Below are 115,343 nucleotides of genomic sequence, written 5' to 3' on the forward strand. Positions count from 1 at the left end.
GGCCAAGAAGAGTGCGATCAAATCACTGCTGGAAACCGTGAGCGCGGTCTCCAGCCGAAGCACTTCGAAGAGGCCATCGCCGAGGAATTCAGCGAGCACGAGGATCTGCCCAATACGACGAATCCCGACGAGTGGGCGCGGATCTCCGGTCGCAAGGGCGAGCGGGTGACACATCTGCGGATGATGCACCTGGATACGACGCGTGGAGCTCCTGCGGTTCCGCTCGAGAAGGATATCGCCGAGGTGTATCCGAACTCAGACCTGGTCTGAGCCGGCTCTCCGGCCCTGTCCGGTACGGATCAGCACCGGCTGCGGATCAGCGTCGGCGTCGGCGTGGGCTGGTGCCGCCGCCGTCACGGCCGTGGCGATGAGCCGCCATCCGACCAGGGTGATGAGGTTGAGGCTGGTGGCGACGATCATGAAGCTCACAGGCACCTGTCCTGGGTCGCCTCCGGCACCGGTGACGCCACGGATGACGAGCCCGACCAGCACGGTGATCGCCCACACAGCGGTCCCCGTGGCCAACGGGGCGATCGGGCGATCCCAGATTGCCGAGAGCAGCCAGGCGATGCCGAGTCCGGCCAGGAACGGCCACGCTGTGGTCAGAAGCCCCTGGGGATCGAAATTATGAGAATGTGTGTAATGACCGATGATGGTGAATAGGACAACTAGGACGAGGTCGACGATCAACGCGATCGGGAGATGAGATTTCTTCGCAGCCACGTCCCCGAGTCTAAACGTTAGAGGGAGTTCAGATGCTCAGTGTCCACCGTGTGATGGGTTCCGAAACCGAGTTCGGACTGAGCCAACCGGGCAATCCGGGAGCGAATCCGATGCGTGACTCGGCGCGTGTCGTCGACGCCTACGCGGGACCGCGCGGACTCAGGTCCTCACAGAACTTCTGGGACTTCGCCACCGAATCGCCACTCGCGGACGCACGCGGCTTCTTCATGAACGTCGCCGACGCCGACATCTCCCAGCTCACCCACATGCCCCAGGAATCCGTCGAAGCACAGTACCTGGCCAATGTCGTGACCGAGAACGGCGCCCGCTACTACGTGGACCACGCCCACCCGGAATACTCCTCACCGGAGGTGCTGACTCCGCGTGATCTCGTCACCTTCGATCGTGCGGGAGACCTGGTGGCATTGGCCTCGGTGCGCAGGCTGGAGGCAACGGATGAACCCGTCAACCTCTACAAGAACAACACCGATTCGAAGGGTCCTCCTACGGCACCCACGAGAACTACCTCGTGATCGGGCAGTTTGATTTCGACGACCTCGTCGCCGGACTGATCCCGTTCTTCATCAGCCGGCAGATTCTCTGCGGGTCCGGTCGAGTGGGCATCGGACGCGAAGGTGAGACCGCGGGCTTCCAGATCTCCTCGCGCGCGGACTTCTTCGAAGCCCAGGTGGGCCTCGAGACCACCCTGCGCAGGCCGATCGTCAACACCCGCGACGAACCTCACGCCGATCCGGCCAAATATCGTCGGCTGCACGTCATCATCGGCGATGCCACAATGGCCGAGCCGGCCACGCTGGTCAGATTCGGGTCGACCTCCCTCGTGCTCGGCCTCATCGAGGCAGGACTCGTCCCCAGGCTCGAACTCGCCGACCCGATGCAGGCTCTGTGGGACGTCAGCCATGACCTGAGCCTGAGCACGAAGCTGCCCATGTCCGACGGCACCTCGATGACGGCTCTCGAGATCCAGGACACCTACTACTCGGCCTGCTTCGAACACGCCGGAGATGACGCAGACACCACCGAGGTTCTCAGCGAATGGAAGAGATTCCTCGACGGCTTGGCCACAGACCCACGCAGCCTGTCCGACTCCATCGACTGGATTGCCAAATGGGTGCTGCTCGAAGGCTACCGAAAGAAGGAGAACCTTGATTGGGACCATCCGAAGCTCGCGCTCATCGACGTCCAATACCACGACGTTCGGCCCGAGAAGGGTCTGTTCTACAAGCTTGAGAAAGCCGACCGGATCCGACGGCTGACGACCGATGGTGAAGTCGAAAAGGCCGTGGTCTCCGCGCCCGACGGAACCCGGGCCTACCTGAGATCCCTGGCCGTGACCCGATTCTCGGACTCACTGGTGGCAGCGAGCTGGGACTCGCTCGTCCTCGACGCCGGAGAGTACGGAATCGTGCGTCTGCCGATGAGCGAACCGCTCAAGGGCAACCGTGAACTCCTCGAGGACAGACTGGCTGAAGTGCACGACTCACAGGCACTGCTGCAGGCACTGGGAGTGGATAGACTGAAAACGACGAACGATGAAAGAGGTGCGAAATGAGTTCGCAGGAACAGGTTCAGAGAGACCATTCGGGCGGCGGGGGAGAACCACCCGCGGAACCGCCTGAGGCCGTGCAGGGCCAGATCAACACTCAGAACGTGGATTCGATCCTCGACGAGATCGACGGAGTCCTCGAATCGAACGCAGAGGAGTTCGTGCGCAACTTCGTCCAGAAGGGCGGCCAATGAGATGTCAGGATTCTCTCCTGCATTTCTGAGTTCGACGAGCAATTCGTTCGTCGAACTCGCCCGAGCCGTGGCACCCGAGGCGCTGCCGACCACGGCCGGGCATGATCTGGGGAATCTGGCTCCGGAGGGCACGACGATCATCTGCTTCCGCACCGCCACGGGCATCCTCATGGCAGGAGACCGGCGCGCGACGATCGGGACCATGATCGCCTCCCACTCCATGGAGAAGGTGCGACCAGCCGACGATTTCTCGGTCATCGGCATCGCCGGAACCGCGGGACTCGCGCTCGATCTCATCCGTCTCTACCAGCTCGAACTCGAACACTACGAGAAGATCGAAGGTGCCCGCCTGTCGCTGGGAGGCAAGGCCAACCGTCTGGCGTCGATGCTGCGCGGAAACCTGAACTTGGCCATGCAGGGGCTGTCCGTTGTTCCGCTCTTCGCCGGCGTCGACGAAGCGACTCCTGCCGGGCAGATCTTCAGCTTCGATGTCACCGGCGGCAAATACGAAGAGCATCGATTCCATTCGATCGGCTCCGGCTCCGGCTACGCGCGTGGGGCGCTGAAGAAGCTGTGGCAGCCCGACCTTCACACCGATGCTGCGATCTCGGTGGCCGTTGAAGCCCTCTTCGATGCCTCTGATGATGACTCGGCCACCGGTGGCCCTGACTTCGTCAGACAGATCGCTCCGACGATCTTCACCGTTGACCTTGAGCACGGGGTTATCGAGATCCCTTCGGCCGACGTGATGTCTATTGCCGCTGAGGTCATCGAACGTCGGACCAGAAAGGCACAGTAATGAATGAGGCACGCCCATGAGCCAGGCACCGTTCTACGTCTCACCCGAACAGCTGATGAAGGACCGGGCCGACTTCGCCCGCAAGGGCATCGCCCGGGGTCGGTCGGTCGTGGTGCTGCGCTACGACGAAGGCATCCTCCTTTTGGCAGAGAATCCTTCTCCGACGCTGCACAAGATCGCCGAGATCTACGACCGCATCGGCTTCGCCGCAGTCGGCAAGTACAACGAGTTCGAGACGATGCGCCAAGCCGGTGTGAGGTACGCGGACCTGCGAGGATATTCCTACCACCGCAGCGATGTCACCGCGCGGGGGCTGACGAACGCATACGCGCAGACGCTGGCCGGGGTCTTCACGACCGAGTCGAAGCCCTTCGAGGTCGAACTCGTCGTCGCTGAGCTCGGACTCACAGCCGAGACCGATCAGCTCTACCGGCTCAGCTACGACGGTTCCGTGATGGATGAGACCGAACATGTGGCGATCGGGGGACGGGCCGATGACATCACAGCAACGCTGAAGGACCTGTCCACCTCGGTGCTGCCGCTGCGCGAGGTCTTCGACCATGGTGTGCGCGCTCTTGCCTCCGCGGCATCCGGCACATTGCCGACCCAGGACCTCGAGGCAGCCGTGCTCGACCGGAATGCAAGCGGACACCGCACATTCAAGCGACTCAGTGACGCCATGATGGCGCAGCTGCGGGAGGACTGATGGCCAGAATCTACGGACTCGAAACCGAATACGGGCTTGCCCATTCGGCAGGAGAGGGTGACCGACGCATCGGTCCCGAGGAGATCGCACGCTATCTGTTTCGACCCATCGTCGAATGGGGACGTTCCTCGAACGTGTTCCTGCCCAACGGTTCCCGGCTCTACCTCGACGTCGGCTCGCACCCCGAATATGCCACCGCCGAATGCGATAATCTCAGCGATCTGCTCACACAGGACCGCGCGGGCGAGTCCTTGATGATCGACCTGCTGAACCAGGCACAGTCGAGCATCGAGGCCGATGGACTCGGCGGCCGTATCCACATGGTCAAGAACAACACAGATGCGGCGGGGAACTCCTACGGCTCCCATGAGAACTTCCTCATCCGCCGCAACCTCGATTTCAACCGTCTGACCACGGTGCTGCTTCCCTTCCTCGTCTCCAGGCAGCTGCTGGTGGGTGCCGGTGCGATCATCCCCGCACAGTCGTCCTTCCAGCCCGACGTCGAGGCGAACCGAGCAGACATGATGTTCGGGCTCTCGGCACGTTCTGATGTGATGTGGGAGGGACTGTCCTCGGCCACGACTCGTTCACGCCCGATCATCAACGCTCGAGACGAACCGCACGCAGATGCGGAGAAGTACCGTCGTCTCCATGTCATCGTCGGTGATTCCTCGATGTCGACAGCCACCTCGGCGCTCAAGATCGGCTCGGCCGTGCTCATGCTCGACCTCATCGAACAGGGCGCACGCATCCCCGAACACGGTCTGCGCCACGCCGTGCGCGATATCCGCCTCGTCGCCAGGGACCTCACCGGCTCGGTGCAGCTCGAGCGCACGGACGGGACGACGATCACGCCGCTGAACCTGCTCACCGACTACCGCGACCGTGCTCAGGTTCTCGTGCAGAAGGGAGACCACAGCCTCGGCGACGATGGGATGGCCGAATACGTCATCGACCTGTGGACCCGGATGCTCGAGGCGATTGCAGCTCAGGACTTCTCCGCCGTCGACCACGAGATCGATTGGGTGATGAAGAAGACGCTCATCGACCGGGCAATGGCCCGCGGCATCGACGATCTCACGGATCCGCGGATCTCTCGCCTCGACATCGCTTATCACGACATCACCCCCGACACCGGCCTGTTTCCCAAGCTGGAACGCTCAGGTTTGGCGAAGAACCTGGTCACGCCCGAGGCACGCGAAAAGGCGAAGGACGTCCCACCGGCGTCCACCCGGGCAGCCATCCGCGGAGAATTCGTCCGTGCCGCCCATGCCGCACGCCGTGACTACACCGTCGACTGGGTGCATCTGCGACTCAACGACGAATCCGGCCGTGCCGTGGCGCTGAAGAACCCCTTCGAGCCCACGCACCCACAGGCTGATGCTCTCATCGCGGGCCTGTAAGATCTTCGCTTGTAAGATCTCAGTGATCTGGTCTTGAACGAAAGGAAACACGTGCGCACCAAAGTGCTCGCCGTCATCGCGGCCGCCACACTTCTTCTGTCCGCCTGCGGACAGGGTGAGGAGGCGGAGGACACGACAAGCGCCCCGCCCTCTGTCTCGGCCGAGGACGCGAAGTCGACCAGCCTCGACGACATCACGGTCGACGGCAAGGTAGGTGAGAAGCCGAAGGTCAGTTTCGACGCACCCCTGGTCGTCGACAAGACCGGAGACACCGTCATCAGCGAGGGCAAGGGCGACAAGGTCGCAGACGGTGAGCAGGTCACCGCACAGATGACCCTGGTCTCGGGCACGACCGGCAAGCAGATCGAGTCGAGCTACGATTCGAAGTCACCGGCCGGGTTCCCGATGGACAAGAGCCAGATCTCGGAGCAGCTCTACAGCGCACTCCTGGACACGAAGGTCGGATCGCGCGTGCTCATGTCGCTCAACGGCAGTGCGCAGGAGGGCCAGCCGGCGCAGACCCTCGTCTACGTCATCGACATCGAGAAGACGACGAAGCCCCTGACCCGCGCCGAGGGCGAGAAGGTCGATCAGTCGAAGAATCCCGTGATGGTGAAATGGGCCGACAACGGTGAACCCTCGATCTCGAAGCCGAAGGGCAAGGCTCCGAAGGAGCTCGAATCGTATACGACGATCGAAGGTGACGGGCCGAAGGTCAAGGAAGGCCAGAGCGTCGCCGTGCACTACTCCGGCTGGCTCTGGGACGACAATTCGAAGTACTTCGACTCAAGCTGGCAGGATGGACGCGGACCCTTCGCCGTCGACCCAGTCGGCCAGGCTCAGGTCATCGATGGTTGGAACGAAGGCCTTGTCGGTGCAAAGGTCGGCAGCCAGATCGTCCTCGTCATCCCACCCGACAAGGGATACGGAGAACAGGGCAGCCCGCCGAACATTCCCGGCAATGCCTCCCTCGTCTTCGTCATCGACGTCCTCTCGGCCCACGGCTGAGATCACAGACACCACAGAACTACGACTTAAGGAGACACCATGAGCAAGCAGAAACCAGTCGTCGATTTCCCCGGGACCGAGGCTCCGACCGAGCTCGTCATCGTCGATGACATCATCGGTGACGGCGCCGAGGCTGGTCCCGGCAATACCGTGAGCGTGAACTACGTCGGCATCGCCCATTCGACCGGTGAAGAATTCGACGCCTCCTACAACCGCGGCACTCCGCTCGAGTTCCGCCTCGGCTCCGGCATGGTCATCTCCGGTTGGGACCAGGGCATCCAGGGCATGAAGGTCGGAGGCAGGCGCACCCTGCAGATTCCTCCGCACCTGGCATACGGCGACCAGGGCGCCGGCGGCGTCATCAAACCGGGCGAATCCCTGATCTTCGTCTGCGATCTGGAGAACGTGCGCTGAGTCGCAAGCAGTGAATCGGCTGCCGAGACTCAGATCTCGGCAGCCAATCTGCCCGCCGCGGCAGCAGCGAGAAATGCTGCTGCATCGGCGGGCAGTTTTCGTCCCATCGTGGACAGGCCCACCGGCGAAGACTTGAGTCCTGCCCACAGGCCCTCCAGGCTGACACTGACCTGATCATGCATGTGCAGCATCGGCAGCTGTGCGGCTGCGACCTCGGCCACGCCGGAAGGGTCGGTTTCCATCTCAGCCCGGTCAGCCTCGGCGAGGGTGGAGAAGTCCGGGACCGGAATCGTCATACCGGGGCGGGCGATCTCGGCCAGCGAGGTCAGAGAATGATGGGAGACTCCGTAATGCCGGCCACGGGCATCGGCATTGGACATGCGCAGGACACCCACAGGGGTCCCACCCAGCAGAGCGGCCGCATTGAGGTGCTCACCGGTGACGAGGCCGGAATATCCGTATTTGGTTCCGGTTCCCAGATTTCCCGGTCCCTGCGCGACGATGGCGATATCGGCCCCGAGGACATGCTTGGCGGCGAGCAGGCCCGTGTGAATCGTCACAGCCTCAAGATCGGCGCCCCAGGATTGGCCGGTGCTGATGGTTCCGTGCAGCCAGTCTGCGTCCTTCAGCCCGGCCGCAGCCTGGGAGAAGCTGGCGGGCAGAGCCGCACCGTCGCTGAGGACATAGGCGATGCGAAGGTCGGGATTGACCGTGCGGATGCCGGCGATGATGGCGGGAAGAGCCGAATGCAGATCCGCGACGAGCACAGGCATCCCACCCAGAGACTCCTCCCTGGCCAAGGTCTCATGATGCTCAGATTCCTGGTCGTCGACGCCGAGGACCATCGTCTGCAGAGGGGAGTAGCGGTCCTTGACCAAATGCCCTGGCCCCTCGGGCGGGTCGGTCGGCAGTGCATCGGGCAGGGCCACGACGAGACCGAAGCCGCCGGTGCCCAAGCGTTTGGCCAGAGCCGAGACATTGAGCAGAACCGTGTCCCCGACCTGCGGATGTCCGACGGCCTCGGTATAGGCGACCGCCTTGATGCTCGTGATCGTCGTGCCCGGCAGCGCCTGGTCAATATCGGCCTCGACCTCTGTGTATCCTGGCCGGGTGGAGCGAATCGTGGTCACGGTTCCTCTGCGCCAATGAATCATGGTCCTAAGACTATCGCCCGCATTAGGTTACGGTGGAATTGTGAATACACCCCGCCCCAGCAGACAGAGGCAGCAGACGGAACGTCTGATGAACCTGCTGATCGCTCTGAGAGCCGCCCGCGGCTGGGTCTCGCGGAAGACCCTGATGAGCGCCATCGACGGCTACGCGGGACTTGACGACATCGCCTTCGACCGCAAGTTCTCCCGCGACAAGGAGCTTCTGCGGCATATGGGGATCACGATCGCCACTCGCGCCGAACATGACGCCTACTCAGACGTGGGGGAGACGGGCTACCGGATCTCCGCCGATGACTACGCGATGGATGACGTTGAGCTCACCCCCTCAGAAGCGGCCGCGGTGGCAGTTGCCGCACAGTACTGGTCCGACACCGAACTCGGTGAGTCCAGTGCGCAGGCGCTGACGAAGCTGCGCGCCCTGGGCATCGACCTCACCGAGGCAGGGCCCGGGCATGTCGAAGCCAATCATGGGCCTGCGGCACGGAAGCTCGGCAGTGCGAACTTCGCCACAGCCCTCCACCACATCAACGCCCGTGAGGCGATCAGCTTCAAGTACCACAAGCCCGGGCAGAGTCCCCGCAAGGTCCAGCTCGAACCCTATGCGCTGCTCAGCCGCGGTGACCGGGTCTACCTGCTGGGCCACGACATCGACCGGCAGGCCCAGCGCACGTTCCGGCTCTCCCGGGTCGAGGGCAAGCTGACGAAGCTCGGCGGACGGGACCCCGGCGACTATGACATCCCCGCGGATTTCGCCCCACATGTGGCACTGAGCTCGAGCACGGAGATGGCGGTCGTCGCCGAGGCGAAGCTGCGCATCCGCGCCCACCGTGCGGACCCCCTGCGCCGACGACAGGTGCGCACGGAGGATGAAGCCGTGATCATCGAGTTCAGCGATGCCGCATCCCTGGCCGCGGAGATCGTGAGCTTCGGCACCGCCGTCGAGGTGCTTGCCCCGGTCGAACTGGCCCAGGCTGTCGAGGACCGACGGCGCACAGTCAGAGAGTCCCTCGAACGACTCGGAGGTCGCAATGCCCTCAGCGCGTGAACGACTCACCCGGCTGCTCAGCCTGGTCCCGTATCTCGATGCCCACCCGGGGGCCGACCTCGAGGAGACCGCGGCCTACTTCAACATCGATTCGGACACCCTCATCGATGACCTCCAGCTCCTGTTCGTGACAGGTCGACCCGGCCACATGCCCGATGACCTCATCGATGCCAGCTGGGAAGGCGGGAAGATCTACATCTCCAATGCTGAAGAGGTTTCCGTCCCTGTCCGACTCAGCGCCGAAGAGGCTGGAGTCCTCGTCCTGGCCCTCGAACTCATCGACACCCTGCCCGGGCTCGACACCGAGGCGGTGCGGACGGCAGCGTCGAAGCTGCGACTGGCTGCGGGGGAGAACCTCCACACACCTGTCGAGGTCAGCCCGATCCCCGCGGACGAAGAGCTCATGACATTCCTCAAACAGGCGATCGATACGGAAGCGGCGGTCGAGATCGACTACTACGTCGGTTCCCGAGATGAACTGACCCGGAGGATCATCGCCCCCAGCCGGCTGGTGCCCGGGGCGGACTGGTACCTGGATGCCTGGTGCTATGCCGCTCAGGCTCCACGCCGTTTTGCCCTGAGCAGCATTCGCTCCTGGATTCCGGCTGCACATCCGCCGTTGACCGTCAGCACTCCGCAGTCGAGTGCGCGGGAAGTCACCATGACGCTGTCCGCAGCGGGCGCATGGCTCGCGGATGAACTCGAATTGAGCGAGCGTGAATACTTCGCCAACGGTGAGCCAAGTGTGCGAATCAGATTCCTGGTGCACTCCGTGGACTGGTTGAGTCGATTCCTGCTGTGCCATGCCGACGTCATCACCGACATCGACGACAGTGAAGCGGTCGACGCCGCACTGACGCGGCTGGGCTAAGGCCGGTCCTGGCACATCGGCCCCAGCCGTGGCGCGAGGATGAAAGGCACAGCCACACAGCGTAGAATCGTTCACAGCAGACAATAGTCAAGGAGTCCCCATGAAACCGAGTTTCGTGCAGATCGCGATCGTGATCCTCATCATCGTGATCATTTTCGGCGCACCCAAGCTGCCGGCGCTGGCCAGAAGCCTGGGTCAGTCGATGAAGATCTTCAAATCAGAGGTCAAGGATCTCCGTGATGATGACGAGCCCAAGAAGACCGAACCGGGCGAGCTCAACCGCGAGGCAGGCGAGAACGACACTTCGTCGACCGCTGAGGCTGCCCGAAAGCCTGAGCAGCCTGTACAGGAAAAGCAGGATCCGCAGTCTCGCGAGAAGTGAAAGAGCAACACGACCGGCGATCGTCTTCGGCACGTAAGAAGAACCCTGAGCGGAAGATGCCCGTTGTCGGGCATCTCATCGAACTCCGGAATCGTCTCCTTGTCGCGGCGATCGCGATCGCCCTCGGTGCCGTCGCCGGATGGTTCCTCTACGATCCGGTCCTCGACATTCTGCAGGAGCCGATCCGCAGCATCCGTGCCTCGGGCGACCGGACGGCTGAGATCAACTTCGCCGGAGTCGCCTCCCCGTTCGATCTGAAGATCAAACTGTCGTTCTTCATCGGCATCTTCCTGTCTTGCCCGATCTGGCTCTACGAAGTCTGGGCATTCATCGTTCCGGGGCTGACGAAGAAGGAGAAGCTGTACTCGCTCGGCTTCCTCGGTGCTGCGATTCCACTGTTCCTCGCGGGGTCGACCATGGCCTTCTTCGCCCTTCCCAACGCAGTCAAGGCACTGACGTCGTTCACCCCGGCGGGTGGGACGAACATCATCCCCGCGCAGGACTACCTGAGCTTCGTGATGGTCATCATCGTGGTCTTCGGTCTGGCGTTCGTTCTTCCGGTGCTCATGGTCGGGCTCAACATGATGGGCATCCTCTCGGCCGCACGGATCCAGAAATCCTGGCGGATGATCGTGATGATCGTGTTCCTGTTCGCAGCCATTGCCACCCCCACTCCCGATGCCATGTCGATGTTCTTCCTCGTGATCCCGATGATGACGCTGTTCTGTGCGGCATGGGTGATCTGCGTGTTCAGCGACCGGAGACGTAAGAAGAGGCTCATCGCGCAGGGCCTGTGGGTCGACCCCGACGAACCGATTGACTGAGAGAAGAATGACTGAATCCGTGAGCCCGCTCGAACCCTCGGCAGGTACTGAGCCATTGAGTCCTGCGGCGGCCTATGCCGACTATCGAGACAGGACGAAGAAGGCGCAGACCCCCTTGGGGCGGTTCGCGGCCAGGACCGACTTCGAACTCGACGACTTCCAGCTCGAGGCGTGCACGCAGCTGCAGGAAGGCAAGGACGTCCTCGTCACTGCGCCCACCGGTGCCGGCAAGACTCTGATTGCGGAATTCGCTGTCGAGCTGGCCAGGGACGAAGGCAAACGGGTCTTCTACACCACCCCGATCAAGGCGCTGAGCAACCAGAAGTTCAACGACCTCATGGAAGTCCATGGTGTCGACAACGTCGGGCTGCTCACCGGTGACACCTCGATCCGGCGTGATGCGCCGATCATCGTCATGACCACAGAAGTCCTGCGCAATATGCTGTACAACGACCTGTCGGGACTCTCCGACCTCGGGTTCGTCGTCCTCGACGAGGTTCACTACCTCGCCGACCGTTTCCGCGGACCCGTGTGGGAAGAGGTGATCATCCACCTGCCGGACCGGGTGCAGATGGTATCGCTGTCGGCGACCGTGTCCAACGTCGAGGAGTTCGGCGCCTGGCTGCGTGAGGTGCGTGGGCCCACAACCGTCATCTCCACCTCTCATCGCCCGGTGCCGCTGGTCAACCATGTCCTGGTCGGTCACCGTATGTATGATCTGTTCACTCACCACGACTCCGACCGGATCGATCCCGCCCTCAACCATGCCACCCGGACCCATGGTGGGCCCCGCTCGAAGCGCGAACGAGCCACCCGTGCCCGATTCCGCAGGCCCAGCAGAACCCAGGTCGTGTCCTCTCTGGCAGAGACCGGGATGCTGCCGGCGATCATGTTCATCTTCTCCCGGAATGCCTGCGACGAGGCGGTGGAACAGTACCTGGCCTCGGGTTTCGACCTGAACTCCCGTGAAGAGAAGGTCATCGTCAATGCCGCACTGGAGAAGCTGCGCGATGAGCTGGCCAGCGAGGACCTTGGCATCCTCGGATTCCACTCTTTCAGGGAAGGTCTTCTGCTGGGAGTCGCCGCCCACCACGCGGGGATGATCCCGCAGTTCAAACAGCTCGTCGAGGAACTCTTCTCCCAGGGCATCATCAAGGTCGTCTTCGCCACCGAGACCCTGGCGCTGGGCATCAACATGCCTGCACGCACGGTCGTCCTCGAGAAGCTCGTGAAATTCAACGGTGAGGCCCACGTCTCGATCACGCCGGGGGAGTACACCCAGCTGACCGGACGTGCCGGTCGCCGCGGCATCGACAAGATCGGCCACTCCGTCGTCATCTGGCACCCCAGCTTCGAAGTCAATGAGATCGCAGGGCTTGCCTCCAACCGCTCCTACGCGCTCAACTCTGCATTCGGACCCACCTACAACATGACGGCGAACCTGCTGTCGCGGATGAGTTCGGCGGAGGCAGCGAAGGTCCTTGAGACCTCGTTCGCTCAGTTCCAGGCCGACAAGGCCGTCGTGGGGTTGGCGAAGAAGGTGCGGAAGAACGAAGCGACGATCGGATCCTATGAGAAGTCGATGCAGTGCGAGCTCGGGGACTTCGCCGAGTATGCGCGTCTGCGGCAGGCCATCAGCGATACCGAGAAGCAGGAGACTCGCACCAAGTCGAAGAACCGGCAACGTGAGATCGTCGAGTCGCTGAGTACACTCAAGGTCGGCGACGTCGTCACCCTGCCCGCGAAGCGAGTTGAGGGCACTGCCGTCATCATCGCTCCCATGAGTTCCCGCGACGGAGGTTCACGGCTTCCGACGGTCCTGACCGAACAGGGCAAAGTCTGGCACCTGCGCCCCCACGAGGTGACCGAACCGCTGGCGGCACAGGGCCGGGTCCGTGTGCCGAAGAAGTTCAATCACCGGCAGGCGGGGGACCGGAGGCAGCTGTTGGGCATCCTCAACGATGCCAAACACGACGGCAAGGTCGATTCAGAGGCCCGATGGGAATCCCCAGCCGGTGCTTCTGGTGTCAGCTCGAGCGTGTCGGAGATGACCGCGCAGCTGCGAGCCCATCCCTGCCACGAGTGCCCGGACCGCGAGATGCACGCCAGGTGGGCCAACCGAGCCGCCAAACTGGTCAAGGAGAACGATTCGCTCATCGCCCGGATCGAAGGCCGAACGACGTCGATCGCTCTCGTGTTCGAACGAGTTCAGGACGTGCTGCGCACGCTGGGCTTCGATCCCGAACAGTCCGATATGCTGCGTCGGATCTACGGGGAGCGCGACCTGCTGGTGGCGCTGACCATTCGCTCGGGACTGTGGGATAACCTCGTCGAACCTGAACTCGCAGCATTCGCCTCGTGCTTCGTCTTCCAATCCCGGCGCGGTGACACCCTCCATCCGGAGCGTGCCCCGAGTCGCGACCTCAAGGTCAACGGAGATGAAGCAGTGACGATCTGGCGCAAACTGTTCCAACTTGAGGAGCAGCACGCCCTGTCCACGACGCAGGAGCCCGACAGAGGACTGTTCAAGCCGATGTACCGCTGGACCGAAGGCAAGAACCTTGCCGACTCCCTGCGCGGCACGGACATCGCAGCCGGAGACTTCGTCCGGTGGGCCAAGCAGAGCCTTGACTTGCTCGGTCAGGTTGCGGAGGTGGCCGAACCGGAGACTGCGGTGCGTATTCGTCGGACAATCGAAGCCATTCGCCGTGGAGTCGTCGCCGACTCCTGATCGGCAGATCGTTCCGGACTCAGCAGCGGGATCTGGTTCAGCAAGAGGATCTGGTTCAGCAAAATGGGCCCGCCTTCAGCAATGAAGACGGGCCCAGATGCTTCTCAGCGCTTGACCTTCTTGACGATGTTCTCGATGTCGGAGCCGAACGCGCTCTCCGTGGTCAGGTAGGTCCACGTCGACGACGGACGCTTGAGCCCGTGCGATTCCAGATCGATCCCGGTATCCGTGAACTCTGCCTCTTCGATCGTCGTCGCTGAATCCTCGATGACGTCGGACCAGAACGAGGAGAAGACGCGGATGGACTCCGTGTTGAACGCCTCATGCGGCTTTTCACGTGCGAAGGTGCGCAGATGGATGCCCTCACGCAGATCGTTGAGGAAGGCGAGGTGGTCGACCCAGCGTGCGTCGAGATGGAACAGCATCACTTCGCGCAGCGTCGCGTCGACGAGCTCCTGCGAATGCTCGTCCGCCAGATTCTTCGCCACATCGCCGAGGCGCCCTTTGAGTTCGTTGATGGCCTCATCATCGACACGCAGCTCTTGGCGTCGAGCCAGGACGAGGTCACGCTGCTTGGCCATGAGCTCGTTGAACTTCCAGGTGTCGCGGTGGAGTGCCGTGTTCTGACCTTCAGCGACGCGCTGAGCGTGTTCGACGAGGCTCAGCGCCCGCTTCGACTCGATCCACCCGGTCTCATCTCCTTCGGAGACGAAACGTTGGATCTCCGGGACACGGGTCAGCAGCTCATCTTCAAGGCTGGTGAAGAACACGGACGTTCCCGGATCGCCTTGGCGTCCGGCGCGGCCGCGCAGCTGATCATCAAGACGTGAGGACAGGTAGCGTCCGGCACCGATGACCAAGAGTCCGCCGGCATCGGCGACGCTGTCATCGGCTAGGCGGATATCGGTGCCGCGTCCAGCCATCTGGGTCGACACCGTCACCGCCCCGGGGGCACCGGCTGCCGCGATGACCTCAGCCTCGAGCGAATCGTCCTTGGCATTGAGAACCGCAACATCGATGCCGCGTTCGGTCAGCCGAGCCGCCAGTGATTCGCTTTCCGCCACCGAGGAAGTGCCGATGAGCACGGGACGATCCTTGGCATGGTTGTCGGCGACCTCGTCGACGATCGCGCGTTCCTTCGACTCCTGATACGTGTAGAGCCTGTCAGGTTCGTCGTTGCGGATGACGGGCAGGTGCGTGTCGACGGGGACGATCTCAAGGTTGTAGAACTCGCGCAGGTCATCGCCGACAGCCAGTGCGGTTCCCGTCATACCGCAGACGGTCTCGTAGCCGTGGATGAGCTCTTCGACAGTCATCTGGTCGAGGATCTCACCGCTTTCAGTGGTGCCGACGCCTTCCTTGGCCTCGACTGCTGCCTGCAGTCCGTCTGGCCAACGCTGCAGTTCGGCCACACGCCCACGGGAAGCCGAGATGAGTTTGACCCGTCCGTCGACGACAAGATAGTCGACGTCAAGCTTGACCAGGGACTTCGCATACAGGGCCAGGTTGACCGCAGCGAGATCGGACGCGTCTTCACCGAAGAGCTCGACACCGAGTTCAGCTTCGACGCGGTTGATTCCCTCGTCTGTGAGCGAGACTGCCTGATGATCCGGGCTGATCTCGTAATCGACGCCTGGCTCAAGGCTCTCGACGAGTGCCGCGATCGCAGCGTTGGCGTCTTCGACGCTGGCCGATCCGGCGAGGACGAGGGGGACACGAGCTTCGTCGATGAGCACGGAGTCAGCTTCGTCGACGATGACGACATCACGATCCGGGACGCGAATCTGGTCGTCATCGGTGACGAAACGGTCACGCAGCACGTCGAAGCCGACCTCTGTCACGGAAGCATAGAGAACCTCAGCACCATAGCTTTCGCGTCGCTCGGATTCGCTCTGAGTACCGGAGATCGATGCTGACTTAACACCGAGGAGTTCGAAGAGCGGCTTCATCCAGGTCCGGTCGCGAACAGCGAGATAGTCGTTGACGCTGACTACGTGGACTCGACGACCCTGCAGAGCGTAACCGGCTGCAGCGAGAGCGCCGACGAGCGTCTTGCCCTCACCGGTGGCCATCTGCACGATATTCGCCTGCAGCAGTCCCACCAGGCCCTTGATCTGCGTGTCATAGGCGCGTTCGTCGAGAGACCGTTCGGCAGCCTCACGAGCCAGCGCACAATAGCGAATGAGGTTGTCCTGCGCGGAGCCTGAGGTGAAGATGTCGGCAGCGGCCTCTGTCAGTTCGCTGTCATCCATCTTCGCGTACTCACGACTCGCGGCCGCCATATCGTCAGCGGCCTTATCGAACCATCCCGTGGCTTTGTCGGCCTGTGCGCCGGGTCGGTTGAGCAGTCGTGAAAAGAAACCCATTATCGTCCTTCGTCGAGTGATGGTCGCAATTGATTCTATCGTTCAGGCCATGGGCCAGGAGCCATCGACGACGGCCTCGGCGTTGCCCTTTCTGCGCAGCCAAGACTGCAGGTCAGCCGCCTGTGCGCGTTTCCAGTCGCCCTGGGCGGCCATGATATCGGCCCGAGTGAGATTCGCGATTTCCTCCGAGCTCTCGGCCAATGCTCGGGAAATGTCCAGGGCGGCAAGGGCATCCGCTGCGGCATCGTGGGCATCGAGGAGGGTGACGTTCCATCGTTTGGCCGTCTCCGTGAGAGTCCGTTTGCCACGACGGAACTGCTCGACGCGCTTGTCCAGGACGAATGTATCGACGATCGTCGGCAGCAGTGCCGCGAAATCGATATGGGGCTGATGGCGTTTGACCTCGGCCGCCATGACGCTGAGGTCATAGACGATGTTGTGGCCGACGACGACGGCGCCTTCTGATCTGAGATCCGACAAGACCGCGCAGAGCTCGGCGACCACCTCTGCCACCGGAGCGCCGTTGGCTTGGGCGAATTCGGTGGTGATCCCATGAACGGCTCGTGCCGGTTCGGGAATTTCGACGCCGGGGTCGGCCAGCCAGGTGCGTGAGTTGTCGACGGATTCGACGAATGCAGCAGTCACGATCCTGGCAGTCGACGGGTCGACACCGGTGGTCTCGAGATCGAAACCGACCAGCCGCGACTGCGACCAGGAATCAGCGGTGGATAAGTTCGGAACCGACGCGGCCGCGGGCTGTGCAGCAGGCGCCTGAATCGGAGCGATCGTGCTTGTGCCGGAGTCTGTATCGGCGCTGCCGAGGGCGGCGATGAGGTTGTCGACCGAACGGCGGATATTCTGGTCACGGGCTGCCGTCTCCACCGCAGCGCGATCGAGCTCGCCGGGTACGGATTCGAGATCGAGCCCATGAGCGACATCGGTCAGGCACCGCATGACCTCGACGGTCTTGTAGAGCGTGTCTTCCTCTTCGATCAGCGTGGCCGCTCGTTTGGGGCTGAGACCACCGGTCTTCACACCGGCCTTCGCGGCCTTGATGACCGATGCGAGGGAACCGAAGTTCGAGAGCAGCGTCGCGGCGGTCTTCTCTCCGATCCCCGGTGCGCCAGGCAGACCGTCCGAGGGATCGCCGCGCATCGCGGCGAGTTCACGGTATCGGGTTCCATCGGGCACACCATAGGCCTCGGGCAGATCTGCCTGGCTGATGGCCTCCCACTCTCCGCCCTTACGCGGGCGAAGCACACTGACGTCTGCGGCCTCATCGATGAGTGCGAGCAGATCACGATCGGGGGAGACGATGACCACAGGGGTGCGCGACTGGGCGGCCATGGTCGCGATCACGTCATCGGCTTCGGTCCCGTCCACCTCGGCGATGGGGATTCCTGCGGACTGAAGAACGCGAGTCATGATCGGCAGCTGCACAGCAAGCTCGGGTGGGATCTCGGTGCCTGCTTCGGCATCTTTGACTCGGGCCGCCTTGTATTCGGGCATGATCGCGGTTCGGAAGGCGGGCCGCCAATCCGCGTCCATGGTCGCCACGACTCGGGGGGAGTCGAATCGGCGAATCATCTGGGCGACCGCATCGAGGACGCCGCGCACGGCGTTGACCGGCTGGCCTTCGTCGTTGACGATCGAATCGGGGACCGAGTAGAAGGCACGGTAGTACAGGGCGGGCGTATCGATCAGGACCAAGGGCTTCACACTCGCTGACGATACCCGACACCCCTGACTCGAGTGCAAAGACGCGGACACAGAGGTGTAGCCTATCGGCTGTGACTATGTACTTTGGTGGAGATGTATACAGCAGTGTCGACCCCTTTGCGACCGCCTTGGGCACGAAGGACGGGAAGGTCTCGTTCATCGGCTCCGATGAGGCAGCGCTTGCATCGGAGCCCGACGCGATCAACCTCGACGGGGACTTCCTCACCCCCGGTTTCGTTCACGCGGGGCTGACTCTGCGCGAGGGCGCTCCCGACGGTGACCAGCTCGTCGAGTCCGGTTTCACCCATGTGCACGTCCTCGGGTCGGCTGAGGCCGTGCGGGATTTCAGCGAACGCGCGCCCAGGACTCTGAGGGTCGTCGCGTATCCCGAGATCAGCGCCGAGATCGCTCCAGCGGCGGACCCGACCACGGACAGAGCGAGTATCGCCGCAGCCGACTTCCTCCGCCTCGATACGTTGCCGGAGACGGACCTGTACATCCAGGTCGAGTCGAACCAGCGCCTTGGCGAGGTCCTGGACCGTGTGCGCGACCATGCCGCACTGGCACAGCGCAACGGATACCGTCTGCTGCTGAACTTCAGCGTCAATGAGGACTTCATCACGCCGCTGGGCTACTCCGGCATCGCGATCACCCTCGACCCCGCGCAGCCGCAGCCTTTGGCGCAGCTGCTCTCGGCAGGTGCCCAGGTGTCGTGGACGGACTCACAGGGCTCACCGTGGGCCACTGTGCGTTCGGCCGTTGTCAGCGAGAACGGAATCGGAGCACGCGCAGCGTTCAACGCAGCCACCCGGTTCGCTCACCGTGCCGCTGGCAACCCGGACGGTGGAGTCCTCGCCCCCGGAGCCGACGCTGACTTCGTGCGCTGGCAGGTCGAACGACTCGTCGTTCAGGTCGCAGATGCACGCGTTGCCGCGTGGAGCACCGATCCGCGTTCGGGCACACCCGGACTGCCGGAACTCTCACCCGACGTCGTGCTGCCGACTCGCATCGCACTCCGCGACGATGCATAGAACCCGTCGACGCGATGACGGTCGACCCTGTTCACAAGATTCAAGACGACACGCCGATACGCGAAGTATTTTTATCATCCTGCCTTGCGTCTGACCTGGAGATTTGAACATAATCCCAGGTCAGAGGGATTTTGCAAAGATCACGACAGCCACTAGATTCGTTGTTGACATTCCACGGCAGCTGGGATGGAGCCGGCGCTCTCGTCATTAGATAACTCGTTTCCTGACGTGGTCCGAAGGCGAGAGTGTCGGCTCATATTTTCCGCCCAGCGCGGCGTATCGTTGTGGCCGTGGTTTCTAAGACTCTGGTCGTCATTCCGACCTACAACGAACGGCTCGCTCTTCCTGTGACACTGGCCGGTCTGTTCGAGAATCAGCCCGACGTCGACGTTCTCGTCGTCGATGACGGCTCACCCGACGGCACCGGTGACTGGGTCGATGAGCAGGCACGCGCCGATCCCCGTCTGCATGTTCTGCACCGCAGTGAGAAGTCCGGTCTGGGGATGGCCTACATTGCCGGATTCGAATGGGCGCTGGAGCGCGATTACGACATCATCTGCGAGTTCGACGCCGACGGATCTCATCGCCCTCTGGACCTCGGACAGCTGCTGGCAGTGGCCCAGGCGGGACATGCCGACCTCGTCATCGGCTCGAGGTGGGTTCGGGGAGGGGCGATCGTCGACTGGCCACGCTCCCGCTTCTTCCTCTCCCGCGGAGCCAACATCTACGTCAATGCGGTCATGGGTCTCGGGGTCAAGGACGCGACAGCAGGGTTCCGTGCATATTCGCGAGAGGTGCTGCAGAGTCTCGATCTCTCCGGAGTGCAGTCCCAGGGGTACTGCTTCCAGATCGACATGACCTACCGCACGGTCGAGGCCGGATTCCGCGTGGCTGAGGTTCCCATCGTCTTCGTCGAACGCGAACTGGGCGAATCGAAGATGAGCGGATCGATCATCTCCGAGGCATTCACCAAGGTGGCCGGTTGGGGGCTGACCCGCCGCAGACAACAGGCTCGAGGCTTCATCGAGCGACTCACTGCTCGCAGGTCGACTTCTTGAGGGCGCTGAGTCGGCTCCGGGCAGTCAGGAAGGGCGGGGTGCAGGTCCGATGACCTGCACCCCGCCCTTCCTGCTCAGGTGTGCTCGTGCGATTCAGTGCAGAGACCCTCAGGCCTGCGCAGGCACCTCACCGCGGCGCACAGCAAGTCGCTCATCGAGCAGAACCTGAAGTTCGTCAAAAGAACGGCGCTCGAGCAGCATGTCCCAGTGGGAGCGCACGTGCTTACCCGGCTCACCATCGGGCTCGTTCACGCCGACACGGGTGCCGACGCCGTGGATGCCCGAATCCCAGGTGGAGGGAACTTCGGCCTCGATCGAGAAGGGAACCTTGAACCTGGTTCCGTCTTCGCACTCGAATTCGACCATCTGGCGAGGCGCTGGTTCGACGCCCTCTTCCGTTTCCAGGCTGCGTGAGCCCAACTGTGTACCGCGGAGACTGCGTTCGCTCATATCTCTCTCACCTTCCGACTCGACTGCAGACGTCTCATACGAAAGAACAGTCTACCGTCTGCGCCTATTCCCAGCACTCAGGTCCGAACCGCGAGCTCGCGCAGCCCCGCCGGAACATCGTCGGTGACGATCCCATCGACGTCGAGGTCGAGGAGCACGCGCATCGAAGCAGGGTCGTTGATGGTCCATACATGGACCTGCAGACCCGACTGGTGGGCCCGAGACACGAAATTCTCCGTGATGACGGGTACGCCCTTGAACGACATCGGCACCTGCAGCGAGTCGAGGCCGACCGGCAGGGGGCAGGGCCCGGACTCGGCCACGCCGGGCAGTCCTCCCGCCGCAAACAGCGCGGACTCCAAGACTCCGGCCGAGGATCGGACCCCGGGCAGGGCCTCTCGCAGACTGCGTAGGGTCGACGACGAGAACGAAGCAAGCCGGATCCTCCCTTCGGCGTTGAGGCTGCGGACGAAGCGAACCATCGGCGCAATGCTGACGGCAGCCTTGACATCGATGTTCCACGCCGCCTCCGGAATCGACTCGAGGAGAGCAGACAGTCGGGGAAGATGACCTCCGGCCAGGAGTTCGACGGAGTCGAGTTCGGCGGCGGTGAGATCGCCGATGCGGTGCGGGCGATCGGCAATGCGGCCCAGGTCGGCATCATGGGCTGCGAACAGGATGCCGTCGGCCGAGGCATGGACGTCGGTCTCCATCCACCGCACACCTGCCCGATGGGCGGCGGTGAATGCCTCAAGAGTGTTCTCACTCATACCGGGCCACTGCCCGCCTCTGTGGGCGATGATCTCTGCCTGAGAATTCATGGTCCAATCCTATGTTGCTGTTGACCTTGGAGTCGGGGTCGACAACTATGGAGGCATGAGCCGAACACAAGATCCGATCGAACCCGATTACGTCATCGATTCCACCAAGAGGACACCGACCGAGAAGGCGCGTTCGGCCGCCACCAGAGCCTACGGTGCGGCCAGCAGCAGCGTGAGGAACGCTCGCGAGGCGACGTCGGGTTCCCGCCTCATTGGAACGACCGAGGCGAACGTGAAGAAGGCGCTGGGCAATGTCTCCCATGCGATCGATGACGCCGTGCGCAGCGGGAAGGTCGAACGTGCGTTCGACAAAGCACAGGAAACAGTGACCACCGGCGCCGATGGCATGCGCAGACTGGTGACGCGCAAGTCGAAGTGACCTGATATCCATCAATGCGGCACGCTCGTGGAGCGTGCCGCATTGCTTTTGTAACAGTTTCTTAATTACACTGTCTTCAGGTAACGATCCGATAACTTGGAGCCAGTGTTGAGGTGCACTCGATCATTGAGTCTCCCGGTTGCCGAAACACCGGCCAATGACTACGAGGACTCACTGTGGGAAAACACTCTTCGCCCCGTTCGACACCGACGGGCTCGCTCTTCTCTGCGCTCAAGGAACCTAAAAAGAAGCCCGGAAGGCATTCGCCGCAACAGGCCGATAGCACTGGCAACACCGCAGGGGGAGTACTGGCATCGGTGCGTTCACGCCCGGTCCTCTCCGCATTCATCGTTCCGACTGTGGCGACCGCCGCAGTCGTCGCCTCCAGTTTGGCGATGGTCCCCGACAGCACGGTCGGTGGCCAGCAGGTCGTTGCTGAAGCCCCGGTCGTCGCAGCGGCCGAAGCGACACAATCACCCGACGAGTCCCTGGCCAAAGCGAAGAAGCAGGCCAAAGAGAAGCCGGGCAAGATCTCTCTTGAGACCAAGATCGAGACACCGAGCCCGACAGAGTCCGCAACCAAGGACGCCGAAACCAAGGACTCGGCAAGCAAGGATTCGACGAGCGAGGATGCCTCCACCGGCGGCTCAGACTCGAAGGAGCCGACGCCCGATGCCAACGACGATCCGTCCAAGTCCGGCGACTCCGCAGGTCAGTCCGGTACCTGCCCAATGTCGTACTACGGCGGAGGCGACGGATTCGATGGTCGAAAGACAGCCAGCGGCGAGCCGTTCGATACCAACAAGCTGACCGCAGCGCATAAGACACTGCCGTTCGGCTCGCAGGTGAAGATCACCAACACAGCCAACGGAAAATCCGTGACGGTGCGCATCAATGACCGTGGCCCCTATCACGGCAGTCGCTGCATCGACCTGTCCAAAGCGGCCATGGAAGCGGTCGGCGGAGTCGGAGCCGGGCAGATCAACGGCAAGTACGAGGTTCAGTAAACGTCGTTCTGACTCCTCAGGGGCCGTTGCATACAGCTGTGCGACGTGCTTGCTCGCACAGCGCCGTACGGAATTCCAGAGGTGATATCACCTCGACCCCGCGAATGGTGATCAGCTGCGATACAGCGACATCCACTGGCTCCATCGGCAGGTCGACGACAATTGCTCCTTCGGCTGAGGAGACTCCATCTGCCATCGCGGCGGCCTCGATCGCCTCGTCCGTGATGCGACCGGGAACCGCACGCCGCAGCTCGCCGAGGCTGTCGCTGGGCACCCGCAGCCTCACCGTCGCAGATCGGATCGATCGGTCGAATTCGATCTGAGATCGCGTCCAGTAGTCGCCGAGGTGGAAGTCCGGCGGTCGCGAAACTGAGACGTAGCGCAATCCGACCTCGGCAATGCGCGAGACCCGGTAGGTCCGTGGCCTGCCACCAGGGGGCTGCGCGGCCAGATACCACCGCCCTGCCTTGACGACGAGCCCCAGAGGTATGACGGTGCGAGCCAGAGGAACTGCACCGTTTGCATAGTCGAATCGCAGGCCGCGGTGCGAACGCAGTGCCGCCACGATCACCGCAAGCTCCTCTGGGCGCTCGTGTGTCATGAACCAATCGGGCCCGTCAACGAGCACCTTCGAGGAGAGAACGGAATCCGTCTCGGACAGGATCTTCTCCCGTGCGGTCGCCAGCTCCCCGGAGTACCCGAGGTCAGCCGCAGCGAAACCTCCGATGAGCACGGAATCAAGCTCATCACGGGTCATCCCCGACAGGGGAGAGGTCCAGGGTCCGAGCAGACTGATGCCACCGCCCGGGCCCGACTCCGTGACCACGGGGACTCCCATACGAGATAGATCACCGAGATCGCGATAGACAGTGCGCTGCGTGACCTCGAGGCGAGTCGCCAGACTCGCAGCAGTGATGGGCACTTTCCGCGCGCTGAGGATGACGATCTCCGACACCAGCCGTGCTGCCTTCATGCTCACCAAGAATAGCCATGGTCACTGACATAGCGTGTCAGTGATTGCAGGAGAAGGTGGCACCATGACTTCTTACAACGGATCGGCAGCACCCGGGTTCGCTCCCTTCGCCCACCATTCACTGTCCGGCAAAGTCGCTCTTGTCGCTGGCGCAACGCGCGGTGCCGGACGCGCCATCGCACGGGATCTCGCCCGAGCCGATGCCTTCGTGTACTGCACAGGACGGTCAACCTCGACGCGGCCCTCCGACTACGGCCGGGACGAGACCATCGAGGGCACTGCCGAACTCATCCGCGCAGAGGGCGGTCACGCCGAGGCTGTCGTCTGCGATCACCTGCAACCGTCAATGATCGACGAGGTGATCCGGAGGATCGAGGAGCAGCACGAACGACTCGACATTCTGGTCAACGACATCGGGGGAGAGGCTTACGTCTCCTGGGGCGAGAAATTCTGGGGCACCGACTTCGAATCCGGAATGCGGCTGGTGAATGCAGGACTGATGACGCACCTGAACACGGCCCACGCCGCCTTGCCACTGCTCACTCGCAGACCCGGAGGTCTGCACATCGAGATCACCGATGGAACGTACGAGTTCAACGCTTCGCACTACCGGGAGAGCATCTATCTCGATCTGACGAAGACCGGCGTCAGCCGACTGGCATTCGGGCTCGGCCACGAACTGGCGGAATCTGTGTGCACAGCCGTAGCGATCACTCCCGGCTGGCTGAGGTCGGAGATGATGCTCGACCTCTTCGACACGAGCGAGCAGAGCTGGCTGGAGGATTCCCTTGACCCAACGCGTGAGCTCCCGCCTGCAGATTTCGCAATATCGGAGACTCCGCACTTCCTAGGACGGACGCTCGTGGCACTGGCATCCGACCCCGACCGACACCGCTTCAATACGAGAACCCTCAACAGCTGCGAATTGGGCGATCTCTATGACATCGACGATATCGATGGTTCCCGGCCGGATTCTTGGACGTTCATGACAGCGAAGGAGGCTGACTCGGGCGCGGACGCGCGTGACTTCCGCTGAAACCGATTTCGCATCGCCGCAGGCAATCCTGAACCCGCCTTGGCAGGGTGTTGTTCCCTGGTTACTGTGAGCACATAAGCGGAACTTTCGAAGGAGAGCGGAATGTCGGATCGAACATGCGATGTGGTCATCGTCGGAGCCGGTCCGACCGGCCTGAGCGCGGCCAGAACGTTGCAGGCGAGAGGCAAAGACGTTGTCGTCCTCGAAGCAAGAGACAGGGTCGGCGGGCGAACCTGGACCGATCACATCGACGGGCAGATGTACGAAATCGGTGGCCAGTGGATCTCACCGGACCAGACGGCGCTGCTTCAACTCGTCGCTGAGCTCGGCAAGGAAACCTACCAGCGCTACCGGGAGGGCGACAGCGTCTATATCGCACCCGATGGCACACGCACCGTCTACAGCGGCGATATGTTCCCGGTGGGGGAGTCGACCCAAGCAGAGATGGAACGTCTGATCGCGAAGTTGGACGAGCTCGCCGCCCGCATCGGACCCACCGCCCCGTGGGACGCCGAAGACGCGGCCGAACTCGATTCGGTGTCCTTCCACCATTGGCTCCGAAATCAATCCGACGATGAGACCGCGTGCGCGAACATCGGCATGTTCATCGCAGGGGGAATGCTGACCAAGCCCGCCACGGCATTCTCCGCACTGCAGGCGGTCCTCATGGCCGCCTCGGCGGGGTCGTTCACTCATCTCGTTGATGACCATTTCATTCTCGACCGACGTGTCGTGGGAGGAATGCAGTCGGTATCCGAGCAGATAGCAGCCGAACTCGGCGAGGGCGTCGTCCACCTGGACAGCCCCGTCCGGACGATCGAGTGGACCGAAGACTCCGTGAGAGTCGGCACCGATGCGATGAGCGTCTCGGCCGCTCGCGCCATTGTGGCCGTCCCACCGAACCTGTACTCGCGCATCAGTTACACCCCGCATCTGCCCCGACTCCAGCAGGTCTTCCACCAGCACCAGTCGATGGGTCTGGTGATCAAGGTCCACGCCACTTATCAGACACCGTTCTGGCGAGAAGATGGTCTGTGCGGAACCGGTTTCGGAGCCGGGCAGCTGGTGCAGGAGGTCTATGACAACACCAACCACGGTGAAGAGCAGGGACGCTCGTCGGATTCATCTCCGATGTCAATGCCGATGCCATGTTCGCCCTCGACGAGGACACGCGCAAGCAGCGCATCCTCGAATCACTGGCTGACTTCCTGGGCCCGCAGGCCCTGGAACCCGAGGTGTTCTACCTGTCTGACTTCGGGGCCGAGGAGTGGACTCGAGGAGCCTATGCCACGAGCTACGACCTCGGGGGACTGCACCGGTGGGGACGGTTCCAGAACGATCCAGTCGGTCCCATCCATTTCGCGAGTTCGGACATCGCAGCACACGGCTACCAGCACGTCGACGGCGCGGTCAGAATCGGGCAGGACACTGCCGATAAGACCCTGAGCACCTGACATCACCCCTGAAAGGTTGAGCTGATGACCTCGGCAACTCCAACTCCCAGCCCGCCCGGAAGCCCGTCCGTCGGCTCCGGCTCGGGCCTGAGCTCCAAGGGGCTGTCCGTGGGCAAGGTCGGCGCCATCGGCGGTGCCGTCATCGGCATCTCCTGCATTGCCCCTGCCTACACTCTGACCTCGGGTCTTGGGCCAACGATTTCGCAGGTCGGAGTCCACACCCCGGCGATTCTGCTGATCGGCTTCGTTCCGATGCTGCTCGTCGTCTTCGGCTACCGCGAGCTCAACACCGCCATGCCCGATTCCGGCACCACCTTCACCTGGGCGACACGTGCCTTCGGACCGTGGTTGGGCTGGATGGGAGGGTGGGGGCTGGTCTCGGCCACGGTCCTCGTACTCTCGAATTTGGCCGCAGTGGCCGTGGACTTCCTGTTCCTGCTGCTGGCTCAGATCTTCTCCGACCCCGGGATCGCCGATCTCACCCGAGTGCTGTGGATCAACATTCCCGTCACCATCCTCCTGACTGCGGGTGCCGCATGGATCTCCTACCGGGGCGTCGAAGCAACCCAGAAGATTCAGGTCTGGCTGGTGGCCTTCCAAGTCCTTGCCCTCGGCTGGTTCGTCATTGCGGCATTCGTCCACGTGTCCAACGGCACCGCCTTCGACGCGACACCGGTCGAACTCGGCTGGTTCAACCCCGCCGAGGCCGGCGACTTCTCGACCGTCGCGGCGGCAGTGTCCCTGTCGATCTTCCTCTTCTGGGGCTGGGACACCGTCATCACCATGAACGAAGAGGCGAAGGACCCACAGAAGACTCCCGGTCGCGCAGCAATGCTCACGATTGTGGCCATCGTCATCATCTACCTCGCCTGCACCGTCGCCGTCATCTCCTTCGCCGGGGTCGGCACAGACGGGTTGGGTGCAGGGAATCCGGAGAATCAGGAATCCATCTTCGCAGCCATCGCCGGACCAGTGATGGGTCCCTTCGCGGTCCTCATCTCGATCGCCGTCCTCTCGAGTTCCTTAGCCTCGCTGCAGTCGACGATGGTCTCACCCTCACGCACGATCCTGGCCATGGGCCACTACGGTGCTCTGCCGAAGAAGTACGGCAACATCTCACCCAGGTACAAGTCACCATCGGTGGCCACTGTCACCTCGGCGGCGGCCGCGATCATCTTCTACGTCGTCATGCGGCTGCTGTCGGAAAACGCCTTGTGGGACACGATCACGGCACTGGGCCTCATGGTCTGCTTCTACTACGGTGTGACCGGTCTGGCCTGCATCTGGTACTTCCGCCGGTCGCTGTTCGCGGGGGCAAAGAACTTCTTCTTCAGGTTCCTCTTCCCACTGGTCGGGGGAGTGACCCTGCTGGTGATCTTCGTGACCACCGCGATCGACTCCCTCGACCCCGACTACGGCTCAGGGTCCTCGGTCTTCGGCATCGGACTGGTCTTCGTGCTGGGCATCGGAGTCCTGCTCCTGGGCGTGGTCATCATGATCATCCAATCCCGCAGGCATCCCGGCTATTTCCGTGGTGAGACCCTGACCCAGGGAGTCCACGAGGGATGAGCACGTTCAGCAATGACCATGTGCCTGTGCACCAGCTGGTCCTGCTGCGACGCGTGCGTGACCGCATCGACAGAGAGTTCGACCGTCCCCTCAATGTTGAGGAGCTTGCATCCGGGGTGCATATGTCAGCCGGCCACCTCAGCCGCCAGTTCAGAGCCGCGTACGGTGAATCGCCCTATTCGTATCTCATGACGCGTCGGATCGAACGGTCCATGGCGCTGATCCGTCGCGGTGACCTGTCGATCACGGATATCTGCTTTGCGATCGGATTCTCGTCGTTGGGCACTTTCAGCACTCGGTTCAGCGAACTCGTAGGGCTCTCACCGTCTCGATATCGTGCCGGCGTCGCCCAAGGTGAACACAACTTGCCCACGTTCATCGTCAAGAATGTTCTTCGACCCGTCAGGAATCGAGAAGTGCCGCCCGGCGACCCGAACTAGGATGGCGATCATGAATATCTCGATCAACGCCAGTTTCCTGCCCCACACCGATGCCGAGGCATCGTTGACCTTCTACCGCGACGTTCTGGGTTTCGAAGTCCGCCTCGATGTCGGATCCGGACAGATGCGGTGGCTGACAGTGGGCCCCGAAGGCCAGCCTGACACCTCGATCGTGCTCACTCCCGCGATCACCGACCCGACCATCAGCGACGCCGAACGCGAGGTCATTGAGTCCCTCATGGCCAAGGGCAGCTATGCGGCCATCGTGTTGGCCAGCACGAACGTCGATGAAGCCTTCGCCGAGGTGGAAGCCAGGGGAGCAGACATCGTGCAGGAGCCGATGGACCAGCCCTACGGTCTGCGGGATTTCGCACTGCGTGACCCGGCCGGCAACATGATCCGCGTCCAGCAGCGCGGCTGACCGGTATGCCGCATCAAGCCGACAACCATGAGCTGATTCGCGCCCAGGGTGCCCGTGAGAACAATCTCAAGGACATCTCCGTCGACATTCCCAAACGACGACTCACCGTATTCACCGGTGTCTCCGGGTCCGGCAAATCGTCTCTGGTCTTCTCGACGATCGCCGCCGAATCCCAGCGCCTGATCAACGAGACCTACAGTGCCTTCGTCCAGGGGTTCATGCCCGCGATGGCACGACCCGAAGTGGATGTGCTGGACGGCCTGACCACCGCCATCATCGTCGATCAGGAACGCATCGGAGCCAATCCGCGCTCGACCGTGGGCACGGTCAGCGACATCAATGCGAAGCTGAGAACGCTGTTCTCCAGGTTGGCTCAACCGAATCTCGGGTCGACCAATGCCTACTCGTTCAACGTGGCCTCGATCAGCGGCAAGGGCGCCGTGACGATCGACAAAGGCACCGACAAGCAGGTCGAGCGACGGACCTTCACCGTCAACGGCGGCATGTGCCCGCACTGCGAAGGAATGGGCACAGCCACAGACATCGACATCGCCGAGGTGGTCGACGAGTCCAAATCTCTCAACGAGGGCGCGATCACGATACCGGGATACAAACCCGGTGGGTGGACTGTGCGGTTCTACTCCGAGTCGGGCTATTTCGACCCAGACAAGGCGATCGCTGACTATTCAGAGGACGAACGGCACTATCTTCTCTATGCCGAGGGCGAGAAGATCGTCATCAACGGCACGAACATGACCTTCGACGGTCTCATCCCGCGGATCAGGCGTTCGTTTCTGTCCAAGGACCGCGACGCGATGCAGAAGCATGTGCGGGAGTTCGTCGACCGGGCAGTCGTATACACGCAGTGTCCCGAGTGCGCCGGCACGAGGCTGAACGCTGCGGCTCGGGGATCTTCGCTGGCTGGACTCTCCATCGCCGAAGTGTGCGCTCTGCAGATCTCTGACCTCATCGACTGGCTGGCACAGATCGATGACGGGGGAGTGGGGCCTCTTGTGAGGTCGCTGACGGCAGATGTGCAGGCCTTCGTCGACATCGGACTCGGTTACCTCTCCCTTGACCGTTCGGCTGGTTCGCTGTCCGGGGGAGAGGCTCAGCGGATCAAGCTTGTGCGTCACCTCGGATCCTCGCTGACGGATGTCACCTATATCTTCGACGAACCAACGATCGGACTGCACCCTCATGACATCGCCGCGATGAACGGGCTGCTCATCGCATTGCGCGACAAGGGCAACACCGTCCTCGTCGTCGAACACAAGCCCGAGACCATCAGAATCGCCGATCACATCGTCGATCTCGGACCAGGGGCAGGAACGGCCGGCGGAGAGATCTGCTTCATCGGCAGCCTCGATCAGCTCACAGCCAGCGGCACGCTCACCGGCAGGCACCTGAACGATCGCTCCCGGGTGAAGAAGACAACTCGCGAACCCACCGGGTATCTCGAGATCAGGGGAGCGAAGACCCATAACCTGCGCGACGTCGATGTCGATGTGCCGCTGGGTGTGATCACGGCCATCACGGGGGTGGCTGGTTCCGGCAAGAGCACTCTCATTGCAGGATCACTGCGTCGCCGGGACGGCGTGATCATGATCGACCAGGCGGCGATCAAGGGCTCGCGTCGCAGCAACCCGGCCACCTACACTGGCATGCTCGAGCCGATCCGCAAGGCCTTCGCCAAGGTCAACGGCGTCAAGCCCGCTCTGTTCAGTGCCAACTCGGAAGGGGCCTGTCCGGTCTGCAACGGTGCCGGAATCATCTATTCCGACCTCGGAATGATGGCGGGTATGTCGGCTCCCTGTGATGTGTGTGAGGGCAAGGGATTCCAGGCAGAAGTCCTCGACTACACCCTGGCCGGCAAGAACATTCGTGAGGTGCTCGATCTGCCGGTGACTGCGGCGATCGACTACTTTGCAGCAGGGGAGTCACGAATCCCTGCTGTCAGCAAGATCATCGGGCACCTCGCCGAGGTGGGTCTCGGGTATGTCAGCCTGGGACAGCCGTTGACGACCCTCTCCGGTGGCGAGCGGCAGCGCCTCAAATTGGCTGCGCATCTATCGGCCAAAGCTGCGGACGCTGCACCTGTCATCATCCTCGACGAACCGACGACAGGCCTGCATCTTGCCGATGTGGAGAACCTGCTGGACATGCTGGATCGTCTCGCGGATGCCGGCAAGACGGTCATCGTCATCGAACACCATCAGGCTGTCATGGCCCACTCCGATTGGATCATCGATCTGGGTCCCGGTGCTGGTCACGACGGTGGTCGAGTTGTATTCGAAGGCACTCCGGAACAGCTCGTCGCCTCTGTTGCAAAGCCGAACGCGACATTGACCGCACAGCACCTGGCGGCCTATGTCTCAGGTGTATGAGCCTGACAACGGGGGAGTCGAACGCAGTCAGTGGAGTCGACCATAGGCGCAGCGCGTTCAGTTCGCGTTGTGGCTTCTGTGCGTCGATTCTGAGGGCTGAGGAGTGGATTTCAGTTCACTCCTTACGTCAGATCCGTTACGGTGTATAACGGCTCGGTAACGACCGGGTTACAAAACCGAAATGCAATCGTATTACGGAGATGACACAGTGAACCTCTACAGCACAAGCCTCCGCAAGGTCGCCCTCGTTGCAGGAGCCGGCGCGGTTGCCGCCGCCGGACTGACGGGAATGAGCGGCCCAGCCCAGGCCTCCACAGGGGCTCAGTCCTCGGGCGGCGTCTGGGACAAGGTCGCCGAGTGCGAGTCCGGCGGTGACTGGCACATCAACAGCGGTAATGGCTACTACGGTGGCCTGCAGTTCTCGGAGCAGACCTGGAACGCGTTCGGCGGTGAGGGCATGCCTCACAAGGCCAGCAAGGCTGAGCAGATCGACGTTGCTCAGAAGACTCTCAAGGAGCAGGGCCCCGGTGCATGGCCGGTCTGCGGTGCAGAGGCCGGGCTGACGAAGGCCAGCGGAGCCGCAGATGACGGCGGCGGATCCAAGGACGATGGCGGGTCCAAGGATGACGGAAAGGTCGGACTCGGCGGCAGCTGATTCGACAGCTGAGTCGACACATGCTCAGCCCTGACGTGCGTTCAGCACAATCAGCACAATGGCGGCCGCGGATGGCATACGTGCTATCCGCGGCCGTTGCCATTGGTGCCTGGTTGATGTCCGACGCATTGATCTGTTGGATGCGAGTTCGGTGACTCGGATGGGCGTGCTGTGGGGCTCCTCGGCGCAGATATGTGGGTAAAGCCGATAATATACATTATGTTAAGTAATCCTATTCTCAGCCCCTCTTCCCGCCTGACCGGCCTGCCCGCTCCGACGCGCCGAGCCAGGATGATGATCGACATGAACCCAACGTGGTTGTCGATTGTGCGGCTGACGTGCAGCGCCCTTGTCATTGCAGTCCATATCCTTAGATGAAGGCGACTTGGTGAGGCCCGGCCAGCGGTCGATCTTCATCGCAGTGAGGAATGGGAGCCCACATATGTGCTCGATGTCACTAGACTGAGGTCCACGCTTCCATGTCACTGAAAGGACGTTCGATGAACACGCAGACCGCACTTGATGCAGAGGCCACCAGCAGCACCGAGTCCATGGGGTCCGTCGCGCCCGCAGCGAACCTGAGGATCTGGCAGAAACTGCAGAAAGTGCCATTCGGCAACTGGCTCTTCACTCAGGCTGTGTGTTTCAAGGTTCCCTACTTCCGTACGGTTCACCCTCTGATCCACGAGCTGCGTCCTGGCTTGTGTCGCGTGAGTGCCCCGAATCGTCGCGGCGTGCACAACCACCTCGGCACCTATCATGCAATCGCTTCATGCAATATGGCTGAGATCGCGGCCGGCATGATGATCGATGCGATGGTTCCGCCCACACATCGCTGGATTCCGACGGGCATGACCGTTGAGTACAAGTCCAGGTCCACCACTGGTGTCACCTCGATCGCACGACTTGACGCGATTCCTGAGTTCGGCGAAGAGCCGATGGACGTGGTCGTCCCGGTTGACGTCCTCGATGCCGACGGCCAGGTGTATGTCTTCGCGGAGATTACGATGTACGTCTCAAGGAAGAAGTCTGCTTAGAGCGATGTTTGCGCAGTCGAGTCGGCTGAGCCAGTCCTATCAGTGAGCTGTCGGAGGCGCGTCATTGAGTCGCCGTGACCTGCATGGTATGCGACGCGGCTGCTGGGTGGCACGTTGCTGAGAGGCGATTTGGCCTGACTGCTTGCCGGCCGAGGCGTCGTTCACTCCCCTGCGGAATCTTCGTTCACCGATTGACGTTTCTAACGAACGTTCACTATGGTGAATGTGATCGACCCCGTTGAAGCAGGGGCGATTGTGACGATCGCCACCACGACGCAAGGAAGCATCATGGTCTCATCAAAGCTCTCCGCTCCCCCAGCCTCAGCTGCTGCTCCTGGCACAGAGTCCCGCCGCAAGGCATGGTCGCTGACTGCGCTGCTGGTCGTCCTGTATGTCGTCAACTACGGTGACAAGGCAGCGTTCGGCATCATCGCCCAGTCCCTCAAGGATGAACTGGACATCAGTGCTTCGCAGATCGGGCTCGTGGGCAGCCTGTTCTTCTTTGCCTTCACGGTCGGTGGATTCTTCGCAGGGGCGCTGAACAAATGGTTGTCTCTGCGCACCGTTCTCATCGTCCTGGCCATTGTCTGGGCCTTCGCGATGCTGCCGATGGTCTTCGCCGCCACGTTCGGAGTCCTGGTCGTCTCACGAATGCTGCTCGGCTTCGCTGAAGGCCCGAGTTCTGCTCTTATCCACACTGCCACCTATTCCTGGCACACTCCGGCGAAGCGCGGATTCCCCGGGGCGCTGCTTGCCAGCGCTGCCTCGATTTCCAAGATCGCTCTGGCCCCGCTGCTCGCCTACTTCTCGGTCACCTTCGGCTGGCGCAGCGCGCTGATCACGATGGCCGTTCTCGGCGTCGTCTGGTGCTTCTTCTGGACCCGGCATTGGGAGGTCGGGCCCTATATCCCAGCGAAGGCGACGAAGAATTCGGTGGATCCCGACGAAGAGCCGCGGGTTCCCTGGCGCAGGATTCTGCTGACCAGGACGTTCATCAGCGGAGCCTTCCTGGTCGCCAGCATCTACGCCCTCGTGACCGTCGTCCTCACCTGGCTGCCGTCCTATTTCGAGGTCGGCCTCGGATACAGCCGACTCCAGTCCGGATCCATGCTGGCCATTCCCTCGGTCGCCGGACTGGTCAGCCTCATCGGCGGGACTCTGCTCTCCGATCGGCTCTTGGCCAAGGGTTGGTCATCACGGCTCGTGCGCATCGTGGCTCCCTCGATCTGCGTGGTCCTCGGCGGCGGAATACTCTTCTTCCTGCCCTCGATCTCAAGTTCGCCCGGCGCCGTTGCCATTGTGTCCATCGGGTACGGTGTCGGCGTGGTGGTCCTGCCTCTGTGCAACGCAGCCATCTCGGAGATCTGCCCGCCCAGGCAGACGGCAGGTACCCTGGGGATCTTCCTGGCGCTCATGGCCATCGGCGGACTGATCGGCCCGTATGTCACCGGGCTCATCGTCGATGCCGCCGCGACGCCCGGTCTCGGCTATGCGACGGCCTTTCAAACACTTGGGCTTGCCTCCGCGCTCGGCGCAGTCCTGACCCTCATCTTCGCCGACCCGGACAGAGACAAGGATCTGGTGCGCGGACGCGCACCGCAGCGCTATTGAGGGCCGGTTCCTGGCAGAGAGGTCACCGGCCGGAACTGCGTGGTGGCAGCACGGCGCTGACTGAGCCTGTCCGACCGGAGATATTCAGCACACGCTCGGCGTAGGAAACCTGAGTGTTCTCGTGTATACGAGCGCTCTGTTGAGCAGGTGCGTAGCCACCGACTGACCCCAGATGCCCAATGAGCTCACCGAGTTCGACACACATGTACTCAGCGAGCCCGTCATCGATCGGCCACTCGGCACCTGTGCCGACAGAGAGATCGGCCGCATGGAGAGCGAGTTCGAGAATGCGCATCCGCAGCAACTGGTGACCGGGCAGCGGCCCGATCCTATGTGGCACCTGTGCGTCGAGGTCGCACTCCCCCGCGATTCTTCGGAACTCCCGTTCATGTGTCCAGAAGGATTCGAGAAGATCCTCGCCGAGGTGGTTCTGTCCTCGCGTGGCCTCAACCTCTTCCGGCGGCTTCTGCGCGAGCAGTTTGGCATAGCGCAGGCCCCCGCCGATCAGATGATTGATCAGCTCACCGCTCGTCCAGTCGGGGCATCCGCTAATCGAGCCCAGGTCGCCGACCGAGGCTCGCGAAAGCGCTGTCACCCAACAGACCTCCGCTCGATCGAGGTACGTGTCAATGTCCGGATCGTTCATTGTTCAAGTCATCCTTCACGTCGATGATGTCCTCGAGGGGTCACCCATCGAATTCACTGATGACCGTCATCGAGAACTCTATTCTCGCCTATCGGGAAGTCGGCTCGCAGATGGCCATTCAGCCCCCAACTCGGTATACGTTACTGACACAAGTGATGCAGACCACAACGATGTGGATCGCTCACTGTGAGCAACTCCGACAAGGAAGTGAGGAGCCCCGCTATGGTGATGGCAAGTGGATCGGCCGATTATCTCGGCCTCGCGAACGCCCCAGTTCTCTGGATTCTGGCAATGGCAGTCATGGGTGTCGTCGTCGTCCAGTCACTCATCTATATGAGTGCGGTAAAGAAGAACGCCGAATCGGCCGGAATGAGCCAACAGGAGGTCAAGTCGGCTTTCAGAGCCGGTGGAGTTGCGGCGATCGGACCCTCGTTGTCCGTGGTCCTCGTCGCCATCGCCCTGCTGCCCCTCTTCGGCACTCCCCCGGTCATCGTCCGCGTCGGTCTCATCGGCTCCGCGGCCACGGAGGTCGCCTCGGCCTCGATCGCAGCCGGCACCATGGGCTCGAGTCTCGGCGATGAGACTTTCACTCGCGGCGTCTTCATCGTCGCACTCATGGCGATGAGCCTCTCGGGGGCCGGGTGGATGATCTCGACCTTGCTCTTGACTCCGGTCTTCAAACGCAGCTCCCACAAGCTCGAGAAGGTCAACCCTGCACTGATGTCCATCATCCCTGGCGCGGCACTGCTCGCGGCCTTCGCCGCGCTGACGTTCCGGGAGCTCCCGAAATCGCCGACGCACGTCATCGCGATCCTCGTCTCCGCCGTGGTGATGACGATCTGTCTCTTCCTCGCCAAGACCTTGAAACAGCCGTGGCTCAAGGAATGGGGACTTGGAATCTCCCTGCTTGTGGGCCTGATTGCGTCCTATTTCGCCCACTATGCCGGTCTCGGTGCACCCGAAGCCTGAGGAGAACATCATGTCGAACATCATCACGTCACCCTCACACGCGGCCTTCGAGCGGACGACGACGAAGTGGGGCTCTCTCACGCTGTTCGTCGGGTTCCTCATCGCCACCTCGGTGCCGTTCTACCTCCTGTTCGTTGCGGATGCGAACGTCAACCTCGGTGAGATCCTCAAGGGATTTCTGGCCGTATTCGCCGTCTACGGCGTCTTCTACATCGTCGAACCGCTGACCTACTTCCCGATCCTGGGACCGGCCGGCATGTACCAGGCATTCCTGATCGGCAACATCTCGAACAAGCTGCTGCCGTCGGCGATCGTCGCCCAGGACACCATCGGAGTGAAGCCGGGCACACGAAAGGGCGAATATGCCGCGACCATGGCCATCTGCGGCGCAGCGTTGATCCACGTGGCATCCATGGTGCTCTTCGTCGGAATCCTCGGCACCTGGCTGGTCTCGATCATCCCCGAGCCGGTGACACTCGTGGCCAAGCTCTACATCCTGCCGGCCATCCTCGGCGGAGTCACGGTTCAGCTCATCGCCTCACTCAGACAGGTCAAATCCACGCTCATCGCTTTGGGCGCGGCCGCTCTCGTCATACTCGTCCTCATTCCGCTCGTCCCGGTACTGGCCTCAGGCGATGTTGCCATAGTCGTCATCGTGACGATCGCCATCACCTGGTTCACACGCAACAAAGCCATGACCGACAAGACGGGGCCGAGCGACGGCGACAACGTCGGGATCAACTGACGATCACCTCGGCGCTCAGCCCCCACTACCTGAGATCATCGAAGACACCCACAGTGAAAGGACATCATGTCGCTCAATACCTCCCTCAGGGACGCCATTTCGGCCAACCTCGCTCAGACAGTCGCTGACTACAAGGACTTCCATCGCACGCCTGAGCTGTCCATGCAGGAGACTCAGACAGCCGCCACCATTCGTTACACACTCGAAGCTCTGGGGCTTGAGACCCACACCTTCGGCGGCACCGGCATCGTCAGCGTCATCGAGAACGGCGAAGGACCTGTCGTGGCCTACCGGGCCGACACCGACGGACTGCCGATTACCGAAGACACCGGATACGACTACGCCTCGACCGCGGAGGGAACACTTCCCGACGGGTCGACAACAAAGGTCATGCACGGCTGCGGCCACGACACGCACATCACCGTCGGACTGTATGTTGCCCGCTACCTCGTCGAGCACAAGGATCTGTGGTCAGGAAGCGTGGTCATGATCTTCCAGCCGGGCGAAGAGACCGGCGAGGGTGCACGGGCCATGCTCGACGATGGTCTCTGGGAATCGATCGTCAAGCCGGAGGTCATCTACGGACAGCATGTGTGGCCCGGCAAGGCCGGACACATCTACGTGGCCAAGGAGACCGCCATGGCGATGTCCGACTGTCTCAAAGTCACAGTCAGGGGCAAGCAGGCGCATGGCTCACAGCCTGAGAGCTCAGTCGACCCGATCGTCCTCGGCGCCTACATGATCACTCGGCTGCAGTCCATCGTGTCGCGAGAGATCTCAGGTCGCGACATGGCTGTGGTCACAGTGGGCACCTTCCACGGCGGTCTGAAGGAGAACATCATTCCCGACTCCGCCGAATTCAAACTCAACATCCGCACCTTCAACGAGGAGGTACGTGAGGTCGTCCTCAACCGCGTCGAACGGATCATCGTCGCAGAAGCTCAGGCCTCCGGAGCTCCCGAGCCGATCATCGAAGAGATGTACCGCTTCCCGCGCTGCTACAACGACCCTGCAGCAACGGACCAATTTCTCGACGTGCTCGGAGCCGAACTCGGTCAGGAACAGGTGCACCTGGACCGGGCCGTAACAGGCAGCGAGGACTTCGGAGCCTTCGGTGACGACATCGACGTGCCATACGTGTACTGGTTCTTCGGCGGGTACTCCCCGGCCAAGTTCGACGGTGACGAATCACCAGCAGGAAATCACTCCCCGTTCTTCGCCCCCGATGATGTCGAAACCACTCTGGAGACCGGTATTCGTGCGGGTCTGAGTGCCGTTCTCAGCACAGTTGGGAAGTGAGTCGGTGAGCGAGGAACTGCGCTGGTTGTCCACCCGTGAGTTGGCAGCCAAGATCGCGACGAAGGAGATCTCCGCCCGGGAGGCTCTCAACGATCATCTGGCCCGCATCGATGCCCTCAACCCGGCCATCAATGCGGTTGTCACCCGTGATGACGAAGCCGCGCTGGCACGTGCCGGCGCGGCTGACGAGGCGGTGGCAAAAGGCGAGCCGATCGGACCGCTGCACGGAGTGCCGATGACGCACAAGGACACACACGACACCGCGGGACTGCGCACCACCTGGGGCTCGCCCATCATGGCTGATCGCGTTCCGGACTCGGACTCGCTGATCATCTCTCGTCTCAAGGCCGCAGGTGTCAACACGACGGGCAAGACCAACGTTCCGGAATTCGCGGCGGGTTCCCACACCTTTAACCCGGTCTTCGGCACCACGGTCAATCCCTATGACACGTCCAAATCTGCGTCGGGTTCATCCGGAGGAGTCGGCGCAGTCTTAGCCGCCGGCATCCAGGCCTCTGGAGATGGCTCGGACATGGGAGGGTCGCTGCGCTCCCCCGCCTCGTTCAACAATGTCGTGGGCTTCCGCCCCTCGAATGGGCGAATCCCGCACACGCTTCCCGGCAACCCGTTCGCATGGCTGGCACAGAGCGGCTTCATGGCGCGCACGGTCTCCGATGTGGCGCTGACGATGAGTGCGGCGGCCGGACCAGAGCCTGGCGGACCTCGTTCGATCGGCGAGCCGGGCAGCGTCTTCGATCTGCCCGAGTTCGGCCTGGGAGCCGACATCGAACCAGACCTCAGCGGTGTGAAGATCGGATTCAGCCCGGACCTGAATGGGCTGCTTCCCGTTGAGAGCGAGGTGCACGAGATCGTGGCAGGCACAGCCGACGTGCTCTCCTCACTCGGGGCGGGCGTCGTCGACACGATCCCCAACCTCGGCGATGCCGATGAGGTCTTCAACGTTCGTCGCGCGCTGGATTTCGTCTATTCCTGGGGTCCTCTGCTCGAGAAGCATCCGGATCAGATCAAGGAATCCGTGGTCTGGAACATTGAGATGGGACTCAAGCTCACCGGCGCCGAGGTGGTCTCCGCCGACCGTGCTCGTGCGCGTCTGCATGGAGAGATCGAGTGGTTCTTCGGAGAGCACGATCTCCTGGTGCTCACCACCTGCCAAGTACTTCCGTTCGACTCGACGATCGAATATCCCACAGAGATCAACGGGGTCGGGCTCGAGAACTATCTCGATTGGATGCGGGCCCTGTGTCTCATCTCGGCCACCGGCTGCCCGGCGATCTCCGTGCCTGCCGGCTTTTCGATCTCAGGGCTGCCGGTAGGCGTCCAGCTCGTCGCGAAGCCGGGTGCTGACGTGGATCTGCTGCGCATGGCGCACGCCTTCGAAGCAGCGACGCAGATCCATCGCCGCCACCCTCAGCCCTCGGTGTCGACGCCCTGAGCCTGTGCGATCTGGGAGATCTCAGCGGCCAGATCGATGTCCTTGTCGGTGATCGACCCGGCATCGTGAGTGGTCAGGGAGATGTCCACGTGTGGGAACCGCAGGTCCACATCCGGGTGGTGGCCTGCGGCTTCCGCCGCGTCGGCGATTGCGTTGATGAACGTGACTCCGCTGACGAAGGATCCCGTCAGGAATCGTGCATGGAGTGCGTCGTCGGCTGACTGCCATTGCGTGAGTTCGTCGATTCGATCCTGCATGGATCCAGCTTGGCACCGGCCGGAGCTGCATGTCCATAGTCACGGCATCGACAATCTCGCCGAATCTGCTGGGTCAGGTATGCCATGCCTCATCATTGTTTGCCGAGCCTTCCCACACTGGAACCGTTCTAGAAAAGGTGTCAGGCTATGGAACATGAGGACGGAATGAATCCGTCTCGTATCGCGAAGGAGAAACATATGCAGTTGAGCCCCGCTATGCAGAAGGTCCTCGGCGAGCAGGTCACCCTCGAGCTCGAGGCGTCGATGGTCTACCTGCAGCTGTCCATCCAGCTCGACGACCTCGACCTTCCCGGAATGACCCGCTGGATGCGTGCGCAGTCCGAAGAGGAGCAGGTCCACGCCGCGAAGTTCATCCAGCACTGCCAGGATCGCGACTTCGCTCCCCAGATCGGTGACATCGCTGCTCCGAAGGTCTCGGGCTCACAGCCCATCGACTACTTCAAGGCAGCTTTGGCACATGAGGAGAAGGTCTCCGAGTCGATCCGCAATCTGTACCGTACCGCGCAGTCGGAAGGCGACCTCGACGTCCTGCCGCTCCTGCACTGGTTCATCGATGAGCAGGTCGAAGAGGAATCGACCATCTCGGAGATCATCGGTCGCCTGGACCATGTCGCAGACAGCGGTTCCGGACTGCTCCGGATCGATTCCGAGCTCGGATCACGTCACCCTGAAATCAAGGCCGACAACGAGTGATCGACAGAATCTGATCATCGACGAGTGACCGTTGGTCACAGTCGGACCTGCTGAGAGCGGCCGGACCCCATTGTGGGGTTCGGCCGCTCTCGTCCCTCTCAGCTCTCTAGGTACGAAGTCGGTGTCCTCAGGCTCCGAGCACAGCTTGGGAGACGAGCAGGACAAAGGGAAGAGTCAGAAGCATGAGAACGGTCTGCATCGCGATGAGGGCGGCCATCAGCTCCGAATTTCCACCCAGCTGGCGGGCCATGACATAACCGGAACTTGCCGTGGCGATCGACTGGAAGATCATGGCGACCAGAGCAGGCGTGGTGGGAACGTCGAGCAGGACCAGGCCGAGCAAGGTCAGCGCAGGCAAGATGATGAGCTTGGTCACGGTGGAAGTGACCATGGCGGCCACCTGCGCCCGCAACGGGAACCGCCGCAGACCCGCGCCGACGCACAGGAGTCCGACCGGCAGAGCCGCGGCTGCCAGCGGAGACAGGACCGAGTCGACGACATCCGGAACTTGTGCGCCGGTGAGATTGAACAGTCCCCCGGCCGCGCACCCGATGACCAGCGGATTCGTTACGACGACGCGGAGGATCCCGACAATGGAGCTGGGGCCGGTACGCAGAAACTCGAATCCGAGGCTGGATACGATATTCACCGTTGGTACGAGAACGGCCGCGACGATGGCGGCCATGGCACCGCCTTCGGCCCCGAACAGACTCGCCGATATCGACAGTCCTATATACGTGTTGAATCGAATCCCACCCTGCAGCACCGAGGTGAAGGACGGCAGGTCACGAGCCACGAACCGGCGCAGCACAATGATGAGGATCGACATGAGCACTGTCGGGGCGATGAGGCCTGCCGTCAGCCGCCCGAGCGGAACATGTGCGACGCTGACCTCGGCGACCGAGGAGAACAGCAGCACGGGCAGCAGAACATAGTAGGCGAGTTTCTCCGCTCCTGACCAGAATTCGGAATTCGTGAAACCTGGGAGTCGTTTGAGTCCGCTGCCGCCGATGATCAAGACAGCGACGGGAACAAGGGCGAGAAGAACCGGAACGAGACTCACGTGACTGAGAATTTCATGAGATGGGAATCATTTCAAAGTTGAGTGTGTTTGACTCAATGTAACGACCTAATGAAAGGAAGCTCATGGCTACACGTTTTGACCCCATCCGTGACCTCGATCGATTCTTCTCGGAAGTGACTCGCACCCCGAACTCCACTTCGCTTCCCATGGATCTCTACCGCGACGGAGAGGTCTTCGTCGCACGTATCGATATGCCGGGTGTGGATCCATCCAGCATCGATGTCGACGTCGAGGATCGTACGCTGACGGTTCGCGCTCAGCGACAGTCCGAGGTCGCGGACAAGGATGTGAAATGGCTGACCCGGGAACGTACGACCGGCACCTACGCCCGCCAGCTCACCCTCGGCAACAGGGTCGCACTCGACCGGATCCAGGCTGACTACCAAGACGGCGTGCTGTCGCTGACAATCCCCGTGGCGGAAGAAGCTCGTCCACGCAAGATCAACGTCTCACACTCCAGCCCCACCAGAGTCACCGAGGTCGTCGAAACCTCTCCAGCGCAGGATGAGAATCCGGCTGGCGCCTGATCGACCGGCTCAACCGTTGAAAGCGGGTCGCACCAATCGGTGCGGCCCGCTTCTTCAGGCTGAGAGCATGTGTCCTCCCTGAAGTTCGCTGTGGCTCAGCCGTGAGACCGGAGAACGTAGGCCAGACACATGTACGGCAGGTCAAGCTCACCGTCGAAAGGCCGTTCGACGGAGAAGTACTCACGGAGATTCGACTCGACCCGTGACCTCGTCGTCTGGTTCGAACGCAGCCAATAGGAACGGGTCCTGGCCAGATCGACGATGCCCCTGAACGAGAGCGGCGTGGTGAATTCGACCAACTCATGGTCGATGAGGTCGAAGCCTGCAGGGCTCGGACGGTACGCGGGACGGTACACGTCGCCCGCGTGCATGATCCGACTCAGACGCAGCACCCAATCCCTACGCACATCGAGCTGATTGATGAGGATGATCAGATGCCCATGGGGCCGTAGAATTCGTTTGATCTCGGTCGCAGCCGCCGCTTCGTCAAACCAGTGCCAGGCCTGTGCCACGGTGACGATATCGACACAGGCGTCGGGCAGACCCGTATCCTCTGCACTGCCCACGAGACTTCGCGCGGGATTGTTGGCCAACGCCACCTCGTCGGGATCGATGGCGATCACATTCGCACCGCGGTCAAGCAGCGCACTGCTGAGAATGCCCGTCCCAGCACCCAGGTCACAGATCTCGAGAGTGCTCCACTCTCTGCTCACCAAGTTGATGGCGGCATCGGGATACCGGGGACGCACTTCGTCATAGACGCCCGCCAGCTGGCCGAAGTCGCGTCCATGAGCTGCCTGCGCGCGTGGTCTCACAGTTCGCCCACCCTGACTCGTGAAGTTGATCGATCGTGGTCAACTCTAACTCGTCGTCAAAGCCCCTTGCGCCCGCGGTGCTGCCCGCACCTGGACCGGGAAGTGACTAGGATGGTCGTACCGGTCAAACAACAGTGACAAGGAGCATCGATGTCCCCCACGTCCGAGCTGCAGGCAGAGCTGGAGAGCGCTTCCGGCGCCTATGAGGAATTCGCTTCCCGCGGATTGAAACTCGATATCACCCGAGGCAAGCCGGCAAGCGCGCAACTCGACCTGGCGGCAGACCTTCTGACAGCGGTGACACCCGATGACGTCTTGACTCCCAGCGGAGTCGATACCCGCAACTACGGCGGATTGGACGGAATCGTCGAGCTGCGTGAACTCTTCTCCCCTCTGCTCAAGATCCCTGCGAACCAATTGCTGGCTGGCGGCAACGCCTCACTGACGCTCATGGCCCAGGCCCTGACCTTTGCTCTCATGCACGGCACCGTCGGTGATTCACGACCCTGGGGCCAGGGACCTCACAAGCTCATCTGCCCGGTCCCCGGCTACGACCGACACTTCACGCTGGCCGAGTCGCTGGGCTTCGAACTCCTCAGCATCCCCATGGACTCCGAAGGCCCAGTCGTCGCCGAGGCCCAGCGTCTGGCAGAGGACGAGACGGTCAAAGGCATGTGGTTGGTGCCCATGTACTCGAACCCGACAGGCATCACCATCACCGAAGAACGAGCGAAAGAGCTCGCTGCGATGCCGGCAGCGGCACCCGATTTCACGCTGCTGTGGGACAACGCATACGGACTCCACCACCTCCGGGACGAGCATCCCGAGGTTCTCGACATCCTCGACATCTGTGCCAAGGCCGGACACCCGGAACGCCCGTGGATCTTCGCCTCGACGTCGAAGATCACCCACGCGGGAGCCGGTGTCTCCTTCTTCGGTGCGGGTCCGGAGACGAGTGATTGGATCCGGGCGAATCTGTCGAAGATCTCGATCGGTCCCGACAAGGTCAACCAGCTGCGTCATCTGCGCTTCTTCTCCGATCCTGCGGGCGTGGAGGAGCACATGCGCCAGCACGCGAAGATCATCGCACCGAAGTTCGACGCTGTGCTGGACACCTTGGAACGGGAACTGGGCGGCAAGGAACTGGCGCAGTGGACTGAGCCGGACGGCGGCTACTTCATCACCCTGACGACGCTGGAAGGCACCGCGGACCGGGTCGTCAAATTGGCCGCCGAGGCGGGAGTCAAGCTGACCCCGGCCGGTGCCACCCATCCCTATGGAGTGGATCCACACAACAACGTCATCCGCATCGCTCCGACCATGCCGACAGTCGAAGACGTGGAATTGGCCGCGCAGGGGCTCGTGGCCTGTGTGAAGCTGGCCAGCTATGAGAAGCTCCTCGCCGGCTGAAGCCTCCGGCTCGCGGTGAGCAGTCTGAATACGAAGAACTCCTGGTCGGTGCAATCACCGACCAGGAGTTCTTCGTCTGTGCTGGTGCCTCTGGCCTCAGTACTCGTAGAAGCCGCGACCGGATTTGACTCCGAGCAGGCCGGCATCGACCATGCGTGAGAGCAGCACCGGAGGTTTGGCAGCAGGATCGCCGGTCTCCGAATAGATGCTCTCAGCCGCATACAGGCACGTGTCAAGACCCACCATGTCGGCAAGCTTGATCGGCCCCATCGGGTGCGCGCAGCCGCCCACCATTCCGGCATCGATGTCTTCCTTGATGGCGAACCCGGACTCGAGCATGCGAATTGCGCTGCACAGGTAAGGGATGAGCAGCGCATTGACGATGAACCCGGGACGGTCCTGGGCCTGGATCGGATTCTTGCCGAGCACCTCGGCGACGAACTCCGTGACCGTCGCACGCACCGAATCGGCGGTGAGCACGGAGGAGACGATCTCGACGAGCGGCTGAACCGGGGCCGGATTGAAGAAATGAACCCCGAGAACACGCTCCGGACGTGAGGTCGACTGTGCGAACCGGACGATCGGCATCGACGACGTATTCGAAGCGAGGATCGCCTCAGGATCAGTCACGACCTTGTCGAGTTCGGCGAAGATCGACTTCTTGATGTCCTCGTTCTCACTCGCGGCCTCAATGACCAGCTGACGATCGGAGAGTTCGCCGATGTCGGTGGTGAATCTCAGCCTGCCGAGGGCCGCGTCACGAGCCTCGGAATCGAGTTTGCCCTTCTCGACCGCACGGGCCAGTGACTTCTCGATGCGAGCACGGCCGGCTGCGGAGGCCTCGTCGTTGATCTCGCGGACAATGACGTCGAGACCCGACTTCGCGAGCACCTCGGCGATGCCGGCTCCCATGAGTCCGCTTCCGATGACTGCGGTGCGTTGAATGCTCATCTGCTGCTCCTTCTGTTGAAGTGTCTGTTCGTCATATGTGTCACGGCTGCCTGGCGAGGAACCAATCGGAACCGCGAATGGCCTTCATCGCCTCTCGCCGACGTTCCTTCGGCAGGGTCTGAACGTAGACCTGACCGTCGAGGTGCGCGACCTCGTGTTGGAGCATCTGTGCGAAGACCTCCGTGCCGGAGAGCTCCACCAGCGAGTTCTCCGCGTCCACACCGCGCACACGAGCGAACTCGTAGCGCGGTGTGGGGAAGAACAGACCCGGAACCGAGAGACAGCCTTCCTCGATGTCGCGCAGCTCTCCTGCGACCTCAACGACCTCGGGGTTGATGACATACCCCGTTCGGCCGTCGAGGTCATAGCCGAATGCCCGCACGCCCACACCGATCTGCGGGGCCGCCACAGCGGCCCGACCCTCCGGCAGAGACGTGTCCACGAGGTCCTGGGCCAAAGCCTTGAGCCCCTCGTCGAAGACGGTGACCGGTGCGCACGGACTACGCAGCACCGGATCACCCCACAGGCGGATATCGCGCTCAGCCATCGATGACCACGACGAGGTCGCCGCCTTCAAGCTGCTGCACGTTGCCGATGGCGATTCGGGAGACGGTGCCGGCCGTCTGTGTGGTGATGGAGGCCTCCATCTTCATGGCCTCGATCGTCGCGACTGTTGCGCCGGCTTCGACCCGGTCCCCCTCTGCGACCTGCAGTGTGACTACGCCGGCGAACGGGCTTGCCACGTGGCCGGAGTTCGACGGATCGGCCTTCTCCGCGGTCTTGACGTCGCTTTCGACCGCACGGTCGCGAACCTGCAGCGGTCGCAGCTGACCGTTGAGGGTGAACATCACCGATCGCATGCCGCGCTCGTCCGTGCCGCTGATTGCCTGCACCCCGATGAGGAGGTCCTTGCCCTTCGACAGCTCAACCGCGTGCTCCTCGCCCGCAGTCAGACCGTAGAGGTATTCCGAGGTCTCAACGACGGACAGGTCGCCGTAGTTGGCTCGCATCTGCTCGAACTCCCTGGTCGGTCCGGGGAACAGAAGCGAATTGAGCTTGGCCTGACGTGCGGCGCCCGGCGTCTCCAAGGCAGCAGCATCCTCTGCCGGGAGATCCTCGGACACAGCCTTGTGTTTGCGCCCTGCAAGGGCTTTCGTGCGGAACGGCTCGGGCCATCCGCCTGGAGGATCACCGAGGTCGCCGTTGAGGAAGCCGATCACCGAGTCCGGAATGTCGAACTTGTCCGGATTCTCTGCGAACTCCTTAGGATCGACGCCGGCGCCCACGAGGTGAAGCGCGAGGTCGCCGACGACCTTGGACGAGGGCGTGACCTTGACGAGGTGGCCGAGGATCGCGTCCGCTGCCGCATACATGCGTTCGATATCCTCGAACCGCTCCCCCAGACCCAGCGCTACGGCCTGCTGGCGCAGGTTGGACAGCTGTCCACCCGGGATCTCGTGGCGGTAGACACGGCCGGTCGGTCCGGCCAGCCCGGATTCGAATGGGGCATAGACCTTCCGGACGGACTCCCAGTACGGTTCGAGGTCGCTGACCGCGTTCAGGCTGATCTGGGTGTCGCGTTCGGTGTTCTCAAATGCTGCGACCAGTGCCGACAGGCTCGGCTGACTGGTGGTTCCGGCCATGGAGGCAGATGCCGCATCGACCGCGTCGGCACCGGCTGCAGCTGCAGCGCAGAGCGTGGCCAACTGACCACCGGCGGTGTCGTGGGTGTGGACGTGGACAGGCAGGTCGAAGTTCTCCCGCAGCGCCTTGACGAGTTTCGTCGCAGCGGCAGGGCGAAGGAGTCCGGCCATGTCCTTGATCGCGAGCACATGGGCACCGGCCGCGACGATCTCTTCTGCGAGCTTCAGGTAGTAGTCGAGCGTGTAGAGCTCTTCTCGCGGATCGAGGATGTCGGAGGTATAGCACAGGGCAACCTCGGCGACGGTGGTGTTCGTGGCCCGAACCGCCTCGATTGCCGGACGCATCTGTTCGACGTCGTTGAGGGCGTCGAAGATGCGGAAGATGTCGATGCCGGTGCGCGCAGCCTCATCGACGAAGGCATCGGTGACCTGGGTCGGGTACGGAGTGTAGCCGACGGTGTTGCGACCGCGCAGCAGCATCTGGAGATTGATGTTGGGCACAGCCGAGCGCAGTGCGGCCAATCGCTCCCAGGGATCCTCGCCGAGGAAGCGCAGCGCCACATCATAGGTCGCACCTCCCCAGGCTTCGATGCTGAGCAGCTCCGGCGTCATCCGGGACACATGCCCGGCGACGGCCAGCAGATCACGGGTGCGCACTCGGGTCGCCAGCAGAGACTGGTGAGCGTCGCGGAATGTGGTGTCCGTGACGGCCAACGGAGTCTGGCTCCGCAGTGCCTGAGCGAAACCGGTCGGGCCGACCTCGAGGAGCCGATCGCGGCTTCCAGGCGTCGGATCCGTGTCGAGATCGATATCGGGAAGCTTCTCCCCCGGACGGATGCGCAGGCGGGGATCGCCATTGGGACGGTTGACGGTGACGTCGGCCAGGTAGTCGAGGATCTTCGAACCGCGATCCGCGCTGACACGAGCGTCGAGCAGATGTGGGCGCTCTTCGATGAATGAGGTTGCGAGATCTCCGGCGATGAATGACTCATCTTCGAGCACGGCCCGCAGGAACCCGATGTTCGACGATACGCCGCGGATTCGGAACTCGGCCAGGGCGCGTCGTGCACGAGAGATTGCCTGCTCGAAGTCGCGACCACGGCAAGTGAGTTTGACCAGCATCGAGTCGAAGTGCGCGCTGACTACGGCTCCTGCGTGGACTGTTCCACCGTCGAGCCTGACACCGGCGCCGCCGGCAGAACGGTAGGCAGTGATGGTTCCAGTGTCGGGACGGAAGGCGTTCGCCGGGTCTTCAGTGGTGATGCGGCACTGGAGGGCAGCACCCTTGATTCGCATGTCGTCCTGAGCCAGGCCGATCTCTGCCAGGGTCTCCCCTGCTGCGACACGCATCTGAGACGCGACCAGATCGACGTCAGTGATCTCTTCTGTCACCGTGTGTTCGACTTGAATGCGCGGGTTCATCTCGATGAAGACGTGCTGACCCTTGCGCGGGCCGTCGGTCTCGAGGAGGAACTCGACGGTTCCGGCGTTCTGGTAGCCCAGTGCCGCAGCGAATTTCAGAGCATCTGCGTGCAGTGCGTCGGCGATGGCCGGGTCCAGGTTCGGCGCCGGTGCGATCTCGACGACCTTCTGATGACGACGCTGAACAGAGCAGTCGCGTTCGAAGAGATGAATCGCATTCGAGTCGTTGTCGGCAAGGACCTGGACCTCGATGTGACGCGGACGCTGCACGGCCTGTTCGATGAAGACCGTGGGATCGCCGAAAGCGCCTTCGGCTTCGCGCATCGCAGCCTTGAGCGCATCCTCCAGCTGTGAGGACTCGGCAACTCGGCGCATTCCGCGTCCGCCGCCGCCGGCCACAGCCTTGACGAAGAGCGGGTACTCCATGGAGTCCGCATCGGCCAGCAGCTGAGCGATGTCAGCGGAGGGACGGGTCGAATCGAGCACGGGAATACCGGCATTGCGTGCCGCAGTCAGAGCCTGCACCTTGTTGCCGGCAAGTTCGAGCACGTCGGCCTTGGGACCGATGAACGTGATTCCTGCCTCCTGGCAGGCTCGCGCCAAGTCGGGGTTCTCCGACAGGAAGCCGTAGCCGGGGTAGATGGCGTCGGCTCCCGATTCCTTGGCGACGCGCAGCATCTCTTCGACGCTGAGGTACGCGCGGACGGGGTGGCCTTCTTGGCCGATCATGTAGGCCTCATCGGCCTTCATTCGGTGTTCGGAGTTCCGATCCTCATAGGGGAAAACAGCGACAGTGGAGGCGCCGAGTTCGTACGCTGCACGGAATGCGCGAACGGCGATCTCTCCACGATTTGCCACAAGAACTTTAGAGAACATCTGTGTCTCTCACTTCTGTATCGATCGCCTAGGGGCGATAGTCGACGGGCTGTCGAGGAACCACTCTACTAAGTGACCCAGAGCACTCGAATACAGGGGGTCTGATTTCGACTGTGGTGCCACGCCCGGCGTGGTCGTGACTGCTCAGCCCGGTTGGATACGTTAACGTAGGAGGGTGCTTGTCCTAAGTATCAGCAGCCTCAAAGGCGGAGTCGGTAAGACGTCCGTGACACTCGGTCTTGCCTCGGCCGCATATAACCGAGGAATTCCGACCTTGGTCGTCGACATGGATCCGCAAGCGGACTCTTCGACCGGCCTTGATGTCCCGACCTCGACACGTGTCGATATCGCCGATGTGCTCGCTGCTCCCAAGTCCCAGAAAATCCTGTCCGAGGCGATCATCCCCTCCGGGTGGGTGGGTGACAAGCTCGGCCAGCTCGACGTGATCTCCGGCTCCCCCAGAGCTGCGGAGTTCGATCGACCCTCATTGTCCGAGAGGTACCTCCGGCGCCTTGAGGACGCACTGAGTCGCGTTGCCAAAGGGTACCGTCTGGTTCTCATCGACTGTCCGCCGAGTCTCAACGGGCTCACACGCACGGCGTGGACGGCCAGCAATCGGGTTGCGGTGGTGACCGAGCCCAGCCTGTTCTCCGTAGCAGCCGCGGATCGCGCCCTGCGGGCGGCAGACGAACTGCGCCAGCGAGGAACTTCGGATATCCAGCCACTGGGTCTCGTAGTGAACCGAGTTCGCGCCGGTTCGAACGAACATGACTATCGCATCACTGAGATGCGGGAGATGTTCGGGCCGTTGGTGCTCAATCCGCCATTGGCCGAACGTGCCGTGATGCAGCAGGCTCAGGGTTCTGCCCGTCCAATTCACACGTGGCCCGGGAAGCCGGCGGAGGAAGTTGCGACTTCATTCGACACCCTGCTGGAACGCGCTCTGCGCTCGGAGAACATCCGTTCGCGCAGCACCCCGAAGTAGTAGGACCGAAGCAGCAGTAGGCGTCGAACGCCACGTCCTGTGACAGCTGGGTCCTGTGACAGCTGGCTCGTCCGTGAGTCTTCCCGCTCATTTCCTTCAGCCTCAAACTCTTGAGCCATCAGACTCTGGGTCTGTTCAAGCCCTGGGTCTATTCAAGCTGCGGTCATTGACGGAATTGGGTGCCGAGTCTGTTGTGATGCCGAGATGCCTCGCGGCGAAGCCTGATTCTTCTTGATGAATATGAGTGTGGCCCGTCCTCCCGGACGGGCCACACTCATCAATCCCCCATGGTGTCCCGGTCAGGGACTGCCCGATATCCGGGCGATCAGCTGTTCAGCCGAGCTTCTGTGCTCTTCGCTGGGCGAGCTCATCCATTTCGATGACAGCGGAATCATCTTCGGGAAGACGTTCGCTCGGCAGTTCGGAGAGGCTGCCTTCAACCTCATTCCAGACACGCCCGACGGCAATGCCGAAGACGCCCTGCCCGCCCTGCAGAAGATCAACGACCTCATCGGGTGAGGTGCATTCGAAGACGCTGGCCCCATCGGACATCAGAGTGATCTGAGAGAGGTCCCGGACACCACGCGAACGCAGGTGGTCGACCGCAGTGCGGATCGACTGCAACCCGACGCCTGTGTCGAGAAGCCGCTTGACGATCTTGAGAACGAGGATGTCACGGAAGCTGTAGAGCCGCTGGCTGCCCGATCCCGTCGCGTTGCGAATCGACGGGGTCACCAGGTCGGTGCGCGCCCAATAGTCGAGGCGGCGGTAGCTGATGCCGACGACTTTGCACACGGTCGGGCCGCGGTAGCCGGCCTCCTCATCGAGGACTGGCAGATCGTCGTCGAACAACAGTCCTTGGGCGGCTGGTGGTATTGGCGTCGGCTCGACGCTTTCATGACTTGAGCGGTTCACACCGACTCCTCCTTATAGTCCCTGGGGGAAGCGAGGTCGCTTTGAAGAGCAGAGAACATAACCATTCTAGCTCTCTTCTCAGCGAACCTACAGTGGGATTCAACATCTCCAAGCTATTCTCCCGGGCCTTCCAGGACAAACACCTCAAGGTAACAATTTGCGCGTGTCGCCGTTATCGCAGTATTCGAACACATGATTCACGCACAGACTGACCGTTCGATACCCATCTGAGAGCCCGCTCAATCGGTCTCGCGCTGCGCTTGGTCGTCCTTGGCACCAGTGGAACCCTGCGGCTTGTCATCCTCGGACTTCCGATCCTCGGCCTTCTTGGGCTTGGCGCTGGTCAGGAGCTTCGTTTTGACGGTCGACGCGTACTTGTCGACGTACTCCTGGCCGGAGAGCCGCATGATCTCGTACATGATCTCGTCGGTGACGGATCGCAGCAGGAACCTGTCATTGGGAAGGCCCTCGTACTTCGAGAAATCCATGGCGGATCCGAAGACTATTCCGACCCGTCGAAACTTCGGGATCAGACGTCCAGGAGGCTGAATCTTGTCGGTGCCGATGATCGCGACGGGAATCACCGGGGCACCAGATTCGAGGACTAGGCGGGCGACGCCCGTGCGGCCGCGGTAGAGCTTGCCGTCCGGTGAACGTGTGCCCTCCGGATAGATGCCCAGAGAGTTCCCCTCTCTCAGAACCTTGAGCCCGGATTCCAGCGAGGCCTGAGAACCGGAACCCCCGGCTCTGTCCATCGGCAGTTGGTTGTTGAGTTTGAAGAACCACCGGGTGACGGCACCCTTGAGGCCGCGACCGGTGAAATAGTCCTTCTTCGCCAGATAGACGACAGGTCGGGGTGCTAGAAGAGGGACGAAGATCGAATCCATGAAGTGATTGTGGTTTCCCGCGATGATCGCGGGTCCGTCAGACGGGAGGTTGTCCAACCCGCGCACCCAGGGACGGAAGAGGATCCGCAGAATGGGTCCGGCCACGACTCGCTTGAGAAACCAGTAGAACACGAGCACCCTTCCCTGTCACGACTCTTTGTCGTCCTCGGACATCATATATCGACACCATCAACGCACATTCATGCCATGCTGAACCTATGGAGATCGACTACTCACCACAATCGGTGCCGACTGCACCTTACCGGCAGATTGTCCCGGACTCTGCGTCTGCGGTGCTGTTTCTCCATGGGATCACCGGTTCTCCGGCCGCGTGGTTCCCCATCGCCCGCAGCTTGAGCCATCATGGAATCAGCGTCAGCGTGCCGCTGCTTCCGGGCCACGGCACTCGGTGGCAGGACCTCAATTCCACGCCCTGGTCCGAATGGCTCGACGCAGCGAAGGCGGAGCTTCAGGCACTGTCTCGAACTCACACCCGGGTGGTGGTGGCAGGTCTGTCAATGGGTGGTGCCCTGGCATTGGCACTGGGCGCCGGGGACTCCCCTCCTGACGAGCTCGTGTTGATCAATCCTGCCCTTCACATCGATTCCCCGCTGACACCGTTTCTGCCCGTCCTCAAACACGTGGTCGCCTCTGTGCCGGCGATCGCCGGCGACATCGCACATCCGGATCGCTGCGAATACGCTTACGATCGCACCCCTGTCGCAGCTATCGCCTCGTTCGCTTCGGCACAGAGAACTCTTCGCGAGGACCTCTGGCGGATCGAATGCCCAGTCACCCTCTTCGTCTCCGGCCGCGACAGTGTGGTCGGGCCGCGGACCTTTCGAACCTTGCGATCGCGTCTGCCCCAGCGGCCGACGATCCAATCTCTGCGTCGATCCCAGCACGTAGCCACCTTGGACAATGACGCGGACACCATCGCCGAGGCGATCCTGGACAAGGCGACATCCGCCGATCGTTTCCCGGCAGGAACCCCCGGAACCGGGGAATAGAGACACCAAGAAGATTGCTGATAGAGGACATGGACGACGAGAAGAACGAGAACTGGCGTGATGAGGTTCCCGAGTCCGAGCGGCTCGGCGATTCTTCGCGCATCAGTGACAGTCACTGGGAGGATCTCGTCAATCAGATAGCAGAGCCCAGCGCCATGATGGGTGACATGCCTGTCGAAGAGGTCAGGGAGAGGCTCGAAGAGGAAGAGGGCTGGGAGCCCGGGCCAGCGGAACCCATCGGCTGGCGCACCGCCTCGCCGACTCTGATGCTCTCTGTGGTCGCGACGTTCGGCGCCGTCCTGCTGTTGGTACTCGGTGCGATCTTCTTCCGCCCACTGCCCGGCTGGTTTCTGTTGATCGGCATTGCAGTCGGCCTCGGTGGAGCAGTCGGCCTGTTCTTTCATCTCCCGACCAACCGTTCGCCCGACGGGGACAACGGCGCCTCGGTCTGATGCCGCAGTCGAACGTCGGACCCTCTCCTGCGTCAGGGGCGAGTGAAAGACTGGTGCGCATGTCCACCCCATTCGACCGAGCGCCGTCAGCAATCGCCTCCTCGCAGCTGTCGTTCGACAGTCTCGGCACTCCGCTCCATGAGGTCACTTTCGTGATAGTCGACCTGGAGACAACCGGTACAACCGCCGGAAAGTCAGAGATCACGGAGATCGGTGCGGTCAAGATGTGCGGCGGCGAGGTGCTCGGAGAATTTCAATCTCTGGTCAAGCCTGAGGAATCGGTGATCAGCCCGTTCGTGGCGAGACTGACCGGCATCACACATGCCATGGTCGATGATGCTCCCTCGATTCGCTCTGTGCTGCCGAGCTTTCTGGAATTCTCCGTCGGTGCGGTCCTGGTTGCGCACAATGCTCCCTTCGACATCGGCTTCCTCCGCTCCGCGTGTGAAAAGCTCGACTACCACTGGCCACAGCCGACTGTCCTCGACACCGTCACCCTGTCTCGGCGAGTAGTGAGTCGCGATGAGGTCCGCAATCACAAACTGTCGACTCTCGCCGCTCATTTCGGAACCGAAGTCTCCCCCGACCACCGGGCACTCTCCGATGCCAAGGCCACCGGAGAGCTGCTGCACCGGTTGCTGGAGCGATTCGGCGGCTATGGCATCACAACTCTCGAGGAGCTGGCCACGGTGCGCCAGGCCGGATGGGCGAAGCGCCAAGCCAAATCTCATCTGGCCAAGGGGGTTCCGGCCGAACCTGGCGTCTACATGTTCCTGGATGGAACTCGACGAGTCCTCTACATCGGCAAATCCGGCAATATGGCGCGCCGAGTCCGAAGCTACTTCAACGCTTCGGAGAACCGCGGTCGGATGGCTGAGATGATCACAGCAGCTCAGGAGGTCAGCTGCCTGCCATGCGCGCATGCGCTCGAGGCCGAGGTCAGAGAGATTCGGCTGATCGGAGAGCTCGCCCCGCCGTATAACCGTCGGTCGAAGAACCCCGAACGCAATTCCTGGATCGTTCTCAGCGATGAGGCATATCCGAGGTTGTCGGTCGTCCGTTCGAACACCGCATTGGAGAAGTCGCCCGCAACGCCCATGGGCCCGTTCCGGTCGCGCAAGACGGCGCAAGCGGTGAAGGAGCTTCTCGACACCCTCTATCCCGTCAAGCGATGCACGGCGAAGATCACCTCCGCCGATCTCGGATCGCACCGCCCGTGCGTCAGTTCCCAGGTCGGTCAGTGTGGGGGTCCCTGCGCCGGCGTGACCGACAGGCAGGAGTACCTGGACGACATCAGCGATCTGTTCGCGGTCATGGACGGTGACTACTCAACCCTGCGTGATCTGTGCACGCAGAGAATGTCGAGATTGGCCACCGAAGCCAGGTATGAGACAGCCGCCGAGGTGCGCGATGCCATGCGTTCGGAACTTGCAAACGCCGCACGGGCCGAGTCCGTGTGTGCTCTGCGAGATATCCCTGAGATCCTTGCGTACGCTCAGGGGCCCGAAGGAGGGTTCGATCTCGCCGTCATCCGATATGGGAAGCTGGCCGCCGCTGCACACTCCCGTGGCTCGCGGGGAATCGACGAGGCCTTTGTTGCCATTCGCGCGACCGCGGAATGGGTTCCTGCACCGGGGAAGCTTCCGGCAGCATCCGACTCTCTGGCGGAGGAGACCAGGCTCCTGTCCCAATGGCTGCAGTCGGCGACGCTGACCTCGATGCGGGGAGCTTGGTCGCTCCCCCGCACCGGGGCCAACTTCCACGCCCAGGAATCAGGAACGATTCGTCTCGGCGACCCTGTGTGAGACCGCGATGAGCTGGTCGAGCTTCTGCGCACCGAGGCCGGCGTCTACCGTTTCCTCTGCAATGGTCACCTTCGCCGCCAATCGCTCGGTCAGGCTGCCCACAGCAGACTCATCGGCTGCAACGAGTGCCGCTGCTGTATTGATGAGTACGATGTCGCGTACCGCTGACTTCTCTCCGTTGAGCACCGATCGGGTGATCTCAGCGTTCTGTTCGGGTCCGCCGCCACGCAGATCGTTCTTTGTGACACGTTCAAAGCCCAGGTCAAGGGCATCGAAGGTCATGTGTTCGACCTCGCCGTGACGAATCTCCCACACATCGTTGACGTCGGTGTTGCTCAGTTCGTCCAACCCGTCTCTCGAGCGGAACACGACTGCCTGGTGACCGCGCTTGGCCAAGGTTCCGACGACCAGAGGCGCCATCTGAGCATCAGCGACACCGATCGCGGTGTGACGGGCACGGGCCGGGTTCGTCAGCGGTCCGAGGATGTTGAACGCGGTCGGGACGCTGATCTGACGACGCACTGCCGCCACGAACTGCATCGACGGGTGGAAGACGTTGGCGAAGCAGAATGCCAGGCCGACTTCCTTCGCGATGATGCCTGTCTGTTCCGGGGTGATGTCGAAGCGGACGCCGAGAGCTTCGAGCACATCGGCGGAGCCGGAGGCTGATGACGTCGCACGGTTGCCATGCTTGACGACGCGCTGCCCGCTGGCGGAGATGATCATCGCTGCCGTTGAGGAGATGTTGGCCGTCTTCGCCCGATCGCCGCCGGTGCCGACGATGTCGACCGAATCCTCGAGACCCGGCAGCGGCACGGCGTGGTCCATCATCGCGGAGACCAAACCGGCTATCTCGGCGACGGTCTCGCCTTTTGTATGGTGTGCCACGAGAAATGCGGCCATTGTCACATCGGGCGTCTGTCCCGACATGATCTGGTCCATTGCCCACGCGGCGGCGGCCTCGTCGAGATCCTGCTGGTGCATGAGCGTCATGAGCAGATCGGGCCAGCTGTAGGTGGTGCCCTGGGGTGTGGTTCGGAGCCGGGAATCCTGTGTTTCCGGGCTTGTCGTACGCGGTGTCTCCGTCATCCGAATGAACTCTCCTTAAGGGACTTCCACCACCTCTGACTACGAGATGGAACTTACCTGCGGCATCCTATCCTGTCTTCGACACGCGGGGGCCGGGCGCTCCGAATACGAGATTCCGGCACCAAATCAAGGTTTTCGCTACACCGTGTAGAAAAATATTCACCGAAAGCTGGGTAAAAGATGAAAACTCACCCCGAGACGAGTAATAATGGGGTTGTGTCAACTGCCACTGCATATCAAACAGCGCCAGCACATCCGGTTGTCAATCGTCCGAATGTGACCACGGTGGGCTTCATCGTGTTCCTCGCGAGCGACCTGATGTTCTTTGCCGCGCTCTTCGCCATGTACTTCACCATTCGATCCGTCGTGCCGGAATTATGGGAGACCCAGACCGAGGTCCTCGACATTCCATATGCGCTCGGCAACACGCTCATTTTGGTGTCGTCTTCATTCACCTGCCAGCTGGGCGTCTTCGCAGCGGAGAAGTTCCGTCCCCGCCGGACGGGTTCTCTGTTCAACATCGCCAAATGGGGAATGGTCGAGTGGTTCTACCTCACCTTCCTCCTTGGTGCGGTCTTCGTCTCCGGCCAGGTGATGGAATACGCCACGCTGGTCAGCGAGGGCATCGCCATCAACACTGATGGCTATGGTTCCGTCTTCTACCTGACCACAGGGTTCCACGGTATTCACGTGACCATCGGACTCATCTGCTTCCTGCTTGTGATCGGACGAGCATATGGAGCCAAGAAGTTCGGTCATCATGAGGCTACCTTCGCGATCTGCGTGTCCTACTACTGGCACTTCGTCGACGTAGTCTGGGTGGGTCTCTTCGGAGTCATCTACCTGCTCCAGTAGTCGGCTCGAGATGCTCGGCCATTCGGACTTACAACATTCAAAGCAAAGGACGATCACGTGAAGCTTTTAGCAGATCGCCGCAGGCATCCAATGGCACTGGTTGTGCTGCTCTTGGTGGGCCTGCTGATGACTGGCGGAGCCTACGCCCTCTTCACACAGACCTCGAGCGCCAAGGCAGATACTGCCAGCGCATCGGATGTCGACGAAGGCAAGAAGCTCTTCGCTGCGAACTGTGCAACATGCCACGGACTCAACGGCGAGGGCTCGAAGGCCGGACCGGGTCTCATCGGAGTCGGTGCAGCGGCAGTTGACTTCCAGGTCGGAACCGGGCGCATGCCGCTGCAGTCCAATGGGCCGCAGGCACGTGTCAAGGAACCCCAGTTCGACGAAGAGCAGACAGCTCAGCTGGCCGCCTATGTCGCTTCGCTGGGCCCCGGCCCCTCAGTCCCTGAGGACAAAAACCTCGATGCGTCCAAGGGCGATCCTGCTGCAGGCGGCAGTCTCTTCCGCACCAACTGCGCCATGTGCCACAACGTGGTCGGCGCCGGCGGTGCTCTGACCCGAGGCAAATACGCACCGAACCTGGCGGATGTCTCCGAGAAGCACCTGTACGAAGCGATGCAGACCGGCCCGCAGAATATGCCAATCTTCAACGACGCGAACCTGACTCCCGATGACAAGCGCGACGTGATCGCCTATGTCAAAGAGGTTTCGGATACTCCCTCGCCCGGCGGTTTCAAGCTGGGATCCTTGGGGCCGGTGGCTGAAGGCCTCTTCATCTGGTTCTTCGGCCTCAGCGCAGTCATCGGACTGACAGTATGGCTGTCATCCAGGGCAAAGTGAGTCAGTCAATGTCGTTCAGTAATCACCACGAGAAAAGACGGGGAATTCAATGACCTCGAAAGACCACTTCGGCGGCGGCAGCCAGCTCGAGGAGTTGAATGGGTTCACAAACCCGGGGCTGCCGGAACACAAGCCTCGGCTTGCTGACGGAGATCCGAAGGCCGCGAAGGTCGCCGAACGCCAGGTGGCGTTGTGGTTCGTGCTGTCGATGGTGGGAACCATCTGGTTCATCGTCGCCTACTTCCTGTTCTCTCCAGGCGAGACGATGCAGAGCATTCGACTCCACAACACCTCCATCGGCCTCGGTGCCGCGGTAGCGATGTTCTCTATCGGCGTCGGCGCCGTTCTGTGGGCGAAGAACCTCATGAGCGATCACGAGGGAATCGATGAGCGTCACGACATCGGTGGCAGTGAAGAGGATCAGGCAGTTGCCCTTGAGATCCTGCACCAGGCGAAGGAAGAGTCGGGAATCGCCCGACGTCCTCTCCTGCGCAACACCCTGATTGCGGCACTGGCCATCGCTCCCCTGCCCGCAGTCCTCGTATTCCGCGACCTGGGCCCACTGCCCGGGGACAAGTTGTTCCACACGCTCTGGGGCAAAGGCATTCGCCTGATCCAGGACCCGGGCGGCATTCCATCGGTGGAATCCGAACGCCCGATCAAGGCAGATGACGTCACCATCGGTTCGGCCTACCACGTGCTGCCGTCGGGCATCGGCGATGAAGAGAACGCCGAACACCCGTTGGAGGAGAAGGCAAAAGCCGCCGTTCTTCTTATGCGCATCGATCCCAAGGAACTCAAAGAGGATCCGGATCGCAAGGACTGGTCACACGACGGCATCGTCGCCTATTCCAAGATCTGCACCCATGTCGGTTGCCCCGTCGCACTGTATGAGCACCAGACACACCACCTGCTCTGCCCGTGCCACCAGTCGACCTTCGATGTGACCGAACACTGCAAGGTCATCTTCGGCCCGGCCAAACGTCCACTGCCGCAGCTGCCCATCTCGGTCGACAGCGAAGGCTATCTGGTCGCACAGTCGGACTTCCCTGAGCCCGTCGGACCTACGTTCTGGGAGATCAATCACCCATGAGTACTACACAACCCACAACCACCATCGGGAAGGCCGCGAACTTCGCCGAGACTCGAGTCGGGGCTTCAGTCCTCGTCCGCGAGTTCGGACGTAAGATCTTTCCTTCCCACTGGTCGTTCATGCTCGGTGAGGTCGCTCTCTACAGCTTCGTCATCGTTATCCTCTCCGGAACGTTCCTGACCTTCTTCTTCACCCCTGCAATGGGTGAGATGCACTATGAAGGACCTTGGGCGCCGCTGCGCGGCGTCGAGATCTCGGAGGCGTACAACTCGACTCTGGCGATCTCATTCGAGATCCGCGGTGGACTGTTCATCCGTCAGATGCACCACTGGGGTGCACTGTTGTTCGTCGCCGCACTGAGCATCCACATGCTGCGTGTGTTCTTCACCGGCGCTTTCCGTCGCCCCCGCGAGCTCAACTGGATCGTCGGTGTTCTTCTGGTCATCATGGGAATGGCGGCAGGTTTCACCGGCTACTCACTACCCGATGATCTGCTCTCGGGCAACGGTCTGCGAATCATTGACGGAATCGTCAAATCACTGCCACTGGTCGGAACCTATCTCTCCTTCTTCATCTTCGGCGGCGAGTTCCCGGGCACCGACATCGTCGCCAGGCTCTACTCCCTCCACATCATGATCGTTCCCGCGCTGCTGATCGCTCTGATCGGCATCCACCTGGTGTTCGTCGTCGTGCACAAGCACACGCAGTACCCAGGTGCCGGCAACACCGAGAAGAACGTGGTGGGCGAGCCTGTTCTGCCGACATTCGCAGCCAAGGGCGGAGGCTTCTTCTTCCTCATCTTCGGCTTGGTGGCACTGATCTCAGCCCTCTTCACGATCAACCCGATCTGGAACTACGGGCCCTATGACCCCTCACCGGTCTCTGCAGGTACACAACCCGACTGGTACATCGGTTGGGCGGACGGATTCCTGCGCATCGTTCCAGGCTGGTTCGAGTTCTACATTGCCGGTTGGCCGATCTCGCTGAATATCAACAGCGCAGTCGTTGTCATGGGCGGCGTGTTCGGAGCGATGTTCATCTATCCGTTCTTCGAGTCCTGGTTGCTCAAGGACAAGCGCGAACACCACATCCTCGATCGTCCGCGCAACAACCCCACGCGTACTGCCATCGGTGTTGCAGGCATCATCTTCTACTGCAACATGTGGGCTGCAGCCTCGGGCGACATCATTGCCGTGTTCTTCCAGATGTCACTCAACGACATGATCTACATCTTCCGGATTGTGTTCTTCGTCGGACCGATCATCGGCTACATGATCACGAAGCGGATGTGCATCGGTCTGCAGCGCAAGGATCGTGAGATCGCACTGCATGGACGTGAGACGGCCAACATCATCCGTCTGCCCCACGGCGAGTTCCTTGAGCGTCACGAAGCTCTGCCTCCGCATAAACTGTGGAAGCTGACAGCGTTTGAGTCGCCCACGCATACGCCTGCGGAGCCGAATGCGGACGGTAAGATCACCGGACTTGAGAAGTTCCGTGCGAAGCTCTCCAAGTTCTTCTTCGAGGACCGTGTTGCGCCAGTGACAAAGCAGGAGCTCGAAGCATCGCACCACGATCATGATTCGGTTGAGTCGAACACTCACAACCAGATCGGTCACTGATCGAGTCAGAGTTCAGATGACGTGACTCTGAGGAGTCGACGGTACGACGGAGGGGCCCAACAGTTGATGTTGGGCCCCTCCGTCGTACCGTCATCGTGCGCCGCTGACCACTCGAACTGAGAGTTTGAGCTGGCATCATTCTGTGCTCGAAGCTCGACCGTTCGTACTGAAGCCATCACCATCGCTGAGGTGGCGCTGCTGTTTTCCATCTGATTGAAGCCGGCACTCATCGCGGACCTCATTTCTTAGACCTGTTCGGTGATTCCACGTACGACCACTCTCGACACCCGAACTGCGCTCTAAGACGGAGGTTCCGACACTCGGCACCGGACGCTCAATCAGCTCCCACAACGGAGACGTCGTAGCCTCTGGGCGCACCTACTCCCCTGCCTGTCCGACCGGGTTACGTAGTGAAGGTGATCGACGAGGTTCACCGGTGTCTACCGAGCTGAGCAGATACCTACGAGAAGAAGCCACGGATCGGCGATCAGGAGGTCGTCGACCGGGACCACCGAATCCGAATAGGTCGAAGCTCTCAGAATCTTGCGCGATCTCCTGATCGCCGATCCGTGGCCTGTTGGCCTATGAAGTAGAGCAGCGCGTCTTTCGCAGAATCTCCCGGGTGAAGGTCCAACAACTCATCATGTTCCCGAGTCGATGCGCAGCAGGAGCGAAGGGTGGTCAAGGTGAGACCTTGAGTGCTTCGCTCCTCGTGCGGCTGATCGTCTCGGGGCCCTACAGATAGTCCTGGTTGCCGAGACGGTGACAACGATCTGGCCAGATCACCTGGCAGTCCATTGTCACGGAGGAACTCGACTGTGTGGTGTCCGAGCCACTGGCGCTGTGCCCTGAGGCTGTACGTGAATACAGCGATGGCCCGGACTCAAACGAGTCCGGGCCATCAGTGCTATCCGATATCGGTCTTCAGCGAATCAGTGGGCGTGGTCCCCACGATCGTGTTCGTACGACAGTCCGACCAGAGCTACCAGGCCGAGTACGGCACCGAAGGGGAAGATCCACCAACCCATGGCGATTCCGTAGAACGCCACAGCGGCCGCACCGGCACACACGATCGGCCACCAGCTCCATGGGCTGAAGAAGCCGTAGTCCGCGTCGGCATCGGAGATCTCTGCATGCTCATTATCCTGGGGCTGGCGACCGACCCGACGGTCTGTCAGCCACAGGTAGACGCCGATCATCAAGGACATCGCACCGACGAGGAGCAATGCCGGGAATCCGACCATCTCAGAGAAGTCCGTATAGAACCCATAGAAGACTCCAACGGCTGCGAAGAAGATGCCACAGATCACGAAGACATAGATCGAGGATTTCACTTGACATTACCTCCTGTGAGTTGCGGCTCTGGGGTCCCGTGCCCGGCGTACTCGAGCAGCTCAGGGTGGTTCACATCGAATGCCGGGCGCTCGGAACGGATGCGCGGCAGCGAGGTGAAGTTGTGGCGAGGAGGTGGGCAGGAAGTCGCCCACTCCAGTGATCCGCCGTAACCCCATGGGTCATCTACTGTCACCTTCGGTGCATTGCGAGCGGTGATCCACACGTTCCAGAAGAAGGGAACCATGGACAGGCCGAGGAGCATGGCACCGACAGTCGACACCTGGTTCATCCAGGTGAAGCCGTCTTGCGGGAGGTAGTCGGCGTAACGGCGGGGCATTCCGTCGACTCCCAGCCAGTGCTGGACGAGGAAGGTGCCGTGGAAGCCGACGAACAGCATCCAGAAGTGAATGTGCCCCAGCTTCTCGTTGAGCATTCGGCCGGTCCACTTCGGCCACCAGAAGTAGAATCCGGCGAACATCGCGAACACGACGGTGCCGAAGACCACGTAGTGGAAGTGAGCGACGACGAAGTAGGAGTCAGAGACCTGCATATCAAGAGCAGGGCTAGCCAGGATGACACCGGTGAGACCGCCGAAGAGGAATGTGACGAGGAAGCCGATGGACCAGACCATCGGCGTCTCGAAGGTGATCGACCCCCGCCACATCGTGCCGACCCAGTTGAAGAACTTCACCCCTGTCGGAATCGCGATGAGCATCGTCATGAAGGCGAAGAACGGCAGGGCGACAACGCCGGTGACATACATGTGGTGAGCCCACACGGTCACAGACAGAGCCGCGATCGAGATCGTCGCGAAGACCAGTTCCTTGTAGCCGAAGACGGGCTTGCGGCTGAAGACCGGGAAGATCTCCGTCACGATGCCGAAGAAGGGCAGGGCAATGACGTAGACCTCTGGGTGACCGAAGAACCAGAACAGGTGCTGCCACAGTATCGGTCCCCCGTTGCCGGGGCTGAAGACATGTGATCCCAGTATTCGGTCGGCGCCCAACACGAGCAGAGCGGCCGCGAGGGGCTGGAAGGCCATCAGGACGAGGATGCCGGTGATGAGGACGTTCCAGGTGAAGATGGGCATACGGAACATGGTCATGCCTGGGGCACGCATCGTGATGACGGTGGTGATGAAGTTGACCGAGCCGAGGATCGTTCCGATTCCCTGCAGCGCCAAGCCGAGAACCCAGAGGTTGCCTCCGGCACCCGGAGTGAACGTTGTATTGCTCAGAGGCGCGTACGCGGTCCATCCGAACGAGGCAGCACCCTGAGGGGTGAGGAATCCGGAAAGGGCGATCAGCGAACCGAAGAGGAACATCCAGAAGGCGAAGGCGTTGAGACGAGGGAAAGCCACGTCTGGGGCACCGATCTGCAACGGCATGATCACGTTGGCAAAGCCAGCGAACAACGGAGTCGCGAACATCAGCAGCATCAGCGTGCCATGCATTGTGAACAGCTGGTTGTACTGTTCCTTCGTCTCAATGATCTGCATGCCCGGGTCGAAGAGCTCGAGCCGGATGATGAGCGCCATGACGCCACCGACGCAGAAGAAGATGAACGACGCGATCAGGTACATGTAGCCGATCGTCTTATGGTCGGTCGACGTAATCCAGTCGACGATGACCTTTCCCTTGCTCCGAGGAACAACAGGGGCATCAAGAGCCGGCTGATTCATCGTTGCGGTCATTTTTCAGCACCTTCTTTCGGGTACCAGTTGCGATCGTACTCAGGACCGAGCTGACCCTTATTGCCTTTGTCGCCGAGGGACTTGGTGTAGTCCTCGAATTCGGCCTTGGAAACGACCTTCACATTGAAGAGCATCTCCGAGTGGTACTCACCGCACAGCTCGGCGCACTTGCCTACGTACTCGCCTTCTTTCTCGGCGCGCAGATGCAGACTCTGGTCGTGACCAGGAATCATGTCGCGCTTCTCGAGGAATGCGGGGACCCAGAACGAGTGGATGACATCGCGTGAACGAAGTTTGATCTCGAGGTCGGTGTCGACCGGGAGGTAGAGGGTCGGTGCCTTCTCCCCCGGCTTCTCAGAGCCATCGAGGTGAACCTGCGTACCTGCGTAGTACACGTCTTGATTGACGTAGTTGAAGTCCCACGCCCATTGTTTTGCGGCAACTTCGATGACCTGTTCACCGGGAGTGGTGTCGTCGGTGGTCTTCTCCATGACCTGGACGCTCTGGAAGAAGAATCCAAGAACCAGGATGACTGGGGTGACCGTGAACAGGATTTCGATCGGCATACTGTAGCGCAGCTGCACAGGCAGTCCGCGATCGTTCTTGCGGCGGCGGTAAGCGACCATCGCCCACAGGATGAGCCCCCAGACGATCAGCCCTACGATCAGCAGGGCGATCCATGCGCCGTTCCACAGTGAGGTGTAGGCCTCGGTGTGGTTGGTGGCGCCCTTCGATTCGGCGGGGAAGAATCCGGTGGAGATCTGCTCTTTCGTGCAGCCGGACAGCAACGCCAGTACAGCGACGGCGCCCAGAGTGCCGAGCCGCTTCGCCCAGGACCTTCCCGGTCCTGCCTGATTCGGAGAATCCACGTGCAGCCTTTCACAACCTTATTCGTCCTCCGGATGCCCGAAGAACGAATTCTTACTATGTCAGTTACCAGAGTACCGCTACAAGCGGTAGAAATTCACATGCAAATGATCATTTGTTGAGAATAACCTGACAACGATTCCCGCGGAGAGCGGAATCTAGCCGAGCGGAGTAGTCGAGACCGCTGATCTCCGACACGCCGAGGCTCGCCAGGTGTGACGTCTGCCACTGCGTATCGATGAGCCATCCATTCGCGTCGTCAACAGTGTCGACCGAGGTGGGAAGGGTTGGAGCCGTGGTTCCGTCGAGGAGGGAGACGAGGTGGACGAGTGCGGCTTTCGAGGCATCTCGCTGGGTGTGAAACATCGATTCTCCGGCGAAGAATGAGCCCATGGCCACACCGTAGAGACCCCCCACGAGGACGCCTTCTGATCTGACTTCGACGGAATGAGCCCACCCGTCTGCGTGGAGGCCCAAGTAGAGGCTGATGATGTCTTCGGTGATCCAGCTGCCGGGCCGGCTGGGGTCCGCGCAGGCGCGGATGACCCGTTCGAAATCCGTGTTGACGCTGCATTCGAAGCGGCGCATCGACTTGCGCAGGCTCTTGCTGACTTTGAGGTCTCCTGGAAAGAGCACACCGCGACGTCGCGGAGCCCACCATCCCATTCGTCCGGTGCCGCCGCTGCCGATGCCCATGGGGAACAGTCCGGCCCGATACGAAGAGAGGACCTGGGGCTGCGTTGCCGTGTATGACACGGCGCGCAGATCCTCCAGGTCCATCTCAGTGACTTTCAGGTCTGTTTCAGCGGGCGGACGTCAGTGGAACGAGTCGCCGCATGCGCAGGAGCCGCCGGCGTTCGGGTTGTCGATCGTGAAGCCCTGCTTCTCGATGGTGTCAGCGAAATCGATGGTCGAGCCACCGAGGTAGGGCACGCTCATCCGATCGACGATGACCTCGACTCCGTCGAAGTCACGCACAGCGTCACCGTCGAGCTGACGCTCGTCGAAGTACAGCTGATAGATCAGACCAGAGCAGCCGCCGGGCTGAACGGCCACACGCAGGCGCAGGTCGTCGCGACCTTCCTGCTGCAACAGGCTGCGCACCTTGTCGGCCGCCGTGCTCGACAGTTCAACCTCGTGCGTGGCCATCGCTTCGTTCGTCACAGTCATGGTTACTCCTTATTTCGATCCTGCCTGTCTCCAGGCTACACCGCGCACAACGCTATCGACGATGAACCTATTCCCGAGTCGCCCTCAGCCGGCTGCCAGTTTCTGCAGAAGGAGCGCCTCGGCGACGATTGCCGCCTTGAAATCGGGCAGATACAGCGACTCATTTGCGCTGTGTGCCCTGGCGTCGGGGTCCTCGACTCCGGTGACCAGGATGGAGGCCTGCGGGAACACCTCGAGGAGATCGGCGATGAACGGGATCGAGCCGCCGATGCCCATGGTCACGGACTCCTGCCCCCATGCTTCGGTGAGGGCGCGTTGCGCGGTCTGCACCACGGGATCGTTCATGTCTGCCTGCCATGGGCTGCCGCCCTCCGTGTCTCCGATGGTGAGGGTGGCGCCGAAGGGAAGATTGTCACGCAGGTGCTCTTCGACGGCCCGGACGGCATCCTCGGGTGTGTCTCCTGGGGCCAAGCGGATCGACAGCTTTGCCCGCAGGCTCGACTGGAGAGTATTCGACGAGACGTCGACGTCGGGGATGTCGAGTCCGATGACTGTGATCGAAGGCTGGGTCCACAATCGGGAAGCCAGGGAGCCGGAGCCGATGAGTGAAGTCGAATCGAGAACACCGGAGTCGGAGCGGATCGTTGACTCTTCGTAGTCGATGTCGCTGTCGAGCTGTGACTTGAGTCCTTTGACGGCAACAGAGCCGTTCTCATCGTGGAGGCTGCTCAGCACCCGTGTCATGGCCAGCATCGCGTCGGGGACGATTCCGCCGTACATTCCCGAATGCACCGCGTGACCGAGTGTGGAGATTTCGAATTCGATGGCGAACATGCCCCGCAGGCTCGTTGTCAGAGCTGGAGTGCCCGCCGCCCAATTCCCGGAATCGGCGACGACGATGACGTCGGCAGCAAGCTTGTCCTGGTAGGTCTCAAGGAAGTTGCGGAAGCTCGGGCTGCCAGCCTCTTCCTCGCCTTCGATGAAGAGAGTCACCCCTACGCCGAGGCGGTCTGCCAGGAGCCGCAGCGAGGTGAGGTGGACCATGATGCCGGCTTTGTCGTCGGCGGCCCCGCGACCGTAGAGCCGATCCCCGGTCCGGGTGGCGATGAAGGGTTCGGTTTCCCAAGCGTCGGGCTTGCCCGGAGGCTGGACATCGTGGTGTGCGTAGAGCAGCACGGTCGGTGCCCCTGCTGGAGCCGGCACCGAGGCGACAACAGCAGGGTACCCGTCCGTTCCGTCCTCCTGCGCCGCGTTCAGGATGTCGACGTCGAGGCCCAGATTGCGGGCGAGGCCGGCGACTGCTTCGGCGCTGGATCGAACGTTGGCGGGATCGAAGCTCGGCCAGGCGACCGAGGGGATCGCCACGAGATCACTCAGCTGGTCGATGACCTCGTCGAAAATAGTGTCGAGTTCGGCATGCAATTGTGCACTGTCCAGTGCAGAAGTCGATTCGCTCATTCTCCAAAGGTAGTATTCATTAGGTGTTCGGAAGCAAAAAATCTCATGAGGATGCGCAATCCTCCGACAATCGACCGGTGAACGATGACGGTTCACACCCTGGTGCTGCCACGCAGCGTGAGGCTGAGCAGAAGAAAGGACGGCCGACGCCCAAACGCAGTCAGCAGGAATCGGTGCGTAAGCAGCCGCTGGTTTCGAAGGATCGCAAGGTGGCGAACCAGAGGGCCAAGGAACAGACGCGCAAGGACCGTGATCGTGCCCGCATCGGCATGATGAACGGTGAGGAGCAGTACCTCACACGCCGCGACAAAGGTCCCCAGCGTCGCTACGTTCGCGACTACATTGATGCTCGCTTCTCCATCGGAGAGCTGTTCATCCCCGCCGCGATTCTGATCTTGGTTGTGGCATTCACACAGCCGGTCGCCATTCAGCAGTACTTCACCTACGCGGTCTGGGGCCTGCTGGCGTTGGTCATCCTCGACGGCGTCATCGTCAACTACATCCTCAAGGGACGGTTGAAAGCCAAGTTCGGAACCGTCGAACGAGGCCTGGCCTTCTACGCGATCATGCGCAGCGTCCAGATCCGTCCGCTGCGCATGCCGAAGCCTCAGGTCAAACGCCGCCAGTACCCCGAGTGAGCAGAGTCCGCGCACGCCTGGCGCGGATGGTCCGTCCGGGCCAGAACGGTCCGGAGTAGATCATCTCCGAATAGGACTGAACAAGATCAGCGCCCGCCGCAAGTCGGGCGCTGATGTCATTGGCATCAGCGATTCCGCCGACCGAGATGATGCTCAGGTTCTCTCCGACGGTGGCCTTGACCAACCGCAGGACTTCCATCGACCGGCGAGCCAACGGACGGCCCGAGATTCCACCAGCCTGGCCGCGAGCGAAGTCAGCTTCCCGACCACTCAGCACGTCCCGATCGATCGTGGTGTTGGTGGTGATGAGGCCATCGACACCCGAACGCACCGCGAGATCACAGATCTCGACGACATCGTCGTCGTTGAGATCGGGTGCGATCTTAACCAGCAGCGGCACATGACCGAGCGTGGAACGAGGAGTTGTGACCACCTCGGCGGCGGCAGAGCGCACGGCGTCGATGATGGGCTCCAGACTCGACACGGACTGCAGGTCACGCAGACCCGGAGTGTTCGGCGAACTCACATTGATGACGAGGTAGTCAGCCAGAGGCGCAGAGTACCGCGCTGAGCTGGCATAGTCCTCGACCGCATCGGCAGCGTCGACGACCTTGGTCTTGCCGATGTTGATCCCGATGATCGGACGCTGGGCATCAGGCAGGAAGGCAATCGACCTCCGCTGCTTCTCGATGTTGAAAGCAGCCTGCCGGGCACCCTGGTTGTTGAAGCCCATCCGATTGAGCAGCGCAAGATTGTCGCGCAGGCGAAACAGTCGAGGCTTGTCATTGCCGGGCTGAGCATGAGCGGTGATCGTGCCGACCTCGATGTGGCCGAAGCCCAGCGCAGACAGAGCGTGGATCCCTTCACCGTTCTTGTCGAAACCAGCTGCGAGTCCGAGGCGATTGGGAAAGCGCAGCCCCAGCACATCCGCCTCATCGCGGGTGCCGTGGGCCAGAACCAAACGCAGCAGACGTCCCAGACCAGGGACGGAGTCGAGGATTCTCAGTGCTGTGAACGACACATGATGTGCGCGTTCGGCATCCATAGGGGCGAAGAAGAGTTTGAAGATAAGTGAGTACACACCCCCAGAATATGTCAGGTGAAAGATCGGCCGAAGGGCGGCACGGTTCGCAGACACCCGAAATTCACGCAGATCCCTGCTCAGAACGGTCACCGTTATCCATCCCCTGTGAAATGGCATTAGGATCGATTCAACGTTCAAAGACGATGAAAGGGAATATATGCCCAGTGCATCCACGCCCACCAGCTACTCTTCGACCACACTCGTGAAAGCCACCGCTTCCGTTCTGGTGTTGGGAGTCGCTGACGACAAGGTCCTCGGCCTCGACACTGCGAAGACCGCACGCACCGCTCTGGAGGACGTGGTCCGCGCGATCGAATTCAGCGGCAAGGCCGGATCCACAGCACGAGTAGCCGCACCCAAGGGCTTCTCCTCCTCGAGCATCCTGCTGGTCGGTCTCGGCACCTTCGACTCCACAGCGTCCGGCAATGACGCCGCAGCGAAGTCGCACGAAGCCCTCCGCCGCGCCGCAGGCAGTGCACTGCGCGCCCTCGACGGTGTGGATTCGATTGCCATGGGCCTGCCGGCCATCACCGCCCAGGCAGTCGAAGCCGTCACCATCGGTGCGGGCCTCGGCGCCTACCGCTTCATCGACTACCGCAGCCAGGACGCAGACAAGGTGCCCGGAACAGTCACCATCCTCGGGCCCAAGAGCAAAGAGCACTCGGCAGCACACGCCAACGGCGCGATCATCGCCGCAGCGACGAACCGGGCCCGAGACCTCGTCAATACCCCTCCCCTCGATCTCTACCCCGAATCCTTCGCCCAGCGGGTCAAGGACCAGGGCAAGGAACGCAAGCTCAAAGTGAGCGTCCTCGGCGAGAAGGAACTCCAGGCCGGTGGATACGGTGGACTCATCGGTGTCGGCCAAGGATCAACTCGCGGCCCGCGCCTGGTCAAGGTCGAATACTCCCCCAAAGGCGCCGAACGCCACGTGAGCTTCGTCGGCAAGGGCATCACCTTCGACTCCGGCGGCATCTCCCTCAAGCCCGCAGCGAGCATGGAGGACATGAAATCCGACATGGCCGGCGCCGCAGCCGTCGTCCAGGCCCTGTTCGCCATCGCAGACCTGGGACTGCCCGTCCGCGCGACTGCCTGGCTGCCCCTGGCCGAGAACATGCCGGGATCATCGGCCACTCGACCCAGCGACGTGCTGCATATGCGCAGCGGCAAGACGGTCGAAGTCACCAATACCGATGCCGAGGGCCGATTGGTTCTCGCCGACGCATTGGCAGACGCCGACGCAGAGAATCCCGATCTGCTCATCGATGTGGCCACACTGACGGGAGCACAGGTCGTGGCCTTGGGCAATCGGACATCAGGCGTCATGGGTGCTGAGGCTGCACGCAGTCTCGTGACCGCCTCGGCGACGGAAGCCGGCGAAGAGATGTGGGCAATGCCGATCCCCGAAGAGATGCTCTCCGGTTTCGACTCCAACGCAGCCGACCTGAAGAACTCCGGACCGCGCCACGGCGGTATGCTCGCCGCCGCAGCATTCCTCCAGGAATTCGTCAGCGAGGACGCGAACTGGGCACACATCGACATCGCCGGACCGAGCTTCAACACCGGGTCCGCTTTCGGCTACACCCCAGTCGCCGCCACCGGCGCGGCAGTTCGGACCCTCATCCAAGCAGCGAAGCAGGTGAACTGACACACCAGTTTCTACACACTGTCGATCTTGACGTGATCATCACCACCTGTGTCCAAACAGACAGCGTGTGCTTTCGCCCTTGGCGAGAAAAGTGGAAAGATAGAAGGAAAGCTGCGTAAGGCAGGCTTATTCACAGCTACGAGGAGTAATCCGTGAGTGACTCATTGACCTACGACCTTGTCGTTCTGGGCGGCGGAACCGGCGGCTACGCTGCCGCGCTGCGCGCTGCAGAGCTCGACATGAAGGTTGCTTTGATCGAACGCGACAAGGTTGGCGGCACATGCTTGCACCGCGGTTGTGTTCCGACGAAGGCGCTTCTGCATGCTGCAGAAGTCGCCGACACAGCGAAGGAATCGTCCAACTTCGGCATTGAGGTCGAATTCAAGGGCATCGACATCGAAAAAGTTCTCGACTACAAGAACAATGTCATTTCTCGTAACTACAAAGGCCTGCAGGGTCTGGTCAAAGCACGTGGAATCGACACGTACTTCGGCACCGGCAAGCTCGTCGGCAAGGATACGGTCGAGGTCGAGGGTGAAGACGGCAAGCACACCGTCACCGGCACCAACGTCCTCCTGTCAACGGGTTCGACGTCGAAGACCATCGGCCTCGACATCACCGAGCGTGTGATCACGAGCACCGAAGCTCTCGAGCTCGACAAGGTCCCCGGCTCGGCGATCGTCCTCGGCGGCGGCGTCATCGGCGTCGAGTTCGCCAGCGTGTGGTCGTCGTTCGGTGCCGAGGTCACCATCGTTGAGGGACTCAAGCACCTCGTGGCCAACGAGGACGAGACGATCTCGAAGAACCTCGAACGTGCCTTCAAGAAGCGCAAGATCGGCTTCAAGCTCGGCACCATGTTCAAGGGCGTCGAAGAGACCGCCGACGGAGTCAAGGTGACTCTCGAAGACGGTTCGGTCCTCGAAGCCGAGTACCTCCTCGTTGCAGTCGGCCGTGGCCCGGTCACCGACGGGTTCGGCTTCGAAGAGCAGGGCATCCCCATGGACCGCGGATTCGTCCTGGCCAACGAGCGACTCCACACCGGAGTCGGCAACATCTACGCCTGCGGCGACATCGTTCCCGGCCTGCAGCTGGCCCACCGTGCCTTCGGTCAGGGAATCTTCATCGCCGAGGAGATCGCTGGACTCAACCCGGTGCCTGTATTGGAGTCCGGTATTCCTCGCGTGACCTACTGCGAACCCGAGATCTTCTCTGTCGGACTCTCGTCCAAGCAGGCCGAAGAGCAGTATGGAGCCGACAGCGTCGAATCCATCGAATACAACCTGGGTGGCAACGGCAAGTCCGTGATCCTGAATACCACGGGTCTGATCAAGGTCATCCGTGAGAAGGACGGGCCCGTCGTCGGCGTCCACGGCATCGGTGCTCGACTGAGCGAACAGGCCGGCGAAGCCCAACTGATCGTCAACTGGGAGGCATTCCCAGAGGAAGTTGCGCAACTCATTCACGCTCACCCGACGCAGAATGAAGCACTCGGCGAGGCCCACCTGGCCCTTGCCGGCAAACCCCTGCACTTCCACTCTTAAGATCCGAGGAGACGAAAGACATGTCGAATTCCGTGCAGATGCCGGCTCTCGGTGAGTCGGTGACCGAAGGAACAGTCACCCGCTGGCTGAAATCCGTCGGTGAAGAAATCGAAGTAGACGAGCCGTTGCTCGAGGTGTCGACCGACAAGGTCGACACGGAGATCCCCAGCCCGTACGCAGGTGTCCTGGAGAAGATCTTGGCCGACGAAGACGATGTCGTCGAAGTCGGTGGAGACCTTGCCTATATCGGCGACGGCAGCGGATCCGATTCCGCAGACTCGACCGAGGCAGAGGACACGTCCGATGAGGACTCCTCCGAAGCAGCCGAGGACTCCTCTGAAGCAACTGAGGAATCCGAGCCCGCAGCGGCAGAGGAAGCCGAGGAGAGAGCCTCTGACTCCGCAGACGAATCGGCTGCTGAAGCACCGGCGTCACCGGGTTCCGAGGGCGAAGGCACGGAGATCACCATGCCAGCGCTTGGTGAGTCCGTGACCGAAGGCACCGTTACTCGGTGGCTCAAAGAGGTCGGCGAAGAAGTTGAGGTCGATGAACCTCTGCTCGAGGTGTCCACCGACAAGGTCGACACCGAGGTCCCCTCCCCCGTGGCAGGAACAGTTCAGGCACACCTGGCCGAAGAGGACGAGACCGTCGAGGTCGGCGCACCGTTGGCTCGCGTCGGCTCAGGCGCTCCCGCCTCCTCCGACTCGGGATCCGCCGATTCGGAGTCGGCTGCGGCAGAGTCTTCCGCCGCTGAAGAGGAAGCCCCGGCCGAAGAGCCTCAGGAAGCCCCTGCTGAGGAGCCAGAGGAAGAAGCACCCGCCGAGGACGAGAAGTCCGCGCCCGCAGAAGAAGCACCGAAGCAGGAAGCCTCTGCTCCGGCCGCTTCGAAGCCTGCCGCGGCGAAGTCCGAGAGCTCAACACCTGCTCCCGCCGCTGCTGACACCGTTGGTGAGAATGCAGCATATGTGACCCCTCTCGTTCGCCGTCTGGCACGCGATGAGGGAGTCGATCTGAGCTCCGTCACCGGCACTGGTGTGGGCGGACGCATCCGCAAGCATGACGTCGTCGCCGCGGCCGCGAATCGTGGTTCGGCAACGTCGGGTTCGGCAGCTCCGGCAGCCGGCGGTGCGAAGGCAACGTTCAAGCTCGAGATTCCCGAAGAGGCCGCGAAACTTCGTGGCACCACGGAGAAGGCTTCGCGCATCCGACAGACGATTGCCAAACGGATGAGCGAGTCCCTCGAAGTATCGGCTCAGCTGACCCAGGTGGTCGAGGTCGATATGACACGGGTCGTGAAACTGCGCAAGGCCAACAAGGAAGCCTTCCAGTCAAAGCACGGCTCGAAGCTGACCTACCTGCCGTTCTTCGGTAAGGCCGTCGTCGAGGCGCTGAAGCAGCACCCGAAGGTCAACGCACAGTACGATCTGGAATCTCAGCAGATCACGTACTTCGATCATGAGCACCTGGCGATCGCGGTGGACACCCCCCGTGGACTCCTCGTGCCTGTGATCAAGGACGCTGGCGACCTGAGCATCGCCGGGATCTCGAAGTCGATCGACGATGTCGCGGACCGGACTCGCAACAACAAGATCATGCCTGATGAGCTCTCGGGTGGAACGTTCACCATCACCAATATCGGTTCGGTGGGTGCTCTGTTCGATACTCCGATCATCAACCAGCCGCAGATGGGCATTCTGGGCACCGGTACGATCGTGCGACGTCCGATCGTCGTCAAGACTGCAGACGGGGAAGAGTCCATCGCCATCCGCGACATGGTCTACCTGCCGTTGACCTACAACCACCAGTTGGTTGACGGTGCGGATGCAGGACGATTCCTGCAGACGATCAAGGCGCGTCTGGAAGAAGGCAACTTCGAGGCGGACCTCGAGCTCTGATATGTTCCAGGACCAGTTCCTGAGGTGAGTCGCCAGACTCTCCAGGGAAATGGGAAGGCCGGTCACTGATGTGGCCGGCCTTTCTCATGCCTTCAGGCCTCTCCCCCACTCAACCGTCGATCTCCCGCACTCAACCGTCGGTCTCCGTGACTGCGAGAATCTTCCAGGCACTGCCATGGGGCACCAACTCGAACTCGACGTGGGTGGGCTCGAACCCTGACTCCTTCCCTTCGGCCGTGACGCTCGTCGACATGCGGGCCCGGACCAGGATGTGGTCGTCCGTCCGCTCCCTGACGACTGGATCATCCAACTCGATCGCGTAATCATTGCCGACGAAGGCCTGGAGGTCGAGCAGCTCATCGGCCGTTGCAGCTGAGGAGTCGGGGACGGTCAGTGCCGCTAAAGCCTGCTCATCACCGGCGCTCAATGCATCTGAGCGCTTTCGGCAGAGGTCATCCAGCAGGGCAAGGACCTGCCTGTCCGACATCCTCTCGGCATCGCTGTCCGGCTCAATCGTTCCCGGCACGGAGCTCTCTGCCGAAGACGGGCCCGAGTCCTCTGGCGAACTCACCGAGGCGGCGGTTCCCTCCGTACTCCACGACCTGACCATGACGGCCCCGCCGAGGATCGTCACGAAAACTGCGAGGAGAGCCCAGGCTCGCGGCCGGGTCGTCAGCTTCTGTCGTCGTTCCACAGTCTGCAGTCGATCCAGCAGACTGCGACAGCCCTCATCGATGGTTGCTGACAGACGAGTCAGCAGGTTTGGACTCACCCGGCTTCGGCGAGGTTCCCGGCGTCGCCTGCGAACACCTTCACGGCTGGCTGCCCGCAGCCGACCCGCGGCGCCTGTGCCTGTGGCTTCGGATCGACCTGGCGCCGTCGCGGTATCGGGCCGACGCACGGGCGTGGGCGACTTGGCTGCTCGCAATCGCGCCGTCAGGGCCTGTCCGGGGTCGAGGTCGGGTTCAGCAGGCAGCAGCGGGAGCGCACTGGCGGCCCCGGTTCGACGCAGTGCCGCGCTGACCTCGTCGAGGGTGTCATTGAGACCGGAGACGGCGCACGAGTCGCCCAGCAGCTGTGCGACCAATGTCTGCAGCGGCTGGGAACAGCCTGCCAGAGCGACGGAGACCGGAAGGGGACTCTGCTCCCACGGACGACCGTGCGCCGCGTGAAAGATCATCTCTCCGACCGCGAATCGGGTCGAGGCCGGCGATGTCCGGCTGATTCCGGGGATGATCCGGGGGTGGCCATCGGCATCGAGGCCGATGCTCTCAAGGCTGAGACGGGATTGCGCGTCGCTGCTCCCCCGCAGCTCGTCGGCGATGCCGAGGAAGAGCGTGCTCAACTCGCCTTCCACCAGCCCCTGGTAGGAACGGACAGCGTCGAGGACGAGGCCGCCGGCAAGTGGTTCCACGAGGAGAAGCGAGGTGCGGCCGGTAGGCAGATCGACCTCGGCGATGCCGAGAGCGTCCGGGTGATCTGCGTCGAAGCCGCCATGGGCGACTCCCCAGAGCGTCTGCCCCTGAGCATTCACCAGTCGATGGATGTCATCAGAGACCGGTGCTTGGAGTTCCCACGTCATTGTTCGTCATCTCCGTCGATGGATTACGCGGCATTTATAATGCTATATGATCATGTTTGACTCTATTTAATACTGTTTGATAGCGCGGGATATGTCAACAGGGTTCCCGCACCCAGAGGTGTCGAGGCTCATCTTCAATGAAATTGAACCCCCGGGACAAGAGACATAGTCTGGAGGCATGCCTCTGGTCACCGAAACACTGGGCTTCGCACCCGTCTACTCGGACTACGTGCGAACCTGGGACTTGCAGAAGAAGTATCACGAAGAAGTGCTTGCGGGGGATCGCAGCTCAACGATTCTCCTGCTCGAACACCCGCCGGTCTACACTGCCGGAAAACGCACGGAAGACCACGAGCGGCCGACCGACGGCACAGAGGTCGTCGATGTCGACCGTGGAGGGAAGATCACCTGGCATGGACCGGGTCAGCTCGTCGCCTACCTCGTGTACAAGCTCAACGACACCAAAGAGGTCAGACTGTTCGTCTCTCAGCTCGAGGATTCGATGATCGAACTCCTCGCTGAATACGACATCGAAGCCACGACCGTCGAGGGACGCGCGGGTGTTTGGATCCTCGGAGACGGAACCCGCCGTGACCGGAAGATCGGCGCAATCGGCATCCGCATCCACGAAGGCGTGACCATGCACGGTCTGGCACTGAACTGCAGCAATGACCTCGCTGCCTACGAACCGATCATCGCCTGCGGGATCGCGGACGCCGACACCACGACCATGAGTGCAGAACTCGGCCGAAGCGTGACACCTGAAGATGTCGCGAGCCGCCTCGACGAGATCCTGCACCACCACATCACAGCCTAGGAGAATAGACGTGACCATAGCGCCAGAAGGCCGTCGCATGCTCCGTGTCGAAGCACGGAACTCAGAGACGCCGATCGAAGACAAGCCAGCCTGGATCAAGGCAAAGGCCCATATCGGTCCCGAATACACGTCTCTGAAATCACTGGTTCGCAAGCAGGAGCTGCACACTGTCTGCGAGGAAGCCGGCTGCCCCAATATCTTCGAGTGCTGGGAAGATCGCGAAGCGACGTTCCTCATCGGTGGCGAACAGTGCACACGACGCTGTGATTTCTGTCAGATCGATACAGGAAAGCCTGCCGACTTCGATGCCGATGAACCTCGCCGTGTGGCAGCCTCCGTCGGAGAGATGGGTCTGCGTTACTCGACGATCACCGGAGTTGCCCGCGACGACCTCGACGACGGCGGTGCATGGCTGTATGCCGAGACCGTACGTCAGATCCACAATCTCGACAGCACCGATGGAAGCGGTACGGGCGTCGAACTCCTCATCCCTGACTTCAACGCTGAACCCGATCAGCTCGCCGAGGTCTTCTCCTCGCGTCCGGAGGTGCTGGCTCACAATGTTGAGACTGTCCCCCGCATCTTCAAGCGGATCCGTCCGGCCTTCCGCTATGAGCGGTCACTGTCCGTGATCACCCGGGCGCGCGAGGCCGGCCTCATCACGAAGTCCAACCTCATGCTGGGCATGGGTGAGACGAACGACGAGATCATCGAGACTCTGCGCGACCTGCACGCGGCTGGGTGTGACCTCATCACGATCAACCAGTACCTGAGGCCCTCCCCGCGCCACCATCCCGTCACTCGGTGGGTCAAGCCGGCCGACTTCGTGATGCTGCGCGATGCAGCACAGGACATCGGGTTCTCAGGCGTCATGTCCGGTCCCCTGGTGCGTTCCTCGTACCGTGCCGGCCGCCTGTGGGCGACCGCTATGCGCCACCGTGGGGAGCAGATCCCCGCCCATCTGTCCCACCTTGACAGGCACACTCCTGCCAAGCAGGAGGCTCAGGCCGTTGTGGATACATTCGGTCCGGGCGAAGAGGTAGACTTGACTGCTGAGCAATGAGAGCGCTCGGGGCCCGGCCCCGACGCCGATACGCCATTCAAGAGCAAGTGAGAGCATGAGCGAAGAACCGCGCAAGGGACTTTTCCGCCGGAAGCCCAAGGACCCGAACAAGAAGCCAGGACGTCTGGCGCAGATGAAGCAGGTCTACGAGCTGTCGGCCAAGCACAATAAGGCCACCCCGTGGCTGTTGGCCGCGGCGATCCTCGGCTGTACGCTCATCGGCCTGCTGGCTGGACTTCTGTTCGGCGGAGCGGTCTTCACAACGATCCTCGGCTTCATGGTGGGTCTGCTGCTCGGCATGTTCATGCTCGGCCGGTTTGCCGAAACCGCAGCCTTCGCACAGATGGACGGCCAGCCCGGAGCCTTCGGTGCCGTCCTCAACACCGCCCGCCGCGGCTACCTGATGGACGACAAGCCCATCGCCATCGACCCGAAGAGCCGCGACCTCGTGTTCCGCTCGACCGGACGTGCGGGAGTCGTTCTGCTCAGCGAAGGACCGAAGGGTCGCAGCGCGAAGCTGCTGGCCAAGGAGCGCAAGCGCCACGAACGCATTCTGCCCAATGTCCCGGTTCACACGTTCCAGGGAGGCAACGAGGATGGCCAGCTGAAGATGAAGCAGGTCGTGCCGGCCGTGCAGAAGCTTCCGCGCAAGCTCAATAAGAACGAAGTGCTTGCCGTGCGCAATCGCCTCGCCGCTCTCGGCACTCAGGGGACTCGTCCTCCGATCCCGAAGGGCATCGACCCGAACAAGGCTCGCCCGAACCATAAGGCGATGCGCGGACGCTGATCTCTGCGCTCACACACCGACGCACTGCAGCGGTCCACACCGACGTAATACAGCAGTCGCAGTAAAGAGCAGTGGGGCACCGACTCGATCGAGTCGGTGCCCCACTGCTCTGCAGTTTCGCATCTGCACGAACTGCTCTCGGCCAGGACGACCGGTCCCCAGCCGGGAAAGGCCTCAGCGTTTGAGAATGAGTGTGCCGGCAGCCAGATCATGGAGACCGCGATTGTCGCGGTTGAAGATCAGCGCGGGAATGACGAGGACGACCAGAGCAGTGCGGATGAGTGCTTTGGCGAACCCCGGAACATGACCGTCCAGGCGACGGACCTCGATGCCGAAGATCCTGTGGCCGACCGTGTATCCGAGCGTGGACACGAGCAGGAAGTGCTCCAGTGCGAAGATTCCCGGAGCCAGGAACGGATTGGACGAGCCGATGAGGTTTGCGATGGCCAGGCACAAGAACCAATCCACCAGGAGCCCCAGCAGTCTGCGCCAGGCGGGAGCGAGTGAATGTGAGCCGTTCTCCGGCAAACCCAAGCGCCTGCCCGGCCAATCGCCGTCTTCTCGCTCAATCTTGGGCCCCTCAAGCCAGGAACCGAGGTCATCACGATTAATCACGGACCCAGCTTACCCAAATCGAACCTGGACAACCCCTCAGGAAACATGCCCGAAACATGGACGTCATCACCACTTCACCTGCTTGCAACTAAGATTGGGGGTGGTCAAGACAAACGACCACCATAATCTAACTAGGAGACTAAGTGTTCTCGTCTGCTGAAGAACTCGTCAACTACATCTCGGAGAACGACGTCAAATTCGTTGACGTCCGTTTCTGCGACCTTCCCGGTGTCGTCCAGCATTTCAACCTTCCTGCAGCCTCGTACGGCACGGAAGAGATCACCGAAGGTCTGCTCTTCGACGGTTCCTCAATCACGGGCTTCCAGGGCATCCACGAATCGGACATGAAGCTGCTCGCCGATGTCTCATCGGCCTACATCGACCCTTTCCGTGAGGCCAAGACCTTGGTCATCACGCACTCGATCGTCGATCCCTTCACCGATGAGCCCTACTCCCGAGATCCTCGCCAGGTTGCGGCCAAGGCCGAGGCCTACCTCGAGAGCACCGGCATCGCCGACACCGTCTTCTTCGGCGCCGAGGCGGAGTTCTACCTCTTCGACTCCATCCGTTACCAGAACACCCCGGGCAGCAGCTTCTACAAGATCGACTCCGAGGAAGCCGCCTGGAATACGGGCGAAGACGAGCCCGGCGGCAACCTCGGCTACAAGACCCCGTTCAAGGGCGGATACTTCCCTGTCTCGCCTCAGGATAAGTTCGCCGACATCCGCGATCAGATGTCGCTGACGCTCGAGCAGATCGGCTTCGAGATGGAGCGGGCCCACCATGAGGTCGGCACCGCAGGACAGCAGGAGATCAACTACAAGTTCAAGACCCTGCAGCATGCCGGCGATCAGCTCCTCGACTTCAAGTACGTGATCAAGAACACGGCCTACGAACTCGGCAAGTCGGCCACCTTCATGCCCAAGCCGCTCTTCGATGACAACGGTTCGGGCATGCACTGCCACCAGTCGCTGTGGAAGAACGGTGAACCGCTGTTCTACGACGAGAACGGCTATGGTGGGCTCTCCGATCTGGCTCGCTGGTACATCGGCGGCCTCATCGAACACGCCGGCGCAGTGCTGGCCTTCACCAACCCGACGATCAACTCGTACCGTCGTCTCGTGCCGGGATACGAAGCTCCCGTCAACCTCGTCTACTCGGCTCGCAACCGCTCCGCCGCGATCCGCATCCCGGTCACCGGCAGCTCGCCGAAGGCCAAGCGTCTCGAGTTCCGCGTGCCGGACCCGTCGACCAACCCCTACCTGGCCTTCTCCGCCCAGCTGATGGCCGGCCTCGACGGAATCCGCAATCGCATCGAGCCCCCGGAACCCATCGACAAGGACCTCTACGAGCTCCCACCAGAGGAAGCCAAGGACATCAAGTTGGTCCCCGGATCCCTCGATGAGGCGCTCATCGAGCTCGAGAAGGACCACGACTTCCTCACCGCGGGTGACGTCTTCACCTCCGACCTGATCGAGACGTGGATTCGGATCAAGCGTGAGAACGAGATCGACGTTGCACGTCTGCGTCCGACCCCGACAGAATTCGAGCTCTACTACGCACTCTGAGCCACGGCCCTAGGGCTCGCGGACTGCCGCAAGGCATGTGTGACCGCAGCTGCAGGGAATACAGTGGGGGCGTCACGGGTTGTCACCCGTGGCGCCCTTCAGTGCTTCTGAGCAGGGCGGCCTTCTATGGTGACCACAACTGATACAGGGATGGACAATGACGCATTTCGATCTCCTTCTGATCGGCACAGGCTCGGGGAACATGTTCCTCGACGACCGATTCTCCGGGCTCAACGTGGCGATTGCTGAGGAGTGGCACTTCGGCGGAACCTGCCTCAACGTCGGGTGCATTCCCACGAAGATGTTCGTCTATCCCGCCACGATCGCCGAACAGGCTGCCGATGCGAAGGCCTACAACCTCTCTACGGAGTTCAACAGCGTCGATTGGACGGCGCTGCAGAGGCGCATCTTCGACCGTGTCGACGCCATCGAGGCCGGAGGCCGGGACTACCGCAGCGGCGATCGCCAACCCAATGTCACTGTCGTGGCAGAACACGTTCACTTCACAGGGGCCAAGACGGTGCGAACCGCCTCGGGTCAGGACATCACTGCCGATCGGATCGTCATCGCGGCCGGCGCCTCCCCTGTCATCCCCGCCGCCGAAGGCCTGGATCCGCAGCGTGTGGACACCGACGGCTATCCCGTGTTCACGTCGAACTCGATCATGCGCGTCCCTGAGAAGCCCGAACGTCTGGTCATCATCGGCTCCGGCATCGTCGCAATGGAATTCGCCCACGTCTTCGCCGGGTTCGGCACCGAGGTGACCGTGATCGCACGTGGCCCCCGCCTGCTCGGCAACATCGACGAGGAGGTCTCGCAGGAGTTCACGGATCTCTTCGAACGCACCCATGCGGTCCACCGCGGAGCCGAGGTGGCCTCATACAGTTTCGACGACGACCAGGTGTCGGTGACGCTGAAGGCAAGCGGCCGCCTCGGCGATGTCGATCTTCCCTCACAGATAGACGCGGATGCGGTTCTCATCGCCACCGGACGGACACCGAACACCACGGGTCTGAACATGGTCGACGCCGGCTTCGACGTTCTCGATGATGCGCGTCTCAGCATCGATTCGCGCCAGCGTGTCCTCGCCCACGGACAGCCGGTCCCCGGCGTGTTCGCCCTCGGTGACATCAGTTCCCCGCACCAGCTCAAACACGTGGCCAATCACGAGGCGGATGTCGTCGGTGACAATCTCGCCGCCGACGTGGCGGCCGGGGAGCCGGGCAGCGCCGCCGAGGCGGATCTGCGGGAGGTCAACCATCACGCGGTTCCCGGCGCCGTGTTCACCTCACCCCAGGTCGCCTACGTCGGCATCACAGAGGAGGAGGCTCGGCGGGCCGGTCACGATGTGAGTGTGAAGGTGCAGAAGTACTCCGACGTGGCGTATGGGTGGGCGATGGCCGATGACCCCGGCATCGTGAAGCTCATCGCGGACAAGTCGACGCATCAGATCCTGGGCGCCCATATCGTCGGTCACGAAGCATCGATGATCGTCCAGCCACTGATCCAGGCGATGGCGTTCGGACAGCGCGCTGACGAGGTGGCAAAGCGGCAGTACTGGATTCATCCGGCTCTGCACGAGGTCGTTGAGAACGCACTCTTGGGCCTTGAGCTCGATGGGGACTGACCGCGTTTCTCAGAAACCGTAGAAGTGCTCTTCCATGATGTTCCTGGCATGGCGGGTGGTGCGCAGGTAGTCGTCTTCGAGTTCGTGACCGCCGCCCGCCGGATATCCGAGCAGTCGGGCCGTGGCCTCTAGCTCGAAGTGCTCCTCCGGCAGCGATTGGGCTGTGCGTCCCCGATACAGCATGACGGCTGATCGAACATCGGTTGCCAACTGCCATGCGGCCGCGAGCTCTTCGGCATCATCCGTGGGGATGAGTCCTTCTTCGGCTGCGACGCTCAGCGCTGCCAGTGTCGAGGTTGTCCGCAGGCCGGGAATCTGGTGGGCGTGCTGCAGCTGCAGGAGCTGGACCGTCCACTCGACGTCGGAGAGACTCCCCCGACCCAGCTTGAGGTGTCGGCGTTTGTCCGCATTGCGAGGCAGGCGCTCATCCTCCATCCGCGCCTTGAGCGTGCGGACCTGGGTCAGTGCCTTCGTTGTCATCTCCACCGGATACCGCAGCGGATCGATGAGCTCGGTGAAGTCCTCAATGAGCCCGGAGTCACCGGCGACCGGACGCGCCCTCAGCAGCGCCTGTGCCTCCCAGGGCTGAGACCATTTCGCATAGTAGGCCCGGTATGAGGAGAGGGCTCGGACCAGCGGCCCGTTCTTACCCTCGGGTCGCAGATCCGCATCGAGATCGATGCCCTGGGCGGCGTCGCTGGCCTTGAGCCGGCTGCCGAGACCGAGTGCGAGCTTGTTGACGTGCTTGCTCAGCTTCGCCTTATCCTCGGCCCCGAGCTCCTCGCCGACAGAGCGGTAGACGAACGTCACGTCGGCGTCGGAGAAGTAGCCGATCTCGTTTCCGCCCCACCGGCCCATTGCGATGATCGCGAACTCGTACGGCGGCGTCTCGGGCTGGTCGAGGTCCATGCGAACGGCCTGCAGTGCGCCGCTGACTGCCAGATCCATCAGTGCCGAGAGGTCGCCGGGGACCTTCGCCCGGTCCCCGACATCGAGGACGTCACGCAGAGCAATGCGCAGGAGCTCACGGCTGTAAGTCTCACGGATCGGTGTGATCGCAGATGCCGCATGTCGTTTGAGGAGGCCCCCGACCTCGGCCTCGAGGGACTTCGGATCGCGGGGTGTGAGGTTGTCGAAATTGTCCAACCAGGCGACCGCGGCGGGTTGGCGCAGCAGCAGTTCACTGGCATAGCCGGACAGCGAGAGGACGTCGGCCACGGACTTCGCGGCCAGACCGGAATCACGGAGCATTTTGAGGAACCAGCCGGAGGATGACAGTGAATCCGTGAGTCGGCGAAAGGCCAGGAGCGCGGAATCGGGGCTGACTCCGTCGGAGAACCAGTCCAGCAGCGCCGGCAGCACCTGTTTGATGACGAGTGCCGTGCGTGACATGCCCGACGTCAGCGCCTTGACGTGAGACAAAGCGCCTTGCGGGTCGCGGTAGCCGAAGGCTTGGAGTCGGTCGGCAGCAGCCTGCATGCTGCTGCCCCGGTTATGGGCGTCGACGACGGCACCGTGCACTCCGACTGCCGCGTCGAGGATGGGGCGGTAGAAGATCTGATCGTGGAGACGGGTGACCTGCTTCGCATAGTCCTTGCGGGTCTCTTCGAGCCGGGATCCGCTTCGCGAACCGGAGGTGAAGACCGATCGGGCGAGGATACGCAGCTTCTCGTCGTCGTCGGGGATGAGTGCGTTGCGCAGCATCCGCGGAATCTGGACCCTGTGTTCGACCACGCGCATGAACCGGTAGGCGGCGGAGAAGACGAAGGCATCCTCTTTTCCGATGTACCCATGCTCGCCCAGCTCCTCCAGAGCCACGAGTGTGTTCGGTGTGCGGATCTCCTCGTCCGTGCGACCGTGGACCAGCTGGAGCAGCTGTGCGGAGAACTCCACATCGCGCAGTCCTCCACGTCCCAGCTTGATCTGCCTGGGCGCCTCGGCTGCGGGGATGAGGTCGACCACGCGACGGCGCATCGAGCGGATGCCGTCGATGAACCCCTGACGACTGGCGGCCTCCCACACAAGCGGCAGGAGAGTCTCGACGAACTCTTCGCCCACCCCGACGTCACCGGCCACTGGCCGAGCTTTGAGGAGAGCCTGGAACTCCCAGTTCTTCGCGATGTCCGCGTAGTAGCGGGTGAATTCCGACATCGTGCGCACCAGTGCCCCGGCCTTGCCCTCGGGACGCAGCGCCGTGTCGACCTCCCACAGTGCTGGCTCCGCGCCGGCATCGGAGAGGATGCCGCGCATTCTTTGGGCAACCTCCGTGGCCAGATCGCGCTGCTCATCACTCGTCGACGAATCGAGGACGAAGACCACATCGACGTCGGAGACGTAGTTGAGCTCGCGCGCCCCGGTCTTGCCAAGAGCGATAACAGCGATGCGAACCGTTCCCTCAGGATCGAGCTCTGCCCTGGCGATGGCCAGAGCCGCATCCATGGCAGCAGCTGCCAGGTCCGAGAGCACGGCCATCACATGATCGACGATCTCCTCGGGCGCCTCGGCGACGAGATCATCGGCGACCAGCCGCAGCTGTGCATCGCGATAGGTGCGACGAAGATCTTTGATCGCCTCCTCGCCGAGGTGGTCCGCCGTGGGTGCCGGAACATCGGGATCGGCTCCCACGCTTGCCAGCAGATCGTTGCGCAGCGATGCTGCCGAGGCCGCCGGAGTGGAGATCATCAGGAACGGCGACCGCTCCACCAGCTGCGGCAGAGACTCCGGATGCCGCACGAGGTGGTCGACCATCGCCTCGGACGTGCCCATGACCGCGAGCACCCGTCGCAGCAGAGCGCGGTCGATCTCATCCTCGGCGAGATCTGCCTCGGTCCCCGAACGGATGGCATCGAGGAACTGCGGCGCGGACTCGCCCGCGGACTCCAGGACCCGCAGCAGACCCAGGGCGGCCGCGTGCGGATCCGGTGTCGCCTCGAGGAGATCGATGAAGCGTGAGTCGGTGGCCAGGGGCTGGCCGAGGAGTTCATTGATCTCGTCGAGGAAGCGAGCGGCAGACTCGGTGACGACCGAGGTGCGCGAAGTGATCCGGGCCATGAGGACTACATCGAGGTGAAGTGTTTGCTGAGCTCGTACGGAGTGACCTGAGCCCGGTAGTCGTTCCATTCCTGCCGTTTGTTGCGCAGGAAGAAGTCGAAGACCTCTTCGCCCAGCGTCTCCGCGACCAGATCGGACTGCTCCATGATCTCAAGGGCGTGGGACAGACTGGAAGGCAGTGCTTGGATTCCCATCGCACGGCGTTCGGTGTCCGAGAGCTGCCACACGTTGTCCTCGGCCTCCTCAGGCAGCTCGTAGTCTTCCTCGATGCCCTTCAGCCCGGCCGCGAGCATGAGGGCATAGGACAGGTACGGGTTGGCAGAGGAGTCAAGAGCCCGGTATTCGATACGCGCGGAGGAGGACTTTCCCGAGTTGTACTGCGGCACTCGGACCAGGGCCGAACGATTGCGGTGTCCCCAGGAGATGTATGACGGGGCTTCGTGACCTGTCCACAGACGCTTGTACGAGTTCACGTGCTGATTCGTCACCGCGGTGATCTCTGCTGCGTGGGTGAGGAGGCCGGCGATGAACTGCCTGCCGGTCTTCGACAGCTGATACATGGCTCCGGGCTCGAAGAAGGCGTTGTTCTCCCCCTCGAAGAGTGAGACATGTGTATGCATTCCGCTGCCTGGATGATCGTTGAGCGGCTTGGGCATGAAGGATGCGTAGACGCCCTGAGAGATCGCAACTTCCTTGATCACCGATCGGAAGGTCATGATGTTGTCGGCCATGGTCAGCGCATCGGCGTAGCGCAGGTCGATCTCGTTCTGCCCTGGGCCAGCTTCGTGGTGGGAGAACTCGACGGACAGTCCCATGGCTTCAAGCATGGTGACTGCGGAGCGTCGGAAGTCGTTGGCGGTACCGCCGTTGACATGGTCGAAGTAGCCGGCAGTGTCAACGGGGATGGGCCTGGCTCCCTCGAAGATGCCGGTGCTCGGATCGAGGTTGTCCGTCTTGAACAGGTAGAACTCGATCTCCGGGTGAACATAGAAGGAGAAACCCTTCTCCGCGGCCTTCGCCAGCGTCCGCTTGAGAACGTTGCGCGGATCAGCCTGGGCCGGCTCTCCCCCGGGCACGTGGATATCGCAGAACATCCGCCCGGTAGGTTCCTTCTCGCCACGCCACGGCAGTAGCGAGAACGTCGAGGGATCGGGTTTGAGGACCATATCTGCCTCATAGACTCGTGAGAGTCCCTCAACGGCGGACCCGTCGAAGCCGATTCCCTCGGAGAATGCCCCTTCGAGCTCTGCCGGAACCACTGCGACCGACTTCAGCCCGCCGAGGACGTCGGTGAACCACAGGCGGATGAAGCGGACTTCACGGTCTTCAACGGTGCGAAGAACGAATTCTTCCTGACGCGACATTCCTCAGCCGTTCCACTTCTTGTCGTCTTCTTCCCACTCTTCGTTGCGGGCTTTGGCCCGCTCGAGGGCGGCTCGAGCCACTTCCTCTGTCTCGTAGGGGCCCATGCGGTGGTCCGCATCGCTGACCAGGCCACGCTCAACCGAGTTGGTCTTCAGATTGAAGTAGTACTTCGAATCGGCATCGTCGATATCTTTGAACAGTCCCATATCGAACCCTTCATCGTGGGTGTGGTGAATCCCTGACAGATTTCAGCTTACCGGTTCTGCCTGTCGCCGCCAGGACCTCACCGCACGACTTCGCCCGCATACGCCTGTGACCTCCAAAAAATGGACCGCTTCTGTGTCTGAATGCGACAAAATATGGTTTTTTCGTTCCTGTGTGGTGGATATTCCACCGAATCCGCAGACAGTTACACGAATACTGGCGATAAAGGTTTGCCCTGCAGACCTTCAACGGAATACAGTGAGATGTATCCTCAGCCACAGTTCGATCTGGCTGGAACTGCCCATGGGGCAACATCATGGGGCAACATGAGAGAAGGAAAGCTATGCGCATTTCAGTGCCCACAGAGGTCAAGAACAACGAGTTCCGCGTCGCCATCACCGCCGCCGGTGTCCACGAGCTCGTTTCACACGGACATGAAGTCACGGTTCAGGCCGGTGCCGGACTGGGGTCATTCATCACCGACGATGAGTACACCGAGGCTGGTGCCGCCATCGCTGCGGACGCGGCGTCCACCTGGGCCGCCGGGGACATGGTCCTCAAGGTCAAAGAACCCATCGCCGAAGAATACGGTTTCCTGCGCAAGGACCTGATCCTCTTCACCTACCTGCACCTGGCCGCAGATGAAGCGCTGACTCAGGCACTGATGAGTGCAGGGACCACCGCGATCGCCTACGAGACGGTTGCGCCCGACGGCGGAGGCCTGCCGCTGCTGGCTCCGATGAGTGAGATCGCTGGGCGGCTGTCAACGCAGGTCGGCGCCCACAGCCTGCTCAAGGCTTCGGGCGGTCGCGGCATCCTGCTCTCAGGCGTCCCCGGTGTCGAACGGGCCAATGTCGTCGTCATCGGTGCAGGAGTCGCCGGCACCAACGCCGCTCGTATGGCCCTGGGCCTGGGTGCTGCCGTCGAGGTCATCGACATCAACATCCCCCGCCTGCGTCAGATCGATGAGACCTTCGCCGGTGCGATCGCTACGAAGGTCTCGAACAAATACGAGATCACGAAGTCCCTCGCCTCAGCCGACCTGGTCATCGGTTCGGTGCTCATCCCCGGCAAGAAGGCACCGAAGCTCGTCACCGACGAGATGGTTGCGGGTATGAAGCCGGGCTCGGTGCTCGTCGACATCGCCATCGACCAGGGCGGGTGCTTCGAGAACTCGAGGCCCACCACCCACGATGATCCCACCTTCGAGGTGCACAACTCGATCTACTACTGTGTGGCGAACATGCCCGGTGCGGTGCCCAACACGGCCACGGCCGCACTGACGAACGCGACTCTGCCGTTCGCGGTCAAGATCGCCAACCAGGGATGGCACGCAGCCCTGTCGAAGGACACCGGCCTGGCTCGTGGACTCAATATCCACAACGGGCACGTCACCAACGACAACGTTGCCGAGGCCTTCGGTCTCGAGGCCGTCTCCGTCGCACACGCTCTGGCGAACTGAACTCACGAGTTCGGGTGAACCTCGCCCGAAGCACATATGCGGAAGGCCGACACCATTGTCCTGGTGTCGGCCTTCCGCATTGTTCCGGGGCGGTCCTGATGGTTCCAGGGCAGTCCTGGACACGTGGGAGACGGGCGCCGGAAGCCGCGGCGGAGCCGGAATGGGCTCAGCTGGCCGGCGGCATCGTCGTCGACCGGAAGTGCTCCTCGCACAGCTGGCCGGCGGCAAGCGCATCTTGGTCGGCGATCGCCTCGACGATGGCTGCGTGATCGGCCACCGCATGATCGAAGAGCTTGTGGGAGAAGGGGTCGTGGCGGAAGCCCGCGTTGATCCTGGTGTCGATGTCGATGGCCATGCGCACGAGCTCTGGATTGTGCCCGGCTCGAGCGATGGCGAAGTGGAACTGCGCGTCAGTCGTTCTGGCCACACCTGCCTCGGCGCGTTCAGAATACCTCTGTGCCAACTCCCGGAGCTCCGTGAGCTCTTCCTCGGTTCGCCGCAGAGCCGCAGTCGCGGCCAGACTGTTCTGGAAGATCGCACGGGCATCGAGTAGATTTCTGCGTTCGGCATGGAACTCACCGATGCGATCGGCCATCGGGGCCAGAGCCGTCGGTTCCGCGCTGGACACGAAAGTTCCGCCGCCGCGCCCACGCCGTCGTTCGACGACTCCGAGACGCTCCAGCCGCAGCAGTGCCGCGCGCACACTCGAGCGCGAGACCTGAAGATCGGCGGCAAGGGCTCGTTCACCGGGCAGCAGTGTGCCCTCGGGAAGCGCGCCCACAGCGATGCCCGAGAGGATGTGGTCAGCGATCTGCTGCGGTGCGCTCGTCAGACTCACCACATCGCTGAGACCGGAGAACTCGGGACCGACCGAGGCAGTCTGCTCGTTCATCGTTCCCCCTTCCGTTTCATCTCGTCCATTGTGGCAACCTGTCGTCGCACACGCAGGCGACAATACCTGTCCCCACTCTAATTCCTCTCCGATGGCCCCCTCGCACCGACAGGCAGCGCAATTGTGGAATATCGGGGCTCAACCGCTCTAGAATCGAAGTCACCATGACTGATATGCCTCGCCTGCTCACGCCCGGAACCATCTCTCCTGAACTGGGTGTCCCCCAGAACATCACCCGACCCGAATACGTCGGCCGCGCCGATGCCGACGAAGGCAGGGGCAGCAACTTCTACTCCGCCGAGGAGATCGAGAAGGTCCGCGTCGCGGGCAGGATCGCGGCGAACGCTCTGGCCGCCGTCGGTGACATGATCGAGCCCGGAGTGACCACCGATGCCATCGACCGAGTCGCCCATGAGTACATGTGCGATCACGGTGCCTATCCTTCGACACTGGGCTATCGCGGATTCCCGAAGTCCGTGTGCACATCGCTCAACGAGGTGATCTGTCACGGCATCCCCGACTCAACGGTCATCGCCGGCGGGGACATCGTCAACGTCGACATCACCGCCTACATCGACGGCATGCACGGAGACACGAACTTCACCTTCTATGCCGGCGAGGTCGATGACGAGTCCCGTCTGCTCGTGGAACGGACGTGGGAGGCGACGATGCGCGGAATCAAAGCCGTCAAGCCGGGCCGCGAGATCAACGTCATCGGTCGAGTCATCGAGAAGTATGCCAAACGCTTCGACTACGGAGTCGTCCGTGACTACAGCGGACACGGGGTGGGGCGGGAGTTCCATACCGGCCTCATCGTTCCCCACTACGACGCCGCACCCGCCCACGCCGAGGTGATGGAACCGGGAATGATCTTCACCATCGAACCGATGCTCAACCTCGGAACCGTCGACTGGGACGTCTGGGACGATGCCTGGACAGTGGTCACCAAGGACCGGAAGCGCTCCGCCCAGTTCGAACACACGCTTGTCGTCACCGAGACCGGTGCCGACATCCTCACCCTCCCCGATGCCGATGCAGCCATCGCTGCAGGGCCCACGACCCGACAGGACTGAGATGACAGACGATCAGCAGGGACGCTTCGCGATTGGAATCGACGTGGGCGGAACGGGAATCAAATCCGCGCTCGTCGACACGGAGACCGGCAACCTCGCGTTCAAGCGGGTGCGGGTGCTCACCCCCAAGCCCAGCTCCCCTGTCGCAGTGGCCGAGGCGATCACACAGGTGGTCGAACTCCTCGTGTCCAAGGCGCTCGAGTTGGGAGTCGTCGATGACAGATCTGCACTCGACGCCCTGCCCATCGGCTGCGGGTTCCCCGGCGTCGTCCGTGATGATCATGTGGACTACGCAGCGAACCTCGACCAGTCATGGATCGGTTCGAACATCACCGCGATTCTCGCCGAACACACCAGCCGCCGCTTCTACATCATGAACGATGCGGATGCAGCAGGCCTGGCCGAAATGACCTTCGGTGCCGGACGGAAGCACCGCAAGAAGACCGTACTGCTCACGACGCTGGGCACCGGCATCGGCACAGCACTCTTCACCCAGGGTCGTCTGGTGCCCTATACGGAGCTGGGGCATATCGAGATGAATGGTCGTGACGCGGAGACCCAGGCCGCAGAATCGGTCAAGGTGCGCGAGGATCTCAGCTACGTGGAGTGGGCTCAGCGATTGCAGCAGTACTATTCGCAGGTCGAACTTCTGGTAGCACCCGATGTGATCCTCATCGGCGGAGGCATCTCGAAGTCACACGCACAGTTCCTGCACCTGATCAGCACCCGCGCCGAGATGAAGCCGGCGAAGCTGTTCAACAATGCCGGCATCGTCGGTGCCGCCATTCTGGCTGCCAACAACGGCAAGGCCAAGGTGAAGAAGGGCTCTGCTTAGATCTGACGAAACTGCCAGATGTGAGGTGAGGACAGGCCACCGATACGCCGGGTTCTGTCATCGAGTCGGTCGCCCTTCTCGACGGACGGTCATCTATCTGGGACCGATGTTGCCACCGGCCTCGAGCAATCCACCCGACGACTCGGCGAGCAGCCTCGAACGTCGCCTGTCTGATCTTGCTCCGGATGGGGTTTACCCAGCGGCGCCGGTCACCCGGCACCCTGGTGGTCTCTTACACCACCGTTTCACCCTTACCCAGTCGGAACTGGGCGGTCTGCTCTCTGTTGCACTGGCCCGCGGGTTACCCCGGGTGGGTGTTACCCACCATCCCTGCTCTGTGGAGCCCGGACGTTCCTCAGCCCTCGTGAAAGAGCCGCGACCGTCTGGTGACCTGTCCTCGAGTTCAAGAGTCTACCCTCATCGCCGGGAACCTTGGTCGCGGCCTCGAGCCAGCAGTGATGAATCTAACGTGGACAGCGATTCGAGGCCCAGGAGTTGGGACCTACGATGGTGAGGTGAAGATCCTATTGCCGCCCTCAGAAGGTAAGACTCCCGCGAGCTCGGGTTCCCCACTCGACCTCCCAGGGCTTTCGGCACCGGATCTCAACCCGCAGCGCAAGAAGGTCCTCAGTGCCCTGCAGAAGGTCTCCAAACGTAAGGACGCGCTGGATCAGTTGGGCGTGGGAGCCTCGCTCTCAGCCGACGTCGAACGCAACGTCAGTCTCGACGCCATCCCCTGCGCCCCGGCCCTGCAGACGTACTCCGGAGTCCTCTACGAAGCGATGGGTGCCCCGGACCTCGTCGCCGATGCCATGGCCGACGAGACCCTGGCCCAGCGGCTGCGCAACGTCCACGTGTTCTCGGCACTCTTCGGCCAGGTCAACGGTCTCGATCCGATCCCCGCCTATCGGCTGGCGATGAAAACGGACCTGGGCACCCTCGGAAAGCTGTCGTCGTGGTGGAAGCCGGTCCTGGCCAAATCATTCACGATCGACCCCGCCGAGGTGATCCTCGACTGCCGCTCCAGCGACTACCGAGCCGCATGGCCGGGCCCGCATGAGCAGGTCGTGACCCTGGGTGCAGTCAAGGTCAACGGCACCAAACGCAGCGTGGTCTCCCATTGGGCGAAGTACTATCGCGGCGAACTCGTCGGCCGACTGCTCGCAGACGACCGTGAGCTGCCGACAACTTCTGCTGATCTGGTCTCACGGGCAGAAGAGTCCTATGAGGTCGAGTTCACCCCACACGCCAAGAGCCGACCGGCGGCGCTGACGATCGTCCTGCGCGACTGAGGCCCGGTAGCCCCCAGAGGCCAGTCACAGTCCGTGGGCCCACCTCAGCCCTTGCGCAGCAGAACCGCCTCGCACTCCTCGCACTCATAGGTCTGATTCGGGTCCTCGAGCAGCATGCTCTTCCATGCCATGCCGCTGATCTCCTGGCCACAGGCCTGGCAGTTCGGCCCGTTGAGGATCGCGGCCCCGGGCCCGCCCGCAGCGACATTCTGGTCAAACTGTCGGACCAATGTCTCGGGCAGGTCGGCCTTCAGCTTCTGAGCCGAGGCACTGTTGGCCTCAAGCTCCGTGGCCAATTCCGCCTTGCGGTCCTTGATGGCCGTCTGCATGGTACGGCCGGAGGCGATCACCTCGGCGAGGGAGGACTCCACCTCTGAGAGGGCGGCCTCAGCGGATTCGAGTTCCTCCATGGAACCGAGTTCAGCCTCCTCGAGTTCAGCGACCCGTTCCTCATGGCCGGAGATCTCGCCCTGCAGATTCACGAGATCTCGGCTGGTCAGTCCGGTTCCGTCGTTGAGTTCGACCGTCTTCTTCTTGATCTGGCCATTCTGGGTCTCGATGGCCGCGGCATGCTCGGCAACCTCGGTCCGGAACTTCTCCACCACCTCGGCGGCCTCGGTCGTCTTGGTCTCAAGCTCTTTGTGCTGAGACACGAGGTCCTTCAGCGCCGACGCTTGGGTGGGATTGTCGTGCTCGTGCCGCAGCGCGCGTCCGTGGGAGGCGAGTTCGATGAGTGACTCGAGTTCTGTGCGTTGTTCGGCGGTGATCAGCATTCTGGGTTCCTTGTCATCGAGGCGGCAGGGGTCGTGTGCAGGGCGTCAATAGCGTTCGACCCAAGGATCGGTGTTGACCGCCGAATGCTGCAGGGCGACGCTGAATCCGCGCTCGGCGAATTCGGTCTCCAGCTGTTCGGCGGCCGCGGTGAGCCAGACGGTCTCCGAAGCCCAATGGGAGACATCGATGAGCTGTGGTCGACCTCCCTGTCTGTTGGCGGTGTCGCGGGCCTCGGTGGCGGGATGGTGGCGAAGGTCAGCGGTGATGTAGACCTCTGCGCCGCTGGCCCTGACCTCGTCGAACAGCGAGTCCCCCGCTCCACCGCAGACTGCGACTCGGGACACGGCTGCGGCCGGGTCGCCGGCGATGCGCACACCGGTCGTCGTCCGCGGCAGACGGTTCGAGAGAGTGCGGGCGATATCGCGGACGGACGTCGGCGTGGGGAGGTCTCCGACGCGGCCGATGCCGGTGGTCGATCCCTCTGCATGAGGGACGAGTGGCACTGCGTCCTCGATGCCGAGCAGGGAGATGAGCGCATCCGAGACTCCCCCACGCGCGGAGTCCGCATTCGTGTGGGCATTGAACAAGGCGATGTCATTGCTGATCAGAGTGTGAACGGCGCCGCCCTTCAAAGTTGCGGCGTTGACGGACTTCACGGGTTTGAGCATGAGCGGATGATGGTTGAACACGAGGTCCGAGCCCAGCACCACCGCCTCGGCGATGACCGCGTCCATGGGGTCGAGTGCGAGCAGGATCGAACGGACCTCGGCATCGGGATCGCCCACGGCCAGACCCACCGAATCCCAGCTCTCGGCCAGGGCCGTCGGCCACAGTGTTTCGAAGACGTCCACACATTCACTGACCTTCGGGTATCTCATGCCACCACAGTATTACATCCGAGCAGCAGCGGTCAGGCGATGGTCACCACGGTGCCTCGGCAGGTGCGACCTCGCAGCTCAGAATTGTCTGGGACACCTGGAAAATATGTGAGACGCGGTTCACCAGGCGATCCTTCGGCTATAGATTTGGGCCATGGCTACGAATGCATCGACCACACTGTCGCCCGATCTTCACTTCTCCTCGACCGTCGCCGATATCGCGCGTCGCAGCGCGGGCCGTTTCGGCGACGACATCGCCATCGAGTTCGGCGACCGCACCTGGACCTATTCCAGCTTGGACTCGGCGGTTACGGCCGTCGCGCGTGAACTCGTGGGCCTCGGAGCGCAGAAGGGAGATCGCGTCGCCGCCTACGGTAAGAACTCAGATCTATACCTCCTCCTCTACCTCGGATGTGCTCGCGCCGGTCTCATCCATGTGCCGGTGAACTATCAGCTCAAGAACGACGAGCTCAACTACATTCTGGACAACTCCGGAGCGAAGTTCGCCTTCGCCGATGCCGATCTCCTCGACGCAGTCAGCGCAACGCCGACCGGTGCCGCCGTGCAGGTCAGGGACTTCGCCACGCTCCTTGAAGCTGCCACCGCCACGGACACCGCTCCGCCCACTCCTGGCGAATTCGATGTCGCGGACACCGACGTCGCACAGCTGCTCTACACCTCGGGCACCACCTCGGCGCCCAAGGGAGCGATCATGACCCACCGTGCACTCGTGCACGAATACATGTCATCGCTGATGAGCCTCGATTTCGCACCCACGGACCGTGTCGTCCACGCTCTTCCGCTGTATCACTCGGCGCAGATGCACGTCTTTCTGATTCCTCTGCTGTCCATCGGTGCCCACAACATCGTCGTGCCCGCACCTGTTCCCGAGCAGTTGCTGGCGCTCTTCGAAGAACGCGAGATCAACTCCTTCTTCGCCGCCCCCACGGTATGGGTCGCCCTGGCCAACAGCCCGGACCTCGAGACCCGTAACCTGGAGAGCCTGCGCAAGGCCTACTACGGCGCCTCGATCATGCCCGGGCCGGTGCTTGCGAAACTGCGGCAGCGGCTGCCGAAGCTCGGCTTCTACAACTGCTTCGGCCAATCCGAGATGGGTCCCCTGTGCACTGTGCTGCGGCCCGAAGAGCACGATGACCATGCATCCTCGGCCGGTCGGCCCGTCTTCTTCGTCGAGACTCGCGTCGTCGACAGCAGCGGAAACGATGTCGGCGTCGGGGAGCAGGGTGAGATCCTCTACCGATCGCCCCAGCTGTGTGAGGGCTACTGGAATCGTCCCGAGGCCACCGCCGAGGCCTTCGACAACGGTTGGTTCCATTCCGGTGACCTCGTCACGGTGGATGAGTCCGGGTTCATTGAGGTCATCGACCGAGTCAAGGACGTCATCAACACCGGTGGCGTGCTTGTGGCCAGTCGACAGGTCGAGGACGCGATCTTCGAACTCCCCCAGGTCGCCGAGGTGGCAGTCGTCGGGGTCGCCGACGAGAAATGGATCGAAGCGGTCACGGCTTTCGTCGTCATCAAGTCCGACCAGCCTGAGATCACCGAGGCCGATGTGCTCTCCCATGTCAAACAACGTCTGGCCAGATTCAAGGTGCCGAAACGAGTCGACTTCGTGGCCGAACTGCCCAAGAACTCCGCCGGCAAGATCCTCAAACGTCAGCTGCGCGAGGCCTGAGCCTCAGACCAGGTTCCGGCCGGATATTGGTGCCAGGGTCGCGGTCACGCGTTGGCGTCCTGCGTTGTGCCCGCGCCCCGAGTCCTGATCGTGGGAGGGTGTGAGGCATCGGGGCCATCCTCCTGGCCGATGATGGTGAACCCGTTGTCTTCGATGAGAGCGATGTCGTCTTCGGCGGCCTGTCCCTCCGCTGTGAGGTAGTCGCCGAGGAAGATTGAGTTCGCCACGTGCAGTGCCTGGGCCTGCAGCGACCGCAGGTGGATCTCTCGCCCACCGGCGAGACGGATTTCCTTGTCGGGACACACGAATCGTGCTGTGACGACGATTCGCAGGCATTGGGCGGGAGTGAGATTCCATTGCCCCTCCATGGGCGTTCCGTCGAACGGGACGAGGAAGTTGATGGGGATCGAGTCGGAGTCGAGCTCGCGGAGTGCGAGCAGGGCTTCGACGACCTGTTCGTCGCTTTCGCCCAGGCCGACGATGAGCCCGCTGCACGGAGAGAGTCCGGCCGACTTCGCCTTGGTGACCGTGTTCGTCCTATCGGTGTAGGTGTGGGACTTCACAATGGTGTCGTGAAACGACTCAGCGGTGTTGATGTTGTGATTGTAGGCATCGACACCGGCTTCCAAAAGGGATTCTGCCTGACCGTCCTTGAGGATTCCCAGGCATGCGCAGACCTCGACGTCGTCATGAGCGTCTTTGAGTCGTGTGACGATGTCGTTGACGCGTTCGACATCTCGATTGCCTGGTCCTCGTCCACTGGCGACTAGGCAGACCCGAGAGGCGCCTCCGCGGATCCCGATATCTGCCTGCTTCACCGCCTCGTCGGTTTTCAACCACGAGTACTTCAGGATCGGTGCCGCCGATCCAAGCGCCTGCGAGCAATAGCTGCAGCTTTCGGGGCACAGGCCCGATTTGAGATTGACCAAGTAGTTGAGCTTGATGGTCATCCCGAAGTGCCTGCGTCTGAGTCTGGATCCTGCGGCAACGAGCTCGAGGAGGTCGGCGTCGGGCGTTGCCAGCATTGCCACCGCCTGTCCCTCGGTGATCACGCCACCATCGAGAATCGAGTCGGCAAGGCTGTCGAACCAGTTGGTCATCGGTGGAATCTCCTCTTTGGCGCAGATGAGCGTTCGGTGCAGACACACGCTCCTGAACAGTGTTCAATAGCGTATCAGGGCCTGGTGGGTCGGCTCATGCAGGGTGGGTGAAAGCGAATAGACTGCTCACGGCAGAGAATGCATGACGAGCAGACGCCGCCGCCTTCGGGCAGGCGGATGAGGAGACGAGTGGTGGCATCCCCTAACGAGGCGACACCGGCATCTAGCCCCTTCGATGGCAAGGCGGGTTGGAGGCAGCACGGGGATGGAAAGACGATCCGTCCTGGTGAGACCGTTCTGCCCGAAGAAAGGCTGAGCTGGCCGCGGACAGTGGGAATCGGAGCTCAGCACGTCGTCGCCATGTTCGGAGCGACATTCCTCGTGCCGCTGCTGACCGGCTTCCCTCCCTCGACGACATTGTTCTTCACGGCAATCGGAACACTCCTGTTCCTACTCATCACCAAAGGCATGATGCCCTCCTATCTGGGATCATCCTTCGGACTGCTGGCACCCATCGGTGCCGTCACCGGATTCGCGGCCACCTCGGGTGAGGACCTCGACTCCAATGCCATGGCACTGGCACAGGGCGGCATCATCTCCGTGGGCGTGACTCTCGCGCTGGTGGGTATCGTCGTTCACTTCGCCGGAGTGAGGTGGATCGAAGTCACCATGCCACCGGTCGTCACCGGTTCCATCGTCGCTCTCATCGGACTGAATCTGGCGCCCGCGGCCTGGGACTGGGTGAAGGAAGCTCCACTGACCGCGCTGATCACTATAGCCACCATCCTGGTCACCAGTGTGCTGTTTCGCGGAATGCTCGGCCGGCTGTCCATCCTCATCGGCGTCCTCGTCGGCTACTGTGGCGCATGGGTGCAGGGACAGATCGACTTCTCGACTGTTGGTCAGGCTGATTGGGTGGGGCTGCCTGCGTTCCATGCCCCCGCGTTCGACCTGGGCTATCTTGGGCTCTTCCTCCCCGTCGTCTTCGTCCTCATCGCCGAGAACATCGGACACGTGAAATCCGTGTCGGCCATGACCGGACGCGACCTCGATTCGATCACGGGCCGCACGCTGTTCGCTGATGGACTCTCCACGGTCCTCGCCGGGTCAGGCGGAGGGTCGGGCACGACGACCTATGCAGAGAACATCGGAGTCATGGCGGCGACTCGCATCTTCTCAACGGCCGCGTACCTGTGCGCAGGCGTCATCGCCCTGATCCTGAGCCTGTTGCCGAAGTTCGGAGAGATCATCGCAACCATCCCGCCTGGAGTCCTCGGCGGAGCGGCGACCGTCCTCTACGGGATGATCGGAATGCTGGGTGTGCGCATCTGGGTGGAGAACAAGGTCGACTTCTCCAACCCCATCAATCTCAACACTGCAGCAGTGGCTCTGATCGTCGCGATCGCCAATTTCACCTGGACTCCCGGTGACCTTCAGTTCGAGGGCATTGCACTGGGTTCCGCCTCGGCGATCATCATCTACCAGGTGATGCGCGGCATCGCGAAATGGCGCGGCACAGACCAGGACGACATCGTCAGCACCGGCCCCGACATCGACAGCACCGACAGGGACGGCACTGGTCCCGATATCGACACGGATCACGAACTCGAAGGGCGAACACCACCCGGATCACCGTGAGCGCAGTATTCTCGACGGAGACGTAGGCCCTTCCCCCAATGATGAGAATCCGACTAAGAGGAGAGAAATCATGAAACCTGCAACTGACCGATCACATCGAATACGTCGAGGACTGGTGTCCGGCTTTGCCTTCGCGCTCGTCGCTGGATCAATGTTCACCGGCACAGCTGCCCAGGCGGACGGGGGCCTCGGTGCGGGCCTGGTCGACGGCAATACCGGAGACAGACCATCGCACCTCGGAGAGGAATGTTCGGTCCCCTCAGCCGCAACGGCGGACAAAGTCATCACGGTCAAGAGCACCGGAGGCGCTGACGCCACGGTCACGGCCTGCGAGAGGTGGGACGGTGACTACTACTCGGCGCTGAACACCGACGGTCATGTCGGCTCCAACGGCATCGCTGCGCCGGGTGAGAAGCGCGAGGGTGACGGCATGACCCCGTCTGGACTCTTCGGCATCGGCTATGGCTTCGGAGTCGAAGCGGAACCCGAGCAATTCGGCGGATCGAAGTATGTCCAAGTCACGGAGGACGACGTCTGGGTCGACGGCGACGCAGTGGAGAACTACAACACGATGCAGAAGAAGTCCGAAGGCTACAGCGGTGAGTCGATGTACCAGACCCCGGCGTATAACTACGGACAGGTCATCGACTACAACGAGGCTGGAACTCCCGGAATGGGCTCCGCGATCTTCCTCCACGTCAACACCGGCAGCGGCAAGACCGCAGGCTGTGTATCGGCGTCTCAGGAGGATCTGCTGAAGATCCTCGACTGGGAGGATGACGGCCCGGTTGAGATGGCGATCAGCAGCTAGGCCTGCAGCAAGGACCGCGCTAACGCCGAAGCAGCCGTGGCACACGGCTAAGAGGCGGTCAGGGGACACTGCGGAGTGCCCTCTGACCGCCTCTCCCTGCGATCCGTGCTTCTGACTATTCCTTGATCAAGGAGAGCTCGAACTCGAGGGTGATCTTGTCACTGACGAGCAGGCCGCCGGAGTCCAAGGTCGTATTCCACGTCACGCCCCAGTCCTTACGATCGATGCGGCGCTTGCCCTCGAGACCAGCTCTCAGATCACCATTCTGGTCGCGGTCGACTCCCAGCAGCTCGAGGGGAACAGAGACAGGTCGGGTGATATCGCGAATCGTCAGGTCACCGTTGACGATGTAGCTTCCTTCTTCGACCTCATCGACACCGGTGGATTTGAATGTGATCGTCGGATAGTTTTCGACGTCGAAGAAGTCTGCGCTTCGCAGGTGAGCATCGCGATCAGGGGTGCGCGTGTCAACGCTGTCAACGTCAATCGTGATGGTCACTTCGGTTTTCGAGAGGTCCTCAGCGACGACGACTTTGCCTTCAACAGTGTTGAAAGCACCGCGGATGCGCGAGACCATCGCGTGACGACTCGAGAATCCGAGGCGAGTATGTGCGGGGTCGATGACCCAAGTTCCGGTCAGCTGTTCGTCTGATGACATGGTCGTGCTCCTTCGGCCGAGCTGAGATCGTGGGACCCCGGTGTCGAGAGTCCAAGTCAGTACCTGGAGAGTACTGGCGTGCATATGAGTTCAGCGTATATGTTCAGAGACCGGACTGTCATGTTGACGTGACAACAGCACTTGGGTGAATGTGGGCCCAGAGGGACTTGAACCCCCGACCCTCTCGGTGTAAGCGAGATGCTCTAGCCAACTGAGCTATAGGCCCCACGACAGTTCAAGGGCGATGCTCCTGAACGTGCTCGACCAGTATGCCATATGGCAGGCAGGCAGACGAATTTCCTGTTCAGTCGACTTAATCGTTCAGACGGCCTCGGTGCGAAGGAGGCGTGCCGCGATTGTCGCGAAGTTCTCACCGGCATCGTCATTCTCTATACCGAAGAGTCTGCGGTTCTGTTCGATCGCTACGGCACCCAGCGCATGTGCCATCACACCCTGGGAGACCGTCTTTCCCAATGCGTCGACGCTCAACGCGCCAGGAGTCACTGCGCCGGGGGAAATCGAGTAGCCGAGCAACATGATCTCAGCACCGTCACGGTACGTGAGCAGGATGTCTCGCAGCGCCATCGCAGCCACAAGCGGGTCAGAAGTCGACGGGCATCGCGCATCCACCTCAGCGTTCATCCGTGTGGCGATGAGGACGAAGAGCTCCTGTTTATCCTTGACGTGCCAGTACAAGGCGGAGGGCTGAACCTCGAGCTCACGTGCGAGCCTGCGCATCGACAGATCGCCCAATCCGTAACGTGAAAGGATGTCTAGGGCGGTTGTCGTGATGCTCCCGGCAGTCAGTGCCAATGAGACCTTCCTTCCATTCACAGCTGGTCGACCGGACCGATTTTTCAGAACGCGTCGCCATCGCTATAGTAGTTCCTGGTCGCGGGATATAGCGCAGCTTGGTAGCGCGCCTCGTTCGGGACGAGGAGGTCGTGGGTTCGAATCCCGCTATCCCGACCAATGTGATGTGTCGCGACATCGTTCACTTGATGTCGCGACACATTCTTTCTTGTGCTTACGGACCCCGCTGGTCATCCCGCCTGGTCAGAACCTGTGGAATCCTCATTGGAGCTGGCCCGGATGATCAGCTGACATCGGTTCGAATGGTCAGCAGGAAGGCTGAGTCCTCATGCGCCTGCACGGAATGTCGCTCCGGAGGAATCGCCATGAGGTCTCCGACGTTAAGGTCCCACGAGTCCTTCGCTGATGATAAAGTCACACTCCCCCGCAGCACCTGCAGCGTCGCCTCAGGCGGTGAATCATGCTCTGCCATCGTGGTCCCCGCGGTCAACGTCAGCAGGGCCTGCTTGAGAAAGCGCCCGCTGTAGACGCTGTGGGCCGCCCGCCCGCTGTTGGCGACACGTGCCTTATCCAAAAGTCCCTCGGCCAGCTCGCCGAGGTTCTGGGTCTGTGGATTGTCAGCCATCATCTGTCCTGTCCTGCTCGTTCGAATTCTGCTGCTTAGACCTCTCAGCCCTGATGCTAACTTGTAGTTGATCGATGTGAGACTGACTTTGGAGGTTGACCATGGCCGGTGGCCCAGTATCCGAAACCATTGACGTTCGGACGGTTCCCAAGCCTGCGCGGCATCCGCTCATCATGGCGGCCTATCAGAAACTCGATGTCGGTTCCGGTCTGATCCTCATCAACGACCACGAACCCAAGAATCTCAAGCTTGAGATGGAGGCGGAGTTCGCCGAGGCAATGGCCTGGGAACCACTGTCATCAGATGACCAGGAGTTCCGGGTTCGCATCAGCAAACGAGCAGCGACGCCTCTCCCCCGTGTCCTCGCAGATGTGGGAGAACTGGAAGGTGTTGCCGAGAACTCCGGTTCGGTCTGGCAGCTCCAGCCTCAGCAGCGTGATCTCGATGCGAACATCATCGCCCTGTCGCCCGGTGGTGAGATCAAGGAGCACATGGGGCCGGGGCTCGACGTCCTCATCCACATCCTCGACGGAGGTGGAACACTGGAGACCGAGCTGACCACGATCTCCCTCTCACCCGGCCAGATCGTGTGGCTGCCGCGGCGCTCTCGGCGGCGCTTCCTGGCAGATGAAACGCTGGGCCTGAAATACTTCTCAGTCCATCAGCGCAAACAGGGGCTGACGATCACCAGTCGACACTGATCCTCATGACGGATACGGAAGACCTCGAGGGTCATGCAGCACCACGACGGCCTCGCGTGACGCTGGGGTCAGTGCGCGGGCTCCGGATCGTCGGGCCGTTCGAAGGCGATGGCGATGAGTCTGCGCAGCACCGCCTCGTCGATGTCTTCCAACTTGCGAACATACACGCATCCGGCACCCTCGGTGTACGTACCGAGGCTGGTCAGCAGCGCCGCTCCGGCGGGTGTGTCTTTGAGCCCGTACAGCGACAGCTGAGCCTTACGTGGTGAGAATCCGGTCTTGGGCCAGTGACCACGGTTGCGCGGATTCGATGGCGACACGTACTGATACTGTCCGTACCCCACGATCGACGGACCCCACATTACCGGCTTCGTGCCGGTGACCTCGGAGAAGATCGCTGCCAGCGCGAACCCATCCTCGCGTCGCTTGTTCGGAACGGCAGCTGCGAGGAACTCGTTGACGTCAACGTCGGTGGGCTGTGTCTTCTGAGTGGTCATAGTTCGATTATGGCCTCTCGACGCCGATCAGGCACCGCATCGAGGTTCAGGCACCGTCGGGAATCCAGGCTGAACCATCCTGAACCTTGTAGATGAGGTTGGTTCGGGTGTGGGCGACCGCCGGGTAGCGGGTGAGGTAGTCCAGAACGAAGGACTGGACCGCCTCGGTGTCGGTGGCGACGATGTGGAGCAGATAGTCATCGGCTCCAGCCATGTGATACATCCGCACCACCCCGGGGAACTGCGGTGCCGCGGCGGTGAAGGCATCGATCTCAGCTCGGTCATGTTTGGCCAGACGAATGGAGATCAGAGCCTGCAGCGGGATGCCCACCGCTGCGGCATCGATGTCGACACTAAAGCCTCTGATCACGCCCAACGTCTTGAGGCGTTTGAGACGAAGCGAAACCGTCGACTCGGAGATGCCGACTGCCGCGGCCAAGGCGGTGCCCGATGTTCTGGCATCATCGCCGAGAGCCCTGAGCAGCTGTCGATCAACATCGTCGAGTTCCACTTTCTGCGACATGACTCACAGTCTGGCATACGAGAATCAAGAAACTTTGATCAGATTACAGAAAATCACGGATTCTTGACTGATGATTGCGGTTCATAGCAGGAATAGCTTGAATGCTGACATGACCTCACTGCACCCAGAAACGCTCATGGTCCATGGCGGCATGGAAGGCCTCACCGAGGCAGGAGTCCACGTTCCGGCCATCGACCTCTCGACTACCAACCCAGTCAACGATGTCGCCACCGGCGGTGACTCCTACGAATGGCTGGCTAGCGGGCATTCGCTCAAGGACGGCGACTCGGCTGTCTACCAACGCCTGTGGCAGCCCGGTGTCGCACGCTTCGAGACCGCTTTGGCCGAGCTCGAACACGCCGACGAAGCGGTCGCATTCGCCACGGGCATGGCCGCAATGACCGCGGCCCTTCTCGCAGCCGTCAGCGCAGGAACACCCCACATCGTCGCAGTGCGTCCGCTCTACGGCGGAAGCGACCACCTCCTCGAATCCGGTCTGCTGGGCACGAGGGTCACTTGGGCCGAAGAATCCGACATCGCCTCGGCGATCCAGGACGACACCGGACTCGTCATCGTGGAGACCCCGGCCAACCCCAGTCTCGACCTCGTGGATCTCGACGGTGTCGTCGCAGCCGCCGGCAACGTGCCTGTGCTGGTCGACAACACCTTCTGCACCCCCGTGCTCCAGCAGCCCATCTCCCACGGAGCGACCCTCGTTCTGCACAGCGCGACGAAGTATCTCGGCGGTCATGGTGATGCCATGGGCGGCATCATCGCCACCAACTCCGACTGGGCGATGCGCCTACGACAGGTTCGAGCCATCACGGGAGCCCTACTCCACCCCATGGGTGCCTACCTCCTCCATCGGGGCCTGCGCACTCTGGCCGTGCGCATGCGCACGGCACAGGCCACCGCCGGTGAACTCGCCGAGCGCCTGGCTGCGCACCCTGCCATCGCCGCTGTGCACTACCCGGGGCTGGACGGCCAGGATCCACGAGGACTGCTCGGGCGCCAGATGTCCGGGGGTGGAGCCATGATCGCAATGGAGCTGGCCGGCGGATTCGAGGCCGCACGCAGCTTCGTCGAACACTGCAGTCTCGTCGTCCACGCAGTATCCCTGGGCGGCGTCGACACGCTCATCCAGCATCCGGCGTCCCTGACACACAGGCCGGTTGCGGCCACCGCAAAACCCGGCGACGGTCTCATTCGGCTCTCCGTCGGACTCGAGCACGTCGATGACCTGGCAGACGATCTCATCGCTGCCCTCGACGCGAGCCGAGCCGCGGCCTGAGCCGGCCAGCCTTTCGCTGATGCCTGTCCAGAGAGGGCCGTGCCCATTACCTCGTTGACATTGACGCGACGTCAACTTCTAAGCTGATCAGCATGGACTGGTCCATACAGGAAACAGCGCGGATGACGGGGACGACGAGCCGAACGCTGCGTCACTATGACGCAATCGGCCTACTGCCACCGACGTACACTGCCGACAACGGATATCGCTACTACGACGAGACAGGACTGGTGCGCCTGCAGCGCATTCTCCTTCTCAGGGAGCTCGGGATGCCGTTGAATCGGATCGCTGAGGCGCTCGAGGGCACCTCCGACCCGATTGTTGCATTGGGCGAACACGTGCACAGCCTCGGACGCGAGCGTGCACGAATCGAGAGGCAGATCGCCGCCGTCACCGCGACCATCGCACGATTGGAAGCAGGTGAACCTCTCATGGCAGAGGAAATGTTCGACGGTTTCGACCATCGCAGACACAAAGAGGAAGTGACGCGGCGCTGGGGCCAAGCAGCCTATGAGTCGTCGGCGCTATGGTGGGAGTCAATGAGCGCCGATGACAGGCGGGCCTGGAAGGCGAAAGTCGACCGGCTCAGTCAGGACTGGGCCAACGCCGCCGAGGCTGGGGTCGGCCCCGAATCGGAGCGCTGCCAGGACCTGGCCCGTCGTCACGTTCAGTGGCTGCGAGCCGTACCGGGGACTCCGGCGAATGATCCCGACGGTGATCTGGACGGGTATGTCCGCGGCTTGGCAGACATGTACGTCAGCGATCCGCGTTTCGGTGCCAATTACGGTGGCACCGAGGGCGCCGAGCTGGTCCGGGACTCACTCAATCTCTACCTGGACGCAAACGCGGATTCCTAAATGCAGTCAGGACTGCTGCTCAAGGGCTCGCCGAATCTTCTCGGCGGGCCCTGCCAGCTGTTCAGGGGTCTGCATGGGCGCACGGTCAGAGATATCGAAATCGTCCATCGAGTTCGTCGGCAGGACGTGGATGTGCAGATGTGGGACCTCATAGCCGACGACGAGCAGGCCGATGCGCTCACAGTCGAGAGCCTCCTGCTGGGCACGTCCGATCTGTCGCGCCACCGCCATCAGGTGGTCGAGCAGGTCCTGGTCGGCGTCGATCCAGTGTGAGATCTCTTCCCTGGGCACGACCATCGTGTGGCCCTCGGTCATCGGCGACACATCGAGGAATGCAACGCACACCTCGTCCTGGTAGACGAAGGTGCCCGGAATTTCCCCGTTGATGATCTTGGTGAAGATGGTGGCCATATTTCATTCCTCCTTGCTGATCTGATGATCACATTGGCTCAACCGCAGAGTGCTCGCGCTTGAGCGACATCGACGGAGAAGTCACGCGTCTCGGTTCGTGCGACCTGACGACTGGTCACGATCGTACCTGTTCGGGAGATGACGAAGACTCCGCGTTCGGCCACACCGTGATCAGCGTCGAATACCCCATACGACCGGGCCACATCGCCGTGCGGCCAGAAGTCCGAGCCGAGATCAAGGCCGATCTCTCGTTCCTCCGACCACGCGGCGAGCGTGTACTTCGAATCCACGGACATGGCGATGATCTCAACCGGGAGAGACTCAGTCTCCAGCGACTGTCGCAGGTCATCAAGGGCGTTGACCTCATCACCGCAGACGGGAGAGAAGGCGAACGGAAAGAAGACGAGGATGACAGCCGAGCGACGTTGAACCTCGGCGAGGTGGAGCGTGGACCCGAACTGATCGGGCACGCGGAAATCAGGGGCCCGGTCTCCGGGCCGAACGATCATGAATAGTTCTTCTTGCCCACCAAACGGAAGCCGGCCCAGTATTCGGCAGCGCTGACCGTCGAGGTCACATGCATGCCGGCTGTGGGAGCTGCCTCAGAAATGTCGGCCGGGCTGATATGTCCGGGGCGACTTGCCTTGGGAGAAAGGAGCCAGACGACTCCGCCTTCCTTCAATGTTGCCTGCGCGTCGACGAGACCATCAATGAGGTCGTCGTCGTCGGAGCGCCACCACATCAGAATGACGTCGAAGACATCATCGACATCACCGTCCGCGATTTTCTCACCGATGATGTTTTCGATCGCCTGGCACAGGTCCAAGTCGACGTCATCGTCGTAGCCGATTTCTTGCACATAGTCTCCCGCAGCCAAACCAAGATTCTGGCCCAGCTCATTGGGGAGGGTCGACGTGGAAGATGTCCTTTCAGGAGAGGAGTTACTCATGCCCTTATTGTTCCGTCAAGTGTGCCGGAGGTGCAAATGGCGGCGCGCCAAGGCGATGCAATCCACGTCAAAGAGCACCGAAGACCATGAACTCGTCATCGAGATCACAAGATTTCGCCCCAGCGAAGTCCGCGCCGGAGGACTAGGCTGATGGGAGTATCTGGTGGACCCTGGGCTCAATCATGATTTGATCCTCCATTCCACTCGATCACCCGGATCTCGACACCAACGAAGATCGTGGAGCGGAAGAGAGGACCACACCGTGGACAATCGGAAACAGGGCGGACCGATACTCAATGGGCTGCCCAGCCAGGTGCCCGACATCGATCCCGAAGAGACTGAGGAGTGGCTGGCATCGCTGGACGGCCTCATCGACGAGGGCGGACGGTCACGCGCACGCTACGTCATGCTGCGGATGCTTCAGCGTTCGCGAGAGAAGCAGATCGGCGTACCCAGCCTGACAGCCACCGACTACGTGAATACGATCGGGCCTGAGAACGAACCGTGGTTCCCCGGTGACGAAGAGGTCGAGCGCCGCTACCGACGCTGGAACCGCTGGAATGCCGCAATGCTCGTCCACCGTGCCCAGCGACCCGGAGTCGAGGTCGGCGGACACATCTCAACCTATGCCTCGTCTGCCACGCTCTACGAAGTCGGACTCAACCACTTCTTCCGCGGCAAGGACCACCCCGGCGGCGGCGACCATATCTTCTACCAGGGCCACGCCTCGCCCGGTATGTATGCTCGCGCCTACCTCGAAGGCCGCATGAGCGAACAGGACCTCGACGGATTCCGTCAGCAGCAGTCCCACCAGATCGACGGCAAACCCAGCGGGCTGCCCTCATACCCTCACCCGCATCAGCTCCCCGACTTCTGGGAGCACCCGACGGTGTCGATGGGTCTGGGCCCGATGAACGCGATTGCGCAGGCGCAGTTCGACAAGTACTTGCACAACCGTGGAGTCAAGGACACCTCGCAGCAGCAGACCTGGGCGTTCCTCGGCGATGGAGAGCTCGATGAGCCGGAGAGCCGCGGCATGCTCCATGTCGCCGCCTTCGAAGAGCTCGACAATCTCAACTTCGTCATCAACTGCAACCTGCAGCGCCTCGACGGACCTGTCCGCGGCAACGGCAAGATCATTCAGGAGCTCGAAGCCTACTTCCGGGGCGCCGGATGGAACGTCATCAAGGTCGTCTGGGGCCGCGAATGGGACACCCTTCTGGGCAAGGACCGCGACGGCGCGCTGGTCAACCTCATGAACGCCACCCCCGACGGTGACTACCAGACCTACAAGGGAGAGTCCGGCGGATTCGTCCGTGACAACTTCTTCGGACGCGATCCCCGCACGAAGGCCATGGTCGAGGACTACAGCGACGAGAGGATCTGGAACCTCAAGCGCGGCGGTCACGACTACCGCAAGGTCTTCGCTGCATACAAGGCCGCCGCCGAGCACACCGGTCAGCCGACCGTGATCCTCGTCAAGACCGTCAAGGGCTACTCGCTGGGACCTCATTTCGAGGCCCGCAATGCGACCCACCAGATGAAGAAGCTGACGATCGACGACCTCAAGCTGGCCCGCGATCATTTCCAGATCCCGATCTCGGACAAGGACCTCGAAGCCGACCCGAAGCTGCCCCCGTACTATCACCCCGGGCAGGACGCTCCAGAGATCAAGTACATGCAGGAACGTCGTCAGGCACTGGGCGGATACTCCCCCGAACGACGCAGCACGCACATCGATCTCAAGCTTCCCTCCGACAAAGCCTTCGACGCAGGCAAGCGCGGTTCGGGCAAGCAGACGATCGCCACCACCATGGGCTTCGTCCGTGTGCTCAAGGACCTGATGCGGGAGAAGGAGTTCGGCAAGCGCATCGTGCCGATCATCCCGGACGAGGCCCGTACCTTCGGCATGGACTCGTTCTTCCCGACGGCGAAGATCTACAACCCGCACGGCCAGAACTACATCTCGGTTGACCGCGATCTCTTCCTCGCCTACAAGGAGGCCACCGACGGCCAGCTGCTCCACGTGGGCATCAATGAGGCCGGCGCCACTGCAGCGCTGACCGCTGTCGGCACCTCGTATGCCACGCACGGTGAGCCGATGATCCCGTTCTACATCTTCTACTCGATGTTCGGCTTCCAGCGCAGCGGCGACTTCTTCTGGGCTGCCGGTGACCAGATGGCGCGCGGATTCATCCTCGGCGCCACCGCCGGTCGCACAACGCTGGTAGCAGAGGGATTGCAGCATGGTGACGGTCATTCGCACCTGTTGGCATCGACCTATCCGTCGATCGTGTCCTACGATCCCGCCTACACCTACGAGATCGCGCGCATCGTCCGTGACGGCATCCACCGCATGTACGATCCGACCGATGAGCGCGACCCCAACGTCATGTACTACCTGACGATGTACAACGAGCCGATGGTCCAGCCCCCTGAACCAGAGGACCTCGACGTCGACGGCGTGCTCAAGGGTATGTATCTTCTGTCGAAGGGTCCGGACAACGGCGGCCCCAAGGTCCAGCTCATGGCCTCCGGCGTCGGCGTCCCCTGGGTTCTCGAAGCCCAAGAGCTGCTCGCCGAGGACTGGGGCGTTTCGGCAGATGTGTGGTCGGTGACCTCGTGGACCGAGCTGCGTCGCGATGGCCTGAAGTCCGAAGACGACCGACTGCTCACGCCAGACGCCGAGGCACGTGTGCCGTACGTGACCCAGAAGATGTCCGAGGTAGAGGGCCCGGTCGTGGCGACCTCGGACTACATGCGCGCGGTTCCCGACCAGATCCGTCAGTATGTGCCAGGCCACTTCACATCCCTGGGCACCGACGGCTACGCGATCTCGGACACCCGTCCGGCAGCTCGTCGTTACTACCACATCGATGGACCATCGGTCGTGACGCAGGCCCTGATCTCCCTGGCCGACACCGGAGCGATCTCGATCGACAAGGCCGCCGAGGCGGCACGGAAGTACCAGCTCGACGATGTCACCGCGGGCACCTCGGGCTCGACCGAAGGTGCCGGCGCCTGATCGCATCGCGCTGGGCGGCGGATTCGACACTGCGCTCGACACCGCTACGCTATGAGTATGGCCGGAGTCTCCAAGACTCCGGCCATACTTGTCTCAATCGACAAAAACTTGTGTGTCGCATACAAGCGAATTGTGCCGAAGCCTTTAAAGTGGTGCCTATGACAACTGACGCCGAGACGCTCCGGCGCCGGGCGGAGACGGCACGCCGTCTGCGGGCTGGAGTGGGAGTCCTCTCCACTGTGACCCTGCAGAGACTTGAAGCTCGGCTCCCCTGGTACCGCAGCATGTCCCCCTCTGATCGATCCTGGGTCGGGCTGTTGGCCCAGTCGGGCATCTCGTCCTTCATCGACTGGTACCGCAAACCCGATACGGATCTGCGGGTCGTCAGCGAGATCTTCAAATCCGCCCCACGCGATCTGATTCGAGCAATCAGTCTCCAGCAGACCCTTCAGCTGCTCAAGATCGTCGTCGAAGTCGTCGAGGAGAGAGTGCCCGACATTGCACGTGCGGTCGAGCAGCCGGCGCTACGAGAGGCTGTTCTCGTCTACTCCCGTGAGATCGCCTTCGCCGCCGCAGACGTCTATGCCCGAGCCGCCGAGGCCAGGGGAAGTTGGGACGCTCGCTTAGAGGCAATGGTCGTGGATGCTCTGGTTCGCGGCGACTCCGTCGATGAGCTGGCCAGCCGCACCGCCGCCTTCGGGTGGCAGTCGGAGGGGCCCGTCAGCGTACTTGTCGGACGGGCCCCGCAGAGGTCGGCCAAGCGCGGACTCGACGTCATCCGACGCAAGGCCCGCAAATGGGCCGATGATGCCCTCGTCGGCATCCACGACAACCGACTGCTCATCGTCCTCGGCGGTGCCACCGAACTCGATGACGCCGTTGAGGAACTCTCCGAATCCTTCGGACCATCCGAAGTCATCGTCGGCCCCAGCGTTCCGAGCCTGGCAGAGGCCGCCACCTCGGCGAAGGCAGCGATCATGGCACTCAAGGCCGCCACCGCCCGCCCCGACTCACCCCGACCCGTCAGGGCAGAAGAGCTCCTGCCCGAACGTGCCCTGGCCGGAGACACCGTCGCCCTGAGCGAACTCATCAGCCGGTACTACGAACCACTGACCTCGGGGACGGGGCAACTGCTCAAAACGGTCAGTGCCTACGTCGAATTCGGATCGTCGCTGGAAGCTACGGCGAAGGCACTCTCCGTCCACCCGAATACGGTGAGATACCGGCTCCGGAAGATCACCTCGGCGATCTCACTCGATCCGACGGTCTCCCGCGACGCATTCGTCATCCACATCGCATTGGTCTACGGACGACTGTCAGATGCCGGGCTATTGTCGAACACCGACAAAACACACTGAGCCGAAAGATCCATCCACTAGATTGAACATCGAAGTCGAGTGAAAAGAGAACTGAGTGCTAGCAATCACGTGCCCGGGCCAAGGTGCCCAGAAGTCGGGCTTTCTGAGTTCCTTCCTGGAACTCGACGCCTTCGCCGCACAGATCGACGAACTCTCCTCCGCATCCGGGATCGACCTGCGTCTGCACGGAACCGAATCGGATGACGAGACCATCAAGGACACAGCACTGGCACAGCCGCTGCTCGTCGCCTCAGCTATCGCATGCGCCGCTGAGCTCGGAGCTCGGGCAGAGTATGTCGCCGGGCACTCTGTCGGCGAGATCGCTGCCGCACAGATCGCCGGTGTCTTCTCTCCAGCCGATGCCATGCGCTTCGTCGCAGTGCGCGGCGCAGGGATGGCCGCGGCCGCGGCCCAGACGCCCACAGGCATGTCAGCCGTCGTCGGCGGCGAACCCGCCGACGTTCTGGCGGCCATCGACGCAGCAGGCGCCAGCCCCGCCAATGTCAACGGAGGCGGACAGACGGTGGCAGCGGGATCGCTGGAGGATCTGGAGAAGCTGGCGGAGAACCCGCCGGAGAGAGCACGCGTCATCGCTCTGCCCGTAGCTGGTGCCTTCCACACCGAGTACATGGCTTCGGCGACTCAGGAACTGGCCGCCACTGCCTCGGCGCTGGAGATCGCAGATCCTGCCACTTATATTTTGAGCAACTCCGATGGAACAGTCATCGAGAGCGGTCAGGACTATGTCGACCGCCTCGTCAAGCAGGTCACGAACCCGGTTCGCTGGGATCTGTGCCAGGAGACGCTGCTGAATGCGGGAATCACCGGAATGATCGAACTCGTCCCCGGTGGCACCCTGACCGGAATCGCACGACGCGCCATGAAGGGCGTGGAGACATTCGCCATCAAGTCCGCTGCAGACCTCGACGGTGCGCGTGAGTTCGCCGCGGCCCACGCCTGATCATCAAAGGAAGACCATCATGCCAACACTGAAGACCGCAGAATCCGGAACCTTCTCCAAGATCATGGGCATCGGTGCCTACCGTGCCGAGAACCTCGTCACCAACGACGACATCGCCGGACCCATCAACTCCTCCGATGAGTGGATCCGCCAGCGCACCGGCATCGTCACTCGGCGTCGCGCCAGCAAGGACGTCGGCGTCATCGACATGTGCGAAGAGGCCGCGTTGGAAGCGATCGCCTCCTCCGGACTCAAGCCCGAAGACATCGGCGGCATCATCATCGCCACCGTCACCTTCGAATACTTCACTCCTTCGGCGGCGGCAGCGCTGACTGACCGTCTGGGGACCGGCCCCATCCCCGCCTGGGACATCAGTGCGGCATGCGCAGGTTACTGCTACGGCATCGGACAGGCCGACGCATTGGTCCGTTCCGGCGCCATGGACAACATTCTGGTCATCGGTGCCGAGAAGCTCTCCGAGGTCATCGACCCCGAGGACCGTTCGATCTCCTTCATCCTCGGTGACGGAGCCGGTGCTGTCGTCGTCTCGTCGTCTGACGAGCCGGGCATCTCGAAGACCGTCTGGGGCTCGAAGGGCGAGAACTGGTCGACGATCCGCATGACCGAGTCCCTCTACGACGTCCGCGACGACCGGGACACTCCGTTCCCCACTTTGCGCCAGGATGGGCCGACCGTGTTCCGCTGGGCAGTCTGGGACGGCGCCGAGGTGGCCAAAGAGGCTCTTGCCGAGTCCGGCATCGAAGCCTCCGACCTGGCCGCCTTCATCCCGCACCAGGCGAACATGCGAATCATCGACGAACTCGCCAAACAGCTCAAGCTGCCCGAGCACGTCGTCATCGCCCGCGACATCGCCGACAACGGGAATACCTCCTCGGCGTCCATCCCGCTGGCGACCGAACGTCTGCTGCGCGAGCAGCCTGAACTCAGTGGTGGATACGCCCTGCAGATCGGCTTCGGAGCCGGTCTGGTCTTCGGCGCACAAGTGATCCGCCTCCCTTAAACGGGTTCATTCACGGAAAACTCTCCGTGAATGTCCTAAGATATTCGGCGGGACACTCGTCGAAAAGTTCCTCAACCGGTCGAACAACCCTCGGCTGACACTAGAAAGTAGGAAAGAAATGGCATTCACCGAAGCTGAAGTCCTCGCTGGACTGGCAGAGATCGTCAACGAAGAAACCGGTTTGGCTGTAGAAGCAGTCGAGGCCAACAAGTCCTTCACCGATGACCTCGACATCGACTCCATCTCGATGATGACCATCGTCGTCAACGCTGAGAAGAAGTTCGGCGTGAAGATTCCGGATGACGACGTCAAAGACCTCGTCACCGTCCAGGACGCTGTTGACTACATCAACAAGGCTCAAGAGGCCTGAGAAATTAGCCGAACACGGCCCGTCCACCGACGGGCCGTGTCCACACTATCGACGAGGTTTGTACCATGACACCTAAAGTTGTCGTCACCGGGATTGGTGCGGTAACCCCATTGGGCGCGACGGCCGATGCCACGTGGCAAGCCATACTGGCCGGCAAGTCCGGCGTCCACACAATGGACAATGACTGGTCCGAGAAGTACGGCCTCGCCGTCGACTTCGCAGCACAGGTCGACCCACAGGTCGTGTCCGAAAATCTCAAACGCGTCCAGGCCAAGCGCCTCGACCCCTCCTCCCAGTTCGCTCTGATCTCCGCTCGTGAGGCGATGGCTGATGCCGGCCTCGAGGAGACGGACCCGGACCGCACCGCGGTCTCCTGGGCTACCGGAATCGGCGGTGTCTGGACTCTGCTCGATGCCTGGGACACGCTTCAGGAAGAGGGCCCACGCCGGGTCATGCCGCTGACCGTTCCGATGCTCATGCCCAATGGGCCTGCAGCAGCCATCGGCATGGAGTTCAAGGCCCGTGCTGGTGTCCAGACCATGGTCTCCGCCTGTGCGTCGTCGACCGAGAGCCTGGGCCACGCCTACGACGTTGTGGCCTCCGGTCACGCCGATGTCGTCATCGCCGGCGGCTCCGAAGCTGCGATCCACCCGATCACGATCGCCGCCTTCAACTCCATGCAGGCACTCTCACGCCGAACCGACTCCCCTGAGACCGCATCACGTCCCTATGACGTCGATCGCGATGGATTCGTCATGGGCGAAGGTGCGGGAACCCTCATCCTCGAAACCGAAGAGCATGCCAAGGCACGCGGAGCGAAGATCTACGCCGAGGTGTCCAGCTGGGGCATCTCCAACGACGCCTACCACATCACCGGTGGTGAGCCAGGCGGACAGTACGCGCTGCGTGCGATGCAGAGCGCGCTCGACAATGCGGAGATCAGCCCCGCAGACGTCAAGCACGTCAATGCTCACGCAACCTCGACACCGGTCGGCGATATCCCTGAGTCCTTGGCGATCAGCCAGCTGCTGGGCTCTCACGTCGGTGACGCTCTGGTCAGTGCCACGAAGTCGATGACCGGCCACCTCCTGGGTGGTACAGGCGCTGTCGAGTCGATCCTCACGGTCAAGGCACTGCAGACACGCACCGCGCCCCCAACGATCAACATCGACGAGGTCGACCCGGAGGTCGTGGGCATCAACATCGTCCGCGACACCCCTGCAGAACTTCCTGCCGGAGACATCGCAGCAATTTCGAACTCGTTCGGCTTCGGCGGCCACAATGCCGTCGTCGCCTTCAAGTCCGTGTGATGCGATAGCGCTTCTCGAGGCGGCGGTCCAGTCACAACTGGTCCCGCTTCTGAGCGACGATGAGATCAGGCCCCAGCAATCATGCTGGGGCCTGATCTGCGTCTGGGCCGCCGATCAACTCAGTCACCCGTGCGCTCAATCAACGGGGAATCAGACTATCCCGCTTGCTCAGACTCGATAATCTGGCTCACCGTTGAACGAGGCGACACCGGAACCGAGCTCGTGTCGTCGTAGAGTTGTATGCTGGCGCATCTGCAAACGACTATGGGCACACCTGAGGTAGGAAGGTGTGCCCATAGTCGTATTGCAGCAGCCTTCGCGCGTCTTAGTAGAACCGACGGCGCAGGCAGTCTGGTGAGAGTCTCAGCCGACCTTGGTCAGCCAGCGCACTGGAGCGCCCTCGCCTGCGTGGCGGAAGGCATCGAGCTCTTCGTCCCAGGCTTCGCCCAGGGCCAGAGCCATCTCAGTGGAGAGTTTGGTCGGATCACCGGAAGCGCGTTCCATGACGGAGCGAATGCGATCTTCGGGAACCAGAATGTTGCCGGCAGAGTCGGTGACTGCGTGATAGATCCCGAGGTCTGGAGTGTGGCTCCAACGCCCGCCGTCGACTCCGACAGATGGCTCCTCGGTCACTTCATAGCGCAGTGAGTCCCACCCGCGGAGAGCGGATGCGATGCGTGCACCGGAACCTGCTGGCGCACGCCAGCAGACTTCGGCACGCACAAGGCCTGGCGCTGCCGGCTGGGGTGTCCAGTCGAAGCGTGCCTGTGCACCGATTGCCCCGCCCGCTGCCCATTCGATGTGCGGGCATAGCGCGCGAGGTGCTGAGTGGACGAATAGTACGCCCTGTGTCATATCCATTTGTGCCTCCTACCTCGGATACGTCTTCCCCTA

105 protein-coding genes, 2 tRNA genes, 1 other RNA gene and 3 pseudogenes are annotated in these 115,343 nt (G+C 62.0%); 67 read left to right on the forward strand and 44 right to left on the reverse strand.

What is annotated here, in order from left to right:
• A pseudogene (locus tag HX613_RS20165) lies at positions 1-270 on the forward strand (proteasome ATPase); the annotation flags it as partial.
• On the opposite strand, the gene HX613_RS20170 reads toward HX613_RS20165, so the two are convergent.
• Complete coding sequence (locus tag HX613_RS20170) at positions 256-723, reverse strand: DUF3054 domain-containing protein (protein ID WP_235346960.1); 468 nt, start codon at positions 721-723, stop codon at positions 256-258. The pseudogene HX613_RS20165 and the gene HX613_RS20170 overlap by 15 nt on opposite strands.
• Positions 724-755: 32 nt before the next feature.
• Between HX613_RS20170 and dop the strand changes: the two are divergent.
• The 7 genes and pseudogenes from dop (at position 756) to HX613_RS20205 (ending at position 6,814) form a co-directional block, all read left to right on the forward strand.
• Positions 756-2,296, forward strand: a pseudogene (dop, locus tag HX613_RS20175) (depupylase/deamidase Dop).
• The gene (locus tag HX613_RS20180) at positions 2,293-2,484 is read left to right on the forward strand and encodes a ubiquitin-like protein Pup (protein ID WP_235346954.1); all 192 of its coding nucleotides are present in this window, start codon (positions 2,293-2,295) and stop codon (positions 2,482-2,484) included. The pseudogene dop and the gene HX613_RS20180 overlap by 4 nt, the downstream one beginning before the upstream one ends.
• Position 2,485: 1 nt before the next feature.
• A complete protein-coding gene (prcB, locus tag HX613_RS20185) occupies positions 2,486-3,283 on the forward strand; it encodes a proteasome subunit beta (RefSeq protein ID WP_235346955.1) in 798 nt (265 codons plus the stop codon).
• Between the two features lie 16 nt (positions 3,284-3,299).
• Positions 3,300-3,989, forward strand: a complete 690-nt coding sequence (prcA, locus tag HX613_RS20190; RefSeq protein ID WP_235346956.1) for a proteasome subunit alpha — start codon at positions 3,300-3,302, stop codon at positions 3,987-3,989.
• Positions 3,989-5,392 carry a Pup--protein ligase gene (gene pafA / locus HX613_RS20195; RefSeq protein WP_235346961.1) on the forward strand — a complete coding sequence of 468 codons (1,404 nt, stop codon included), beginning with the start codon at positions 3,989-3,991 and terminating at the stop codon, positions 5,390-5,392. The genes prcA and pafA overlap by 1 nt, the downstream gene beginning before the upstream one ends.
• A 51-nt stretch (positions 5,393-5,443) precedes the next feature.
• The gene (locus tag HX613_RS20200; protein WP_235346962.1) at positions 5,444-6,400 is read left to right on the forward strand and encodes an FKBP-type peptidyl-prolyl cis-trans isomerase; all 957 of its coding nucleotides are present in this window, start codon (positions 5,444-5,446) and stop codon (positions 6,398-6,400) included.
• A gap of 39 nt (positions 6,401-6,439) precedes the next feature.
• Positions 6,440-6,814, forward strand: coding sequence for an FKBP-type peptidyl-prolyl cis-trans isomerase (locus HX613_RS20205; RefSeq protein WP_204235663.1), 375 nt, complete (start codon positions 6,440-6,442; stop codon positions 6,812-6,814).
• Positions 6,815-6,843: 29 nt separating this feature from the next.
• On the opposite strand, the gene HX613_RS20210 is transcribed toward HX613_RS20205, so the two are convergent.
• Positions 6,844-7,968: a DUF3866 family protein gene (locus HX613_RS20210; protein WP_235346963.1), complete on the reverse strand. Its 1,125-nt coding sequence runs from the start codon at positions 7,966-7,968 to the stop codon at positions 6,844-6,846.
• Between the two features lie 88 nt (positions 7,969-8,056).
• Here HX613_RS20210 and HX613_RS20215 point away from each other — a divergent pair, with 88 nt between their 5' ends.
• The 5 genes from HX613_RS20215 to HX613_RS20235 all read left to right on the forward strand — a co-directional run bounded on the left by HX613_RS20215 (position 8,057) and on the right by HX613_RS20235 (position 13,839).
• The gene (locus tag HX613_RS20215; protein ID WP_235346964.1) at positions 8,057-9,031 is read left to right on the forward strand and encodes a helix-turn-helix transcriptional regulator; all 975 of its coding nucleotides are present in this window, start codon (positions 8,057-8,059) and stop codon (positions 9,029-9,031) included.
• A complete protein-coding gene (locus HX613_RS20220; protein ID WP_235346965.1) occupies positions 9,015-9,902 on the forward strand; it encodes a WYL domain-containing protein in 888 nt (295 codons plus the stop codon). The genes HX613_RS20215 and HX613_RS20220 overlap by 17 nt, the downstream gene beginning before the upstream one ends.
• A gap of 100 nt (positions 9,903-10,002) precedes the next feature.
• Entirely contained in the window at positions 10,003-10,284 is a 282-nt protein-coding gene (gene tatA, locus HX613_RS20225) for a Sec-independent protein translocase subunit TatA (protein ID WP_235346966.1), read from the forward strand.
• Positions 10,285-10,340: 56 nt separating this feature from the next.
• On the forward strand, positions 10,341-11,108 hold the full coding sequence (gene tatC / locus HX613_RS20230) for a twin-arginine translocase subunit TatC (protein ID WP_235347184.1): 768 nt from the start codon (positions 10,341-10,343) through the stop codon (positions 11,106-11,108).
• A gap of 7 nt (positions 11,109-11,115) precedes the next feature.
• Positions 11,116-13,839 (forward strand): DEAD/DEAH box helicase, encoded by a 2,724-nt coding sequence (locus HX613_RS20235; RefSeq protein ID WP_235346967.1) that lies wholly within the window; start codon positions 11,116-11,118, stop codon positions 13,837-13,839.
• Positions 13,840-13,943: 104 nt separating this feature from the next.
• Here the strand turns inward: HX613_RS20235 and secA2 are convergent, their stop codons facing one another.
• Positions 13,944-16,205: an accessory Sec system translocase SecA2 gene (gene secA2 / locus HX613_RS20240; protein ID WP_235346968.1), complete on the reverse strand. Its 2,262-nt coding sequence runs from the start codon at positions 16,203-16,205 to the stop codon at positions 13,944-13,946.
• 42 nt (positions 16,206-16,247) lie between these two features.
• Positions 16,248-17,924, reverse strand: coding sequence for a 5'-3' exonuclease H3TH domain-containing protein (locus tag HX613_RS20245; RefSeq protein WP_235346969.1), 1,677 nt, complete (start codon positions 17,922-17,924; stop codon positions 16,248-16,250).
• A 77-nt stretch (positions 17,925-18,001) separates the two neighbouring features.
• Between HX613_RS20245 and HX613_RS20250 the strand changes: the two genes are divergently transcribed.
• Together HX613_RS20250 and HX613_RS20255 are read left to right on the forward strand one after the other, a co-directional pair.
• Positions 18,002-18,955: a metal-dependent hydrolase gene (locus tag HX613_RS20250; protein WP_235347185.1), complete on the forward strand. Its 954-nt coding sequence runs from the start codon at positions 18,002-18,004 to the stop codon at positions 18,953-18,955.
• A gap of 284 nt (positions 18,956-19,239) precedes the next feature.
• The gene (locus tag HX613_RS20255; RefSeq protein WP_235346970.1) at positions 19,240-20,013 is read left to right on the forward strand and encodes a polyprenol monophosphomannose synthase; all 774 of its coding nucleotides are present in this window, start codon (positions 19,240-19,242) and stop codon (positions 20,011-20,013) included.
• A gap of 108 nt (positions 20,014-20,121) precedes the next feature.
• On the opposite strand, the gene HX613_RS20260 is transcribed toward HX613_RS20255, so the two are convergent.
• A complete protein-coding gene (locus tag HX613_RS20260) occupies positions 20,122-20,463 on the reverse strand; it encodes an RNA polymerase-binding protein RbpA (protein WP_143921669.1) in 342 nt (113 codons plus the stop codon).
• A 77-nt stretch (positions 20,464-20,540) separates the two neighbouring features.
• The gene (locus HX613_RS20265) at positions 20,541-21,284 is read right to left on the reverse strand and encodes a glycerophosphodiester phosphodiesterase family protein (RefSeq protein ID WP_235346971.1); all 744 of its coding nucleotides are present in this window, start codon (positions 21,282-21,284) and stop codon (positions 20,541-20,543) included.
• A gap of 55 nt (positions 21,285-21,339) precedes the next feature.
• Here HX613_RS20265 and HX613_RS20270 point away from each other — a divergent pair, with 55 nt between their 5' ends.
• Both HX613_RS20270 and HX613_RS20275 read left to right on the forward strand, forming a co-directional pair.
• A complete protein-coding gene (locus tag HX613_RS20270) occupies positions 21,340-21,663 on the forward strand; it encodes a hypothetical protein (RefSeq protein WP_235346972.1) in 324 nt (107 codons plus the stop codon).
• A gap of 317 nt (positions 21,664-21,980) precedes the next feature.
• A complete protein-coding gene (locus HX613_RS20275; RefSeq protein WP_235346973.1) occupies positions 21,981-22,670 on the forward strand; it encodes a septal ring lytic transglycosylase RlpA family protein in 690 nt (229 codons plus the stop codon).
• Between the two features lie 16 nt (positions 22,671-22,686).
• On the opposite strand, the gene HX613_RS20280 is transcribed toward HX613_RS20275, so the two are convergent.
• The gene (locus HX613_RS20280; protein ID WP_235346974.1) at positions 22,687-23,643 is read right to left on the reverse strand and encodes a helix-turn-helix transcriptional regulator; all 957 of its coding nucleotides are present in this window, start codon (positions 23,641-23,643) and stop codon (positions 22,687-22,689) included.
• A 64-nt stretch (positions 23,644-23,707) separates the two neighbouring features.
• Between HX613_RS20280 and HX613_RS20285 the strand changes: the two genes are divergently transcribed.
• The 9 genes and pseudogenes from HX613_RS20285 (at position 23,708) to HX613_RS20325 (ending at position 34,253) form a co-directional block, all read left to right on the forward strand.
• Positions 23,708-24,679: an SDR family oxidoreductase gene (locus HX613_RS20285; protein ID WP_235346975.1), complete on the forward strand. Its 972-nt coding sequence runs from the start codon at positions 23,708-23,710 to the stop codon at positions 24,677-24,679.
• Positions 24,680-24,781: 102 nt separating this feature from the next.
• A pseudogene (locus tag HX613_RS20290) lies at positions 24,782-26,133 on the forward strand (flavin monoamine oxidase family protein).
• Between the two features lie 24 nt (positions 26,134-26,157).
• Positions 26,158-27,702, forward strand: a complete 1,545-nt coding sequence (locus HX613_RS20295; RefSeq protein ID WP_235346976.1) for an APC family permease — start codon at positions 26,158-26,160, stop codon at positions 27,700-27,702.
• Positions 27,699-28,142, forward strand: coding sequence for a helix-turn-helix transcriptional regulator (locus tag HX613_RS20300; RefSeq protein WP_235346977.1), 444 nt, complete (start codon positions 27,699-27,701; stop codon positions 28,140-28,142). Before HX613_RS20295 ends, HX613_RS20300 begins: the two co-directional genes overlap by 4 nt.
• A 1-nt stretch (position 28,143) precedes the next feature.
• On the forward strand, positions 28,144-28,563 hold the full coding sequence (locus HX613_RS20305; RefSeq protein ID WP_235346978.1) for a VOC family protein: 420 nt from the start codon (positions 28,144-28,146) through the stop codon (positions 28,561-28,563).
• 5 nt (positions 28,564-28,568) lie between these two features.
• The gene (locus tag HX613_RS20310; protein ID WP_235346979.1) at positions 28,569-30,950 is read left to right on the forward strand and encodes an ATP-binding cassette domain-containing protein; all 2,382 of its coding nucleotides are present in this window, start codon (positions 28,569-28,571) and stop codon (positions 30,948-30,950) included.
• Positions 30,951-31,158: 208 nt separating this feature from the next.
• The gene (locus HX613_RS20315) at positions 31,159-31,605 is read left to right on the forward strand and encodes a transglycosylase family protein (protein ID WP_328285010.1); all 447 of its coding nucleotides are present in this window, start codon (positions 31,159-31,161) and stop codon (positions 31,603-31,605) included.
• Positions 31,606-32,105: 500 nt separating this feature from the next.
• Positions 32,106-32,642, forward strand: a complete 537-nt coding sequence (locus HX613_RS20320) for a hotdog fold domain-containing protein (RefSeq protein ID WP_235346981.1) — start codon at positions 32,106-32,108, stop codon at positions 32,640-32,642.
• Between the two features lie 288 nt (positions 32,643-32,930).
• A complete protein-coding gene (locus HX613_RS20325; RefSeq protein WP_235346982.1) occupies positions 32,931-34,253 on the forward strand; it encodes an MFS transporter in 1,323 nt (440 codons plus the stop codon).
• Between the two features lie 22 nt (positions 34,254-34,275).
• On the opposite strand, the gene HX613_RS20330 is transcribed toward HX613_RS20325, so the two are convergent.
• Positions 34,276-34,848 (reverse strand): maleylpyruvate isomerase N-terminal domain-containing protein, encoded by a 573-nt coding sequence (locus HX613_RS20330; protein WP_235346983.1) that lies wholly within the window; start codon positions 34,846-34,848, stop codon positions 34,276-34,278.
• 273 nt (positions 34,849-35,121) lie between these two features.
• Between HX613_RS20330 and HX613_RS20335 the strand changes: the two genes are divergently transcribed.
• The 4 genes from HX613_RS20335 (at position 35,122) to HX613_RS20350 (ending at position 39,365) form a co-directional block, all read left to right on the forward strand.
• Positions 35,122-35,868 carry a DUF5058 family protein gene (locus HX613_RS20335; protein WP_235346984.1) on the forward strand — a complete coding sequence of 249 codons (747 nt, stop codon included), beginning with the start codon at positions 35,122-35,124 and terminating at the stop codon, positions 35,866-35,868.
• 10 nt (positions 35,869-35,878) lie between these two features.
• Positions 35,879-36,613: a hypothetical protein gene (locus HX613_RS20340; protein ID WP_235346985.1), complete on the forward strand. Its 735-nt coding sequence runs from the start codon at positions 35,879-35,881 to the stop codon at positions 36,611-36,613.
• A 66-nt stretch (positions 36,614-36,679) separates the two neighbouring features.
• Positions 36,680-37,912 carry an amidohydrolase gene (locus HX613_RS20345; RefSeq protein WP_235346986.1) on the forward strand — a complete coding sequence of 411 codons (1,233 nt, stop codon included), beginning with the start codon at positions 36,680-36,682 and terminating at the stop codon, positions 37,910-37,912.
• A 4-nt stretch (positions 37,913-37,916) separates the two neighbouring features.
• Positions 37,917-39,365 (forward strand): amidase, encoded by a 1,449-nt coding sequence (locus HX613_RS20350; RefSeq protein ID WP_235346987.1) that lies wholly within the window; start codon positions 37,917-37,919, stop codon positions 39,363-39,365.
• Here HX613_RS20350 and HX613_RS20355 read toward each other — a convergent pair.
• A complete protein-coding gene (locus HX613_RS20355; RefSeq protein ID WP_235346988.1) occupies positions 39,341-39,622 on the reverse strand; it encodes a 4a-hydroxytetrahydrobiopterin dehydratase in 282 nt (93 codons plus the stop codon). The genes HX613_RS20350 and HX613_RS20355 overlap by 25 nt on opposite strands.
• Before the next feature lie 198 nt (positions 39,623-39,820).
• Here HX613_RS20355 and HX613_RS20360 point away from each other — a divergent pair, with 198 nt between their 5' ends.
• Positions 39,821-40,336 carry a ferritin gene (locus tag HX613_RS20360; protein WP_235346989.1) on the forward strand — a complete coding sequence of 172 codons (516 nt, stop codon included), beginning with the start codon at positions 39,821-39,823 and terminating at the stop codon, positions 40,334-40,336.
• 127 nt (positions 40,337-40,463) lie between these two features.
• On the opposite strand, the gene HX613_RS20365 is transcribed toward HX613_RS20360, so the two are convergent.
• On the reverse strand, positions 40,464-41,399 hold the full coding sequence (locus HX613_RS20365; protein ID WP_235346990.1) for an AEC family transporter: 936 nt from the start codon (positions 41,397-41,399) through the stop codon (positions 40,464-40,466).
• 83 nt (positions 41,400-41,482) lie between these two features.
• Between HX613_RS20365 and HX613_RS20370 the strand changes: the two genes are divergently transcribed.
• Positions 41,483-41,947 (forward strand): Hsp20/alpha crystallin family protein, encoded by a 465-nt coding sequence (locus HX613_RS20370; protein WP_235346991.1) that lies wholly within the window; start codon positions 41,483-41,485, stop codon positions 41,945-41,947.
• A 95-nt stretch (positions 41,948-42,042) separates the two neighbouring features.
• Here HX613_RS20370 and HX613_RS20375 read toward each other — a convergent pair whose 3' ends face one another.
• Positions 42,043-42,762, reverse strand: coding sequence for a class I SAM-dependent methyltransferase (locus tag HX613_RS20375; RefSeq protein WP_235346992.1), 720 nt, complete (start codon positions 42,760-42,762; stop codon positions 42,043-42,045).
• A gap of 150 nt (positions 42,763-42,912) precedes the next feature.
• On the opposite strand from HX613_RS20375, the gene HX613_RS20380 reads away from it, so the two are divergent.
• The gene (locus HX613_RS20380; RefSeq protein WP_235346993.1) at positions 42,913-44,172 is read left to right on the forward strand and encodes an aminotransferase class I/II-fold pyridoxal phosphate-dependent enzyme; all 1,260 of its coding nucleotides are present in this window, start codon (positions 42,913-42,915) and stop codon (positions 44,170-44,172) included.
• Between the two features lie 96 nt (positions 44,173-44,268).
• Here the strand turns inward: HX613_RS20380 and HX613_RS20385 are convergent, their stop codons facing one another.
• Genes HX613_RS20385 through HX613_RS20395 form a run of 3 tightly spaced genes read right to left on the reverse strand, consistent with a single transcriptional unit; the run spans position 44,269 to position 49,064 of the window.
• Entirely contained in the window at positions 44,269-45,123 is an 855-nt protein-coding gene (locus tag HX613_RS20385) for a 3-hydroxybutyryl-CoA dehydrogenase (RefSeq protein WP_235346994.1), read from the reverse strand.
• 40 nt (positions 45,124-45,163) lie between these two features.
• Positions 45,164-45,670 carry a peptide deformylase gene (locus HX613_RS20390; RefSeq protein WP_235346995.1) on the reverse strand — a complete coding sequence of 169 codons (507 nt, stop codon included), beginning with the start codon at positions 45,668-45,670 and terminating at the stop codon, positions 45,164-45,166.
• A complete protein-coding gene (locus HX613_RS20395) occupies positions 45,663-49,064 on the reverse strand; it encodes a pyruvate carboxylase (RefSeq protein ID WP_235346996.1) in 3,402 nt (1,133 codons plus the stop codon). Before HX613_RS20395 ends, HX613_RS20390 begins: the two co-directional genes overlap by 8 nt.
• A gap of 175 nt (positions 49,065-49,239) precedes the next feature.
• Between HX613_RS20395 and HX613_RS20400 the strand changes: the two genes are divergently transcribed.
• Positions 49,240-50,049 (forward strand): ParA family protein, encoded by an 810-nt coding sequence (locus tag HX613_RS20400; RefSeq protein ID WP_235346997.1) that lies wholly within the window; start codon positions 49,240-49,242, stop codon positions 50,047-50,049.
• A gap of 333 nt (positions 50,050-50,382) precedes the next feature.
• Here HX613_RS20400 and HX613_RS20405 read toward each other — a convergent pair whose 3' ends face one another.
• Both HX613_RS20405 and HX613_RS20410 read right to left on the reverse strand, forming a co-directional pair.
• Positions 50,383-50,964, reverse strand: a complete 582-nt coding sequence (locus tag HX613_RS20405) for a MerR family transcriptional regulator (RefSeq protein WP_198396151.1) — start codon at positions 50,962-50,964, stop codon at positions 50,383-50,385.
• 239 nt (positions 50,965-51,203) lie between these two features.
• Positions 51,204-51,983, reverse strand: coding sequence for a lysophospholipid acyltransferase family protein (locus tag HX613_RS20410; protein WP_235346998.1), 780 nt, complete (start codon positions 51,981-51,983; stop codon positions 51,204-51,206).
• Between the two features lie 86 nt (positions 51,984-52,069).
• Here HX613_RS20410 and HX613_RS20415 point away from each other — a divergent pair, with 86 nt between their 5' ends.
• From HX613_RS20415 to HX613_RS20425, 3 genes are read left to right on the forward strand one after another with little or no spacing between them, the layout of a single operon-like run.
• Positions 52,070-52,861, forward strand: coding sequence for an alpha/beta hydrolase (locus tag HX613_RS20415; protein ID WP_235346999.1), 792 nt, complete (start codon positions 52,070-52,072; stop codon positions 52,859-52,861).
• 29 nt (positions 52,862-52,890) lie between these two features.
• Positions 52,891-53,313, forward strand: a complete 423-nt coding sequence (locus HX613_RS20420) for a hypothetical protein (protein WP_235347000.1) — start codon at positions 52,891-52,893, stop codon at positions 53,311-53,313.
• 59 nt (positions 53,314-53,372) lie between these two features.
• Positions 53,373-55,118 carry a DEDD exonuclease domain-containing protein gene (locus tag HX613_RS20425; protein ID WP_235347001.1) on the forward strand — a complete coding sequence of 582 codons (1,746 nt, stop codon included), beginning with the start codon at positions 53,373-53,375 and terminating at the stop codon, positions 55,116-55,118.
• Here the strand turns inward: HX613_RS20425 and trpD are convergent.
• Positions 55,086-56,207 (reverse strand): anthranilate phosphoribosyltransferase, encoded by a 1,122-nt coding sequence (trpD, locus tag HX613_RS20430; RefSeq protein ID WP_235347002.1) that lies wholly within the window; start codon positions 56,205-56,207, stop codon positions 55,086-55,088. The genes HX613_RS20425 and trpD overlap by 33 nt on opposite strands.
• A gap of 216 nt (positions 56,208-56,423) precedes the next feature.
• Between trpD and ctaE the strand changes: the two genes are divergently transcribed.
• Genes ctaE through qcrB form a run of 4 tightly spaced genes read left to right on the forward strand, consistent with a single transcriptional unit; the run spans position 56,424 to position 60,620 of the window.
• On the forward strand, positions 56,424-57,062 hold the full coding sequence (gene ctaE / locus HX613_RS20435) for an aa3-type cytochrome oxidase subunit III (RefSeq protein WP_442862626.1): 639 nt from the start codon (positions 56,424-56,426) through the stop codon (positions 57,060-57,062).
• 57 nt (positions 57,063-57,119) lie between these two features.
• Entirely contained in the window at positions 57,120-57,905 is a 786-nt protein-coding gene (gene qcrC, locus HX613_RS20440; RefSeq protein WP_235347003.1) for a cytochrome bc1 complex diheme cytochrome c subunit, read from the forward strand.
• A gap of 49 nt (positions 57,906-57,954) precedes the next feature.
• Entirely contained in the window at positions 57,955-58,998 is a 1,044-nt protein-coding gene (gene qcrA, locus HX613_RS20445; RefSeq protein ID WP_143921632.1) for a cytochrome bc1 complex Rieske iron-sulfur subunit, read from the forward strand.
• Complete coding sequence (gene qcrB / locus HX613_RS20450) at positions 58,995-60,620, forward strand: cytochrome bc1 complex cytochrome b subunit (RefSeq protein WP_235347004.1); 1,626 nt, start codon at positions 58,995-58,997, stop codon at positions 60,618-60,620. The genes qcrA and qcrB overlap by 4 nt, the downstream gene beginning before the upstream one ends.
• Before the next feature lie 932 nt (positions 60,621-61,552).
• Here qcrB and HX613_RS20455 read toward each other — a convergent pair.
• The 6 genes from HX613_RS20455 to HX613_RS20480 form a co-directional block, all read right to left on the reverse strand.
• Entirely contained in the window at positions 61,553-61,954 is a 402-nt protein-coding gene (locus HX613_RS20455; RefSeq protein WP_235347005.1) for a cytochrome c oxidase subunit 4, read from the reverse strand.
• Positions 61,951-63,648, reverse strand: coding sequence for an aa3-type cytochrome oxidase subunit I (gene ctaD, locus HX613_RS20460; protein WP_235347006.1), 1,698 nt, complete (start codon positions 63,646-63,648; stop codon positions 61,951-61,953). The genes HX613_RS20455 and ctaD overlap by 4 nt, the downstream gene beginning before the upstream one ends.
• Complete coding sequence (ctaC, locus tag HX613_RS20465; protein ID WP_235347007.1) at positions 63,645-64,517, reverse strand: aa3-type cytochrome oxidase subunit II; 873 nt, start codon at positions 64,515-64,517, stop codon at positions 63,645-63,647. The genes ctaD and ctaC overlap by 4 nt, the downstream gene beginning before the upstream one ends.
• A 109-nt stretch (positions 64,518-64,626) precedes the next feature.
• A complete protein-coding gene (aat, locus tag HX613_RS20470) occupies positions 64,627-65,295 on the reverse strand; it encodes a leucyl/phenylalanyl-tRNA--protein transferase (RefSeq protein WP_235347008.1) in 669 nt (222 codons plus the stop codon).
• 36 nt (positions 65,296-65,331) lie between these two features.
• Positions 65,332-65,685 carry a HesB/IscA family protein gene (locus HX613_RS20475; protein ID WP_101618722.1) on the reverse strand — a complete coding sequence of 118 codons (354 nt, stop codon included), beginning with the start codon at positions 65,683-65,685 and terminating at the stop codon, positions 65,332-65,334.
• An 84-nt stretch (positions 65,686-65,769) separates the two neighbouring features.
• Positions 65,770-67,143 (reverse strand): dipeptidase, encoded by a 1,374-nt coding sequence (locus HX613_RS20480; RefSeq protein ID WP_235347009.1) that lies wholly within the window; start codon positions 67,141-67,143, stop codon positions 65,770-65,772.
• Positions 67,144-67,220: 77 nt separating this feature from the next.
• On the opposite strand from HX613_RS20480, the gene HX613_RS20485 reads away from it, so the two are divergent.
• A complete protein-coding gene (locus tag HX613_RS20485; RefSeq protein ID WP_235347010.1) occupies positions 67,221-67,781 on the forward strand; it encodes a DUF3043 domain-containing protein in 561 nt (186 codons plus the stop codon).
• On the opposite strand, the gene HX613_RS20490 is transcribed toward HX613_RS20485, so the two are convergent.
• Positions 67,756-68,862, reverse strand: coding sequence for a quinone-dependent dihydroorotate dehydrogenase (locus HX613_RS20490; protein ID WP_235347011.1), 1,107 nt, complete (start codon positions 68,860-68,862; stop codon positions 67,756-67,758). The genes HX613_RS20485 and HX613_RS20490 overlap by 26 nt on opposite strands.
• A 160-nt stretch (positions 68,863-69,022) precedes the next feature.
• Between HX613_RS20490 and HX613_RS20495 the strand changes: the two genes are divergently transcribed.
• The 3 genes from HX613_RS20495 (at position 69,023) to sucB (ending at position 73,949) form a co-directional block, all read left to right on the forward strand.
• Positions 69,023-70,513, forward strand: a complete 1,491-nt coding sequence (locus HX613_RS20495; protein WP_235347012.1) for a leucyl aminopeptidase — start codon at positions 69,023-69,025, stop codon at positions 70,511-70,513.
• A 152-nt stretch (positions 70,514-70,665) separates the two neighbouring features.
• Positions 70,666-72,054 carry a dihydrolipoyl dehydrogenase gene (lpdA, locus tag HX613_RS20500; protein WP_235347013.1) on the forward strand — a complete coding sequence of 463 codons (1,389 nt, stop codon included), beginning with the start codon at positions 70,666-70,668 and terminating at the stop codon, positions 72,052-72,054.
• Positions 72,055-72,074: 20 nt separating this feature from the next.
• On the forward strand, positions 72,075-73,949 hold the full coding sequence (gene sucB / locus HX613_RS20505; RefSeq protein WP_235347014.1) for a 2-oxoglutarate dehydrogenase, E2 component, dihydrolipoamide succinyltransferase: 1,875 nt from the start codon (positions 72,075-72,077) through the stop codon (positions 73,947-73,949).
• Between the two features lie 130 nt (positions 73,950-74,079).
• On the opposite strand, the gene HX613_RS20510 is transcribed toward sucB, so the two are convergent.
• Entirely contained in the window at positions 74,080-75,531 is a 1,452-nt protein-coding gene (locus tag HX613_RS20510; protein ID WP_235347015.1) for a hypothetical protein, read from the reverse strand.
• Between the two features lie 178 nt (positions 75,532-75,709).
• On the opposite strand from HX613_RS20510, the gene lipB reads away from it, so the two are divergent.
• Genes lipB through HX613_RS20525 form a run of 3 tightly spaced genes read left to right on the forward strand, consistent with a single transcriptional unit; the run spans position 75,710 to position 78,198 of the window.
• A complete protein-coding gene (gene lipB, locus HX613_RS20515; RefSeq protein WP_235347016.1) occupies positions 75,710-76,348 on the forward strand; it encodes a lipoyl(octanoyl) transferase LipB in 639 nt (212 codons plus the stop codon).
• Between the two features lie 10 nt (positions 76,349-76,358).
• Positions 76,359-77,411 (forward strand): lipoyl synthase, encoded by a 1,053-nt coding sequence (gene lipA / locus HX613_RS20520; RefSeq protein WP_235347017.1) that lies wholly within the window; start codon positions 76,359-76,361, stop codon positions 77,409-77,411.
• A gap of 55 nt (positions 77,412-77,466) precedes the next feature.
• Positions 77,467-78,198, forward strand: coding sequence for a DUF4191 domain-containing protein (locus HX613_RS20525; RefSeq protein WP_235347018.1), 732 nt, complete (start codon positions 77,467-77,469; stop codon positions 78,196-78,198).
• Positions 78,199-78,372: 174 nt separating this feature from the next.
• On the opposite strand, the gene HX613_RS22880 is transcribed toward HX613_RS20525, so the two are convergent.
• On the reverse strand, positions 78,373-78,813 hold the full coding sequence (locus HX613_RS22880; protein ID WP_235347019.1) for an RDD family protein: 441 nt from the start codon (positions 78,811-78,813) through the stop codon (positions 78,373-78,375).
• A gap of 143 nt (positions 78,814-78,956) precedes the next feature.
• On the opposite strand from HX613_RS22880, the gene glnA (HX613_RS20535) reads away from it, so the two are divergent.
• On the forward strand, positions 78,957-80,381 hold the full coding sequence (gene glnA / locus HX613_RS20535) for a type I glutamate--ammonia ligase (protein ID WP_096160705.1): 1,425 nt from the start codon (positions 78,957-78,959) through the stop codon (positions 80,379-80,381).
• Positions 80,382-80,538: 157 nt separating this feature from the next.
• Positions 80,539-82,008, forward strand: a complete 1,470-nt coding sequence (locus HX613_RS20540; protein WP_235347020.1) for a mycothione reductase — start codon at positions 80,539-80,541, stop codon at positions 82,006-82,008.
• A gap of 9 nt (positions 82,009-82,017) precedes the next feature.
• Here the strand turns inward: HX613_RS20540 and HX613_RS20545 are convergent, their stop codons facing one another.
• From HX613_RS20545 to HX613_RS20555, 3 genes are read right to left on the reverse strand one after another with little or no spacing between them, the layout of a single operon-like run.
• Complete coding sequence (locus HX613_RS20545; protein ID WP_235347021.1) at positions 82,018-85,059, reverse strand: bifunctional [glutamine synthetase] adenylyltransferase/[glutamine synthetase]-adenylyl-L-tyrosine phosphorylase; 3,042 nt, start codon at positions 85,057-85,059, stop codon at positions 82,018-82,020.
• 5 nt (positions 85,060-85,064) lie between these two features.
• Positions 85,065-86,423: a type I glutamate--ammonia ligase gene (gene glnA / locus HX613_RS20550; protein WP_235347022.1), complete on the reverse strand. Its 1,359-nt coding sequence runs from the start codon at positions 86,421-86,423 to the stop codon at positions 85,065-85,067.
• 3 nt (positions 86,424-86,426) lie between these two features.
• The gene (locus HX613_RS20555; RefSeq protein WP_235347023.1) at positions 86,427-86,630 is read right to left on the reverse strand and encodes a hypothetical protein; all 204 of its coding nucleotides are present in this window, start codon (positions 86,628-86,630) and stop codon (positions 86,427-86,429) included.
• Positions 86,631-86,971: 341 nt separating this feature from the next.
• Here HX613_RS20555 and ald point away from each other — a divergent pair, with 341 nt between their 5' ends.
• Positions 86,972-88,090 carry an alanine dehydrogenase gene (gene ald, locus HX613_RS20560; RefSeq protein WP_235347024.1) on the forward strand — a complete coding sequence of 373 codons (1,119 nt, stop codon included), beginning with the start codon at positions 86,972-86,974 and terminating at the stop codon, positions 88,088-88,090.
• A gap of 166 nt (positions 88,091-88,256) precedes the next feature.
• Here the strand turns inward: ald and HX613_RS20565 are convergent, their stop codons facing one another.
• The gene (locus HX613_RS20565) at positions 88,257-88,982 is read right to left on the reverse strand and encodes a FadR/GntR family transcriptional regulator (RefSeq protein WP_235347025.1); all 726 of its coding nucleotides are present in this window, start codon (positions 88,980-88,982) and stop codon (positions 88,257-88,259) included.
• A gap of 164 nt (positions 88,983-89,146) precedes the next feature.
• Here HX613_RS20565 and map point away from each other — a divergent pair, with 164 nt between their 5' ends.
• Together map and ppgK are read left to right on the forward strand one after the other, a co-directional pair.
• Positions 89,147-90,055 (forward strand): type I methionyl aminopeptidase, encoded by a 909-nt coding sequence (gene map / locus HX613_RS20570; protein WP_235347026.1) that lies wholly within the window; start codon positions 89,147-89,149, stop codon positions 90,053-90,055.
• 1 nt (position 90,056) lies between these two features.
• Entirely contained in the window at positions 90,057-90,890 is an 834-nt protein-coding gene (gene ppgK, locus HX613_RS20575) for a polyphosphate--glucose phosphotransferase (protein WP_235347027.1), read from the forward strand.
• A gap of 27 nt (positions 90,891-90,917) precedes the next feature.
• Here the strand turns inward: ppgK and rnpB are convergent.
• An RNA gene (rnpB, locus tag HX613_RS20580) (RNase P RNA component class A) lies at positions 90,918-91,285 on the reverse strand.
• Positions 91,286-91,405: 120 nt separating this feature from the next.
• Between rnpB and HX613_RS20585 the strand changes: the two genes are divergently transcribed.
• Positions 91,406-92,182, forward strand: a complete 777-nt coding sequence (locus HX613_RS20585) for a YaaA family protein (protein WP_235347028.1) — start codon at positions 91,406-91,408, stop codon at positions 92,180-92,182.
• A 44-nt stretch (positions 92,183-92,226) separates the two neighbouring features.
• On the opposite strand, the gene HX613_RS20590 is transcribed toward HX613_RS20585, so the two are convergent.
• Positions 92,227-92,955 carry a zinc ribbon domain-containing protein gene (locus tag HX613_RS20590; protein ID WP_235347029.1) on the reverse strand — a complete coding sequence of 243 codons (729 nt, stop codon included), beginning with the start codon at positions 92,953-92,955 and terminating at the stop codon, positions 92,227-92,229.
• Positions 92,956-93,000: 45 nt separating this feature from the next.
• Entirely contained in the window at positions 93,001-93,834 is an 834-nt protein-coding gene (locus HX613_RS20595) for a Nif3-like dinuclear metal center hexameric protein (protein WP_235347030.1), read from the reverse strand.
• 154 nt (positions 93,835-93,988) lie between these two features.
• Between HX613_RS20595 and HX613_RS20600 the strand changes: the two genes are divergently transcribed.
• Positions 93,989-95,530: a fatty acyl-CoA synthetase gene (locus HX613_RS20600; RefSeq protein ID WP_235347031.1), complete on the forward strand. Its 1,542-nt coding sequence runs from the start codon at positions 93,989-93,991 to the stop codon at positions 95,528-95,530.
• A 44-nt stretch (positions 95,531-95,574) separates the two neighbouring features.
• Here HX613_RS20600 and bioB read toward each other — a convergent pair whose 3' ends face one another.
• On the reverse strand, positions 95,575-96,630 hold the full coding sequence (gene bioB, locus HX613_RS20605; RefSeq protein WP_235347032.1) for a biotin synthase BioB: 1,056 nt from the start codon (positions 96,628-96,630) through the stop codon (positions 95,575-95,577).
• Between the two features lie 330 nt (positions 96,631-96,960).
• Between bioB and HX613_RS20610 the strand changes: the two genes are divergently transcribed.
• Complete coding sequence (locus HX613_RS20610; protein ID WP_442862631.1) at positions 96,961-98,268, forward strand: uracil-xanthine permease family protein; 1,308 nt, start codon at positions 96,961-96,963, stop codon at positions 98,266-98,268.
• A gap of 70 nt (positions 98,269-98,338) precedes the next feature.
• Positions 98,339-99,079 (forward strand): L,D-transpeptidase family protein, encoded by a 741-nt coding sequence (locus HX613_RS20615; protein WP_235347034.1) that lies wholly within the window; start codon positions 98,339-98,341, stop codon positions 99,077-99,079.
• A gap of 115 nt (positions 99,080-99,194) precedes the next feature.
• Here HX613_RS20615 and HX613_RS20620 read toward each other — a convergent pair whose 3' ends face one another.
• The 3 genes from HX613_RS20620 to HX613_RS20630 form a co-directional block, all read right to left on the reverse strand.
• Complete coding sequence (locus HX613_RS20620; protein ID WP_235347035.1) at positions 99,195-99,737, reverse strand: YceI family protein; 543 nt, start codon at positions 99,735-99,737, stop codon at positions 99,195-99,197.
• A gap of 152 nt (positions 99,738-99,889) precedes the next feature.
• Positions 99,890-99,963: transfer RNA gene (locus tag HX613_RS20625), tRNA-Val, on the reverse strand.
• Positions 99,964-100,058: 95 nt separating this feature from the next.
• Positions 100,059-100,550 carry a TetR family transcriptional regulator gene (locus tag HX613_RS20630; protein ID WP_235347036.1) on the reverse strand — a complete coding sequence of 164 codons (492 nt, stop codon included), beginning with the start codon at positions 100,548-100,550 and terminating at the stop codon, positions 100,059-100,061.
• Positions 100,551-100,632: 82 nt separating this feature from the next.
• Here HX613_RS20630 and HX613_RS20635 point away from each other — a divergent pair.
• Positions 100,633-100,709 (forward strand) — tRNA-Pro (locus HX613_RS20635).
• A 124-nt stretch (positions 100,710-100,833) separates the two neighbouring features.
• On the opposite strand, the gene HX613_RS20640 is transcribed toward HX613_RS20635, so the two are convergent.
• Positions 100,834-101,178 carry a LuxR family transcriptional regulator gene (locus HX613_RS20640; RefSeq protein WP_235347037.1) on the reverse strand — a complete coding sequence of 115 codons (345 nt, stop codon included), beginning with the start codon at positions 101,176-101,178 and terminating at the stop codon, positions 100,834-100,836.
• A gap of 98 nt (positions 101,179-101,276) precedes the next feature.
• On the opposite strand from HX613_RS20640, the gene HX613_RS20645 reads away from it, so the two are divergent.
• Positions 101,277-101,876, forward strand: a complete 600-nt coding sequence (locus HX613_RS20645) for a DUF2249 domain-containing protein (protein ID WP_235347038.1) — start codon at positions 101,277-101,279, stop codon at positions 101,874-101,876.
• A gap of 68 nt (positions 101,877-101,944) precedes the next feature.
• On the opposite strand, the gene HX613_RS20650 is transcribed toward HX613_RS20645, so the two are convergent.
• Positions 101,945-102,373, reverse strand: a complete 429-nt coding sequence (locus HX613_RS20650; RefSeq protein WP_235347039.1) for a DUF1801 domain-containing protein — start codon at positions 102,371-102,373, stop codon at positions 101,945-101,947.
• 46 nt (positions 102,374-102,419) lie between these two features.
• Complete coding sequence (locus HX613_RS20655; RefSeq protein ID WP_235347040.1) at positions 102,420-102,896, reverse strand: Lrp/AsnC family transcriptional regulator; 477 nt, start codon at positions 102,894-102,896, stop codon at positions 102,420-102,422.
• A gap of 109 nt (positions 102,897-103,005) precedes the next feature.
• Here HX613_RS20655 and HX613_RS20660 point away from each other — a divergent pair, with 109 nt between their 5' ends.
• Positions 103,006-104,187 carry a trans-sulfuration enzyme family protein gene (locus HX613_RS20660; protein WP_235347041.1) on the forward strand — a complete coding sequence of 394 codons (1,182 nt, stop codon included), beginning with the start codon at positions 103,006-103,008 and terminating at the stop codon, positions 104,185-104,187.
• A gap of 92 nt (positions 104,188-104,279) precedes the next feature.
• Positions 104,280-105,044 (forward strand): MerR family transcriptional regulator, encoded by a 765-nt coding sequence (locus tag HX613_RS20665; RefSeq protein ID WP_235347042.1) that lies wholly within the window; start codon positions 104,280-104,282, stop codon positions 105,042-105,044.
• Between the two features lie 6 nt (positions 105,045-105,050).
• Here HX613_RS20665 and HX613_RS20670 read toward each other — a convergent pair whose 3' ends face one another.
• Genes HX613_RS20670 through HX613_RS20680 form a run of 3 tightly spaced genes read right to left on the reverse strand, consistent with a single transcriptional unit; the run spans position 105,051 to position 106,404 of the window.
• A complete protein-coding gene (locus HX613_RS20670) occupies positions 105,051-105,455 on the reverse strand; it encodes an HIT family protein (RefSeq protein WP_235347043.1) in 405 nt (134 codons plus the stop codon).
• Positions 105,456-105,493: 38 nt separating this feature from the next.
• The gene (locus HX613_RS20675; RefSeq protein ID WP_235347044.1) at positions 105,494-105,964 is read right to left on the reverse strand and encodes a peroxiredoxin; all 471 of its coding nucleotides are present in this window, start codon (positions 105,962-105,964) and stop codon (positions 105,494-105,496) included.
• On the reverse strand, positions 105,961-106,404 hold the full coding sequence (locus tag HX613_RS20680) for a DUF3052 domain-containing protein (protein WP_235347045.1): 444 nt from the start codon (positions 106,402-106,404) through the stop codon (positions 105,961-105,963). The genes HX613_RS20675 and HX613_RS20680 overlap by 4 nt, the downstream gene beginning before the upstream one ends.
• Before the next feature lie 262 nt (positions 106,405-106,666).
• Here HX613_RS20680 and aceE point away from each other — a divergent pair, with 262 nt between their 5' ends.
• From aceE to HX613_RS20710, 6 genes are all read left to right on the forward strand, one after another.
• The gene (aceE, locus tag HX613_RS20685) at positions 106,667-109,429 is read left to right on the forward strand and encodes a pyruvate dehydrogenase (acetyl-transferring), homodimeric type (protein WP_235347046.1); all 2,763 of its coding nucleotides are present in this window, start codon (positions 106,667-106,669) and stop codon (positions 109,427-109,429) included.
• 158 nt (positions 109,430-109,587) lie between these two features.
• Positions 109,588-110,787: a PucR family transcriptional regulator gene (locus HX613_RS20690; RefSeq protein WP_235347047.1), complete on the forward strand. Its 1,200-nt coding sequence runs from the start codon at positions 109,588-109,590 to the stop codon at positions 110,785-110,787.
• A 55-nt stretch (positions 110,788-110,842) separates the two neighbouring features.
• Entirely contained in the window at positions 110,843-111,748 is a 906-nt protein-coding gene (locus HX613_RS20695; protein WP_235347048.1) for an ACP S-malonyltransferase, read from the forward strand.
• Between the two features lie 19 nt (positions 111,749-111,767).
• Complete coding sequence (locus HX613_RS20700; protein WP_235347049.1) at positions 111,768-112,769, forward strand: beta-ketoacyl-ACP synthase III; 1,002 nt, start codon at positions 111,768-111,770, stop codon at positions 112,767-112,769.
• 118 nt (positions 112,770-112,887) lie between these two features.
• Positions 112,888-113,139 (forward strand): acyl carrier protein, encoded by a 252-nt coding sequence (locus tag HX613_RS20705; RefSeq protein WP_009882400.1) that lies wholly within the window; start codon positions 112,888-112,890, stop codon positions 113,137-113,139.
• A gap of 65 nt (positions 113,140-113,204) precedes the next feature.
• Positions 113,205-114,449: a beta-ketoacyl-[acyl-carrier-protein] synthase family protein gene (locus HX613_RS20710; RefSeq protein ID WP_235347050.1), complete on the forward strand. Its 1,245-nt coding sequence runs from the start codon at positions 113,205-113,207 to the stop codon at positions 114,447-114,449.
• 363 nt (positions 114,450-114,812) lie between these two features.
• On the opposite strand, the gene HX613_RS20715 is transcribed toward HX613_RS20710, so the two are convergent.
• Positions 114,813-115,304 (reverse strand): DUF3145 domain-containing protein, encoded by a 492-nt coding sequence (locus tag HX613_RS20715; RefSeq protein WP_143921891.1) that lies wholly within the window; start codon positions 115,302-115,304, stop codon positions 114,813-114,815.
• Positions 115,305-115,343: the final 39 nt, after the last annotated feature.

Source organism: Brevibacterium sp. UCMA 11754, assembly GCF_021532275.1.
In the GTDB taxonomy this organism is placed as follows: Bacteria; Actinomycetota; Actinomycetes; order Actinomycetales; family Brevibacteriaceae; genus Brevibacterium.

What these genes read in the sequence shown, in the direction of transcription:
- HX613_RS20180 (WP_235346954.1), top strand. Translation starts at nt 2,293, where the DNA reads ATGAGTTCGCAGGAACAGGTTCAGAGAGACCATTCGGGCGGCGGGGGA.
- prcB (WP_235346955.1), top strand. Translation starts at nt 2,486, where the DNA reads ATGTCAGGATTCTCTCCTGCATTTCTGAGTTCGACGAGCAATTCGTTC.
- prcA (WP_235346956.1), top strand. Translation starts at nt 3,300, where the DNA reads ATGAGCCAGGCACCGTTCTACGTCTCACCCGAACAGCTGATGAAGGAC.
- pafA (WP_235346961.1), top strand. Translation starts at nt 3,989, where the DNA reads ATGGCCAGAATCTACGGACTCGAAACCGAATACGGGCTTGCCCATTCG.
- HX613_RS20205 (WP_204235663.1), top strand. Translation starts at nt 6,440, where the DNA reads ATGAGCAAGCAGAAACCAGTCGTCGATTTCCCCGGGACCGAGGCTCCG.
- HX613_RS20210 (WP_235346963.1), bottom strand. Translation starts at nt 7,968, where the DNA reads ATGATTCATTGGCGCAGAGGAACCGTGACCACGATTCGCTCCACCCGG.
- HX613_RS20215 (WP_235346964.1), top strand. Translation starts at nt 8,057, where the DNA reads ATGAACCTGCTGATCGCTCTGAGAGCCGCCCGCGGCTGGGTCTCGCGG.
- HX613_RS20220 (WP_235346965.1), top strand. Translation starts at nt 9,015, where the DNA reads ATGCCCTCAGCGCGTGAACGACTCACCCGGCTGCTCAGCCTGGTCCCG.
- tatA (WP_235346966.1), top strand. Translation starts at nt 10,003, where the DNA reads ATGAAACCGAGTTTCGTGCAGATCGCGATCGTGATCCTCATCATCGTG.
- tatC (WP_235347184.1), top strand. Translation starts at nt 10,341, where the DNA reads ATGCCCGTTGTCGGGCATCTCATCGAACTCCGGAATCGTCTCCTTGTC.
- HX613_RS20235 (WP_235346967.1), top strand. Translation starts at nt 11,116, where the DNA reads ATGACTGAATCCGTGAGCCCGCTCGAACCCTCGGCAGGTACTGAGCCA.
- secA2 (WP_235346968.1), bottom strand. Translation starts at nt 16,205, where the DNA reads ATGGGTTTCTTTTCACGACTGCTCAACCGACCCGGCGCACAGGCCGAC.
- HX613_RS20250 (WP_235347185.1), top strand. Translation starts at nt 18,002, where the DNA reads ATGTACTTTGGTGGAGATGTATACAGCAGTGTCGACCCCTTTGCGACC.
- HX613_RS20260 (WP_143921669.1), bottom strand. Translation starts at nt 20,463, where the DNA reads ATGAGCGAACGCAGTCTCCGCGGTACACAGTTGGGCTCACGCAGCCTG.
- HX613_RS20265 (WP_235346971.1), bottom strand. Translation starts at nt 21,284, where the DNA reads ATGAATTCTCAGGCAGAGATCATCGCCCACAGAGGCGGGCAGTGGCCC.
- HX613_RS20270 (WP_235346972.1), top strand. Translation starts at nt 21,340, where the DNA reads ATGAGCCGAACACAAGATCCGATCGAACCCGATTACGTCATCGATTCC.
- HX613_RS20280 (WP_235346974.1), bottom strand. Translation starts at nt 23,643, where the DNA reads ATGAAGGCAGCACGGCTGGTGTCGGAGATCGTCATCCTCAGCGCGCGG.
- HX613_RS20285 (WP_235346975.1), top strand. Translation starts at nt 23,708, where the DNA reads ATGACTTCTTACAACGGATCGGCAGCACCCGGGTTCGCTCCCTTCGCC.
- HX613_RS20295 (WP_235346976.1), top strand. Translation starts at nt 26,158, where the DNA reads ATGACCTCGGCAACTCCAACTCCCAGCCCGCCCGGAAGCCCGTCCGTC.
- HX613_RS20300 (WP_235346977.1), top strand. Translation starts at nt 27,699, where the DNA reads ATGAGCACGTTCAGCAATGACCATGTGCCTGTGCACCAGCTGGTCCTG.
- HX613_RS20305 (WP_235346978.1), top strand. Translation starts at nt 28,144, where the DNA reads ATGGCGATCATGAATATCTCGATCAACGCCAGTTTCCTGCCCCACACC.
- HX613_RS20310 (WP_235346979.1), top strand. Translation starts at nt 28,569, where the DNA reads ATGCCGCATCAAGCCGACAACCATGAGCTGATTCGCGCCCAGGGTGCC.
- HX613_RS20320 (WP_235346981.1), top strand. Translation starts at nt 32,106, where the DNA reads ATGAACACGCAGACCGCACTTGATGCAGAGGCCACCAGCAGCACCGAG.
- HX613_RS20325 (WP_235346982.1), top strand. Translation starts at nt 32,931, where the DNA reads ATGGTCTCATCAAAGCTCTCCGCTCCCCCAGCCTCAGCTGCTGCTCCT.
- HX613_RS20335 (WP_235346984.1), top strand. Translation starts at nt 35,122, where the DNA reads ATGGTGATGGCAAGTGGATCGGCCGATTATCTCGGCCTCGCGAACGCC.
- HX613_RS20340 (WP_235346985.1), top strand. Translation starts at nt 35,879, where the DNA reads ATGTCGAACATCATCACGTCACCCTCACACGCGGCCTTCGAGCGGACG.
- HX613_RS20345 (WP_235346986.1), top strand. Translation starts at nt 36,680, where the DNA reads ATGTCGCTCAATACCTCCCTCAGGGACGCCATTTCGGCCAACCTCGCT.
- HX613_RS20355 (WP_235346988.1), bottom strand. Translation starts at nt 39,622, where the DNA reads ATGCAGGATCGAATCGACGAACTCACGCAATGGCAGTCAGCCGACGAC.
- HX613_RS20360 (WP_235346989.1), top strand. Translation starts at nt 39,821, where the DNA reads ATGCAGTTGAGCCCCGCTATGCAGAAGGTCCTCGGCGAGCAGGTCACC.
- HX613_RS20370 (WP_235346991.1), top strand. Translation starts at nt 41,483, where the DNA reads ATGGCTACACGTTTTGACCCCATCCGTGACCTCGATCGATTCTTCTCG.
- HX613_RS20380 (WP_235346993.1), top strand. Translation starts at nt 42,913, where the DNA reads ATGTCCCCCACGTCCGAGCTGCAGGCAGAGCTGGAGAGCGCTTCCGGC.
- HX613_RS20385 (WP_235346994.1), bottom strand. Translation starts at nt 45,123, where the DNA reads ATGAGCATTCAACGCACCGCAGTCATCGGAAGCGGACTCATGGGAGCC.
- HX613_RS20390 (WP_235346995.1), bottom strand. Translation starts at nt 45,670, where the DNA reads ATGGCTGAGCGCGATATCCGCCTGTGGGGTGATCCGGTGCTGCGTAGT.
- HX613_RS20395 (WP_235346996.1), bottom strand. Translation starts at nt 49,064, where the DNA reads ATGTTCTCTAAAGTTCTTGTGGCAAATCGTGGAGAGATCGCCGTTCGC.
- HX613_RS20415 (WP_235346999.1), top strand. Translation starts at nt 52,070, where the DNA reads ATGGAGATCGACTACTCACCACAATCGGTGCCGACTGCACCTTACCGG.
- HX613_RS20420 (WP_235347000.1), top strand. Translation starts at nt 52,891, where the DNA reads ATGGACGACGAGAAGAACGAGAACTGGCGTGATGAGGTTCCCGAGTCC.
- HX613_RS20425 (WP_235347001.1), top strand. Translation starts at nt 53,373, where the DNA reads ATGTCCACCCCATTCGACCGAGCGCCGTCAGCAATCGCCTCCTCGCAG.
- trpD (WP_235347002.1), bottom strand. Translation starts at nt 56,207, where the DNA reads ATGACGGAGACACCGCGTACGACAAGCCCGGAAACACAGGATTCCCGG.
- qcrA (WP_143921632.1), top strand. Translation starts at nt 57,955, where the DNA reads ATGACCTCGAAAGACCACTTCGGCGGCGGCAGCCAGCTCGAGGAGTTG.
- qcrB (WP_235347004.1), top strand. Translation starts at nt 58,995, where the DNA reads ATGAGTACTACACAACCCACAACCACCATCGGGAAGGCCGCGAACTTC.
- ctaD (WP_235347006.1), bottom strand. Translation starts at nt 63,648, where the DNA reads ATGACCGCAACGATGAATCAGCCGGCTCTTGATGCCCCTGTTGTTCCT.
- aat (WP_235347008.1), bottom strand. Translation starts at nt 65,295, where the DNA reads ATGGACCTGGAGGATCTGCGCGCCGTGTCATACACGGCAACGCAGCCC.
- HX613_RS20475 (WP_101618722.1), bottom strand. Translation starts at nt 65,685, where the DNA reads ATGACTGTGACGAACGAAGCGATGGCCACGCACGAGGTTGAACTGTCG.
- HX613_RS20480 (WP_235347009.1), bottom strand. Translation starts at nt 67,143, where the DNA reads ATGAGCGAATCGACTTCTGCACTGGACAGTGCACAATTGCATGCCGAA.
- HX613_RS20495 (WP_235347012.1), top strand. Translation starts at nt 69,023, where the DNA reads ATGCCCAGTGCATCCACGCCCACCAGCTACTCTTCGACCACACTCGTG.
- sucB (WP_235347014.1), top strand. Translation starts at nt 72,075, where the DNA reads ATGTCGAATTCCGTGCAGATGCCGGCTCTCGGTGAGTCGGTGACCGAA.
- HX613_RS20510 (WP_235347015.1), bottom strand. Translation starts at nt 75,531, where the DNA reads ATGACGTGGGAACTCCAAGCACCGGTCTCTGATGACATCCATCGACTG.
- lipB (WP_235347016.1), top strand. Translation starts at nt 75,710, where the DNA reads ATGCCTCTGGTCACCGAAACACTGGGCTTCGCACCCGTCTACTCGGAC.
- HX613_RS20525 (WP_235347018.1), top strand. Translation starts at nt 77,467, where the DNA reads ATGAGCGAAGAACCGCGCAAGGGACTTTTCCGCCGGAAGCCCAAGGAC.
- HX613_RS20540 (WP_235347020.1), top strand. Translation starts at nt 80,539, where the DNA reads ATGACGCATTTCGATCTCCTTCTGATCGGCACAGGCTCGGGGAACATG.
- HX613_RS20545 (WP_235347021.1), bottom strand. Translation starts at nt 85,059, where the DNA reads ATGGCCCGGATCACTTCGCGCACCTCGGTCGTCACCGAGTCTGCCGCT.
- glnA (WP_235347022.1), bottom strand. Translation starts at nt 86,423, where the DNA reads ATGTCGCGTCAGGAAGAATTCGTTCTTCGCACCGTTGAAGACCGTGAA.
- HX613_RS20555 (WP_235347023.1), bottom strand. Translation starts at nt 86,630, where the DNA reads ATGGGACTGTTCAAAGATATCGACGATGCCGATTCGAAGTACTACTTC.
- ald (WP_235347024.1), top strand. Translation starts at nt 86,972, where the DNA reads ATGCGCATTTCAGTGCCCACAGAGGTCAAGAACAACGAGTTCCGCGTC.
- HX613_RS20565 (WP_235347025.1), bottom strand. Translation starts at nt 88,982, where the DNA reads ATGAACGAGCAGACTGCCTCGGTCGGTCCCGAGTTCTCCGGTCTCAGC.
- map (WP_235347026.1), top strand. Translation starts at nt 89,147, where the DNA reads ATGACTGATATGCCTCGCCTGCTCACGCCCGGAACCATCTCTCCTGAA.
- ppgK (WP_235347027.1), top strand. Translation starts at nt 90,057, where the DNA reads ATGACAGACGATCAGCAGGGACGCTTCGCGATTGGAATCGACGTGGGC.
- HX613_RS20590 (WP_235347029.1), bottom strand. Translation starts at nt 92,955, where the DNA reads ATGCTGATCACCGCCGAACAACGCACAGAACTCGAGTCACTCATCGAA.
- HX613_RS20595 (WP_235347030.1), bottom strand. Translation starts at nt 93,834, where the DNA reads ATGAGATACCCGAAGGTCAGTGAATGTGTGGACGTCTTCGAAACACTG.
- HX613_RS20600 (WP_235347031.1), top strand. Translation starts at nt 93,989, where the DNA reads ATGGCTACGAATGCATCGACCACACTGTCGCCCGATCTTCACTTCTCC.
- bioB (WP_235347032.1), bottom strand. Translation starts at nt 96,630, where the DNA reads ATGACCAACTGGTTCGACAGCCTTGCCGACTCGATTCTCGATGGTGGC.
- HX613_RS20615 (WP_235347034.1), top strand. Translation starts at nt 98,339, where the DNA reads ATGAAACCTGCAACTGACCGATCACATCGAATACGTCGAGGACTGGTG.
- HX613_RS20620 (WP_235347035.1), bottom strand. Translation starts at nt 99,737, where the DNA reads ATGTCATCAGACGAACAGCTGACCGGAACTTGGGTCATCGACCCCGCA.
- HX613_RS20640 (WP_235347037.1), bottom strand. Translation starts at nt 101,178, where the DNA reads ATGATGGCTGACAATCCACAGACCCAGAACCTCGGCGAGCTGGCCGAG.
- HX613_RS20645 (WP_235347038.1), top strand. Translation starts at nt 101,277, where the DNA reads ATGGCCGGTGGCCCAGTATCCGAAACCATTGACGTTCGGACGGTTCCC.
- HX613_RS20650 (WP_235347039.1), bottom strand. Translation starts at nt 102,373, where the DNA reads ATGACCACTCAGAAGACACAGCCCACCGACGTTGACGTCAACGAGTTC.
- HX613_RS20655 (WP_235347040.1), bottom strand. Translation starts at nt 102,896, where the DNA reads ATGTCGCAGAAAGTGGAACTCGACGATGTTGATCGACAGCTGCTCAGG.
- HX613_RS20660 (WP_235347041.1), top strand. Translation starts at nt 103,006, where the DNA reads ATGACCTCACTGCACCCAGAAACGCTCATGGTCCATGGCGGCATGGAA.
- HX613_RS20665 (WP_235347042.1), top strand. Translation starts at nt 104,280, where the DNA reads ATGGACTGGTCCATACAGGAAACAGCGCGGATGACGGGGACGACGAGC.
- HX613_RS20670 (WP_235347043.1), bottom strand. Translation starts at nt 105,455, where the DNA reads ATGGCCACCATCTTCACCAAGATCATCAACGGGGAAATTCCGGGCACC.
- HX613_RS20675 (WP_235347044.1), bottom strand. Translation starts at nt 105,964, where the DNA reads ATGATCGTTCGGCCCGGAGACCGGGCCCCTGATTTCCGCGTGCCCGAT.
- HX613_RS20680 (WP_235347045.1), bottom strand. Translation starts at nt 106,404, where the DNA reads ATGAGTAACTCCTCTCCTGAAAGGACATCTTCCACGTCGACCCTCCCC.
- HX613_RS20690 (WP_235347047.1), top strand. Translation starts at nt 109,588, where the DNA reads ATGACAACTGACGCCGAGACGCTCCGGCGCCGGGCGGAGACGGCACGC.
- HX613_RS20700 (WP_235347049.1), top strand. Translation starts at nt 111,768, where the DNA reads ATGCCAACACTGAAGACCGCAGAATCCGGAACCTTCTCCAAGATCATG.
- HX613_RS20705 (WP_009882400.1), top strand. Translation starts at nt 112,888, where the DNA reads ATGGCATTCACCGAAGCTGAAGTCCTCGCTGGACTGGCAGAGATCGTC.
- HX613_RS20710 (WP_235347050.1), top strand. Translation starts at nt 113,205, where the DNA reads ATGACACCTAAAGTTGTCGTCACCGGGATTGGTGCGGTAACCCCATTG.
- HX613_RS20715 (WP_143921891.1), bottom strand. Translation starts at nt 115,304, where the DNA reads ATGACACAGGGCGTACTATTCGTCCACTCAGCACCTCGCGCGCTATGC.